The organism is Flintibacter sp. SJQ-8, from assembly GCF_054108085.1.
Window position 1 is genome coordinate 340741 of the sequence record NZ_JBPJWR010000004.1, and the last position, 112652, is coordinate 453392.

At 60.6% G+C, this 112652-nt stretch carries 105 protein-coding genes, 1 tRNA gene, 2 riboswitches and 1 other annotated feature; of the genes, 47 read left to right on the forward strand and 59 right to left on the reverse strand.

All coding sequences use genetic code 11. The annotated features are described in order from the left end of the window. Positions 1-124: 124 nt before the first annotated feature. Positions 125-1468, reverse strand: a complete 1344-nt coding sequence (locus ACSAMP_RS02660; RefSeq protein ID WP_457799401.1) for a helix-turn-helix domain-containing protein — start codon at positions 1466-1468, stop codon at positions 125-127. A gap of 176 nt (positions 1469-1644) precedes the next feature. Here ACSAMP_RS02660 and ACSAMP_RS02665 point away from each other — a divergent pair, with 176 nt between their 5' ends. The 4 genes from ACSAMP_RS02665 to ACSAMP_RS02680 all read left to right on the forward strand — a co-directional run bounded on the left by ACSAMP_RS02665 (position 1645) and on the right by ACSAMP_RS02680 (position 6464). Continuing rightward, complete coding sequence (locus ACSAMP_RS02665; protein WP_457799402.1) at positions 1645-2802, forward strand: M20 family metallopeptidase; 1158 nt, start codon at positions 1645-1647, stop codon at positions 2800-2802. Positions 2803-2826: 24 nt separating this feature from the next. Then, positions 2827-4281 (forward strand): YfcC family protein, encoded by a 1455-nt coding sequence (locus ACSAMP_RS02670; RefSeq protein WP_457799403.1) that lies wholly within the window; start codon positions 2827-2829, stop codon positions 4279-4281. A gap of 229 nt (positions 4282-4510) precedes the next feature. After that, positions 4511-5866, forward strand: a complete 1356-nt coding sequence (locus tag ACSAMP_RS02675; protein ID WP_457799404.1) for an MATE family efflux transporter — start codon at positions 4511-4513, stop codon at positions 5864-5866. Positions 5867-6002: 136 nt separating this feature from the next. Further along, on the forward strand, positions 6003-6464 hold the full coding sequence (locus ACSAMP_RS02680; RefSeq protein WP_457799405.1) for an immunoglobulin-like domain-containing protein: 462 nt from the start codon (positions 6003-6005) through the stop codon (positions 6462-6464). Positions 6465-6936: 472 nt separating this feature from the next. Here the strand turns inward: ACSAMP_RS02680 and ACSAMP_RS02685 are convergent, their stop codons facing one another. Beyond that, on the reverse strand, positions 6937-8544 hold the full coding sequence (locus ACSAMP_RS02685; protein WP_147561849.1) for a peptide chain release factor 3: 1608 nt from the start codon (positions 8542-8544) through the stop codon (positions 6937-6939). A gap of 183 nt (positions 8545-8727) precedes the next feature. After that, positions 8728-10080: an NADP-specific glutamate dehydrogenase gene (gene gdhA / locus ACSAMP_RS02690; protein WP_457799406.1), complete on the reverse strand. Its 1353-nt coding sequence runs from the start codon at positions 10078-10080 to the stop codon at positions 8728-8730. Between the two features lie 286 nt (positions 10081-10366). Here gdhA and ACSAMP_RS02695 point away from each other — a divergent pair, with 286 nt between their 5' ends. Both ACSAMP_RS02695 and ACSAMP_RS02700 read left to right on the forward strand, forming a co-directional pair. Then, complete coding sequence (locus ACSAMP_RS02695) at positions 10367-10720, forward strand: transposase (RefSeq protein ID WP_457799214.1); 354 nt, start codon at positions 10367-10369, stop codon at positions 10718-10720. Beyond that, positions 10714-11559 (forward strand): IS3 family transposase, encoded by an 846-nt coding sequence (locus ACSAMP_RS02700; RefSeq protein WP_457799222.1) that lies wholly within the window; start codon positions 10714-10716, stop codon positions 11557-11559. Before ACSAMP_RS02695 ends, ACSAMP_RS02700 begins: the two co-directional genes overlap by 7 nt. Positions 11560-11643: 84 nt before the next feature. Here the strand turns inward: ACSAMP_RS02700 and ACSAMP_RS02705 are convergent, their stop codons facing one another. The 4 genes from ACSAMP_RS02705 to ACSAMP_RS02720 form a co-directional block, all read right to left on the reverse strand. Further along, entirely contained in the window at positions 11644-12507 is an 864-nt protein-coding gene (locus ACSAMP_RS02705) for a GNAT family N-acetyltransferase (protein WP_457799407.1), read from the reverse strand. A 95-nt stretch (positions 12508-12602) separates the two neighbouring features. Further along, entirely contained in the window at positions 12603-12806 is a 204-nt protein-coding gene (locus tag ACSAMP_RS02710; RefSeq protein ID WP_441795055.1) for a PspC domain-containing protein, read from the reverse strand. A 96-nt stretch (positions 12807-12902) separates the two neighbouring features. Beyond that, positions 12903-14078, reverse strand: coding sequence for a DEAD/DEAH box helicase (locus tag ACSAMP_RS02715; RefSeq protein WP_441795054.1), 1176 nt, complete (start codon positions 14076-14078; stop codon positions 12903-12905). Positions 14079-14365: 287 nt separating this feature from the next. Then, positions 14366-15247, reverse strand: coding sequence for a DegV family protein (locus ACSAMP_RS02720; protein WP_457799408.1), 882 nt, complete (start codon positions 15245-15247; stop codon positions 14366-14368). A gap of 475 nt (positions 15248-15722) precedes the next feature. On the opposite strand from ACSAMP_RS02720, the gene ACSAMP_RS02725 reads away from it, so the two are divergent. Beyond that, entirely contained in the window at positions 15723-20327 is a 4605-nt protein-coding gene (locus tag ACSAMP_RS02725; protein ID WP_457799409.1) for an S-layer homology domain-containing protein, read from the forward strand. Between the two features lie 51 nt (positions 20328-20378). Here the strand turns inward: ACSAMP_RS02725 and ACSAMP_RS02730 are convergent, their stop codons facing one another. Continuing rightward, the gene (locus ACSAMP_RS02730) at positions 20379-20585 is read right to left on the reverse strand and encodes a DUF896 domain-containing protein (RefSeq protein ID WP_441795050.1); all 207 of its coding nucleotides are present in this window, start codon (positions 20583-20585) and stop codon (positions 20379-20381) included. A 70-nt stretch (positions 20586-20655) separates the two neighbouring features. Continuing rightward, positions 20656-21456: a YlmH family RNA-binding protein gene (locus ACSAMP_RS02735; protein WP_457799410.1), complete on the reverse strand. Its 801-nt coding sequence runs from the start codon at positions 21454-21456 to the stop codon at positions 20656-20658. Between the two features lie 219 nt (positions 21457-21675). On the opposite strand from ACSAMP_RS02735, the gene rpsF reads away from it, so the two are divergent. The 9 genes from rpsF (at position 21676) to ACSAMP_RS02780 (ending at position 27824) form a co-directional block, all read left to right on the forward strand. Then, positions 21676-21972 (forward strand): 30S ribosomal protein S6, encoded by a 297-nt coding sequence (gene rpsF, locus ACSAMP_RS02740; RefSeq protein WP_147561903.1) that lies wholly within the window; start codon positions 21676-21678, stop codon positions 21970-21972. 12 nt (positions 21973-21984) lie between these two features. After that, entirely contained in the window at positions 21985-22479 is a 495-nt protein-coding gene (locus ACSAMP_RS02745) for a single-stranded DNA-binding protein (protein ID WP_227145034.1), read from the forward strand. Positions 22480-22522: 43 nt separating this feature from the next. After that, positions 22523-22762, forward strand: a complete 240-nt coding sequence (gene rpsR, locus ACSAMP_RS02750) for a 30S ribosomal protein S18 (RefSeq protein WP_374740045.1) — start codon at positions 22523-22525, stop codon at positions 22760-22762. Between the two features lie 202 nt (positions 22763-22964). Continuing rightward, positions 22965-23279 (forward strand): YerC/YecD family TrpR-related protein, encoded by a 315-nt coding sequence (locus ACSAMP_RS02755; RefSeq protein WP_441795048.1) that lies wholly within the window; start codon positions 22965-22967, stop codon positions 23277-23279. A 40-nt stretch (positions 23280-23319) separates the two neighbouring features. After that, positions 23320-25062, forward strand: a complete 1743-nt coding sequence (iorA, locus tag ACSAMP_RS02760; RefSeq protein ID WP_457799411.1) for an indolepyruvate ferredoxin oxidoreductase subunit alpha — start codon at positions 23320-23322, stop codon at positions 25060-25062. A 4-nt stretch (positions 25063-25066) separates the two neighbouring features. Next, on the forward strand, positions 25067-25639 hold the full coding sequence (locus tag ACSAMP_RS02765) for an indolepyruvate oxidoreductase subunit beta (protein WP_457799412.1): 573 nt from the start codon (positions 25067-25069) through the stop codon (positions 25637-25639). Then, entirely contained in the window at positions 25639-26001 is a 363-nt protein-coding gene (gene crcB, locus ACSAMP_RS02770; RefSeq protein WP_457799413.1) for a fluoride efflux transporter CrcB, read from the forward strand. The genes ACSAMP_RS02765 and crcB overlap by 1 nt, the downstream gene beginning before the upstream one ends. Positions 26002-26070: 69 nt before the next feature. Continuing rightward, complete coding sequence (locus ACSAMP_RS02775) at positions 26071-27372, forward strand: phenylacetate--CoA ligase family protein (protein ID WP_457799414.1); 1302 nt, start codon at positions 26071-26073, stop codon at positions 27370-27372. A 17-nt stretch (positions 27373-27389) separates the two neighbouring features. After that, positions 27390-27824 carry an ACT domain-containing protein gene (locus ACSAMP_RS02780; RefSeq protein WP_457799415.1) on the forward strand — a complete coding sequence of 145 codons (435 nt, stop codon included), beginning with the start codon at positions 27390-27392 and terminating at the stop codon, positions 27822-27824. A gap of 79 nt (positions 27825-27903) precedes the next feature. Here ACSAMP_RS02780 and ribH read toward each other — a convergent pair whose 3' ends face one another. The 4 genes from ribH to ribD all read right to left on the reverse strand — a co-directional run bounded on the left by ribH (position 27904) and on the right by ribD (position 31581). Next, on the reverse strand, positions 27904-28371 hold the full coding sequence (ribH, locus tag ACSAMP_RS02785) for a 6,7-dimethyl-8-ribityllumazine synthase (protein ID WP_457799416.1): 468 nt from the start codon (positions 28369-28371) through the stop codon (positions 27904-27906). Between the two features lie 179 nt (positions 28372-28550). Then, a complete protein-coding gene (locus tag ACSAMP_RS02790) occupies positions 28551-29750 on the reverse strand; it encodes a bifunctional 3,4-dihydroxy-2-butanone-4-phosphate synthase/GTP cyclohydrolase II (RefSeq protein ID WP_457799417.1) in 1200 nt (399 codons plus the stop codon). Positions 29751-29837: 87 nt separating this feature from the next. Continuing rightward, complete coding sequence (locus ACSAMP_RS02795) at positions 29838-30488, reverse strand: riboflavin synthase (protein WP_457799418.1); 651 nt, start codon at positions 30486-30488, stop codon at positions 29838-29840. Then, positions 30469-31581, reverse strand: coding sequence for a bifunctional diaminohydroxyphosphoribosylaminopyrimidine deaminase/5-amino-6-(5-phosphoribosylamino)uracil reductase RibD (gene ribD / locus ACSAMP_RS02800; RefSeq protein WP_457799419.1), 1113 nt, complete (start codon positions 31579-31581; stop codon positions 30469-30471). Before ribD ends, ACSAMP_RS02795 begins: the two co-directional genes overlap by 20 nt. Positions 31582-31751: 170 nt before the next feature. Continuing rightward, positions 31752-31866, reverse strand: a riboswitch (FMN riboswitch). Between the two features lie 244 nt (positions 31867-32110). Between ribD and lspA the strand changes: the two genes are divergently transcribed. The 3 genes from lspA to ACSAMP_RS02815 all read left to right on the forward strand — a co-directional run bounded on the left by lspA (position 32111) and on the right by ACSAMP_RS02815 (position 34049). Continuing rightward, entirely contained in the window at positions 32111-32599 is a 489-nt protein-coding gene (lspA, locus tag ACSAMP_RS02805; RefSeq protein WP_457799420.1) for a signal peptidase II, read from the forward strand. Next, positions 32574-33482: an RluA family pseudouridine synthase gene (locus ACSAMP_RS02810; protein WP_441795038.1), complete on the forward strand. Its 909-nt coding sequence runs from the start codon at positions 32574-32576 to the stop codon at positions 33480-33482. The genes lspA and ACSAMP_RS02810 overlap by 26 nt, the downstream gene beginning before the upstream one ends. A gap of 243 nt (positions 33483-33725) precedes the next feature. Then, positions 33726-34049, forward strand: coding sequence for a hypothetical protein (locus tag ACSAMP_RS02815; RefSeq protein WP_457799421.1), 324 nt, complete (start codon positions 33726-33728; stop codon positions 34047-34049). Positions 34050-34145: 96 nt separating this feature from the next. Here ACSAMP_RS02815 and ilvC read toward each other — a convergent pair whose 3' ends face one another. From ilvC to dusB, 11 genes are all read right to left on the reverse strand, one after another. After that, positions 34146-35168: a ketol-acid reductoisomerase gene (gene ilvC, locus ACSAMP_RS02820; RefSeq protein WP_147563174.1), complete on the reverse strand. Its 1023-nt coding sequence runs from the start codon at positions 35166-35168 to the stop codon at positions 34146-34148. After that, positions 35149-35715, reverse strand: a complete 567-nt coding sequence (ilvN, locus tag ACSAMP_RS02825) for an acetolactate synthase small subunit (RefSeq protein ID WP_457799422.1) — start codon at positions 35713-35715, stop codon at positions 35149-35151. The genes ilvC and ilvN (ACSAMP_RS02825) overlap by 20 nt, the downstream gene beginning before the upstream one ends. 13 nt (positions 35716-35728) lie before the next feature. Further along, on the reverse strand, positions 35729-37432 hold the full coding sequence (ilvB, locus tag ACSAMP_RS02830; RefSeq protein WP_457799423.1) for a biosynthetic-type acetolactate synthase large subunit: 1704 nt from the start codon (positions 37430-37432) through the stop codon (positions 35729-35731). A gap of 331 nt (positions 37433-37763) precedes the next feature. Then, positions 37764-38249, reverse strand: coding sequence for an acetolactate synthase small subunit (ilvN, locus tag ACSAMP_RS02835; protein ID WP_457799424.1), 486 nt, complete (start codon positions 38247-38249; stop codon positions 37764-37766). A gap of 12 nt (positions 38250-38261) precedes the next feature. Then, a complete protein-coding gene (gene ilvB / locus ACSAMP_RS02840; RefSeq protein WP_457799425.1) occupies positions 38262-39890 on the reverse strand; it encodes a biosynthetic-type acetolactate synthase large subunit in 1629 nt (542 codons plus the stop codon). Positions 39891-39982: 92 nt separating this feature from the next. Further along, positions 39983-40216: a binding site (T-box leader), on the reverse strand. 192 nt (positions 40217-40408) lie between these two features. Continuing rightward, entirely contained in the window at positions 40409-42136 is a 1728-nt protein-coding gene (locus ACSAMP_RS02845; RefSeq protein WP_457799426.1) for a phospho-sugar mutase, read from the reverse strand. Positions 42137-42289: 153 nt separating this feature from the next. Continuing rightward, positions 42290-42913, reverse strand: coding sequence for a flavin reductase (locus tag ACSAMP_RS02850; protein ID WP_457799427.1), 624 nt, complete (start codon positions 42911-42913; stop codon positions 42290-42292). A 287-nt stretch (positions 42914-43200) separates the two neighbouring features. Next, positions 43201-45273 (reverse strand): elongation factor G, encoded by a 2073-nt coding sequence (locus ACSAMP_RS02855; protein ID WP_457799428.1) that lies wholly within the window; start codon positions 45271-45273, stop codon positions 43201-43203. A 466-nt stretch (positions 45274-45739) separates the two neighbouring features. Then, a complete protein-coding gene (locus ACSAMP_RS02860; protein WP_457799429.1) occupies positions 45740-46747 on the reverse strand; it encodes a zf-HC2 domain-containing protein in 1008 nt (335 codons plus the stop codon). Continuing rightward, complete coding sequence (locus ACSAMP_RS02865) at positions 46734-47378, reverse strand: RNA polymerase sigma factor (RefSeq protein WP_457799430.1); 645 nt, start codon at positions 47376-47378, stop codon at positions 46734-46736. Before ACSAMP_RS02865 ends, ACSAMP_RS02860 begins: the two co-directional genes overlap by 14 nt. Before the next feature lie 72 nt (positions 47379-47450). Beyond that, a complete protein-coding gene (gene dusB / locus ACSAMP_RS02870; RefSeq protein ID WP_457799431.1) occupies positions 47451-48434 on the reverse strand; it encodes a tRNA dihydrouridine synthase DusB in 984 nt (327 codons plus the stop codon). 191 nt (positions 48435-48625) lie between these two features. Here dusB and ACSAMP_RS02875 point away from each other — a divergent pair, with 191 nt between their 5' ends. Continuing rightward, complete coding sequence (locus tag ACSAMP_RS02875) at positions 48626-49867, forward strand: ATP-binding protein (protein ID WP_457799432.1); 1242 nt, start codon at positions 48626-48628, stop codon at positions 49865-49867. 117 nt (positions 49868-49984) lie between these two features. On the opposite strand, the gene ACSAMP_RS02880 is transcribed toward ACSAMP_RS02875, so the two are convergent. Continuing rightward, positions 49985-52633, reverse strand: coding sequence for an NYN domain-containing protein (locus tag ACSAMP_RS02880; protein ID WP_457799433.1), 2649 nt, complete (start codon positions 52631-52633; stop codon positions 49985-49987). 160 nt (positions 52634-52793) lie between these two features. On the opposite strand from ACSAMP_RS02880, the gene ACSAMP_RS02885 reads away from it, so the two are divergent. The 9 genes from ACSAMP_RS02885 to ACSAMP_RS02925 all read left to right on the forward strand — a co-directional run bounded on the left by ACSAMP_RS02885 (position 52794) and on the right by ACSAMP_RS02925 (position 60378). Next, a complete protein-coding gene (locus ACSAMP_RS02885; protein WP_457799434.1) occupies positions 52794-53768 on the forward strand; it encodes a putative ABC transporter permease in 975 nt (324 codons plus the stop codon). Between the two features lie 63 nt (positions 53769-53831). Beyond that, positions 53832-54365 (forward strand): DUF1836 domain-containing protein, encoded by a 534-nt coding sequence (locus tag ACSAMP_RS02890; protein WP_457799435.1) that lies wholly within the window; start codon positions 53832-53834, stop codon positions 54363-54365. Positions 54366-54410: 45 nt separating this feature from the next. Further along, positions 54411-55292, forward strand: a complete 882-nt coding sequence (locus ACSAMP_RS02895; protein ID WP_457799436.1) for a DegV family protein — start codon at positions 54411-54413, stop codon at positions 55290-55292. 46 nt (positions 55293-55338) lie between these two features. Next, the gene (gene prmA / locus ACSAMP_RS02900; protein WP_441795020.1) at positions 55339-56289 is read left to right on the forward strand and encodes a 50S ribosomal protein L11 methyltransferase; all 951 of its coding nucleotides are present in this window, start codon (positions 55339-55341) and stop codon (positions 56287-56289) included. 79 nt (positions 56290-56368) lie between these two features. Beyond that, on the forward strand, positions 56369-57463 hold the full coding sequence (locus ACSAMP_RS02905; RefSeq protein WP_457799437.1) for a metallophosphoesterase family protein: 1095 nt from the start codon (positions 56369-56371) through the stop codon (positions 57461-57463). Positions 57464-57564: 101 nt separating this feature from the next. After that, positions 57565-58470 (forward strand): DUF2156 domain-containing protein, encoded by a 906-nt coding sequence (locus ACSAMP_RS02910; RefSeq protein ID WP_457799438.1) that lies wholly within the window; start codon positions 57565-57567, stop codon positions 58468-58470. A 33-nt stretch (positions 58471-58503) separates the two neighbouring features. After that, positions 58504-58968, forward strand: a complete 465-nt coding sequence (gene rimI / locus ACSAMP_RS02915) for a ribosomal protein S18-alanine N-acetyltransferase (protein WP_441795017.1) — start codon at positions 58504-58506, stop codon at positions 58966-58968. Beyond that, positions 58965-59975: a tRNA (adenosine(37)-N6)-threonylcarbamoyltransferase complex transferase subunit TsaD gene (gene tsaD / locus ACSAMP_RS02920; RefSeq protein ID WP_457799439.1), complete on the forward strand. Its 1011-nt coding sequence runs from the start codon at positions 58965-58967 to the stop codon at positions 59973-59975. Before rimI ends, tsaD begins: the two co-directional genes overlap by 4 nt. 232 nt (positions 59976-60207) lie before the next feature. Next, on the forward strand, positions 60208-60378 hold the full coding sequence (locus ACSAMP_RS02925; RefSeq protein ID WP_186877619.1) for a hypothetical protein: 171 nt from the start codon (positions 60208-60210) through the stop codon (positions 60376-60378). A 75-nt stretch (positions 60379-60453) separates the two neighbouring features. Here the strand turns inward: ACSAMP_RS02925 and nrdG are convergent, their stop codons facing one another. Both nrdG and ACSAMP_RS02935 read right to left on the reverse strand, forming a co-directional pair. Continuing rightward, entirely contained in the window at positions 60454-60972 is a 519-nt protein-coding gene (gene nrdG, locus ACSAMP_RS02930; RefSeq protein ID WP_457799440.1) for an anaerobic ribonucleoside-triphosphate reductase activating protein, read from the reverse strand. Beyond that, a complete protein-coding gene (locus tag ACSAMP_RS02935) occupies positions 60969-61583 on the reverse strand; it encodes a TetR/AcrR family transcriptional regulator (protein WP_457799441.1) in 615 nt (204 codons plus the stop codon). The genes nrdG and ACSAMP_RS02935 overlap by 4 nt, the downstream gene beginning before the upstream one ends. A 153-nt stretch (positions 61584-61736) precedes the next feature. Here ACSAMP_RS02935 and ACSAMP_RS02940 point away from each other — a divergent pair, with 153 nt between their 5' ends. The 3 genes from ACSAMP_RS02940 to ACSAMP_RS02950 are packed head-to-tail and all read left to right on the forward strand — an operon-like array spanning position 61737 to position 68076. Then, positions 61737-62033 carry a hypothetical protein gene (locus tag ACSAMP_RS02940; RefSeq protein ID WP_441795013.1) on the forward strand — a complete coding sequence of 99 codons (297 nt, stop codon included), beginning with the start codon at positions 61737-61739 and terminating at the stop codon, positions 62031-62033. 48 nt (positions 62034-62081) lie between these two features. Then, positions 62082-64622 (forward strand): efflux RND transporter permease subunit, encoded by a 2541-nt coding sequence (locus tag ACSAMP_RS02945; protein ID WP_457799442.1) that lies wholly within the window; start codon positions 62082-62084, stop codon positions 64620-64622. Further along, a complete protein-coding gene (locus ACSAMP_RS02950; protein ID WP_457799443.1) occupies positions 64582-68076 on the forward strand; it encodes a GLUG motif-containing protein in 3495 nt (1164 codons plus the stop codon). Before ACSAMP_RS02945 ends, ACSAMP_RS02950 begins: the two co-directional genes overlap by 41 nt. A gap of 75 nt (positions 68077-68151) precedes the next feature. Here ACSAMP_RS02950 and ACSAMP_RS02955 read toward each other — a convergent pair whose 3' ends face one another. Next, entirely contained in the window at positions 68152-69681 is a 1530-nt protein-coding gene (locus ACSAMP_RS02955) for a sodium/proline symporter (protein ID WP_457799444.1), read from the reverse strand. A 205-nt stretch (positions 69682-69886) separates the two neighbouring features. After that, the gene (locus tag ACSAMP_RS02960; protein ID WP_457799445.1) at positions 69887-71080 is read right to left on the reverse strand and encodes a pyridoxal phosphate-dependent aminotransferase; all 1194 of its coding nucleotides are present in this window, start codon (positions 71078-71080) and stop codon (positions 69887-69889) included. 433 nt (positions 71081-71513) lie between these two features. On the opposite strand from ACSAMP_RS02960, the gene ACSAMP_RS02965 reads away from it, so the two are divergent. The 4 genes from ACSAMP_RS02965 (at position 71514) to ACSAMP_RS02980 (ending at position 73797) form a co-directional block, all read left to right on the forward strand. After that, a complete protein-coding gene (locus tag ACSAMP_RS02965) occupies positions 71514-72113 on the forward strand; it encodes a recombinase family protein (RefSeq protein WP_457799446.1) in 600 nt (199 codons plus the stop codon). Positions 72114-72279: 166 nt separating this feature from the next. Continuing rightward, entirely contained in the window at positions 72280-72756 is a 477-nt protein-coding gene (locus ACSAMP_RS02970; RefSeq protein WP_457799447.1) for a hypothetical protein, read from the forward strand. Between the two features lie 41 nt (positions 72757-72797). Then, positions 72798-73118: a hypothetical protein gene (locus ACSAMP_RS02975; RefSeq protein ID WP_457799448.1), complete on the forward strand. Its 321-nt coding sequence runs from the start codon at positions 72798-72800 to the stop codon at positions 73116-73118. A 103-nt stretch (positions 73119-73221) separates the two neighbouring features. Then, on the forward strand, positions 73222-73797 hold the full coding sequence (locus ACSAMP_RS02980) for a hypothetical protein (protein WP_457799449.1): 576 nt from the start codon (positions 73222-73224) through the stop codon (positions 73795-73797). A gap of 118 nt (positions 73798-73915) precedes the next feature. On the opposite strand, the gene ACSAMP_RS02985 is transcribed toward ACSAMP_RS02980, so the two are convergent. The 4 genes from ACSAMP_RS02985 to yfbR form a co-directional block, all read right to left on the reverse strand. Then, positions 73916-74806: a prephenate dehydrogenase gene (locus ACSAMP_RS02985; protein WP_457799450.1), complete on the reverse strand. Its 891-nt coding sequence runs from the start codon at positions 74804-74806 to the stop codon at positions 73916-73918. 140 nt (positions 74807-74946) lie between these two features. Next, entirely contained in the window at positions 74947-76305 is a 1359-nt protein-coding gene (locus ACSAMP_RS02990) for a PFL family protein (protein ID WP_227146434.1), read from the reverse strand. A gap of 15 nt (positions 76306-76320) precedes the next feature. Further along, positions 76321-76590, reverse strand: a complete 270-nt coding sequence (locus tag ACSAMP_RS02995) for an ACT domain-containing protein (protein ID WP_147563360.1) — start codon at positions 76588-76590, stop codon at positions 76321-76323. 51 nt (positions 76591-76641) lie between these two features. After that, positions 76642-77217: a 5'-deoxynucleotidase gene (yfbR, locus tag ACSAMP_RS03000; RefSeq protein WP_441795006.1), complete on the reverse strand. Its 576-nt coding sequence runs from the start codon at positions 77215-77217 to the stop codon at positions 76642-76644. A 184-nt stretch (positions 77218-77401) separates the two neighbouring features. Between yfbR and ACSAMP_RS03005 the strand changes: the two genes are divergently transcribed. The 3 genes from ACSAMP_RS03005 to ACSAMP_RS03015 are packed head-to-tail and all read left to right on the forward strand — an operon-like array spanning position 77402 to position 79705. After that, positions 77402-78076 (forward strand): TetR/AcrR family transcriptional regulator, encoded by a 675-nt coding sequence (locus tag ACSAMP_RS03005; protein WP_457799451.1) that lies wholly within the window; start codon positions 77402-77404, stop codon positions 78074-78076. A 32-nt stretch (positions 78077-78108) separates the two neighbouring features. Then, complete coding sequence (locus ACSAMP_RS03010) at positions 78109-79113, forward strand: pyruvate kinase (RefSeq protein WP_457799452.1); 1005 nt, start codon at positions 78109-78111, stop codon at positions 79111-79113. A 1-nt stretch (position 79114) separates the two neighbouring features. Then, positions 79115-79705: an FMN-dependent NADH-azoreductase gene (locus ACSAMP_RS03015; protein WP_441795003.1), complete on the forward strand. Its 591-nt coding sequence runs from the start codon at positions 79115-79117 to the stop codon at positions 79703-79705. Between the two features lie 54 nt (positions 79706-79759). Here the strand turns inward: ACSAMP_RS03015 and ACSAMP_RS03020 are convergent, their stop codons facing one another. Both ACSAMP_RS03020 and ACSAMP_RS03025 read right to left on the reverse strand, forming a co-directional pair. Further along, positions 79760-80068 (reverse strand): type II toxin-antitoxin system RelE/ParE family toxin, encoded by a 309-nt coding sequence (locus ACSAMP_RS03020; RefSeq protein ID WP_441795002.1) that lies wholly within the window; start codon positions 80066-80068, stop codon positions 79760-79762. Continuing rightward, positions 80055-80327 (reverse strand): type II toxin-antitoxin system prevent-host-death family antitoxin, encoded by a 273-nt coding sequence (locus ACSAMP_RS03025; RefSeq protein WP_441795001.1) that lies wholly within the window; start codon positions 80325-80327, stop codon positions 80055-80057. The genes ACSAMP_RS03020 and ACSAMP_RS03025 overlap by 14 nt, the downstream gene beginning before the upstream one ends. Before the next feature lie 147 nt (positions 80328-80474). Between ACSAMP_RS03025 and polA the strand changes: the two genes are divergently transcribed. Beyond that, on the forward strand, positions 80475-83141 hold the full coding sequence (gene polA / locus ACSAMP_RS03030) for a DNA polymerase I (RefSeq protein ID WP_457799453.1): 2667 nt from the start codon (positions 80475-80477) through the stop codon (positions 83139-83141). 78 nt (positions 83142-83219) lie between these two features. On the opposite strand, the gene ACSAMP_RS03035 is transcribed toward polA, so the two are convergent. The 8 genes from ACSAMP_RS03035 to ACSAMP_RS03070 form a co-directional block, all read right to left on the reverse strand. Beyond that, complete coding sequence (locus ACSAMP_RS03035) at positions 83220-83777, reverse strand: Fe-S-containing hydro-lyase (protein WP_441794999.1); 558 nt, start codon at positions 83775-83777, stop codon at positions 83220-83222. Positions 83778-83793: 16 nt separating this feature from the next. Then, positions 83794-84633, reverse strand: a complete 840-nt coding sequence (locus tag ACSAMP_RS03040; protein WP_457799454.1) for a fumarate hydratase — start codon at positions 84631-84633, stop codon at positions 83794-83796. A gap of 118 nt (positions 84634-84751) precedes the next feature. After that, the gene (locus tag ACSAMP_RS03045; protein ID WP_457799455.1) at positions 84752-86290 is read right to left on the reverse strand and encodes a hypothetical protein; all 1539 of its coding nucleotides are present in this window, start codon (positions 86288-86290) and stop codon (positions 84752-84754) included. Beyond that, a complete protein-coding gene (locus tag ACSAMP_RS03050; protein WP_457799456.1) occupies positions 86287-86805 on the reverse strand; it encodes an RNA polymerase sigma factor in 519 nt (172 codons plus the stop codon). The genes ACSAMP_RS03045 and ACSAMP_RS03050 overlap by 4 nt, the downstream gene beginning before the upstream one ends. 79 nt (positions 86806-86884) lie before the next feature. Then, positions 86885-87610 (reverse strand): DUF554 domain-containing protein, encoded by a 726-nt coding sequence (locus ACSAMP_RS03055; protein WP_457799457.1) that lies wholly within the window; start codon positions 87608-87610, stop codon positions 86885-86887. A gap of 147 nt (positions 87611-87757) precedes the next feature. Then, positions 87758-89170 carry a YfcC family protein gene (locus ACSAMP_RS03060; RefSeq protein WP_457799458.1) on the reverse strand — a complete coding sequence of 471 codons (1413 nt, stop codon included), beginning with the start codon at positions 89168-89170 and terminating at the stop codon, positions 87758-87760. 111 nt (positions 89171-89281) lie between these two features. Continuing rightward, entirely contained in the window at positions 89282-90733 is a 1452-nt protein-coding gene (pepD, locus tag ACSAMP_RS03065; protein ID WP_457799459.1) for a beta-Ala-His dipeptidase, read from the reverse strand. A gap of 237 nt (positions 90734-90970) precedes the next feature. After that, on the reverse strand, positions 90971-91648 hold the full coding sequence (locus tag ACSAMP_RS03070) for a TetR/AcrR family transcriptional regulator (protein ID WP_457799460.1): 678 nt from the start codon (positions 91646-91648) through the stop codon (positions 90971-90973). Between the two features lie 99 nt (positions 91649-91747). On the opposite strand from ACSAMP_RS03070, the gene ACSAMP_RS03075 reads away from it, so the two are divergent. Beyond that, entirely contained in the window at positions 91748-92608 is an 861-nt protein-coding gene (locus ACSAMP_RS03075; RefSeq protein WP_457799461.1) for a DMT family transporter, read from the forward strand. 118 nt (positions 92609-92726) lie between these two features. Here the strand turns inward: ACSAMP_RS03075 and ACSAMP_RS03080 are convergent, their stop codons facing one another. From ACSAMP_RS03080 to ACSAMP_RS03090, 3 genes are all read right to left on the reverse strand, one after another. Next, positions 92727-94055, reverse strand: a complete 1329-nt coding sequence (locus ACSAMP_RS03080; protein WP_457799462.1) for a hypothetical protein — start codon at positions 94053-94055, stop codon at positions 92727-92729. 83 nt (positions 94056-94138) lie between these two features. Next, positions 94139-94777: a helix-turn-helix domain-containing protein gene (locus ACSAMP_RS03085; RefSeq protein ID WP_457799463.1), complete on the reverse strand. Its 639-nt coding sequence runs from the start codon at positions 94775-94777 to the stop codon at positions 94139-94141. Then, positions 94743-95435 (reverse strand): DUF3990 domain-containing protein, encoded by a 693-nt coding sequence (locus tag ACSAMP_RS03090; protein WP_457799464.1) that lies wholly within the window; start codon positions 95433-95435, stop codon positions 94743-94745. Before ACSAMP_RS03090 ends, ACSAMP_RS03085 begins: the two co-directional genes overlap by 35 nt. A gap of 234 nt (positions 95436-95669) precedes the next feature. On the opposite strand from ACSAMP_RS03090, the gene ACSAMP_RS03095 reads away from it, so the two are divergent. Beyond that, positions 95670-95918, forward strand: coding sequence for a sporulation transcriptional regulator SpoIIID (locus ACSAMP_RS03095; protein ID WP_441794996.1), 249 nt, complete (start codon positions 95670-95672; stop codon positions 95916-95918). Positions 95919-95985: 67 nt separating this feature from the next. Next, positions 95986-96930, forward strand: a complete 945-nt coding sequence (locus ACSAMP_RS03100; protein WP_457799465.1) for a tRNA dihydrouridine synthase — start codon at positions 95986-95988, stop codon at positions 96928-96930. Positions 96931-96985: 55 nt separating this feature from the next. Here the strand turns inward: ACSAMP_RS03100 and ACSAMP_RS03105 are convergent, their stop codons facing one another. The 8 genes from ACSAMP_RS03105 to ACSAMP_RS03140 form a co-directional block, all read right to left on the reverse strand. Beyond that, positions 96986-97444, reverse strand: coding sequence for a low molecular weight protein-tyrosine-phosphatase (locus ACSAMP_RS03105; RefSeq protein ID WP_457799466.1), 459 nt, complete (start codon positions 97442-97444; stop codon positions 96986-96988). Between the two features lie 324 nt (positions 97445-97768). Continuing rightward, positions 97769-98827, reverse strand: a complete 1059-nt coding sequence (locus ACSAMP_RS03110) for a site-specific integrase (RefSeq protein WP_457799467.1) — start codon at positions 98825-98827, stop codon at positions 97769-97771. Further along, positions 98739-99272, reverse strand: coding sequence for a class I SAM-dependent methyltransferase (locus ACSAMP_RS03115; RefSeq protein ID WP_457799600.1), 534 nt, complete (start codon positions 99270-99272; stop codon positions 98739-98741). The genes ACSAMP_RS03110 and ACSAMP_RS03115 overlap by 89 nt, the downstream gene beginning before the upstream one ends. Before the next feature lie 105 nt (positions 99273-99377). Beyond that, entirely contained in the window at positions 99378-99911 is a 534-nt protein-coding gene (locus ACSAMP_RS03120; RefSeq protein ID WP_457799468.1) for a methylated-DNA--[protein]-cysteine S-methyltransferase, read from the reverse strand. Between the two features lie 14 nt (positions 99912-99925). Next, on the reverse strand, positions 99926-100330 hold the full coding sequence (locus tag ACSAMP_RS03125) for a PLP-dependent aminotransferase family protein (protein ID WP_457799469.1): 405 nt from the start codon (positions 100328-100330) through the stop codon (positions 99926-99928). Between the two features lie 2 nt (positions 100331-100332). After that, entirely contained in the window at positions 100333-100686 is a 354-nt protein-coding gene (locus ACSAMP_RS03130) for an antibiotic biosynthesis monooxygenase family protein (RefSeq protein ID WP_457799470.1), read from the reverse strand. Then, positions 100683-100919, reverse strand: a complete 237-nt coding sequence (locus ACSAMP_RS03135; RefSeq protein ID WP_457799471.1) for an Ada metal-binding domain-containing protein — start codon at positions 100917-100919, stop codon at positions 100683-100685. The genes ACSAMP_RS03130 and ACSAMP_RS03135 overlap by 4 nt, the downstream gene beginning before the upstream one ends. Before the next feature lie 8 nt (positions 100920-100927). Further along, positions 100928-101566 carry a DNA-3-methyladenine glycosylase family protein gene (locus ACSAMP_RS03140; protein ID WP_457799472.1) on the reverse strand — a complete coding sequence of 213 codons (639 nt, stop codon included), beginning with the start codon at positions 101564-101566 and terminating at the stop codon, positions 100928-100930. Between the two features lie 118 nt (positions 101567-101684). On the opposite strand from ACSAMP_RS03140, the gene ACSAMP_RS03145 reads away from it, so the two are divergent. After that, positions 101685-102536 (forward strand): AraC family transcriptional regulator, encoded by an 852-nt coding sequence (locus tag ACSAMP_RS03145; protein ID WP_457799473.1) that lies wholly within the window; start codon positions 101685-101687, stop codon positions 102534-102536. Between the two features lie 200 nt (positions 102537-102736). Here the strand turns inward: ACSAMP_RS03145 and ACSAMP_RS03150 are convergent, their stop codons facing one another. The 5 genes from ACSAMP_RS03150 to ACSAMP_RS03170 all read right to left on the reverse strand — a co-directional run bounded on the left by ACSAMP_RS03150 (position 102737) and on the right by ACSAMP_RS03170 (position 108731). Next, positions 102737-103663: a Fic family protein gene (locus ACSAMP_RS03150; protein WP_457799474.1), complete on the reverse strand. Its 927-nt coding sequence runs from the start codon at positions 103661-103663 to the stop codon at positions 102737-102739. A gap of 178 nt (positions 103664-103841) precedes the next feature. Continuing rightward, on the reverse strand, positions 103842-105212 hold the full coding sequence (locus tag ACSAMP_RS03155; protein ID WP_441794992.1) for an MATE family efflux transporter: 1371 nt from the start codon (positions 105210-105212) through the stop codon (positions 103842-103844). A 155-nt stretch (positions 105213-105367) separates the two neighbouring features. After that, complete coding sequence (locus ACSAMP_RS03160; RefSeq protein ID WP_457799475.1) at positions 105368-106318, reverse strand: SPFH domain-containing protein; 951 nt, start codon at positions 106316-106318, stop codon at positions 105368-105370. A gap of 56 nt (positions 106319-106374) precedes the next feature. Then, on the reverse strand, positions 106375-106803 hold the full coding sequence (locus ACSAMP_RS03165) for an NfeD family protein (protein ID WP_457799476.1): 429 nt from the start codon (positions 106801-106803) through the stop codon (positions 106375-106377). Positions 106804-106967: 164 nt separating this feature from the next. Further along, a complete protein-coding gene (locus ACSAMP_RS03170) occupies positions 106968-108731 on the reverse strand; it encodes a Na+/H+ antiporter NhaC family protein (protein WP_457799477.1) in 1764 nt (587 codons plus the stop codon). Positions 108732-108908: 177 nt separating this feature from the next. Next, positions 108909-109080, reverse strand: a riboswitch (Lysine riboswitch). Positions 109081-109313: 233 nt separating this feature from the next. Here ACSAMP_RS03170 and ACSAMP_RS03175 point away from each other — a divergent pair. The 3 genes from ACSAMP_RS03175 to mtaB all read left to right on the forward strand — a co-directional run bounded on the left by ACSAMP_RS03175 (position 109314) and on the right by mtaB (position 112530). Then, a tRNA-Leu gene (locus ACSAMP_RS03175) sits at positions 109314-109400 on the forward strand. Between the two features lie 395 nt (positions 109401-109795). Then, on the forward strand, positions 109796-111241 hold the full coding sequence (locus tag ACSAMP_RS03180) for an AAA family ATPase (RefSeq protein WP_457799478.1): 1446 nt from the start codon (positions 109796-109798) through the stop codon (positions 111239-111241). Then, positions 111241-112530, forward strand: a complete 1290-nt coding sequence (gene mtaB / locus ACSAMP_RS03185; protein WP_457799479.1) for a tRNA (N(6)-L-threonylcarbamoyladenosine(37)-C(2))-methylthiotransferase MtaB — start codon at positions 111241-111243, stop codon at positions 112528-112530. Before ACSAMP_RS03180 ends, mtaB begins: the two co-directional genes overlap by 1 nt. Positions 112531-112652 lie beyond the last annotated feature (122 nt).

Genomic DNA, 112652 nt, shown 5'->3' on the forward strand with positions numbered 1-112652 from the left:
TGCGTTTTCCCTTCAAAGTCCATATGCAGACAGCCGCTTCAATGGCCGTCTGCATATGGGCTTATTTTTTCCCTTGATCCGCAGCAGGCCCCACACGTTTTCTTCTGGACAGCGCATCTGCGCTCTAATCCAGATCAAACAATATCTGATAGATATTGCTGGGGCGGCCCGCTTTGCCCGAGACGGTCTGGCCCGTAAGGGCGGCCAGGTCATGCTCCTCCAGGGCGTTCAGCAGTCTGCTTGCCCCCCGCATGGACAGGTTCAGCTGCTCCGCCAGTTCTCCGGCGGTAAAAAACGATTTTCGGGTCCGCTCCCGCAGCAGATCGATGCGATAGAGCTTTGAGGCGGAGATGCCCGTCTTTTCCGCCAGTGCCAGCAGATTTTCCTTCTCCTCCGGCGTCTGTGCCCCCTGGGAATGGAGAAAATTCAGCGGTTTGGTCACAGAGTCCGCGCGGTGGACGATATAGGTACAGCTGCCCTCCTGCTGCGCGGCCTTTTTCAGCGCCAGTCCGGCATTAGACCGCGCCTCGCCCGGGGAGCTGCCAAATCCGATGCCCAGGCTGACCATGCATTTGCAGTTGTCCAGGATCAGCTGAAGGAAGGGCAGGCTCTCCAGCCCGTTGCTGTAATTCATCAGGTCCTCCCGGTTGAGCAGCAGTACAAACTGCTCGTCAGACTGCTGAATGACCGTGGCGCGGGCATTCTTGGCAAAGTAATAAAGCTCCGCCGCCGCTTTCAGCTTCTCCTTGCTTGCCATATATTCGCTCTGTTCCCGATAAAAAAGGTCGTCCTTTGGGGAGATCCGCACCGCCAGAACGGCCAGTTTTCCCTCTGTCATGTGCCTACGCTCCAGGCACTCCTTTTTCAGTCTGGCCGTCGTGTTCGTGATGTTGTCTGTGGTGGGTCTGGAGTACGCCGCGGGAATGCCGTCGGCTTTCAGCCGTTCATAGACGAAAATAAGCGTGGTGACGCAGCCGTCCACCGTTCCCTCCTGATAGAGCTGGCGGTGCTCACGATACAGCGCCTGATAATACCGCTCCCCCACCGTCCAGCTGCGGCGTCGCAGGATCTTCACGTTGTTTTCCGTAATCCCGGCGTCAGACAAAACCTTCCGCACCGTGGCCGGAGAATAATTGTCCACGCTGACGCGGCTGATGTCGGCCTTTCTCCAGGAGAGGGCCAGGAACGAGTTCAGCAGGGACACGCTGTCCTTTTGAATGCAGGTGCAGGGGATATCCGGCTCGAAAACCGACTGATAGAGCTTAAATTGCAGCTCGCCGCCAAAAATGACTCCGTCTATCCGCTTCTTCAGCGCATACAGATCCCGCTCCATCTCTGGACAGTAATCATATTGGTCGTTTTCATAGATCTCCACTGCGATCTCTGGGAACGCGGCAGGAATGATCTGGCGGATCAGGTCCATTCTCACCCGGCTGCCCACAAACCCCAGCTTCACCTTTTTTTCCATATACATCCCCTCCCGTAATTTCAGTCAAATTATGGACGTTTTTATGCATTTCTTCATTCGTTATAATACGAGCATAAAGAAATTGTTCGTTTTTTGCTTAATATATCATTATTTTTTGAATATTACAAGTAAATCGGACGAGCAATATTTGACACACAAAGGGGATGAAAGCACACATGAACCAGTATATGACACAGATCAGCCAATACATTGACGGCCACCGGGACGAGATGCTCCATTTTTGGAAGGACCTGGTCAACTTTCAGGCCGGTTCCAGAGAGACTGACCGCATCGAGGCTCTGCTCCGGCGCACGATGGGCCGCCTGGAGGAGGAGGGCCTGGATTGTCGGCTGATCCCGTCCGGCGGGGTGCCTGTCCTGCTGGCAACAGACGGCGCACGGCGCAGCGGCAGACCCATCTTTCTGTGCGGGCATCTGGACACCGTCTTTCCCGACGGAACATACCCGGAAGCTCCGTTCACCATCCAGGACGGCGTGGCCCGCGGCCCCGGTGTTCTGGACATGAAGGGCGGCGTAGCCATGATGGTGTACATGATCAAAGCCCTGCGCCACATCGGCTTTGACCGCTGTCCCATCAAACTTTTGCTGTGCGGCGACGAGGAGATCAGCCACGACGGGACCTGTGCCGCCCAGATCATCCAGCAGGAGGCGGAGGGCTGCCAATACGCCTTTAACATGGAGATTGGGCGGATGGACCGCTGTCTGTCTGTGGGGCGAAAGGGGAGCCTGGACTGCCGGGTGACCGTGACTGGCAAGAGCGGACACGTGGGAAACGACTTTTTATCCGGCCGGAACGCCATCGAGGAGATGGCCCACAAAGTCCTGGCCCTGCAAGGACTCTCCCGCTATGAAGAGGGGGTCGTGGTCAGCGTGGATGTGATCTCCGGCGGCACCGTGTCCAACTCCATCCCAGACCGCTGCCAGATCGATGTGGACGCCCGCTTCAGCCGCGCCGCCGACCTGCCGGTGTTGAAAGAGCAGATCTCTCAGGTCTGCGCCGTGACCCATGTGGACGGGACCTGCACCACCGTGGAGTTTTTGAACACGATGCCGGTGTTCGAGCGGAACGACGCCAATCTGGCGCTGCTTGACCGAGTGAATCAGGTGGCCGAGGCATACGGCTTCTCCCCCTTTGGCGAGGCCTTTCCGGGCGGCAGCTCCGACACCTCTTATGTCGCCGCCGCGGGCGTGCCCGCCGTCTGCTCCTGCGGCGTCCAGGGGGGCGGCGCTCACACACTGGAGGAGTATGCCATTGTAGCGACTCTGTTTGAAAGAGCCAAAATCTTTGCAGCCGTCATCGCGCAAACCGGCTGATAACTGATACAGGAGGAATTGATCATGTGCGAGCAAACAGAAATGACTAAGAAAAAAACAGCCTCCCCATCTCCCCAAAATAAAAACGCGCCCAAGAAGATGAACGTCCCCAATCCGCTCATTATCATCGTCTGCATCATCCTGCTTGGCGCGCTGGCCAGCTATATCATTCCCGCCGGTTCCTTCACCCGGGTGGAAGACCCCAACACTGGCCGGATGGTCGTAGACCCCGCTTCTTTCTCCTATGTAGACGCCGATCCCACCGGGTTCTTTGAACTGTTCATGTCCGTCTCCAAAGGCATTCAGGGCAGCAGCAGTATCATCGCTTTTCTGTTCATCATCGGCGGTGCCTTTGGTATCATGGAGGAGACGGGCGCGATCCGCGCCGGAATGGGCACCCTGGTCCGCAAAATGAAGGGGCGTGAGCTCCTTCTGATCCCCAGCTGTATGCTGATCTTCACCCTGGGGGCCGCCTTTGTCGCCAACAACGAGGAGTTCCTGGCGTTCCTGCCTCTGGTGCTGTCCATCTGTCTGGCCATGGGCTTTGACTCCCTCACGGCGCTCGGGATCATCTTCGGTTCTGTGGCCGCCGGATACGGCGCAGGCTGCACCAACGCGTTCACCGTCGGCGTGGCCCAGGGCATCTCCGGCCTGCCGCTGTTTTCCGGCATCCAGCTGCGCCTGGTGGTCCTGGTGACCCTCTATCTGCTCAACACCGCCTTTGTCATGATCCACGCCATGCGGGTCAAGAAAGACCCCACCCGCAGCTCTGTGTACGAGCTGGACCGTCTGCGCACCAGCGCCGCGGATATCCACGGGGATGAATCTCTGACCACCCGCCACATTCTGGTGCTCCTGGCCTTTTTGGTCACCATCGTGTTCCTGGTATATGGCGTGATCAAGTTCGGCTTTTACATCGACGAGCTGGCCGCGCTGTTCCTGATCATGGGCGTGGCCGCCGGGATCTTGGGCGGTCTGAACCCCACCCGCATGGCAAACAGCTTTATGAAGGGCTGCGGCAACATGTTGCTCCCCTGCATCATGGTCGGTATGTGCAAGTCCATCACCATCATCCTGGACGGGGCCAACATCATGGACACGATCATCCACTTCCTGGCCAGTCTGCTCAACTCCTTCCCGCCCGCGTTGACTGCCTTTGGTATGTTCATGGTCCAGGATATCTTCAACATTCTGGTCCCCTCCGGCTCCGGTCAGGCCGCCATCACCATGCCCATCATGGCCCCGCTGGCTGATCTGGTCGGGATCACCCGCCAGACCGCCGTTCTGGCCTTCCAGTTTGGCGACGCATTCACCAACTGCATCACCCCGGCCAGCGGCATGACGGTCTCCTGTCTGGCCATTGCCGGTGTGCCCCTGAAAAAGTGGTGGAAGTTCATCCTGCCTCTGTTCGCCCTGTGGTGGGTGGCGGCCTTTGTCTTCCTGACCTTTGCCACTGTCACTGGCTACGGTCCCTTCTGACCTGCCGCCATTTCTCCATGACCCCTATTCTCTTTTCTCACCCCCGGCCTGTGGTCCCGCTGCTCCTGTTGGGACCACAGGCCGGGGGCATTTCTATTCTGGTGGGAGATGGGGCCATATCCGGGCTGAAAATTGTGAAAAAAGCCGCTTGGCAGGGGCGGGGCGGATGACTATAATAATTCGGTATCCAATCAGAGCACAAGTTTTTTCATCGCAAAGGAGCGTATCTATGACCAAAGACCTCACCACCGGCAATCCCATGAAGCTGATCTTAGCCTTCGCCCTGCCCACCCTGTGCGGCATGTTGTTCCAGCAGTTTTATAACCTGGTGGACACCATGATCGTGGGCAAGCTGCTGGGGGCCCAGGCCCTGGCGGCGGTGGGCTCCACCGGCTCCATCAACTTTTTCGTCATCGGCTTCTGCATGGGGGTGTGCAACGGCTTTGCCATCCCGGTGGCCCAGCGGATGGGGGCCCGGGAATATGGCCAGATGCGCCGCTTTGTGGCCAACGCCGCCTATCTCTCCGCCCTGTTCGCCCTGGTGCTCACCGTGGCCACGGGGCTGTTCTGCCGGAACATTCTGGTGGTGATGCGCACCCCGGCGGACATCATCGACAACGCCTATGCCTATATCTTCGTTATCTTCATGGGCATCCCGGCCACCTTCCTCTATAATCTGCTGGCCGCCGTCATCCGCTCGCTGGGGGACAGCAAAACGCCGGTGTATTTTCTGGCCCTGTCCTCTTTCCTGAACATCTTCCTGGACTTCACCCTGATCCTGTATTTCAAGGCCGGGGTGGCCGGGGCGGCCCTGGCCACCGTCACCTCTCAGACGGTGTCCGGTCTGGCCTGTCTGGTGTACATGCGCAAGAAATATGCTATTCTCCGCACCAGTAAAGAGGAGCGGCGGCTGGACGGGCGCTCCTGCCGCACCCTGTGCATGATGGGCATCCCCATGGGCCTGCAATATTCCATCACCGCCATCGGCTCCATCGTCCTCCAGTCCGCCGTGAACACCCTGGGCAGCACCTATGTGGCGGCGGTGGCCGCCGGGGCCAAACTGTTCCAGCTGCTGGCCTGCCCCTATGACGCCATGGGCGCGGCCATGGCCACCTACTGCGGCCAGAACGTGGGCGCGGGCAAGCTGGACCGGCTGAGCCAGGGGGTGCGCTCCTGTAGTCTGCTGGGCCTTGTTTACGCGCTGATCGCCCTGGGCGGGATGCTCCTCTTTGCCCCAAAGTGCGCCATGCTCTTCCTGGACCCCGGCGAGGAGCAGCTGGCCCTGCTGGTGCGGCTCACCACCCAATACATCACCACCCTGGCCGCCTTCTTCTTCCCCCTGGCCCTGGTGAACATCCTGCGCTTCTCCATCCAGGGCATGGGCTACAGCATGTTCGCCATCCTGGCCGGAGTGCTGGAGATGCTGGCCCGCACCGCCGTGGGCGGCGTCTTCGTCCCCATCTTCGGCTACACCGCCGCCTGCTTCGCCTCCCCCGCCGCCTGGCTGTGCGCCGACCTGTTCCTCCTCCCCGCCTGCATCCACTGCATCCGCCGCCTGAGAAAGCTGTTCCCGTCAGCGGCGTGAGGCGCTATATACACGCAAAAAGGACCGCCAAGTGCGGTCCTTTTTTGTTGCCAATTTGGATTTTGGCATGATACACTATAGGCGGAAGAACGCCCCGCTGCTGATTTGGAACCATTGAATCACAGGAGGGATGAAAATGCTTGCCACCGACCATAGCCGTTCCCGTAAAAGGCAGCTGCTTTTGCTTCTGATTTTTGTGCTCTGCGCCGCCGCTCTGCTCCTGTGGCTGCACCACAGGGCCGGGCTGTCCCCCTATGCCGGGCAGCCATCCGGCCAATTCCTCTGCACCGCCGACGCGGACCGGTATCCCCTGGACACGGACCAGATCACCCTTCGCGTCTCCAATGTCGGAGACTATGAGGGAGAGCTGGACAAGCCCCGCCTGGAGGTGCAGAAAAATGGCGCGTGGTACTTCGTCCCGCCCACGGACCAGACCGTCGAGACCGCCAACCTGCTGTACGTCTCTCCCGGCACTTCTGCCGCGTTCGACTTCTCCCTGACCCCCTACCGCGCAAAGCTGGCCCCCGGCCAATACCGGGCGGTGTTCGGCCTCCACGGCAGCCGGGAATTTTTCAGCTGGGAATTCGTGCTGGAGTGATCCTCACCAAAGTCAGGAGGACGGTCCCTGTGATTTAGGTCACAGGAACCGTCCTCCAATTTTAAAATACTGCGATTGCCATATTCTACATAATATGCTATAATATCTCTGGCGCATGGATATGCGCCGGCGCTGCCAGTGACGGTAGGCGGGTGGTCCCTCGTTCGCATTGTCCCATGAGGAGGCCATACTTCTTGATGAAAGCCTCCTCTTTTCAACGGGGGAGGTGATAGACATGGTAACTTATTCCGATCTCATTCTGATCGGCCAGCTCATCGTAGCGGTCCTGAATTTGTTTTTCCATATCTATAACAGCAAAAAGAAGTAACCGCTAACGCCTCCAAGCAAAACGGTTACTTCTTTTCGTAATCTGCGAGGGGCTCCCGTCTACCGGCAGCGCCTTCTCTTATGTTCAGTATAACATGATTTGGTAAAAAGTCAATCCCCCGCTCTGGGGGATCGACTTTTTTTATTAAAACTTCGCGCCGCCGAATTCGGCCAGCTTCAGGTCCTTGTTCTTGTCCTGCACCCACTGGATGGACCACTGGGCGGCGAAGAGGAGCAGCTGGTTGCCCTTATAGTCCTCCACCAGCTTGGCGTCGTTGGGCAGCAGCAGGTCCTCCTCCTTCAGGGGCGGGGCGTCGGGGTCGTCCCGGACGATCCAGCGCAGATACTCATAGGGCAGGCCCTCTTTATACAGCTCCACGTTATACTCGCTGCGCAGGCGATACTCCAGCACGTCGAATTGCAGGGTGCCCACCACGCCCACGATGACCTCCTCCATGCCGGTGTAGGGGGTCTTGAAGATCTGGATGGCACCTTCTTGTGCGATCTGCTCCACGCCCTTTAAAAACTGCTTTCGCTTCATGGTGTCGATGGAGCGGATGCGCTGGAAGTGCTCCGGGGCGAAGGTGGGGATGGGGTCGAACTTAAACTTCTTTCCCGGGGCGCACAGGGTGTCGCCGATGGAGAAGATGCCCGGGTCGAACACACCGATGATATCCCCGGCATAGGCCTCCTCGATGATCTCCCGCTCGGCGGCCATCAGCTGCTGGGGGCGGGAGAGGCGGATCTTCTTGCCGCCCTGCATGTGATAGACCTCTTTGTCCGCCTCGAACTTTCCGGAGACCACCCGCATGAAGGCGATGCGGTCCCGGTGGGCCTTGTTCATGTTGGCCTGGATCTTAAAGACAAAGGCGGAGAAGTCGTCGTCGAAGGAGTCGATGATCTCGTCCCCGGCCCGGCGGGGCAGGGGGGCGGTGGTCATGCGCAGAAACTCCTCCAAAAAGGGCTCCACGCCGAAGTTGGTCAGGGCGGAGCCGAAGAACACGGGGGACAGCTTGCCGTGGCGCACCCGGTCCATGTCAAAGTCGCAGGAGGCCCCGTCCAGCAGCTCGATCTCGTCCACCAGCTGGTCCCGGCGGGCCTGTCCGATGAGGTCTGCCAGGGCGGGGTCGTCGGGCTCGACCTCGGTGGCGGTGGCCGCCCGGGCGTTGGTGTTGGAGGTGAAGTGGATGACCTTCCGGTTCTGCCGGTCGTACACGCCCTGGAAGTCCTTGCCGCAGCCGATGGGCCAGTTCATGGCATAGGTGTCCAGCCCCAGCTCATGCTCCAGCTCCTCGCACAGTTCAAAGGGGTCCCGGCTCTCCCGGTCCATCTTGTTGATGAAGGTGAAGATGGGGATATCCCGCATGGCGCAAACCTTGAACAGCTTGCGGGTCTGGGCCTCCACGCCCTTGGCCGCATCGATGACCATCACGGCGGAGTCGGCGGCCATCAGGGTGCGATAGGTATCCTCGGAGAAGTCCTGGTGACCGGGGGTATCCAGGATGTTGATGCAGAAGCCCTCGTACTGAAACTGCATCACCGAGGAGGTGACCGAGATGCCGCGCTGCTTTTCGATCTCCATCCAGTCGGAGGTGGCGGCCCGGGTGTTCTTCTTGCCCTTGACCTGACCGGCCTGGGCGATGGCTCCGCCGTAGAGCAGGAACTTCTCCGTCAGGGTAGTCTTACCCGCGTCGGGGTGAGAGATGATGGCAAAGGTGCGTCTGCGCTTGATTTCCGCTTCGTATTTGGACAAAAGGGTCCACTCCCTTATCAAAAATTCGCATAGAAAGGCGGCTGGGTAAGCTGAATGACCCGTGCAGCCGCAAGTGTAGCTATTATATCATGTCCCACGGCGGAAAGCTATAGGAAATGGGCATAAAAATCGGGGAAGCGGCATTGCCGCTTCCCCGAAAGAAAGGTCTATTTGGGTTTTCGATTAGAAAATACCCTGAGCCATCATAGCGTCGGCAACCTTCTGGAAGCCCACGATGTTGGCGCCGGCGACCAGGTCATAGCCCAGGCCATAGCGCTCAGCGGCCTCAACAGAGTTGTGATAGATGTTCTTCATGATGGCGTGCATCTTGGCGTCGACTTCCTCGGCGGTCCAGTACAGACGCTCGGCGTTCTGAGCCATCTCCAGCTCGGACACGGCCACGCCGCAGGCGTTAACAGCCTTGGAGGGAGCCACGACCATGTGCTTCTGCTCCTTCAGGAACTCCAGAGCCTCATTGGTGGTGGGCATGTTGGCGACCTCGATGTAGTACTTCACGCCGGACTCAGCGATCTTCTTGGCCCACTCCAGGTTGACGTCGTTCTGGGTGGCGGCGGGCATGTAGATGTCCACGTCCTTGACGCCCCAGCACTTCTGGTTGGGAACGAACTCGCAGCCGAACTTGTCAGCATAGGGCTTGCAGTGCTTAGGATCGTTGGCGCGCATCTCCAGGATGTAGTTCAGCTTCTCCTCGGTGACAACACCGTCGGGATCGTGAACATAGCCGTCGGGACCGGCGAAGTAGGTGACAGCGGCACCCAGCTCAGCGGCCTTCTTCATGATGCCCCAGCCCACGTTGCCGTAGCCGGAGATGGCGATCTTCTTGCCCTTGATGTCCACGCCGTCGTGCTTCAGGGCCTCGACCAGATAGTACACAGCGCCGAAACCGGTGGCCTCGGGACGCAGGATGGAACCGCCGGTGACAACGGACTTGCCGGACACGGCGCCGAACTCGGAACCACCGACGATGCGGCGATACTGGCCATACAGGTAGCCGATCTCACGGCCGCCCACGCCCAGGTCGCCGGCGGGGCAGTCGATGTCCTGGCCGATGTGGCGATACAGCTCGGTCATAAAGGCCTGGCAGAAACGCATGATCTCGGCATCGCTGCGGCCGCGGGGATCGAAGTCGGAACCGCCCTTGGCGCCGCCGATGGGCAGGCCAGTCATAGCGTCCTTGAAGACCTGCTCGAAGCCCAGGAACTTGATGATGGACAGGTTAACGGAGGGGTCGAAACGCAGGCCGCCCTTGAAGGGACCAAGAGCCGCGTTGTACTGAACGCGGTAGCCGCGGTTGACGTGCCACTCGTGGTTGTCATCCTCCCAGGTCACGCGGAACTCGATGGCGCGCTCGGGCTCGACCATCCGCTCCAGCAGGCAGGCCTTCTCATACTCGGGGTGGGCGTTGATGACGGGCTCCAGAGAGGTCAGGACCTCCTCGACGGTCTGCAGAAACTCGGGCTCGTGGGAGTTCTTGGCCTTGGTGGCCTCAATGACGCGCTCAATGTACTTGTTCATTGCTTCGTTCCTCCTAAAAATTTTTTCAGTCGGTTTATGTTTTGAAGGTTCTCTTTCATTTTGCACTCAGGGAACCTTTTCCTCTTCGGATGTGTCTATCATATCATAAAATGGCCAGGTGTAAATCAGAAATTTTGTTGGGGTCACCACAGGCAAATGGCTGTGGTTCTTCCTTTTGCGTCTGCCGTTCCCCTGTGGGAAAGAGAAAAACAGCCCTTTTCACAATGAACTGCACCCCATTTGTTAGACAGTATGGTATACTATCTAACAAGTGGGGTGTTTTGCTATGCCAAAAGGAGTACCAAACAAACGATATACGCCGGAATTCAAAAAACTGGTGATTGAAACCATGCAGAAAGAGAAATTGAGTTACAGCGAAACCTGCCGTAGATTTGAGGTAAACAGTAGAGATCGAATCAAATCATGGGAGCGAATCTACCTGGAAGAAGGGCCGGAAGGGTTAGCCATCGAACGGCGTGGCCGCAGCAGTAAGGGTCGTCCGCCAAAGCAGCTGCCGAAGCAGGTGGAAGAAGATCTGCTGGCCGAAGTGCAGCGACTGCGTGCGGAGAACGATTACCTAAAAAACTTGCAAGCCTTGGTTTTGGAAGACGAGCGACGCCAGCGCAGAAAACGCTGGTAGTTCAGAAGCTAAGGCAAAAACACGCACTCAGTATTCTGCTCTCAATCGCTCAGCTGCCCCGTGCAACTTTCTACTATCATTTGAAGCAGATGCAGAGAGAAGACAAATATGCATCTGTTAAGGAAGAAATCGCAGCAATTTACCACGAAAACAGGGGCCGGTACGGCTATCGCCGGATCACGGCAGAACTTCGCAAGCGTAAATTCTCTGTGAACCACAAGACTGTCCAGCGGCTCATGAAGAAGCTGGGCTTAGTTTGTCGTGTCAGGATGAAAAAATATCGTTCCTACAAGGGAGAAGTAGGCAAAATTGCACCAAATTTGCTAAATCGGGATTTTCATGTCGAAAAGCCGAATCAGAAATGGGTCACGGATGTGACGGAGTTCAGCCTGTTTGGAGAGAAGCTCTATCTGTCCCCGATTCTCGATCTGTGCAGCAGCGATCTGGTCAGTTACACCATATCGGATCGTCCTGTACTCAGCATGGTAACCACCATGCTGGACGAGGCGTTTGCAAAGATCCCGGCCGGAACAAACCTGATTCTCCATTCTGACCAGGGCTGGCAGTACCAACACAAACAATACCAACAGATGCTCCGGGAGAAAGGTGTTCGCCAGAGCATGAGCCGGAAAGGAAACTGTCTGGACAACGCCGTGATAGAGAATTTCTTCGGCTTACTCAAAAGTGAACTGCTGTATTTGCAGGAGTTCCGCTCCATGGAACACTTCAAACTGGAACTGATCGAATATCTGGATTACTACAACAACCGCCGCATCAAGGCAAAGCTAAAGGGCTTGCCGCCTGCAATTCACAGACAGCAAGCCCTTTCGGCTGCTTGAACAATTTTTACTTCAAAATATTGTCTAACTTTTGGGGGTCACTTCACAAATTGAAAGGGCTGTTTTTGTGCATTTTGCAAGTTCTCAGTCAAATGCCAGACCCAGATAGGCCCGGATGTCCCGGTCCCAGGCCTGATCCAGCTCCGGGGAGAGCCACTTCATCATGCCGAAGGGCACGCTGTCGCCCAGGGTGCGATAGGTCCCGCCGAACTTGGGCAGCAGCTGGGGCAGCACGGCGGCGATCTGGTCCACCGCTTCGGAGCTGCCGATGAGCTCCTTGACCAGCAGGGTCTTGTCCCCGGTGCCCTCGGCGCACAGGGCGGCGGGACCGGCGGGGGCGCCCACCAGATACATGCCGCCGCCGTCGATGCGGCAGCACCCGGCCTGATAGAGCAGGGCGTCCATGGGCAGGCCGATGTGGCCCAGCTTAGACAGTAGGCCCTCCCGCAGCACGCCATACTCCGCCGCGTTCACCAGCTTGATCTTGGGCAGGGTCTCCGGGGCCTTTTTGGCCAGCTCCGGGGTCCACTGCCGCTCGTCCTGGGTGAAGCACTCGAAAAAGCCCTGCTTGGCGAAGAAGCCGTGGAGCTCCTGGCTGGCGGGCACAGTGGTCACGGCCTGGATGCCCCGGTCCCGGAAATAGAGCCCGGCCCCCTCCAGCAGCTTGCCGGCCAGGCCCTTGCCCCGCCAGTCGGGGTGGACGCACACGGCATACAGATAGGCCGCCCGGAAGATCTGGTCCTTGCCGGGGATGCTCAGCACGGTGCTGAACCAGGCGGTCATGGCCCGCACGGCCCCCTCCACCTCCAGCACCAGCACCCGGTCAGGCCGGTAGTAGTTTTTATAGAAGTTGTTGATATAGGCCCGCTCGTCGCCAAAGGACAGGGACCACAGCGTCCGCTGGACGGGCACATCCTCCGGCACGGAGGGACGAAGCAGAATCTCCATGGGTCATTTTCTCCTTACTTTTGCTCTTTTGTGTCTCTTTCGAACACGAGACCTTATGTTCCCCGCCCCCGCAGGGGGCAGGGAACCCCAAAAATTTAATACAGCTCGCTCTTGGTGGGCAGGATGAGGGCGCAGGCGGCATAGGCCACCACGCCCACGGTGCAGGTGAACAGGCTGAGCAGCACCCAGCCCACCCGGACCAGATTGGGGTCCACATTAAAGTATTCCCCAACGCCGCCGCACACGCCGCACAGCATTTTGTCGTTTCCTTCCGTTCGGTAAAGCCGCTTTTGTTCCATGCTCAGCACCTCCGTCACTGTGGGCAGAAACTGCCCTGTCTCTATGTTATGATGTCTGGCCGTTTGGTTTCAAATCACGACTTGGCGGCAATTTAGTTACGCCTTGGCGGCGACCAGGTCCCCGTGGTCGTTGAAGTGGACGGCCCGGATCTGGCTGCCGGTGGCCTTTTTGATGTCGTCCAGGCGGATGCTCTCCGTCACCGAGGACACCAGGGAGAAGGCCACACCGTGGCGCTTGGCCCGGCCCGTGCGGCCAATTCGATGGATATAATACTCGTTCTCGTCGGGCACGTCATAGTTGAACACCGCGTCCACGTCGTCGATGTCCAGGCCCCGGGCGGCCACGTCGGTGGCCACCAGCACCCGCATCTTGCCCTCCCGGAATTTTTGCAGGGTCTTTTCCCGCACCGCCTGGGGGATGTCCCCGTGGATGGCCGCGCAGGAGATGCCCCGCATGTCCAGCAGACCGGCCAGCCGGTCGGTCATGTTTTTCGTGTTGCAGAAGGCGATGACCCGCTCATAGCCCCCCATGTCCAGCAGATGGGCCATCACGTCGGCCTTTTCGCTGCGGTCCACCTGAAGGCTGTACTGGGCGATGTCGGGCCGGTTCTCCTGGTCGGCCTGGACGGTGATCTCCACCGGGTCCCGCTGATAGACCCAGGAGATGTCCAGCACCTCCCGGGAGATGGTGGCGGAGAACATGCCCAGATTCCGCCGCTTTGGCATGGTGTCCAGAATGTGGGTCACGTCCCGGACAAAGCCCATATCCAGCATCCGGTCGGCCTCGTCCAGCACCACGGTCTGCACCTTGTCCAGGCGGACGGTGCGCCGCTTCATGTGGTCCATCAGGCGGCCCGGGGTGGCCACCACGATCTGGGGGGACTTTTTCAACTGGTTGATCTGCCGGTCGATGGGCTGGCCGCCATACAGGCAGACCACCCGCACCCCCTCTTTAAAGGCGCACAGGTCCCGCAGCTCGTCCTGGATCTGGATGGCCAGCTCCCGGGTGGGGGCCAGCACCAGGGCCTGGACGTCGGCGTTCTCCGGGTCGATGTGCTCCACCATGGGGATGCCGAAGGCGAAGGTCTTGCCCGTGCCCGTGGGGGCCTTGGCGATGACGTCCTTCCAGTCCATGAAATAGGGGATGGCCCCGGCCTGCACCGGGGTGGCCTGCACATAGCCCTTTTTGTCAATGGCCCGCAGCAGCTCGTCTGACAGGCCCAGCTGGCGGTATTCCGCCTGGGGGGATACCGTCTGTCCGTTGATCTCCATTTTTGTGTACGCTCCTTTTTCTCTAAACGTGTGAAGTTTCGCGATCCAAGCCTCCACAACGACACAAAAACGGTCAAAACGCCTTGATCCCCGGCGCGGCCCAGATCGAACGCGGCAAAAACCGCCTAATTATCCAGTATGCTTCTTGCATTATAGCCCACATGGGGCCTGTTTGTCTATCTTTTCTTTCCTCTCTTCCCACAGGGCGCTGCAACCAGGGGGACGGTTCTTCTGATTAGTGCCTAATCAGAAGAACCGTCCCCCTAGTTGTGTTGTTCTTTTATCTCTTATCGCTTGTCCTCGATATGCAGCAGCTTGGTCACTGTCGCCGCTCTTGCCCCCGGGCCGATGTGGCAGGCCACGCTGAGGGACAGGGGGGCCATGTAGATGTCAAAGCCGGGGAAGGCCTCCTCCAGCTCCCCCTTCCACTCCTGGGCGCTGGCGGCGTCGCCGGTGTAGGCGGCGGCCACATACAGGTTCTCTGGGCCCTGGCTGTGGGCAAAGTCGGTGTCCATGGTGCGGCGGATGGCCTCGATCATGGTCTTTTTGGCGGCCTTCCAGCCCCGGGTCTTGGCAAAGGCGTCCAGCTTCTCCCCCTTGATGCGCAGCACGGGCTTCAGATTCAGCACTGTTCCGATGGCCGCGGCGGCGGGGGTCAGGCGGCCGCCCTTCTTCAGATATTTCAGGGTGTCCACCGTGATATAGATGTCAGAGTCGAACTTGGTCCGCTCCAGCTCCTCTTTGATCTCCACAGCCGTCCAGCCCTTCTCCGCCATGGCCTTGGCGTCCATCACCGACTGGAGCTGGGTGACGGAGATGCGCTGGTTGTTCACCACCTGCACCCGCCCGTCATAGTCGTCGGCCAGGATCTGGGCCGTCTGGCAGGAGCTGCTCAGGCCGCTGGACATGGGGATGTGGACCACCGCGTCATAGTCCTTCAGCAGGGTGTCCCACAGCTCGGTCACGTCGCCGGGGGCGGGCTGGCTGGTCTTCACGTCGGCCCCCTGGGCCAGATAGTCATAAAACTGCTCCTGGGTCAGGGTGATGTCCTCCAAAAACAGCTCGTCATTGATATAAAAAGGCATGGGCAGCACCCACACGCCCAGCTGCTTGCTCTGCGCCTGGGTGATGCCGCTGTTGCTGTCCGTCACGATGGCGATCTTCTGCATAATGTACCTCTCTCCATATATAGCTTCTTGTCCATAGTAAGAAATTATATCGTATCGGGGACAGAAGTCAAGCGGCGGCAGGGACGGCGGCCAAAATTTCCGCCCCGGCGGGAGAATTTCCCCGAAACGGGGTTGCTTTTTCGCCGCAAATTTTTTATGATAGAATGTAACTCGGGGCGGCAGTCTGGCCAGATGTCCCCCGGGCAACGGAATATGGATCAAAGCGGCCATCCCGGCGGCGCCGGAATGGGAGAATGGGGTGAAAAGCCCCGCGAGCGGGTCACTGTGAAGCTCCCCCTGCCACAAGCAGGGCGGAGATAAGTCAGATCGCCCAGGCCGTTTTGGACGCTCCTGCCCACACCGGGAGCCGAACATGACACCAAGGGGATAGTGCGCCCTTTTGCGTCTGTACGGCTGCCCACCACGGGCAGGGTGCAGACGCTTTTTTCGTATGTGAACAAAGGAGGAGAAGAACATGAAAAAACGCGCACTGTCTCTGCTGATGGCCGTCATCATGGTCGTCAGCCTGCTGCCCACAGCGGTTTGGGCAGCGGGGACAGGTATCAGTAGTTTTTTTGAAAATTTTGAAGATATTCTAGTTGCGGAAACCGAACCTGGCTCTCCGTCCAGCACAAACAAGTGGAAAACCACTACTTACGACGGTGAAACCGTCTTGATGAGCGGCAACAAAGGCAAAGACGGTGCATCCAGCACCCTCCAGCTCACATTTAAGACCGCCACTCATGCTTCTTTCGAGTATAAAGTCTCTACAGAAGACAAATGTGATAAAGTCAATATCAAGCTGGGCAGCACTTCTCTTTTAAAAGATGCCAGTGGCGACCTTGCCTGGAAAACCTGCGAATTTGACGCAAAACAAAACGATATTCTGACTATTGTCTATAAAAAAGATTATAGCGACGATAAATATGGCGACTGCGTCTATGTCCGCAACTTCAGCTGCGGTACGCCCATTGTGGTGACGCTCCACGCCAACAATGACACGAATGATACTAAGACGCAGAACATCTACGGCGGAAAGGGCACCCTGAACGCAAACACCTTCACCTGCGAGGGCAAGGTATTTGCCGGTTGGGCCACGACTCCAGATGGCAATGTAACGTATTACGACGGCGCTGAAATTTCCCCCACCGAAGCCATGGAACTCTATGCCGTGTGGGGCAATGCCTACACGATTACCTTTGACTATAATGACGGCAAAACGGCCAAAAAGGCCGTGGATGTGGCCCAGGATTCTGCCATTGGCGCTGTGAACATGCCTGCTGACCCCAGCCGCACCGGTTATATTTTCGGCGGCTGGTATGCAGACGGCGGTAAAGATGCGCTAACAAAAGACACCGTTATCAGCGCCAGCGTGACCTACACTGCCAAATGGACGCCGATCACTTATACCATCGTCCTCAACCCCGGCGACGGCACCGGCGAACCGGTAACGCTGCCCGTCGCCACCTATGACCAGGAAGTTATTCTGCCCGCGAACACCTTTACCCGTGATGGTTATGAGTTCAACGGTTGGAGCACCAGTTCCAGCGCGTCTTACGGCTCTTACAAAGATCAGGGTCCCGTTAAGAAGCTGGCTGATAAAAACGGCGCTACTGTAACCCTTTACGCCACATGGCGCGGAAAATCTGTTCCCGTCACTGTTGACCCTAACTATGAGGGTGCGCAGGCCACCACCCGCACCGGTACAGTCGGCTCCAATTATAACTATGACAACGGAAAATTTAATGCTATTAAGGACCCCACCCGTACCGGCTATATTTTCGCTGGTTGGTTCAGCGCAGCCGAGGGCGGCACTGAAATTACAAACCAATACAAATTTACCGCCGAGGACGCCGAAAATGGCATCACACTGTACGCCCACTGGACCAAAGGTATCACTGTCCATTTCGACGGAAACGGCTATAAAAATACCAATTCTCTAAAAGACAAAACAGTCACTCCCGACAAGGTGTTCAGCAGCCTGCCATACACCAGCAAGTATTATTACCCCGCCAACAAGGCGCTGGACGGCTGGTATATCAAAACCGCTGACGGTTCCTTTGGCGAGGCTGTGACCAAGGACACCAAATTTGATGGTCTGGACGAGGTCACGCTGATCGCTAAGTGGCGGGATTATCAGTACATCATCAAATACAGCCTGAAATACAGTGACAAGTCTTCCACCACCGGCACCATGGCAGACCAGCCTGCACCCTTTGGGCAGGATGTAAAACTGAGCAAGTGTACGTATGTCCGCGATGGCTATGACTTCGCCGGTTGGGCTGAAAATTCCTATTCTTCCACTGCTAAATATAAAGATGAGGGCACCATCAACCGCGAGTGGGACGACGACGATTATGAATACGGCAGCGAGGACAACGAATCTTATACGCTCTATGCCGTGTGGACAAAGTCGGCTGCTGTTGACCCCGACAAACAGGCCGCCGATGCCGCTCTGACCCAGGCGGAAACCGCCATTAAAGTTGATTATCGTCCGACTTACGGCACGGACAAGAGCGCCACGGATATGGTTCAGGCCAGACTGACCGCCGCCAACGTCTCCGGTGTGACCGTCGCACTGAAAAGCGGTGCCACCGTTCAAAGCGGCACCGACCTGGCCGCTGTAAAAGATGACGGTTCTATTCAGTATAACTGGAATGAGACCAACGTCGTCAGCGGCGAGGCAAGAATTGTTCGCCCCGTGTTCCAGCTGACCTATACCGGTGCCAACAATAAGACCTATACCCGCGATGTCACCTGTGAATTTTATATCGGCCTGGACGAGGAGAAGGCCATGGCATCTCTGAACGCCATTGCCGATTCCTTTGTGAACGATCTGCCCAAGGAGATCTCCACCACGGACAGTCTGAACGGCAAGCTGCCCTCCGTGGGCCGTGGTTGTAACGCTTCCTGGAGCAGCAACAACAGTTCCGTGATCTCTGTCGGTTATTCCCTGTCCCTGGGCGGCCCCTGCACTGTTACAGTGACCCTCCCCAAGGAGCAGGACGCCACCGTCACGCTTACTCTGAATCTGACTTATAACCAGCGCAGCGACCTGAAGGTCGAGCGCACCGCCCAGGTCACGGTCAAGAAGGACCCAAACTATAAGCCTGTGGACTATCAGGCCGTCCTGGACAAAGCATTCCAGACAGTTGGTATGACAGACTATGTCACCGGTGCCGCTCTGGACCAGAACCACGTTGTCAATGACATCCGCATTCCCAACACCCGCGACCTGGGTAAAATCACTTATGCCGACTATAATAAAAAGGGCTTCGACGGCAAATATACCCCCGTCGTCATCACCAGCAGCAACCCCGACGTCATCAAGAATCCCGACGTGGGCAATGTGGCACGGCTGGAGGTCTACCGCCCCGACCTGAACAGGGAGCCGGTCCAGGTCTCCTTCACCGTGAAGATTCTGAGCCGGCCCAGCGGCGAGGGCCGGGACTATGACTCCATGCCCGTGCTGGCCGAAAAGACCTTCACCGTCTCCGTCCAGCCCATCACCCAGGAGGAAATCGACGCCGAGCTGGCCATGATGCAGCAGGTGAAGGAGCACTATTGGGACGGCATCAAGAAGGCCAACTCTGACAAGAACAGCGTCACCGGCGACCTCCAGAGCTTTTTCGAGGTCTATGAGCAGGACGGCCAGCTGGTCTGGGTCCGGGACGAAAAAGATTGCAAGGATACCGGCATCAAGGCCGTGGCCCTGGACGGCTGGTATGAGGGCGGCCAGGCGTGGCGCTGCTTCAAGTCCAGTAACCCCGACGTCATCAGCCACGAGAACCTGCTTGTCACCCGCCAGAAGGAGAACAAGGCCGTCACCATCACCAGCTGCCTGTCCAGTGACCGCTTTGGCCGCTACGAGAGTGTCTACCCCGACGCTTGCTTTAAGGAACTCACCCGACAGATCGTCTCGGCTTCCGTCATTGTGAAGGGCACTGAACCCACCCACAGCGGCGTGGTGTCGGAAAAGAGCCAGGTGAGCTTCACCCTGCAAACTGCCAACAGCACTTGGATCACCAAGACCACCGTGTATGACCTGCCCGAGGGCACCACCGTCTTTGACGTGTTCAAGCGCGTGCTGGGCAGCAACAACTATACCTATGGCGCCCGGGGCAGCTATATCTACTCCATCACTTCCCCCTCCGGTGAGACCCTGGGCGAGTTCGACCTGGGCGAGAATTCCGGCTGGATGTACAAGGTCAACGGCGTGATTGTGGACCAGTACATGAACGCCCAGACTGTCTCCAACCGGGACAACATCGTGGTGTTCTTCACCAAGGACTACACCGAGGAGACTGGCTACGGCCACAGCGGCGGCAGCTGGAACGGCACCAATGCCGCGGACAAAAAAGCCGCTGCTTCTGTGGACGACCTGATCTCCGCCATCGGCGGCGTGAGGCTGAGCAGCGAGAAGGATATCGCCGCCGCCCGTGCCGCCTATGACAAGCTGACTGACGCTCAGAAAAAGCTGGTCAGCAATTACGACATCCTTACCGCCGCCGAGCAGGCCCTGGCCGACCTGAAAGCGGGCAAGCTGCCCTTCACCGACGTACAGGCCGGTGCCTGGTACGCCGACGCAGTGAAATATGTCTTTGACCAGGGCCTGATGAGCGGCATGAGCGCCCAGGAGTTCGGGCCTGACGGCCAGGTGACCCGCGGCCAGGTGGTCACCATCCTGTGGCGTCTGGCGGGCAGCCCCACCGTGTCCGGAAAGGCATTCCCCGACGTGAGCGCCTCCGCTTGGTACGCCGACGCGGTGGCCTGGGCCAGCGCCAACGGCGTGGTCAGCGGCTATGAAAACGGCGGCTTCGGCCCCGGTGACCCGGTCACCCGGGAGCAGCTGGCGGCCATCCTGTACCGCTACGCCCAGCTGAGCGGCAAGGACACGGACCAGACTGCCGACCTGTCCGGCTACACCGACTCCGTCACCATCAGCGCCTGGGCTCCCCAGGCTCTGAAGTGGGCCGTGGGCAGCGGCCTGATCTCCGGCACCGGGACCCACACTCTGTCCCCCCGGGGCACCGCCACCCGCGCCCAGATCGCGGTGATCCTGCAAAACTTCTGCAAGTAAATCCCCATAAAAAATCGTCTCCCGGCTTTTCGTCGGGAGACGATTTTTTGCTTACTTTTTCTTCTGGATCTTCACTTTCCGCCCGTCGGGATACTGCACATAGGTGTTTTCCAGATGGGCGATGAGCTGCTGCTTGTGGGCGTCGATATACTCCCGGTGCAGGGCGGCCCGTTCGGCCTCCTCCTCCGGGGTCAGGCCCTCGGGACCCTTGCGCTTTTTGGCCAGTTCGTTGATCCGGGCGATCTTTTCCGGTTCCATCGTTTCTTCCTCCTAATCGTTGCCCGCCGGAAAGTTTTCCACAGTTCCCGGCGGTTTTGTGGATAAAAATTTAAATGTAGCGCTCCAGCACCAGCATGGTGCGGCCCTTCCGGGACTGGCCCGGCACCTCCTTCACCACGCACTTGCCCAAGCCCCGGCAGGTGAGCACGTCGCCCTCCTCCACCTGGTGGTCCCCCTTCAGGCACTCCCGGTGGTTCACCGCCACTTTGCCCGCGGACACATAGCCCGCCGCCTTGGACCGGGACAGGGAGAAGCCCGCCGCCAGCACCGCGTCCAGCCGGGGGGTGGCCACCGTGTCCCGAATGGTCTTCACGGCGGCCTGGGCAGGGCGCAGCTCATGCACCGGGATCTCCCCCACGGAGATTTTCCACCGCCCGGCCCCCTCCCACTGGGACAGGAGGATGGGCAGGGCCTCCCGCAGGACGGCCACCTGGCAGCGGCCCTTCTCCGGGAACAGGATGTCCCCCAGCTTCTCCCGGGTGATACCCAGTCCCATCAGAGCCCCCAGCACGTCCCGGTGGCCCAGGTCGGCGTTTGTGGGGAAGGTCCCCTCCACCGCCGCCACCGGACCCTCCGGGTCGTCCGTCACGTCCTCCGCCTCCTGCCAGTCGGGGAGAAAGACGCAGGCGGCCCGCTCGGCGTCGGGGTAGCCGCCCCAAAACAAACTTCTGGTCGGTCCGCACAGCCGCAGCAGGTCCTCCACCGCCGCCCGCTCCCCCGGGGAGAGGAAGGGCGTGTGGGCGGGCACGCCCCGGTTCTGGGCCAGCTCCAGCTTGTCCATCACCCGGGCCAGCAGCACCCGCTCCTCCCCGCTGCGGGCACAGCGGTCCAACAGGTCTTTTTTGTTCATGGCCGGTCTCCTCCCCCACGTCTATTTTGTGAAACACTGTCAATAGGTAGTATAGGGTCCGGGCGGTTTTTTTGTCAATGGAAATTCCCCGATTTTTCAGAAAGTGCTTGACAATCTCTGGTTTTTCGGTATAATAATAAAGTCTGTTCAAACGGACAGGCTATCCTTGCTCCCGGCATAAGGCCGGGGGCCATACGTCCATAAGGAGGTGCAAGTAAAATGGCAAAGATCAATGCAAACTACGAGGCGGTTTATATCCTGAACCCTTCCCTGAGCGAGGAGCAGATCGCCGCTCTGGTGGCCAAGTTCAAGGCCGTCGTGGAGGCCAACGGTACCGTTTCCGAGGTTGACGAGTGGGGCAAGCGCCGTCTGGCCTATCCCATCAACGACCTGATGGAGGGCTACTACGTTCTGATGACCTTCAACGCCGCCGCCGCGATCCCCGCTGAGCTGGATCGTATCTTCCGTATTACCGACGGCGTGATGCGTTCCCTGATCGTCTGCAAGGACCAGTAAGGGAGGAGCACTATGCTCAACAAAATTTTCATCATGGGCCGCCTGACCCGTGACCCCGAGCTTCGCCGCACCCAGACCGGCACGCCTGTGGCGTCCTTCTCCCTGGCCGTTGACCGGGATTTCAAGGACCGTAACACCGGCGAGCGCACCACCGATTTCATCGACTGCGTGGCCTGGCGGCAGACCGGGGAATTCGTCAGCCGTTATTTCACGAAGGGCCGCATGGCCATCGTGGAGGGCCGTCTTCAGATCCGTGATTGGACGGATAAAGAGGGCAACAAGCGCCGCTCTGCCGAGGTGGTGGCTGACCAGGTCTATTTCGGCGACTCCAAGCGGGACAGCGAGAACGGCGGTTATTCCGCCGGCTACAGCCAGCAGCAGGGCGGCTATGCCCCCAGCAATCCCGGCTACTCCGCGCCCGCCGCACCCTCCGGCTATGGGGCCCCTCCCGCGGACGGGGACCAGTTTGCCGAGCTTTCTGATGACGACGGCGAGCTGCCGTTTTGACTTTGACCGTATCTGGTCGTAAAAGGAGGTAACATCCATGGCTATGGAACGTGATAACAGAGCTCCCCGCGGCCGCAAGCGCCGCAAGGTCTGCGCCTTCTGCGTTGACAAAGTGGAGTGCATCGACTATAAGGACGCCGCCAAGCTGCGCCGGTTCACTTCTGAGCGGGCCAAGATCCTGCCCCGCCGCACCACCGGCACCTGCGCCATGCATCAGCGCCAGCTGACCGAGGCCATCAAGCGCGCCCGTCAGATCGCCCTGCTGCCCTACGTCACCGACTAAATATTTGTGACAGGCTCTTTTCTGGCCGCACCCCAACCGGGTGCGGCCAGTTTTTTTATGCTGTCCCTCAAAAAACTTTTCCGCCAAAAAGCAAAAAAGTTTGCTTTTCCTGTTTACAGTCACGCTTTAATGCGTTATAGTTATTGTGAAGCGGCACGGCCTGTCGTGGCGCTATCGGTTCATTGCCGAAAGGAGCAGCGTTATGGCGAAAACAGAACACCGGCAGCGCAGTCTGGCGCTTTACGAGACCATCCTGAAACTAAAGGATCTGGACGAGTGCTGCAAGTTCTTCGACGACCTGTGTACCCCCACCGAGCTGCGCTCTATGGAGCAGCGCTTTGACGTGGCGGTGTATCTCCAGCAGGGGCTGGTCTATCTGGACATTCTGGACAAGACGGGGGCCAGCAGCGCCACCATCAGCCGGGTCCGGCGATCTATGCTGGACAACGGCGCAGGCGGCGTGATGGAGACTGTCATCCGCCGGGAGGGCCTGGGCCAGAAAAAAGAAAGCACTTAAAAAGAGCAAATCGAAATAAACAGAAAGCAGGGAGCAAAATATGAAACAACTGATGTTGGGCAACGCCGCCGTTGCCCGTGGGCTGTATGAGGCGGGATGCTGCGTGATCTCCAGCTATCCCGGCACCCCCAGCACCGAGATCACCGAGGAGGCCGTGAAATTCCCCGAAATCTACTGCGAGTGGGCCCCCAACGAGAAGGTGGCCATGGAGGTGGCCTTCGGCGCCAGCCTGGCGGGAAAGCGGTCCTTCTGCGGCATGAAGCATGTGGGCCTGAACGTGGCCGCCGACCCCCTGTTCACCATGTCCTACACCGGCGTGAACGGCGGCGTGGTCATCGGCGTGGCTGACGACGCGGGGATGCACTCCTCTCAGAACGAGCAGGACTCCCGCCACCACGCCATCGCCGCCAAGGTCCCCATGCTGGAGCCCTCTGACTCCGCCGAGGCCCTGGAGTTTGCCAAGCTGGCCTACGACCTGTCTGAGCAGTTCGACACCCCGGTGCTGCTGAAGATGTGTACCCGGGTGTCCCACTCCCAGTCCCTGGTGGAGCTGGGAGTGCGGGAAGAGCGGCCCTGCATCCCCTATGAGAAGAACCTCGCCAAATATGTCATGATGCCGGGCAACGCCATCCGCCGCCACCCCTTTGTGGAGGAGCGCACCCGCAAGCTGCAGGAGTGGGCGGAGACCGCCCCCATCAATCGCGTAGAGATGGGCGGCACCAAGATGGGCATCATCACCTCCTCCACCTCCTATCAGTATGTGAAGGAGGTCTTCGGCGACTCCGTCTCCGTGCTGAAGCTGGGCATGGCCAACCCCCTGCCCGTGAAGCTCATCCGGGACTTTGCCGCCAAAGTGGACAAGCTGGTGGTGGTGGAGGAGCTGGACCCCATCATCGAAAACCACTGCCGCGCCCTGGGGCTGGAGGTGTCCGGCAAGGACGTGCTGCCCATGGAGGGCGAGTTCTCCCAGAACCTTATCGCCGCCCGGCTGGGCGGGCAGGTACATACCGGCGCGGGCCTGGAGGAGGCCATCCCCAACCGTCCCCCCGTCATGTGCGCCGGCTGCCCCCACCGCGGGCTGTTCTACACCCTGAGCAAAAATAAGTGTACGGTCCTGGGCGACATTGGCTGCTACACCCTGGGCGCGGTGGCCCCCCTGGCCGCCATGGACATGACATTGTGCATGGGCGCTTCCATCTCCGCCATCCACGGCTTTAACAAGGCCCTGGGGGAGCAGAGCCAGGGCAAAACGGTCGCCGTCATCGGCGACTCCACCTTCATGCACTCGGGCATGACGGGCCTTGCCAACATCGCCTATAACCAGTCCAACTCCACCGTCATCATCCTGGACAACTCCATCACCGGCATGACCGGCCACCAGCAGAACCCCACCACCGGCTATAACATCAAGGGCGACCCCGCCGGGAAGATCGATCTGGAGGCCCTGTGCCGGGCCATGGGCTTCAACCGGGTGCGGGTGGTGGACCCCTATGACCTGAAGGCCTGCGACCAGGCCGTGAAGGAGGAGCTCTCCGCCGACGAGCCCTCTGTCATCATCTCCCGCCGCCCCTGCGCCCTGCTGAAATATGTCAAGCACAGCGCCCCTCTGGCGGTTGACACGGACAAGTGCGTGGGCTGCAAGAACTGCATGAAGATCGGCTGTCCCGCCATCTCCATCCGGGACGGCAAGGCCCACGTGGACAACACCCTGTGTGTGGGCTGCGGCGTGTGTGAGCAGCTGTGCGGCGTGAAAGCCTTCCACAGCACCAAGAAGGAGGGCTGAGAACATGGAGACCAAGAATATTATGATCGTGGGCGTGGGCGGCCAGGGCAGCCTGCTGGCCAGCAAGCTGCTGGGCCACCTGCTGATGGAGCAGGGCTATGACGTGAAGGTGTCTGAGGTACATGGCATGTCCCAGCGGGGCGGCAGCGTGGTCACCTATGTGCGCTATGGCGACAAGGTGGCCTCCCCCATCATCGACAAGGGCGAGGCGGACTTCATCGTCTCCTTCGAGCTGCTGGAGGCCGCCCGGTGGCTGAGCTTCCTCAAGCCCGACGGACAGATCGTCACCTCCACCCAGCAGATCGACCCCATGCCCGTCATCACCGGCGCGGCGGCCTATCCCCAGGACCTGGTGGCCAAGATGAAGGCCACCGGCGCCAAGGTGGACGCCCTGGACTGCCTGGCCCTGGCCGAGCAGGCCGGTTCCGCCAAGGCGGTGAACATCGTGCTGATGGGCCGCCTGTCCCACTATTTCGACCTGCCCGAGGAGGCCTGGCAGAAGTCTTTGGAGGCCATGGTCCCCGCCAAATTCCTGGAGCTGAACAAGAAGGCCTTCCAACTGGGCAAGAACGCCTGATGAACGCCCTGTTTGTGGGGTTGGGCGGCGCAGTGGGGGCGGTGGGCCGCTATGGTCTTAGCCTGCTGCCCTGCCGCAGCGTATTTCCTCTGCTCACCCTGCTGACCAATTTGATCGGAGCCGTCCTCATCGGCTTTGTGGCCGGACTGGCGGGCCGGGAGCGCCTCTCCTCCGGCTGGACCCTGTTCTGGAAGACCGGCGTATGCGGCGGCTTTACCACTTTTTCTACCTTTTCCCTGGAGAGTGTGACTCTGCTGCAGCGGGGCAGGACCGGACTGGCCCTGGCCTATATGGCACTGAGCGCCGGACTGTGTCTGGCGGGGGTGCTGGCCGGACAGTGGCTCAGCCGCCGGGGCGTATAAGCCGCATCGAGCCCTTCGGGGCGACCCGGCTGCAAAACAGAACGCACAAGCGAAGAAAGGATGATACCCATGGAGAGATATTTCCAGCCCGAGATCGAGTGCGCCTCTCGGGAACAGATCAAAGCCTGGCAGGACGAGCGTCTGGTCAAACAGGTGCGCCATGTGTGGGACAATGTCCCGTCCTACCGCAAGAAGATGGAGGAAAAGGGCGTGACCCCCGAGGACATCCAGTCCTCCGCCGACCTGTATAAGCTGCCCTTCACCTCCAAGGCCGACCTGCGGGACAACTATCCCGACGGCCTGGTGGCCGTGCCCCGCTCCAAATGCGTGCGTGTCCACGCCACCTCCGGCACCACCGGAAAGCGGGTCATGGCCTTTTACACCCAGCACGATATCGACCTGTGGACCGACTGCTGCGCCCGTGCCATCACCGCCGTGGGCGGCAGCGAGGAGGACGTGTGTCAGATCGCCTATGGCTACGGCATGTTCACCGGCGGCATCGGCCTGGACCAGGGGTCCAGGCGGGTGGGCTGCCTCACCGTGCCCATCTCCTCGGGCAACACCGACCGTCAGATCCAGTTCATCCGTGACCTGGGGACCACCATCCTGTGCTGCACCCCCTCCTACGCCGCCTATCTGGGCGAGAGTATGCACGAGATGGGCATGACCCCCGACCAGATCCCCCTGAAGGCGGGCATCTTCGGTGCGGAGGCGTGGAGCGAGGAGATGCGCCAGGACATCCAGAAGACGATGGGCATCAAGGCCTATGACATCTACGGTCTCACCGAGCTGTCCGGTCCCGGCGTGGCCTTCGAGTGCTCCGCTCAGAGCGGGATGCACATCAACGAGGACCACTTCATCGCCGAGATCATCGACCCCGACACCGGCGAGGTGCTGCCCGAGGGGAGCAAGGGCGAGCTGGTGTTCACCTCCATCGACAAGGAGGCCTTCCCCCTGCTGCGCTACCGCACCCGGGATATCTGCATCCTCAAGCGGGAGAAGTGCTCCTGCGGCCGCACCCTGGTGAAGATGTGCAAGCCCATGGGCCGCTCTGATGATATGCTCATCATCCGGGGCGTGAACGTGTTCCCCTCTCAGATCGAGACGGTGCTGCTCAACCACGGCTACCCCGCCAACTATCAGATCATCGTGGGCCGGGTGAAATCCACCGACACCCTGGACGTGCATGTGGAGATGACCCCCGAGATGTTCACCGACAACGTGGGCGAGATCGAGCGCCGCCAGAAGGAGCTGGTGGACGGTCTGCGCGCCATGCTGGGCCTGGCCGCCAAGGTCACTCTGGTGGCCCCCAAGTCCATCGTCCGCAGCGAGGGCAAGGCGGTGCGCGTCATCGATAAGCGCAAGATTTAAAACGAGGAGGAGATCAAATGAGCATCAAGCAGATTTCTGTCTTTGTGGAGAACAAGCCCGGCGCCCTGAGCGCCATGACGCAGGTGCTGGCCAAACAGGGCGTGGATATGCGGGCCCTGTCCCTGGCCGAGACCAAGGATTTCGGCATCGTCCGAATCATCGTGGACAAGGTGTACGAGGCCACCACCGCGCTGAAGGACGCGGGCTATGTCCACTCCGTCACCCCCGTGGTGGGGGCCGCCATTCCCGATACTCCCGGCGGTCTGGACCAGGTGCTGCGGGTCCTGTCCGGGGCCGGGGTGAACGTGGAATATATGTACGCCTTTTTGGGCGGCAAGGACGTGGACCACGCCTATATGATCTTCCGGGTGGAGGACCCCGCCTCCGCCGAGTCCGCCCTGCACAAACACGGGATTCGTGTGGTGGACCAGGACGAGATGGATGGGCTGTAAGCCGACTCTCAAGCCAGATTCGCAAAAAATATCCACAGGGCCGGCCGGTCCTGTGGATATTTTTTATCTTTTCCTGTTATCAGGCGTCGATCTCCCGGATCAGGTTCACCATCTCCACGGCACCCAGGGCACAGTCATAGCCCTTGTTGCCCGCCTTGGTCCCGGCGCGCTCGATGGCCTGCTCGATATTCTCGGTGGTCAGCACGCCGAACATCACGGGCACCCCCGTCTCCAGAGAGACGGACGCCACGCCCTTGGACACCTCGTTGCACACATAGTCATAGTGGCTGGTGCTGCCCCGGATCACCGCGCCCAGGCAGATCACCGCGTCATACTTGCCGCTGCGGGCCATCCTGGCGGCGATGACGGGGATCTCAAAGGCCCCGGGGACCCAGGCCACATGGATGTCCTCCTCCCGCACCTCGTGCCGCAGCAGGCCGTCCATGGCCCCGGACAGCAGCTTGCTGGTGATGAACTCATTGAACCGGGCGGCCACGATGCCAACCTTCATGCCGTGGGCGACTAACTTTCCTTCAAATGTCTTCATATGATCTGCTCCTTTGCTGTTTTTTGTCTCTTGATCTGTCAAAATGGAATCCTCCCACCGCCTTCGGCGGTCTCCCCCCTTTGACAAGGGGGGCTGTTTTCCGCACCTATCAGGCCCCCTTGTGAAAGGGGGCTGTCAGCGCCGTAAGGCGATGACTGAGGGATTCCACCACGATTCTTTTAATAATTCACCAAATGCCCCATCCGCTTCTGCTTGGTGCGCAGATAGAACAGGTCGTGGGCGGTGGCGTCCATCTGAATGGGCACCCGGCTGTTGATGCGCATGCCGAACTCCGTCAGCTGATAGAGCTTGTCCGGGTTGTTGGTCAGCAGGCGCATACTCTTCACCCCCAGGTCCCGCAGGATCTGGGCCCCGATATAATACTCCCGCTGGTCGGCGGCAAAGCCCAGGGCCAGGTTGGCCTCCAGGGTGTCCATACCCTGCTCCTGCAGGGCATAGGCCTTCAGCTTGTTGATCAGACCGATGCCCCGGCCCTCCTGGCGCATATACAGCAGGATGCCCCGGCCCTCTTTCTCGATCTGGCTCATGGCGGCGGCCAGCTGCTGGCCGCAGTCGCAGCGCAGGGAGCCGAAGGTGTCGCCGGTGAGACACTCGGAGTGGACCCGGCACAGCACGTCCTCTCCGTCGCCGATGTCCCCCTTCACCAGGGCCACATGATGCTCGCCGTTCAGGCGGTTCACATAGCCATAGGCGGTAAAGTCCCCGTACTTGGTGGGCATGTGGACAGCGGCCTCCTGGTCCACCAGTTTCTCGTGGCACTTGCGGTACTCCTGCAGGTCCTTGATGGTGATAAAGGTCAGGCCAAAGCGCTTTGCCAGCTCCATCAGCTCGGGGGTGCGCATCATGGTGCCGTCCTCCCGCATGATCTCGCAGCACAGTCCGCAGGCCTTCAGCCCCGCCAGACGGCACAGGTCCACGGTGGCCTCGGTGTGGCCCTCCCGCTCCAGCACGCCGTTGGGCTTGGCCAGCAGGGGGAACATGTGCCCGGGGCGGCGGAAGTCCGACGGCTTGGCATCCTCGGCCACGCAGGCCATGGCGGTCACGGACCGCTCGGCGGCGGAGATGCCGGTGGTGGTGTTGGCGGCGTCGATGGACACGGTGAAGGCCGTCTCGTGGTTGTCCGTGTTTTTAGAGACCATCTGGGGGATCTGCAGCTTCTCCACGAACTCCGCAGACATGGGCATACAGATCAGGCCCTTGCCGTGGGTGGCCATAAAGTTGATATTTTCCGTGGTGGCAAACTGGGCCGCACAGATAAAGTCGCCCTCGTTCTCCCGGTCCGGGTCGTCGGTGACCAGAATGATCTTGCCCGCCCGCAGGTCGGCCAGGGCCTCCTCCACCGTGTTGAACTGACTCATTTTGATATCCTCCGCTTCTCCTCTTTGGCCCCCTTGTGAAAGGGGGCTGTCAGCGCCGACGGCGATGACTGAGGGATTCTCTTTCGTTTAAAATCCGTGCTGTGACAGAAATTCCATGGTCAATTTGCTCTCTTTGGTTTTGAGCTCCGGGGCGGGACGAAGCAGCCGCTCCACATATTTTCCGATGATATCGCTCTCCAGATTCACCCGGTCGCCTACCCGGCGCCGACCCAGCAGGGTGACGGCGGCGGTGTGGGGGATGACGGAGACGGCGAACCGGTCCGGCTCCACCCGGGCCACCGTCAGGCTGATGCCGTCGATGGCGATGGAGCCCTTCTCCACCACATAGCGCAGCACCTGCTCCGGTGCCGTTATGGTAAACCAAATGGCGTTGTCGTCCCGTTCAATGGCGGCGATGGTGCCCACGCCGTCCACATGCCCGGCCACGATGTGCCCGCCGAAGCGCCCGTTGGCCGCCATGGCCCGCTCCAGATTCACCGGGCTGCCCGGGCCCAGCCCCGCCAGGGAGGAGCGATCCAGGGTCTCGTGCATCACGTCGGCGGTGAAGCCGTGGCCGGTGAGGCTGGTGGCCGTCAGGCACACCCCGTTTACCGCCACGCTGTCGCCGATCTTCAAATCGCTTAAAATCGCCTCCGCCCGGATGGCAAGTACGGCGGAGACCCGGCCCCGGGTCACCCGCTCTACGGTGCCCAGTTCCTCAATGATGCCGGTAAACATCCCGGTCCACCTCGCTCTCCAGCAAAAAGTCCGCCCCGATCTGGGTGATCACAGTGTTTTTCAAAGGGAAGGCCGCCGCAGGGGCGTCCACGCCCCGGCCCTCCACCGGGGTCTTGGCCGTCCGCCCGCCAAAGAGCTTGGGGGCCACATAGGCCATCACGGCGTCCACCACCCCCTGGTCCAGAGCCGACCAGTTCAGGGTGCCGCCCCCCTCCAGCAGGACGGAGTCGATCTCCTGCTTCCCCAGGCAGTCCATCAGGGCGTTTAAGTCTACATGTCCGTCCCGCTCCGGCAGCACCAGCATTCGGCAGCCCGCCCGCTCATAGGGGGCCAGGCGCTCCGGGGCGGCGCAGCAGGTGGCGATCCAGGTGGGGGTCTGCCCGGCGCTCGTCACCACCTGGGCGGTGAGGGGGGTGCGCAGGCGGGTGTCACAGATGACCCGGATGGGGTCCCGCCCCCCGGGCAGGCGGCAGGTGAGCCTGGGGTCGTCGGCGATCACCGTGCCCACCCCCACCAGAATGGCCCGGCACCGGTGGCGCAGGGTCTGGACGTGGGCCCGGGCCTCCTCCCCCGTCACCCACTGGGAGGCCCCGGTGTAGGCGGCGATCTTGCCGTCCAGAGTCATGGCGTATTTCATGATGACGTAGGGCCGCCCGGTCTGGATGTATTTGAGAAAGACCCGGTTCAGCCGGTCACACTCTGTTCGGAGGACGCCCTCCTCCACCTGCACGCCGTGGTCCCGTAGGATCTGAACGCCCTTCCCCGCCACCAGGGGATTGGGGTCGGGGGAGCCCACTACCACCCGGGCGATGCCCGCCTGCAAGATGGCGTCGGTGCAGGGGGGCTGGCGGCCCTGGTGACAGCAGGGCTCCAGGGTGACGTACAAGGTGCCCCCCGCCGGGTCGCCAGTACAGTTTTTCAGAGCGGCCCGCTCGGCGTGGAGGTCGCCGCACCGGGCGTGATAGCCCTGGCCGATGATGGCCCCGTCCTTGACGATGACAGCCCCCACCATGGGGTTGGGGCTGGTCCACCCCGCCCCACGCTCCGCCAGCTCTAAGGCCAGCGCCATGTAATTTTTGTCCGCTTCTGTCATGCTGCCGCGCTCCCTTCAGGGGACGAAAAACGCCCCGGACCGAAACGTCCAGGGCGGGGAAACGGCGGTAAGTCCCCCGGTCTCCCCGTCGGCAACAAAAAAGCTCTGGAATTCAAATTCCAGAGCCAAGGTCGCTTGAACGGGGATAGATCGGGTCTATCCTGCCATACGCACATCTTCTTCCATCCAGACTATACTGTCGGCTTCGGAGTTTCACCGAATCATGCCTTGCGGCTCGTGGGCTGTACCACCGGTGGGGAATCTCACCCCGCCCTGAAGACTGTTATTTTCTTTTTCTGCCGTCAGTATACGCGGGTTGCGCTTCTCTGTCAAGGGGGCGGTTTCTTCCTGCCCAGGGAACAACGGCCAAATTTGGCCCCTTCGCCCGGTCTTTCTCTCTGCAATTTCGTTGATTTCAGACGGTTTTCGACCCAGGCGGCCCCTGAAAAAATTTTCACGGAAAGCTCTTTTGCCCCATGGCCGGATATGATATAATCGGGTGAAGTTAAGATTTTGGAGGAACCTGCCCATGCCCTATGCCCTGCTTGCCCTGGTCCTGGTGATCCTGGACCAGGTGGTGAAATATCTGGTCCTGACCCACATTCCCCTGGGGGGGTATGTGCCCTTTCTGCCCCACGTGGTCTGCCTGACCTATGTGCAGAACACCGGGGCCGCCTTCTCTATGTTCTCTCAGCACACCTGGATATTGGCCTTTATCTCCCTGGTCATGTCGGTGGTGCTGGCGGTGGCCCTGTGGAAAAATTTCTTCACCCATCCCCTGGGCAAGGTGACCCTCTCCCTGCTGCTGGCCGGGGCGGTGGGCAATCTCATTGACCGGGCCATGCGGGGCTTTGTGGTGGACATGTTCCAGCTGCTGTTTATGAACTTTGCCGTGTTCAACGTGGCCGACATCTGCGTGGTGGTGGGGGGCATCGCCGCCGCGGCCTATTATCTGCTGCTGGCCGACAAGCTGGAGCACAAGGAGGCGCCCCATGGGACCGCAGACGCTGACCGCTGACCGCGCCGGGGAGCGGGCGGACGCCTTTCTGGCCCGCAGCGTCCCCGACCTCACCCGCTCCGCCGCCCAGCGCCTGCTGGAGGAGGGGGCCGTCACCGTCAACGGCACGGCGGTGAAGAAGAACTATAAGACCTCCCCCGGGGACCAGGTGACCTTCACCCTGCCCGACCCGGAGCCCATCGACGTGCAGCCCCAGAACATCCCCCTGGACGTGGTGTTTGAGGACGACGACGTGATCGTGGTGAACAAGCCGGTGGGCCTGGTGGTCCACCCCGCCCCCGGCCACCCGGACGGCACCCTGGTCAACGCCCTGCTCTATCACTGCGGCAGCTCCCTGTCTGGCATCAACGGGGCCATCCGCCCGGGTATCGTCCACCGCATTGACCGGGACACCTCCGGTCTCATCATCGCCGCCAAAAACGACAGGGCCCACCTGGCCCTGGCCGCCCAGCTTCAGGACCACTCTCTGGCCCGGGTGTACGAGGCGGTGACGGTGGGCGGTTTGAAAGAGGACAGCGGCACGGTGAACGCCCCCATTGCCCGCCACCCGGTGGACCGCAAGCGCATGGCGGTGGACTGGAAAAATGGCCGCCCCGCCGTGACCCACTGGTCCGTGCTGGCCCGCTATGCCCTGGGCACCCACGTGGAGTGCCGCCTGGAGACAGGGCGCACCCACCAGATCCGGGTCCACATGGCCTCCATCGGCCACCCCCTGCTGGGGGACACGGTATACGGCAGCAAAAAGCCCTGGCCCGGCCTGGCGGGGCAGTGTCTCCACGCCCGGCGGCTGAAGTTCGTCCACCCCACCACGGGCAAGCTGGTAGAGCTGGAGTGCCCCCTGCCCGACTGGTTCCAGCACGTGCTGCGGCAAATTGACCGCTGAAGCTGTGTCAACCGCCCCCTGTTTTCCGGTTTTCAGCGTGTTTACCCGCTCTGGTTGTCAGAGCGGGTATTTTCTTTTGTGCAGCTCCCGTCAGTTTTAACGAAAAATTTATATCGCAAAAACTTTCTTGATATAATGTTGACAATCCCGCCTCGCCTGCTATACTTAAATTAGAACACAACCATACTAACATCAAACCGGCATCAGCCGCGAAATGCGGCAGGAAAACGAGGGGGCATCCACATGAACACATTTCTTTGGCAGGTCTTTCCCGTGGCGCTCTTCGCCGTTCGGGGGCTTTTGAAGAGCCAGCACGCCCTGGCCGTCCCGGTGGAGGTGGCGGTGTATGTGGCCCTGGTGGTGTGGACCGTCCACACCTTCCTGTGCCAGGTGTATCTGTGGCTGAAGACCCACAGCCTGCTGCCCGACGTCTCCGCCCTCACGGCCCGGTGGTTCCGCTTTGGCTATGCCGGTCACACGGGGCAGGACGGCTTTACCAGCGGCGTATTTCTCTTTATCTCCGCCCTTGTCGTCCCCCTGGTGGCCTGGGGGTTCTGTCCCTTCTGAGCCTTGATCTAAGATAAAAAACGTGCCCGGACACGCGGCTCTCGCCGGTGTCCGGGCACGATCATCTTTATGGCTTATTTACAGGGAGTGGGACAATCAGTTGGAAGCGGTGTCCAGGTCCTTGTCGCCGCCCCAGATCATGTTGCGGCGCAGCTCCTCGCCCACGATCTCCATCTGGTGCTTGGCCAGCTGGGCGCGCTTAGAGTTGAAGAAGGTGCGGCCAAAGCTCTTGTTCTCGGCGATCCAGCGGCCGGCGAAGGTGCCGTCCTGGATGTCGGACAGGACCGCCTTCATGTTCTTCTTGGTCTCCTCATAGGGCAGGACACGGGGGCCGGAGACATACTCGCCGAACTCCGCGGTGTCGGAGATGGAGTAGTTCATGGCAGCCACGCCGCCCTTGTTGATCAGGTCGATGATCAGCTTCATCTCGTGGATGCACTCGAAATAGGCGTTCTCGGGCTCGTAACCGGCCTCCACCAGGGTCTCGAAGCCGCACTTCATCAGCTCCACAACGCCGCCGCACAGAACGGCCTGCTCGCCGAACAGGTCGGTCTCGGTCTCGTCGTGGAAGGTGGTCTCCATCACACCGGCGCGGGCGCCGCCGATGCCGGCGATGTAGGCCAGGGCGATCTTATAGGCATCGCCGGTGGCGTTCTGCTCCACGGCCACCAGGCAGGGCACGCCCTTGCCGTTGACATAGGTGGAGCGGACGGTGTGGCCGGGGCCCTTGGGGGCAGCCATGAACACGTCCACGCCCTTGGGGGGCACGATCTGCTGATAGCGGATGTTGAAGCCGTGGGCGAAGGCCAGGGCCTTGCCCTCGGTCATGTAGGGGGCGATGCTCTTCTTGTACACGTCGGCCTGGACCTCGTCGTTGATCAGGATCATGACGATGTCGCCCCACTGGGCGGCCTCCTCGATGGTCTTCACCTGCAGGCCGGCCTTCTCGGCGTTGGCCCAGTTCTTAGAGCCCTGGCGCAGGCCCACGCACACGTCGCAGCCGGAGTCCTTCAGGTTCAGCGCATGGGCGTGACCCTGGGAGCCATAGCCGATGATGGCGATCTTCTTCCCGTCCAGATAGCTGATGTCGCAATCCTTCTCATAATACATTTTTGCCATAGTTGTATTCCTCCTTGAGTTTATTGTCGTCATATATAGTGCTGCGCCCTCTTTCGATGGCGAGAGTACCCGTTTTTGCGATCTCCAGAATGCCGAAGTCCTCCAGCAGGCCGATGAGGGCAGAGGTCTTCTGCTTGTCCCCGAAAATGGCCACGGTGAGGGTGTCCCGGCTGACGTCGATGATGTTGGCCCGGAAGATGTTGGACATCTGCACCACCTCGTCCCGGGCGGCCCGGTCTGCGGCGGCCACTTTGATCAGGGCGAACTCCCGCTGGATGGATGCCCCCTCGTCCAAAATTTTCACCGCCAGGACGGGGATCAGCTTGCTGCACTGGGCGGCGATCTGGTCGATCATCAGCTCGTCGGCCAGGATCACGATGGTGATGCGGGTGACCCCGGGCTTGTCCGTCTCGCCGGAGACGATGGACTCGATGTTATAGCCCTTGCGGGAGAACAGCCGGGCCACCTGGCTGAGGACACCGGGGATATCCCGCACCAGGATGGCCAGGGTGTACAGCTTTTTCTCTTTATCAAATTCACGTTTCAAAGCGTCCACCCCCTTAATTGAGCAAAAAGTCGGTGATATGGGCCCCGCCGGCCACCATGGGCCGGACCATCTCGTCCATATCCAGGCGGCAGTCGATGACGCAGCCGCACTTGGCATCCAGCGCAGCCCGGAAGGCCCGCTCCATCTCCTCCGGCGTGGTCACCCGGAAGCCCTTCAGGCCATAGGCCTCGGCCAGCTTTACAAAGTCGGGGCCCCGGTCCAGGGTGGTCTCGGAGTACCGCTCGTGGTAGATGAGGTGCTGCCACTGACGGACCATGCCCAGGGTGCCGTTATTAAAGATGACGGTGATGATGGGCAGGTGATAGTGCTCCACGGTGCACAGCTCGTGGCAGTTCATGCGGAAGCAGCCGTCGCCGGTGGTGTGGACCACCACCTTGTCCGGGTTGCCCGCCTGGGCCCCGATGGCGGCACCCAGGCCAAAGCCCATGGTGCCGAAGCCGCCGCTGGTGAGCAGCTGGCCGGGATAGTCAAAGTGGAAATGCTGGATGGACCACATCTGGTGCTGGCCCACGTCGGTGGACACGATGGCGTCCTGGGGGGCCAGGCGGCGGATGGTCTCCAGCACCTGCTGGGGGGTGAGGCGCGCGCCGCTCTCCGGATCCTGGGCGGGGCGCAGGGCCTGGACGTATTCCGTCCACTCCGCGTGGTGATACTGGGGGATGCGCCCGTTCAGCAGCTCCAGTACCCGTTTGGCGTCGCCCACGATGTGGTGGTCGGTGAGGACGTTCTTGTCGATCTCCGAGCGGTCAATGTCGATCTGGACGATCTTGGCCTGGCTGGCGAAGGACGTCGGGTCCAGGGCCACCCGGTCAGAGAAGCGGCAGCCCACGGCGATAAGCAGGTCACACTCGTTGCAGGCCACGTTGCTGGCCCGGGAGCCGTGCATGCCGATCATGCCGGTGGTCAGGGGGTGGTCGCCGGGGAAGCCGCCGCCGCCCATGACGGTGATAGCCACGGGGGCGTCCAGCTTTTCGGCCAGCTCTTTGAACTCCTTGTCCGCCCGGCCACGGACCACGCCGCCGCCGCAGATGAGCAGGGGGCGCTGGGCCTGGGCGATCATCTCGGCCAGCTTGTCCACGTCCTCCTGGTCGGGCTCCGGGGTCTTCAGGTCGTGGCTGGTGGCCAGGGCCTGGATGCTGGTGCAGGCCCTGTTCTGCTTCCAGGGAATGAACTCATAGTCGATCTCCACCGAGGGGGCGGTGACGTTCTTCAAAAAGTCGATAAGCACCGGGCCGGGCCGTCCCGTGGCGGCCACGGCAAAGGCCTGGCGCATCACGTCGGGGATGGTCTGGGGGTCCCGCACCAGATAGGTGGCCTTGGTGATGGGCATGGCGATGCCGGTGATGTCCACCTCCTGGAAGGAGTCCTTGCCCAGCAGAGGTTCGCTCACGTTGCAGGTGATAAACACCACGGGGGAGGAGTCCATATAGGCGGTGGCGATGCCGGTGGTCAGGTTGGTGGCGCCGGGGCCGCTGGTGGCAAAGCAGACGCCCACCTTGCCGGTGGAGCGGGCATAGCCGTCGGCGGCGTGGGAGGCCCCCTGCTCGTGGGCCGTTAAAACATGATGTATTTTATTCTTGTAGTTATACAGTTCATCATAGACATTCAGGATGGTCCCGCCGGGATATCCAAAGACGGTGTCCACCTCCTGCTCCAGCAGGCACTCCATGATAGCCTGTGTGGCTCTGATCTTCATGGAAATCTCAACTCCAAATATATTTTCGATATCAGCACTTGTCATTCCGAGGAGCGAAGCGACGTGGGAATCCGTAACTCTCGTCCCCTTGGCTCCCCTGGAAGGGGAGCTGTCAGCGAAGCTGACTGAGAGGTCAGGCCCCCTTGTCAAAGGGGGCTGGCATCGCCGCAGGCGATGACTGAGGGATTCCGGTTTTAGGACAGCTTTCCGGTGTCGGAATCCTTCCGTCACGGGCTGCGCCCGTGCCACCTCCCTTTCACAAGGGAGGCTGATGATGCGGGGAACGGATCATCGTGTCAGGGCTTCGCCCTTCCTCGCAATGACAACGTATTTAGATTTTGCCTCCGCCCTTTTGAACGGCGATCATGCCCGTTCTGGCTACCTCCAGGATGGAGAAGGGGCGCATCATGGACTGGAAGGTGTCCAGCCTCTCGGGGGTGTCAGACAACTCCATGGTCAAGGAGGTGGGGGAGATATCATCCACCTTGGCCCCCATGATCTCGCAGATGGTCATGATGTCCTTACGGGTCTTGTTGTTGGCGTTCACCTTCAGGATCATCAGCTCCCGGCCAATGTAGGAGGTGTCCTCCAGGGTGCGGACCTTGATGACCTCGATCAGCTTGTTCAGCTGCTTTTCCACCTGCTCCACCACGTTGTTGCCGCTGTCCACGATGATGGTGATGCGGGAGACAGTGGGGTCGTCGGTGACACCCACGGCCAGAGACTCGATGTTGAACGCCCGGCGGGAGAACAGGCCGGTGATCCGGTTCAGAACGCCAGCCTGGTTTTCCACCAGCACGGAAATGGTCTGTTTCATGCCCCTGCCTCCTTAATCATTGGTGCCCACGTCGGGGTGGACCTTACAGATGAGCAGACAACTGCCCTTGGCGGACAGGAACTGCTCCAGCACTCCGTCCAGCTTGTCCTCGTCGTCGGCGAACATGCTGGGGATGCCATAGGCCCCGGCGATGGCGGCAAAGTCGGGGGAGCCGTCCAGGGCCACGCCGAAAGCACCGTGATAGGGGGCGGTGTTCTGGATCTGGTTCACCAGGCCCAGCACCTGGTTCTGGAACAGGACGATCTTCACGTCCATATGTCCGCACACAATGGCAGACAGCTCGTTCATAGCCATCTGGAAGGAGCCGTCGCCGCAGACGACCACCGTCTGGCGGTCAGGGGCGGCCACCTTGGCCCCAACGCCGGCGGGGAGGGCATAACCCATGGTGCCCAGGCCGCCGCTGGTGAGCAGCCGCCCATGCTTCTGGGGCAGGTATTTACAGGTGAATATCTGGTTCTGGCCCACGTCCACGCAGATGATGGCATCGTCGTCCAGCTTCTGCCCCAGCTTGCGCAGAACGGTGCCGGGGAAGACATAGCCCTCCCGCCGGGGGAATGTCCGGTTCAGCTCCGCCGTGCGGTAGTCCCGCAGCTTGGCCAGCCACTGCGCCGAATCAGGTGGCGTGATGTCCCGGTCCAGCAGCTGCTGCAAAATCACCTTCACATCGCCCACCAGGGGGATGGCGGCCTGCATATTCTTGCCGATCTCCGCCGGGTCCACGTCGATGTGGATGGTGGCCATGCGGCGCTGGATCTCCGCCGGGTCGATCACCGCCCGGTCGGCGGCCCGGGTACCCACCATGATAAGCAGGTCGGCCCTGGCCAGAGCCTTGTTGGCGCAGTGGTTGCCATGGGCCCCGATCATGCCCATGTTCAGGGGGTGGTCCGTGGCCATAACGGACAGGCCCATCATGGTCTTGACCACGGGGATCTGATTGCGCTGGGCCAGCTCCAGCAGCTCCTTCTGGGCGTGGGCCAGCCACACGCCGCCGCCGGCGCAGATGAGGGGCTGCTTGGCCTTGGAGATGGCCTCGGCCACCCGCTTGATCTGCAGGTCGTTGCCCTTTACGCTGGGCTTATAGCCCCGGATGTTCACTTCCTCCGGGTATTGGAACTTTTTCAGCTCCTGGTTCTGGATGTCGATGGGGATATCGATGAGCACCGGTCCGGGCCGCCCGGTGGAGGCGATGTGAAAGGCCTCCTTCACGATGCGGGGGATGTCATTGGCGTTTTTCACCAGGTAGCTGTGCTTGGAGAAGGGGGCCACCGCGCCGGTGATGTCCACCTCCTGAAAGATATCCCGGCCCAGCAGGTTGCTGGGCACCTGGCCGGTGATGGCCACCATGGGGATGGAGTCCATATAGGCGGTGGCGATGCCGGTGATCAGGTTGGTGGCTCCCGGGCCGGAGGTGACCATGCACACCCCCACCTTGCCGGAAATGCGGGCATAGCCCGAGGCCATGTGCCCGGCGTTCTGCTCGGTGCGCACCAGGGTATAGCCGATCTCCGGGTGCTCCTTCAACACGTCTACAACGGGGCAGATGGTGGCTCCGGCATAGCCGAAGATGTGGTCCACCTGCTCCCGCAAAAGGCTTTCGATCAGTGCCTGTGCTCCATTCATGGGAACGTCACCTCCGTAAAATCTCTGTCCGCTTTGTCATGGGACGGTCCCTGGGCAAAAAAACAAAAACGGCCCCGTCCTATCCCAAATCTCGATAGGACGAAGCCTTCGCTCCGTGGTACCACCTAAATTCATGGGGCCGTTGGGCCTCATGCGCTCGTTGCCCCAATAACGGAGGGAATCCGTTCCCGCCTACTGCGGCGCTTTGCCGGTTCAGCGGGAATGCTCACGGGTGAGGTTCGGGGTCCGCCCTTCCGGGGAGCTTTCACCAGCCGCTCCCTCTCTGCGCTTCCAGACGGTCCTACTATCCCGCTCATTGCATTTCACTTTTTTGCATTGATCTGCATGGAATGATTGTTCATTATCATATCCCAATCATCTGTTATTGTCAATCCCTTTTTGCCCCGTATCCCCTGGCTAATTTACACAAAGCAGGGCCCCGTCCCGGGGCCGCGCCCGCCCCGGCGGGACAGGCGCGGCTCTGGATAGACTGAAAAAAATCTCATTCCAGCGGGGACTTACTGCTTCAGGCTCTCGGCCCACGCGGCATAGCGGGCCACCCGCTCGTCGCACTGCGCCTGATCGTCGCCCCGGGTGAGAACATAGACCTTCACCTTGGGCTCGGTTCCGGAGGGGCGCACCAGGACAGAGGTGCCGTCGGCCAGCTCGAACCGCAGCACGTTGGAGCCGGACAGCTCCATGGTCGTCTTTTCGCCCGTCTTGACGTCCACCACGCTGCCGTCCTGATAGTCCTTGCGGCAGACCACCTGGGTGCCGCCGATGTCCGCCGGGGGCTGCTGGCGCAGAGCGTCCATCAGGGCGGCCATCTTCTTCAGACCGTCCAGGCCGGGCATGACCAGGTTCAGGGTCTTCTCGCCATAGTGGCCATACTTGGCAAACAGGGCCTGGAGGGCGTCGTACAGGGTCATGCCCTGACCGGCGTACCAGGCGGCCATCTCGGTGAGCATCAACGAGGCGGTGACGGCGTCCTTGTCCCGCACATAGTCCCCCAGCATATAGCCATAGGACTCCTCATAGGAGAAGATGACCTTGCCCTGACCGGACTCCTCCAGCTGGTCCTTCTTCTGGGCCAGGAACTTAAACCCGGTGAAGGTGTCGTAGCAGGCAAGGCCGTTCACCTCGGCCACCTTCCGGGCCATCTCCGTGGTGACGATGGTCTTCAGGGCCACGGGCTTCTCGGGCAGCTTGCCGGAGCGCTTCATGGCGCCGATGAGATAGTCCAGCAGCAGCACGCCGGTCTGGTTGCCGGAGATGACCTTGAACTCGCCATTTCCGGTGTTGACCATGATGCCCACCCGGTCAGCGTCGGGATCGGAGCCCAGGATGAAATCGGCCCCTTCGCGCTTGGCGATGTCCACCGCCAGATAGAAGCCCTCCGGGTTCTCCGGGTTGGGGGAGACCACGGTGGGGAAGTTGCCATCGATGACCATCTGCTCGGGCACGCAGATGACGTGCTTCATCCCCAGGCGGCGCAGGGCCTCGGGGATCAGCTTGTAGCCCGTGCCGTGGAAGGGGGTATACACCATCTTGAAGGTGTCGGCCACCTTCTCCACGGCGGCGCGGTCATTCACCTGGGCCATCACGTGAGACAGGAAGGCCTCGTCCGTCTCCTGGCCCATGATGGTGATCTTACCCTGGGCCACCGCCTGGTCATAGGGCATGGTCTTCACGCCGGTGAACACGTCCAGCTCCTTCATCTTCTTGGCCACCTGGTCGGCGTGCTTGGGGGGCAGCTGGGCACCGTCCTCCCAATAGACCTTATAGCCGTTATACTCCTTGGGGTTGTGGCTGGCGGTGATGTTGATGCCGGCGATGCAGCCATACTCCCGCACGGCGAAGGACAGCTCGGGTGTGGGGCGCAGAGCCTGGAACAGGCGGACGGGGATGCCGTTGGCGGCCATGACCTGGGCGGCCTCCCGGGCGAAGGTCTGGGAGTTGTTCCGGCAGTCAAAGCAGATGGCCACGCCCCGGGCGGCGGCCTTCTCTCCCTCCTCCAAAATCACCTGGGCAAAGGCCTGGGTGGCGTAGCGGATGACGTGGACGTTCATCCGATAAAGGCCCACGCCCATAATGCCCCGCAGGCCGGCGGTGCCGAAGGACAGCTGGTCGAAGAAGCGGGACTCCTTCTCCTTCTCGTCGGTGCGGATGGACTCCAGCTCCGCCTTCTCCTGGGCGGACAGGGCCGGGCTGTTCAGCCAGGCTTCATAGGTATCTTGATAGGACATGGGAACATCCTCCTTTGATTTCCTTTTGTGTGGGCTGTGCTTGCTTGCAGTATACCATAAGCAGCAGAAAATTTCCAGCCGCTTTTCCCCGCCGTCCTTCATTCCGGGCAAAAATTTCCCCGGGCCGCGCTCGCAGTCCGGGGAAATTTTCATTCAGTTCGCCACCGGTTCAAAATCGCTGGCGGGGTGCTTGCAGATGGGGCAGATGAAGTCGGCGGGCAGGGTCTCCCCCTCGTAGATATAGCCGCACACGGTACACACCCAGCGCTTCTTCCCCGGCTGGGCCGGGGCGGCGGCGGGCTTGGGCTTGATGTTGGCCTGGTAATAGGCATAGGTGGCGCTGGGCTCCCGGCTGAGCACATCGCCGTCGGTCACGTCGGCCACAAACAGGGTGTGGGTGCCCAGGTCCACGGTGGATGCGACTTTACAAGACAGCCAGGCGCTCGTCCCCTCCGTCACGGCCAGCAGGCCGTTATCCGTGCGCAGGGTGTGGGCAAAACCCTGGAACTTGTCCACGTCCCGGCCCGACTGAAAGCCGAAGCGCTGGAACAGGGAGAAGTCAGCCTTCTCCGTGAGGACGGACAGGTTGAACGCCCCCGTCTCCAGAATCATATCGTGGGTGAAGTTGCTCTTGTTCACGGCGATGAGCACCCGGTTGGGCTGGCTGGTCACTTGGATGCCGGTGTTGATGATGCAGCCGTTATCCTGCTCCCCCCGGCGGGCGGTGAGCACAAACAGGCCATAGCTCAGGGCATACATGGCTTTCGGGTCTTTCATGGGACAATCCTCCTTCATATTCGTGGGTTTTTCTTCCTAGTTTCAGCATAGCACACTCTGGTCTCTATTTCAAGATAAAAATAATAATTATTACTTTTTATTTTTGATAAGGATAATACGGATTTCCACGTCGGGCTTCGCCCTCCTCGCAATGACAGGGCAGGGATAACTTCGATGTGTTGTCATTGCGAGGAGCGCAGCGACGTGGCAATCCGTCCCTTTTTTCCGCAAAAACGCCCCCGGACCTTAGACGGGTCCGGGGGCGGGTGGATCGAATTGATTCTGGTTTATTCGTCGGCCATGGCCTTGGCGGCGGCGATGGCCTTCTCCTGGGCGGCGGGGGGGCAGTCCTCATAGCGGACGAAGTGGAAGGTGTAGGAGCCACGGGACTGGGTCATGGCCCGCAGGTCGATGGCGTAGGAGGTCATCTCCGCCATGGGCACCTCGGCCTCGATCTCCTGCTCGCCGTCGCCGGTGGGGTTCATGCCCATCACGCGGCCGCGGCGCTTGTTCAGGTCGCCGATGACGTCGCCCATGTAGCTGTCGGGCACGACCACCTTCAGCTCGCCCACAGGCTCCAGCAGGACGGGGTTGGCCTCGGGCATGGCGGCCTTATAGGCCAGCTGGGCGGCGGTCTTAAAGGCGATCTCGGAGGAGTCTACGGGGTGGTAGCTTCCGTCGTAGAGCACGGCCTTCAGATTCACCACGGGATAGCCCGCCAGAGGACCGTGGACGCAGGCCTCCTTCAGGCCCTTCTCCACCGCGGGGAAGAAGTTCTTGGGCACGGAGCCGCCGAAGACCTCCTCGGCGAAGACCATCTGCTCCTCCTCGGGGTTGGGCTCGAAGCGGATCCACACATCGCCGAACTGGCCGGAACCGCCGGTCTGCTTCTTGTGGCGGCCCTGCTTCTGCACGGTCTTGCGGATCTTCTCGCGATAGGGCACACGGGGGGCCTTCAGCTCGGCCTCCACGTTGAAGCGGCTCTTCAGCTTGGCCACCAGCACGTCCACCTGGATGTCGCCGGCGGCATAGAGGACCATCTGGTGGGTCTCGGCGTTGTTCACCACGGAGAAGGAGGGGTCCTCCTCGTTCAGGCGATACAGGCCCTGGGCCACCTTGTCGTCCTGGCCCTTGGTCTTGGGGGCGATGGCCACGGAGTAGCAGGGTTCGGCGAAGGGGATCTGCTTCAGGGCCACGATCTTACGGGGGTCGCACAGGGTGTCGCCGGTGCGGACCTTCTCCATCTTGCCGATGGCGCCGATGTCGCCCACGCCCAGCTCGTCGGTCTCGGTAGCCTTTTTGCCCCGCATGATGTAGATGCGGCCCAGCTTCTCGGTCTCGCCGGTGGTGGCGTTGACCAGGCTCATGTTGGGCTTGATGACGCTGGAGAGGACCTTCACATAGGAATACTTGCCATACTGGTCGGCCACGGTCTTAAAGACGAAGGCGGTGGGCACGCCGCCGGGGGAGACCACGAACTCCTCGGTCTCGCCGTCCTGACGGGTGGCCTTGTGATAGTTGCCCTCCATGGGGGTGGGCAGCAGCTCGGAGATGTAGTCCAGCAGCATCAGGGAGCCCATGGTGTTCACGGCGGAGCCGCACAGCACGGGGAACAGGCTCAGCTCCCGCACGCCCTGGCGCAGGCCCTGGATCATCTCGGCATAGGTGAAGTCCTCGCCGGAGAAGAACTTGTCCATAAAAGCCTCGCTGGTCTCGGCCACAGACTCCTTCAGGGCGTCGTTGAACTGGGTGACCACGTCCTCCTTGCCCTCGGGGATCTCGATCTCCTCCCGCTTGCCGTCGCGCATCTCATAGGCGCGCTTGTTCATCACGTCGATGATGCCGATGATCTTCTTGTCCTCGTCCCAGATGGGCACCACCACGGGGGCGATCTTGTTGCCATACTTGGCGCGCAGGGCGTCGAAGGTGGCGTTATAGTCGGCGTTGTCCTCGTCGGTCTTAGAGATATAGATAAAGCGGGGCATGTTCCGCTCTTCGCAGTATTTCCACGCCTTCTCCAGGCCCACGGAGATGCCGTCCTTGGCGGAGCAGACGATGATGGCGGCGTCGGCGGCCCGCAGGGCCTCCATCACCTCACCGGAGAAGTCGAAGGAGCCCGGGGTATCCAGCACGTTGATCTTACAGCCCTTGAACTCCAGGGGAGCCACCGCCAGAGAGATGGAGATCTGACGCTTGATCTCCTCGGGGTCATAGTCACAAACCGTATTTCCGTCGGCAGCCTTGCCCATGCGGTCGATAGCGCCGGTCATATAAAGCAGACTCTCTGCCAGAGCGGTCTTGCCGCTTCCGCCGTGGCCCAGCAGACAGACATTGCGAATGTTTTGAACAGAATACCTCATAACTTGTTTCCACTCCTTATTTTGGGTTCCAGGGCCGCCCGCCCGGACCATCCAGGCCAGCTGAATTTGGCAGATTATCCAGGGGCGTCACGGCCTGTTAGTAATTATATATCAAAACTGCGTTTCTGACAACCGTTTCTTTGTGGAATAATTGCACACTCTGCCGTGTGTCCCAGCCGTTTTGCACATTTTGACCAAGATTTGCGGCTTTTTTCTGCGTTCGTTCCATTTTCCGCCACCGAAATGGCAAAAAATATTTTTCAGTTTTATTGCGTATTTTATAAAATGCAGATAAAAAGAAAAAAGACCCGTGTTTTTTCAAGTCCCGGCTGTCATTTTGGGCAGGCGCTGAGAGCTTGTTAAAAACACAGGTCTTTCGTCATATCGACGGGATGATTCAGTTAGGAGTTAGGAGGGATGAGTGATGCGTTCGCGCAAAAACTCCTATCTCATCACTTCTAACTCATCACTCTTCATTGGGATTGGGCACCGTCAGAACCAGCGTCTCCTCCCCCGCTGTCTCCGCCTCGGGACAGTCTATCCCCTGCTCCCGGGCCAGGGCCAGAATTTGCCGGGCCTGGTCGGCAGTCACGGTGCAGCTGCGGGTGCCGTCGCCGTTGTCGGTCCACTGGGTCTGGTCATCCAGGACCTCCTCCGCACCCTGAGGCAGCTGGGGCAGGGTCAGGCCGCTGGGCTGCGGGGCCATGAAGATGGCCTGATCGCCCACCACAGATTCGGTACTGCCGCTGCCATCCCCCGTGTCCCCGGCGGCGTTCTGCCCATCGTTCAAGCTGGGGGGCATGGTCACCGGCTGGTCCTGGACAGCCGTCTGGCTGTGGACTGGGGCCTGGGCGGTGCGCTTCTGGGTAGACGCATAATCTTCTTCCTCCGTCCCGGCACCGGCACCTTGCTTGGCCCGGCTGTCATAGACGGGCTGCTGCCCCTCCTCCGGGGCGGGCAGGGCGGCTGCTGCGCCGGATGTCTCCTCGTCCTCTCCGGGAGCGGGGGCCGCATAGGCGGCCACGCTGTCGGAGGCACCGGCGCTCTCCCCGCTCTGGGCGGCGGGGGATATCTGATCTATCAGTCCCGCCTGATACACCCCAAAGCCCAGCACACAGCAGGCGACTAGGGCCGCCGCCGTCCGGGCCCACCGGGGCATGGGGCGGCGGAGGGGGACCACCTTGGGCATCTCTGTCGGCTCTGTCTCCTCTTTTCGCTCCTCCGGCTCCTCCGCCGGGGCGGGTTCCGGTTCTAAAGCCCGGATGCGGTCCATCACCCCCTGGGCAAAGCCCTCCGGGGCGGGCAGCTCCTCCAGACAGGCGAACTGGCCGCACAACTGTTCCAGGTCCTCCGCCAGGTCCCGGCAGCGGGGGCAGCGGGCCAGGTGGTCCTCCAGTTCCCGCTCCTCCTGGGGGGGCAGCGGCTGGTCCAGCCGCTGGGACAGTAGTTCTTCAAATCGCTCACAGCGCTCCACGCCGCGCGCCTCCCTTCTCTTCTCGTTCGCTGGGATTAGACGCAGGCGTGCCAAAAAAGTTCCCGTCCTGCAGCAAAATTTTTCTCAGCGCCAGCCTGGCCCGGGCGATGCGGGACTTCACTGTCCCCAGGTCCAGGTCCAGCCGCGCCCCGATCTCCTGATAGCTCAGGCCGGACAGCTCCCGCAGCACCAGCACCTGCCGCTGGGCCTCGGGCAGGGCCTGCAAGCCCCGCTCCACCGCCCGGCGCAGCTCCGTCCGCTCCAGCGCCCCGTGGGGGTCCTGGCCGGGGTCGGCGGGTTCCGGGAAGGGGCTGTCGCTCTCATCCAAAGAGACGGCGGAGACGGTCTCCCGCCGCCGCTGCTGCCGCCGGATATAGTCGATGCACAAGTTTGTGGTCAGGCGATAGACCCAGGTGGCAAAGCTGCTCTCCCCCTGAAACTTGGGCAGGGCCTGCCAGGCCTTTAGAAAGGCCTCCTGGGCCAGGTCGGCGCTCTCCTCCCGGTCCCCGGTGATGCGAAAGGCCAGGGAATACACCCGGTTCTGATTCTCCTCCACCAGCCGGGCAAACGCCTGGTGGTCCCCCGCTTTTGCCCGCCGGACCAGCTCCTTGTCGTTCTCCTCTGCCACCATGTCACCTTCTTTCAGTTAGGAGTTAGGAGAGATGAGTGATGAGTTAATACAAAACTCCTAACTCCTCCCTCATCACTCATCACTTCCGCACAAGTCCCGCTTGATCCCCTTGGTCACCCGGTACACGTCCTCCAGGGTGGTGATCTTTACGATCTGCTCCTTGTAGAAGCCCGCATGGGGCACACCCTTTAGATACCAGGCGTAGTGCCGCCGGGCCTCCAGGCAGGCGATCTTCTCCCCCTTGATGGCGGCGGACTGCTCAAACTGCCGCACCGCCGTGTCACACCGCTCCGCCAGGGTGGGCATGGGCGGGATGGGTCGCCCCTCCAGGGCCGCCTTGCACTGGGCAAACAGCCAGGGGTTGCCGAACACCCCTCTGCCGATCATGGCGATATCCGCCCCGGTGTACCGCAGGATATGGGGGGCATCCTCCGGCTTGAACACATCGCCGTTGGCGATCACGGGGATATGCACCGCCTCTTTCACCGCCCGGATATAGTCCCAGTTGGCGGTTCCGGCGTACATCTGGTTCCGGGTGCGGCCGTGGACGGCCACGGCGGCCGCCCCGGCCTGCTCCATGGCCTTTGCAAACTCCACGCAGTTGATAGAGCCCTTGTCCCAGCCCAGGCGGAACTTCACCGTCACCGGGCGCTTTGCCCCCCGGATCACCGCCTCGGCCACCCGCACCGCCTTGTCCGGGTCCCGCATCAGGCCGGAGCCGTCCCCGGAATTCGCCACCTTGGGCACAGGGCAGCCCATGTTGATGTCGATGATGTCCGCCCCGGAGACTTCGGCGGCGATGGCCGCCCCCTCCTCCATGCACACGGGGTCGCTGCCGAAGATCTGGGCGGCGGCGGGGTGTTCCCCCTCCCCCAGCTTCAGCAGGGGCACAGACTTCTTGTCCTGAAAGCACAGGGCCTTGGCGCTGACCATCTCCGTGCAGGTCAGCCCCGCCCCCTGCTCCCGGCAGATGGCCCGGAAGGACGCGTCCGTCACCCCCGCCATGGGGGCCAGGGCCAGGGGCGTTTCGATCAAAATTCCACCGATGTTGACCATATATGAACCTCGTTTTTCTCGTTTCGTAGTCTGGCTATTGTAACATATCTGCCCTCCCATTGGCAAGGTCAGGGAGTTTTCTTCTTCCCCCTGACGGGGGAAGAAGTGGTTCCTGTCTGCCCGGCAATTGACAAGGCCGCGCCCTCCCATTAAAATAGGGAGAAACCAAATAGAAACGGGAGCGAGACAACATGAACTTTTCTTCTCTGCGGTATGCCCTGCGGGGCCTGTCCGCTTATCGCACGCTGCTGGACGATGAGAACGAATCTATCCTGGACTATGCCACCACCGTGCTCTATACCCTGGCCAACGGCCAGAAGGAGCAGGACGAGGAGGAGCGGGCCGAGTGGGGCGAAAACGCCCTGTCCGCCTATGCCTGTCTGTTCCAGGCCCTGTGCGACGGGGGCTTCTCCGGCATCGGGGACTGGCTGTGGGACAAGCTGCGCTACACCGAGACCCCCTTTGCCCTCTCCGCCCAGTCTGACGGCGCCTCCCCCGCCCTGGAGCAGGCCGCCCGCCGGGACGTGGACGCCCTGCTGGCTCTGGCCGGTCTGGACTGCGGCGCCATTTTAACGGCCATCGCCGCCCTGCTGCCCCCGGAGCAGACCTCTATGGTAGAGGCCATGCCCCGCTGGGTCTCCTCCGCCCCCTTCGACTTTGACCGCCTGGTCCAGTTCTATCGGGACCACGGGGCGGGGCTGTATGCCCGCTATCGGGCCTTCCTGTGGGAGGACGGCCAGCTGATCCCCGTGGCCGACCCGGACTGCCCCAAACCGGAGGACCTGCTGGGCTATGAGCAGCAGCGCAGCCAGGTGGAGACCAACACCCGCCAGATGATGGCCGGGCACTATGCCAACAACGTCCTCCTCTTCGGCGACGGCGGCACGGGCAAGTCGGCCACGGTGAAGTCCATGCTCTATCTCCCCGGCATGGAGGACCTGCGCCTCATCGAGATCCAGAAGGAGAATCTCACCGGCCTGCCCCAGCTGATGCGCTCCCTGCGGGACAAGCGTCAGAAATTTATCCTGTTCATCGACGATTTGGCCTTTGACCAGGACGACAAGACCTATTCCTCCATGAAGACCATTCTGGAGGGCAGTCTGGAGAAGCGGCCTGCCAACGTGGTCATCTATGCCACCTCCAACCGCCGCCACCTGGTCCGGCAGAACTTCAGCGACCGGGGCAATGACGAGGTGGACGCCTCTGAGACCATCGCCGAGAAGACCGCCCTGGCCGAGCGCTTCGGCCTGCGCATCCCCTATCTGTCCATGAGCAAGGCCGACTTTTTGGCCCTGGTGGACTATCTGGCCGGACAGGCCGGGCTGACTCTCCCCGCCCAGGAGCTCCACGCCCGGGCCATGACCTGGGAGATCCGCCACTCCGGCCGCACCCCCCGGGTGGCCCGGCAGTTTATCGCAAGCCTGCTTGGGTGAGAGATAAGTTAGGAGTTAGGAGTGATGAGTAAACTCCTATCTCATCCCTCCTAACTCATCACTAAAAACCGCAGCGCCCTTTCGGAAGTCTCTTCCGTCTGGGCGCTGCGTTTTTATTTAACTCTTCTTGATCTTCGCCGTGTGCTTCAGCTTGTTTTCCTCCCGGGGGCGCACGTTGTGGCGGGCGATGAGGGCGGCGATCTCCCCCCGGGTCTGCTCTACCTCGGCCCGGAAGGCCCGGGCGGACAGGCGCAGGGCCCCGTGGCCCAGGATGATCCACTGCTCCATGCCGTCGGAGGTGGCCACCCGCACCCGGTGGTCCTTCCCCAGGTCATAGGTGGTCTTTTCAATGTAGGCGTCGGCGGTCTCCGCCTCTTTCGTATACACCACATAGATGCCGCCCCGCCGCTCCACCGAGCCCACGCCGCCCTTCACCTTATAGGCGTCGAAGACCAGAATGACCTGGCACTTGCGGAAGGCCCGGTATTCGATCAAAAGCTCGGTGAGGACTTCACGGGCGGCGTTCACGTCCTGCCGGGCCAGGGCGTGGAGGTCGTCCCAGGCGAAGATGATGTTATACCCGTCCACCAGCAGATATTCCGGCTTGGCCCGCTGGTCCCGGATGTCATATTTTTCGCTGAGACTGGTGCGGGCAGGCTTTTTCTGTGGCTCGAAGGCGGCGGGGCGCTTCACCGGGCCATAGGTCTGCTCGAACAGAGCCTGAAGCTCCTTGTCCTGCTCCAGGCTGCCGCCCCGGCGGTCTAAACTCCCCCCGGCGGGAGTTGCGGCAGGCTCCGGCTCCTCCGGGGCGTTCAGGGCCAGGCCGCTGTCCACGTGGGCCATGGCCGCCACCTGGTCCCAGGGGACGTAATAGCCCCCGCCGTGGGCGCAGAACACCGAGCCGGTGGGGTTCAGCTCGTCCCGCTCCGGGTCATAGCCGATCTCCTTCACGATCTCCTCGGCGTTGTGGCAGGGCTCATAGCCCCGCAGGGCGCAGGACAGCCGCCCGCAGCCCCGGGTGTAGGCGGTGACCGTCTGCCAATAGTCTCGCATCCCCGCCACCGGGGCAAAGCCGGTGAGCAGGGTCATGTCCCCCTGGCTCTGGGGCGGCTCCACCGTGCCCCCCATGGTCTGGATGTCCGTCATGGCCCGGCCCACGCACTCGGCGGGTACCTCCAGGGTAAAGTCGTAAAAGGGCTCCAGCAGAATGCTCTGGGCCTGCATCAGGCCCTGGCGCACCGCCCGATAGGTGGCCTGGCGGAAGTCGCCCCCCTCGGTGTGCTTCTCGTGGGCTCTGCCGGTCAGCAGGGTGATCTTCACGTCGGTGAGGGGGGAGCCGGTGAGCACCCCCGGGTGGTCCCGCTCCAGCAGATGGGTGAAAACCAGCCGCTGCCAGTTCAGGTCCAGCTGGTCGGTGGAGCAGGCGGTGGCCAGCTGCACCCCGCTGCCCCGGGGACCCGGCTCCAGCAGGAGATGGACCTCGGCATAGTGGCGCAGAGGTTCGAAGTGACCGACGCCCTCCACCGTGCTGGCGATGGTCTCCCGATACAGCACCCGGCCCGGGCCGAAGTCCACTTCTAAGTCAAACCGCTGGGCGATGACCCGCTTTAAAATTTCCAGCTGCACCTGGCCCATCAGCCGCACCTGGATCTGCTTCCACCGGCTGTCCCACACAAAGCGGAGCATGGGGTCCTCCTCCTCCAGCTGCCGCAGCTTTGGCAGCACGGCGTGAGGGTCGGCCCCCGGGGGCAGGACCAGTTCATAGGTCAGGGCGGGCTCTAAGGCCGGGCGCTCCCCCTCCCCCTGGGCACCCAGGCCCTGGCCGGGGCGGGTGTGGGTCAGACCGGTGACGGCCACCACGCTGCCCGCCTCCGCCCGGTCCAGGCTGCGGAACTTGGCCCCGGAATAGAGGCGCAGCTGGTCGGCCTTCTCCTCCCAGCGCTCCTCCCCCTCCCCGCCGGACAAGGGGGTCTTGGCTTTTAAGCTGCCCCCGGTGATCTTCATCCAGGTCAGGCGGCTGCCCTGGTCGTCCCGGGTGATCTTGAACACCCGGGCAGCAAATTCTTGGGGATAGTCCGGCACGGGGAGATAGCGGTCCAGGCCGGACAGAAACTCCTCCACCCCCTCCAGCTTCAGGGCGGAGCCGAACCAGCAGGGGAACAGCTTCCGCTGGGCCACCAGGCGGGCCACCGCTTCGTCGGGGACGGCTCCGCCGGACAAAAAGTCCTCCAGCGCCCCCTCGTCGCACAGGGCGATCTCCTCGTCCCGGGCGCTCCGCTGGGCGGTAAAGTCGGTGCACCGGCTGTCCAGCCCCTCCCGCAGCGCTTTTAAAACCGCGGAGCGGTCCGCCCCCGCCAGGTCCATCTTGTTCACAAACAGAAACACGGGCAGGTGATAGCGCTCCAGCAGCCGCCACAGGGTGCGGGTGTGGCCCTGGACCCCGTCGGTGCCGCTGATGACCAGCACGGCGCAGTCCAGCACCTGGAGGGTGCGCTCCATCTCGGCGGAGAAGTCCGCGTGGCCTGGGGTGTCCATCAGGATCAGTTCTTTCTCCTCCCCCAGGGGCAGCAGGGCCTGCTTGGAGAAGATGGTGATGCCCCGCTCCCGCTCCAGCTGGTCGGTGTCCAGATAGGCATCCCCGTGGTCCACCCGGCCAAGGCGGCGCAGCTGGCCCCCGGTATAGAGCAGGGCCTCGTTCAAAGTGGTCTTGCCCGCGTCCACATGGGCCGTCACGCCCACACATATGTGTTTCGTTGCCATAGCCATCTCTCGCTTCCGCAGATATATCCTGTTTATTATGCCAGCTTTCCAAAGGCAGTTCAATCCCCATTTTCCCGCCGGGATACAAGTTCAGCCTGCTTTTTCTGGACATTCTGTGCTAACTGGGGTATAATTTATATCCAAAATCTTTTTATTGGGAGGGCCCATGTATCAACTTCTGTGGATATTCTTTCTCTATGCCTTTCTGGGCTGGTGTACCGAGGTAAGCTATGCCGCCCTGCGCACGGGCAAATTTGTCAACCGGGGCTTTCTCAACGGCCCCGTCTGCCCCATCTACGGCTGCGGCGTGGTGGTGGTGCTGGTCGGACTGACCCCCTTAAAGGGCAACTTCGTGCTGCTGTTTCTGGGTTCGGTAGTCCTCACCTCTGTGCTGGAGCTGGCCACCGGCTTTGTGCTGGAAAAGCTGTTCCGCCAGCGGTGGTGGGACTACTCTGACAAGCCCTTCAACCTGGGGGGCTATATCTGCCTGGAGTTCTCCATCATGTGGGGCTTTGCCTGTCTGTTCGTGGTGGACATTCTCCACCCGTCCATCGAGTTCTTCATCCGTCTCATCCCCCACACCCTGGGCTGGGTGCTGCTGGGCCTGTTCTCCGCCGCCATGGCGGTGGATCTGGCCGCCACGGTGCGCACCATTGCCAAGCTCAACCGCCAGCTGGACCAGATCGACCAGCTGGCCCGCCGGCTGAAGACCGCCTCCAACGAGTTCGGCGAGAACCTGGCGGACCGGGTGCTGGAGGCCGCCGAGCGCAGCGCCGACTGGAAGGAGGACTGGGAGGCCGCCGCCGAGGAGTGGTCCCAGCGCCGGGCGGAGTTTCAGGTGCAGCTGGCCCAGCGGAAGGAGCGCCTGGAGGGCGAGCTGGCCCAAAAGCGGGAGCAGATGGAGGACGAACTGCGCCAGCACGCCCAGGAGCAGGCCGTGCGCCTTCAGGAGGGCCACGACAAGGCCCGGGCCGAGCTGGACGCCTGGCGGGAGAAGCTCCAGACCCAGCTGGACAGCCGGGTGTTCGGCCAGCGCCGCCTGATGGCCGCCTTCCCCAAGATGCGCTCCACCCGCCACCGCCAGGCCATGGAGCAGCTGCGCCGCCGCATGGAGCGCCGCGCCCCCTCCAAAAGAAAATGAATTGCAATTTTCATTATGCCGTGATACCATGTCGGTAATGACTGGTAGAAGGAGAAGTGCCCTATGGAGGAATTACACGAATTAAAAAGCCGCATGGAGCAGGAGCGCCCCGCCCGGTGGGAGGAGCTGCCCGACCTGGCCCTGTACATGGACCAGATCGTCTCCTATATGCCCCGGCAGCTCATCCACTTTGACCAGGGGGAGACCCTCACCTCCGCCATGGTGAACAACTATATCAAAGACGGCCTGGTCCCCCGGGCCGACGGCAAGCGCTATGGCCCGGTCCACCTGGGCTATCTCACCGCCGTGTGCGCCCTGAAAAAGGTGCTGCCCGTGCGGGACATCGGCGTGCTGGTGTCCGCCGGACAGCAGACGGACAAGGACAACGAGACCCTGTATAACTATTTCTGCGCCGCCCTGGACCGGGCCCTGACGGACACGGCCCAGGCCATTGACGACAACGCCCAGCGGGGCGACCTGCCCCGGATGGCCCTGGACCTGGCCCTGCGCAGCTATGCCGCCCAGCTGGCCTGCGCCCGCATTCTGGACATTCTCCAGCCCGAGCAGACGGAGCCAGGCCACAAGAGCAAAAAATGACCGGGGCCTTCGCCCCGCCGCCTATGGAAAGGAGTGCATCCATAAATGTCCCAAGCTTATGATTTCGCCATCTTCACCGACTCCTCTGCAGACCTGGGGGAGGACCTGGTGCGGGAGATGGACATTCAAGTCCTGCCCCTGAGCTTTACCATCCAGGACAAGACCTATCACAACTATCCCGACAACCGGGAGCTGGACCCCCACGTCTTTTATCAGATGCTGCGGGAGGGCCAGACGGCCACCACCGCCGCCGTGAACGTGGAGCAGTATCTCCAGGCCATGGAGCCCGAGCTTCAGGCCGGGCGGGACGTGCTGGTGCTGGCCTTCTCCTCCGGCCTGTCCGCCACCTATAACTCCTCGTCTGTGGCCGCCGACGAGCTGCGGGAGAAATACCCTGACCGTAAGATCTACACCGTGGACACCCTCTGCGCCTCGTTGGGCCAGGGCCTGCTGGTGTGGATGGCCGCCAAAGAGCGGGCCGCGGGCAAGACCATCGACGAGGTCCGGGACTGGGCCGTGGGCCATAAACTGAGCATCTGCCACCAGTTCACCGTGGACGACCTGCACTTTTTAAAGCGGGGGGGCCGTATCTCCTCCACCACCGCCTTTGTGGGCTCTATGCTCCAGATCAAGCCGGTGCTCCATGTGGATAACGACGGCAAGCTGATGACCGTGGCCAAGGCCCGGGGCCGCCGGGCCGCCCTGAAAGCCCTGGTGGACCGGATGGAACAGACGGCCATCGACCTGAGAGACCAGACCGTGTTCATCAGCCATGGCGACTGTCTGGAGGACGCCCAGCTGGTGGCCCAGCTGGTGAAGGACCGCTTTGGCGTGAAGGACGTCTACATGAACTATGTGGGCCCCGTCGTGGGCGCCCACGCCGGCCCCGGCGTACTGGCCCTGTTCTATGTGGGCGTGGAGCGCTGAGCCGTTTCTTTCCGAACGTAACGACAAATAAGGAGAATCAAGGATTATGGCTGACACCAAATGGCTGGAGATCGCCGTGAATACCACCCCCGACAAGCTGGACGAGGTGTGCGCCAAGCTGGCCGCCGCCGGCATGGACGGCCTGGTCATCGAGGACGAGGGGGAGTTCCTGCAGTTTTTAGAGCAGAACCGCCAGTACTGGGACTATGTGGACCAGGAGCTGCTGGACCGGATGCGGGGCATCACCCGGGTGAAGTTCTATGTCACCGACGACGACGAGGGACACAAGCAGCTGGAGCGGTATACCCACGGTCTGGGCTTTGAGCACACCGTCACCCCCCTGAGCGACAACGACTGGGCCTATAGCTGGCAGAAGTATTACAAGCCCCTGTCCATCGGCCAGCGGCTGTATGTGGTCCCCGAGTGGGAGCGGGACAAGCCCGTGCCAGAGGGCCGCAGCCCCCTGTATTTAAACCCCGGCCTCACCTTCGGCACCGGCTCCCACGCCTCCACCCAGCTGTGTCTGGAGGGGGTGGAGGCCCACACCGTCCCCGGCAAGTCCGTCCTGGACCTGGGCTGCGGCAGCGGCATCCTGTCCATCGCCGCCCTGTGCCTGGGGGCCAGCCGGGCCGTGGCCGTGGACATCGACCCCAAGGCGGTGGACGTGGCCTATGAAAACGCCGCCCTCAACGGCATCGGCAAGGACCGGTATACCGTGATGGCGGGCAACGTCATCGCCGACAAGGGCCTGGCCGCCCAGCTGGCCCAGGAGCGCTATCACCTGGTGTTGGCCAACATTGTGGCCGACGTCATCATCCCCCTGTCCGCCCAGGTGCCCGCCCTGCTGGAGCAGGACGGCGTGTTCCTGTGCTCCGGCATCATCGACACCCGGGCCGACGAGGTCCAGGCCGCCTTAGAGAAGAACGGCCTGCGCGTCATCCGCCGCCGGGAGAAGACCGGCTGGGTGGCTTTGGAAGCCAAGCTGGCCGACCAATAAACATTTCCGTCAAAAAAGTGGCTCGCGCCACTTTTTTGACTATCTGTCACCCATCACCACCCAACTAGGAGGCGCTTTCATGGACCGGGCAGTTGTCATCCACCCCAACTTTCCCCCAGGGCGGCGGATCGTCGCCGTCAGCGATATCCACGGCAATCTGCCCTTCTTCCGGGCATTGCTTGACAAGATCGCCCTGACGCCGGAGGACATCCTGGTCCTGGTGGGGGATCTGCTGGAGAAGGGGCAGGAGAGCCTGACTCTGCTGCGCTATGTGATGGACCTGTGCCGCACCCACACCGTCTATCCCCTGTGCGGCAACTGCGACGGGCTGGTGTACCGCTTTTTCCGTGGGGACGAGTTGGACGGGCGGTTCTTCTCCTTCTATCTCCCCCAGCACCCGGAATCCACCCTGCGCCAGCTGGCCCGGGAGGGGGGCTTTGACCAGACGGAGGACCTGCCCCGCCTGCGGGCCGACCTGCGAGCGGCCTACCCGGAGGAGCACCTCTTTTTAAGCCGGATGCCCACTATTTTAGAGACAGAGCACCTGGTCTTTGTCCACGGGGGCGTGCCCTCGTTAGGCCACATGGACCGGCTGGACCGGTGGGGCTGCATGAAAAACGACGATTTTCTGGGCCAGGGCCATTCCTTTGACAAGTGGGTCATCGTGGGCCACTGGCCCGTGACCCTGTACCACCCGGACATCCAGTCCGCCGCCCCCATCCTGCTGCCCGGGCGGCGCATCGCCTCCATCGACGGGGGCTGCGTGCTGAAACTGGACGGCCAGCTCAACGCCCTCATCCTGCCCCAGGAGGACTCCCAGGACTTCACCTGGACGGCCTGGGATGGACTGCCCACCGCCACGGCTTTAGACGGACAGGAACCCTCCGCCGACCCTCTGAACATCCGCTGGGGCCGCAGCGCTGTGGAGGTGCTGGAAAAGGGTGGGGAGCTGTCTCTCTGCCGCCATTTAGAGACGGGGCGGACCCTGTACATCTTAAACCAATATCTGCGCACCGGCCCCAAGGGGGTGTGGTGCGAGGACTCCACCGACTATCGCCTGCCCGTGTCCCCCGGGGACGAATTGACCCTGGTGGCCCGGACGAAAACCGGTTTTTTGTGCAAAAAAGACGGGGTGACGGGGTGGTATTATGGCCGCCTGTCCGGTATAATATAAATTCGTCCAACGGCGGCCTGACCGCCCTTCACCCTCTGCCCGGATGGGCGGAACAAATAAATATAGATAGACTACTTTAGAAAAGTTGAGGTTAATTTTTTATGCTGGAGTTTCATCCCCTGCAACTGGAGGACCTACCCCGTCTGTGCTCCTTTTTCAACTATAGCGGCAGCCGCATCTGCGACACCACGCCGGGAACCGTGTTCATCTGGCGGGACATGTACGAGACGGAGTGGGCCATCTGCGACGACAGCCTTTATTTCAAGGTCCAATACCCCTCCTTGGGGGAGACCTTCACCCTGCCCCTGGGCGGGGGCCGGACAGAGCACTTTCGGGAGATCGCCCAGTACTGCTGTGAAAAGGGCATCCCCCTGTCCTTCTATCCCGTGCCCAAGGACGAGCTGCCCCGGCTCCAGGCGTATTTCCCCAACAGCGCCGCCGTGGCCGAGCGGGACAGCTTTGACTATCTCTATCGGGCGGAGGACCTGATGTACTTCCGGGGCAAAAAGCTCAGCGGCCAGCGCAACCACGTGAACAAGTTTTTAAAGACCTATGGCAACTGGACCTTCCGCGCCATGACCGAGGAAGACATCCCCCAGGTGAAGGCGTTTTTGGATAGTTATGCCGCCCGGTGGGACAAGGCCGCCGCCTCCTTCCACGAGGACATCGCCAAGACCCACGAGGTGCTGGACCACTTCGCCACCTATGACCTGCTGGGGGGCATCCTCCAGGTGGAGGACAACATCGTGGGCTTCTCCCTGGGGGAGATCGTGGGGGACACCCTGTTCACCCACATCGAAAAGGCGGACCGGGACTATGAGGGCTGCTATCAGATGCTGGTGGCCCAGTTTGCCCAGCACTTTGTCCGGGACGGCGTCCACTTCATCAACCGGGAGGACGACACCGGCGACCTTGGCCTGCGCACCAGCAAGCTGTCTTATCACCCGGTGGCCCTGCTGGAGAAATACACCGTGACCATCGAGGAGCCCTGCGGCCAGCGGGGCTGAGTTTTCAACCTAATCACGAACGGAAGTGTTTTCATGTATTACGAGATCGTGCCCATGGACCGCAGCCACATCGAGGAGATCGCGGCCCTGGAAAAGGAGTGCTTCTCCACCCCCTGGACGGAGCAGATGCTCACCGACGCCCTGTTCGACAGCCAGGCCAGCTTTATCGTGGCCGAGGCGGAGGACGGCCACATCCTGGGCTATGCCGGTCTCCACGTCATCGTGGACGAGGGCTATATCGACAACATCGCCGTGACCCCCGACGCCCGGCGGCACGGGGTGGCCTCCGCCCTGCTGGACGTATACTGCCGCTTCGGCGCGGTGAACCTGGCCTTCCTCACCCTGGAGGTGCGGGCGTCCAACGAGGCGGCCAGGGGGCTTTATGAGAAATACGGCTTTCAGCAGGCGGGCCTGCGCCCGGGGTATTATCAGCACCCCCGGGAGGACGCCGTCATCATGACCCGCTATTTCAACGGGCAGGAGGGGGAGCAGCCGTGAACATTCTGGCCATTGAATCCTCCTGCGACGAGACGGCGGCTGCCGTGGTCCGGGACGGGCGCACCGTCCTGTCCAACTGCGTCTCCTCTCAGATCGAGATGCACACGATTTACGGCGGCGTGGTGCCGGAGATCGCCTCCCGCAAGCACGTGGAGGCCGTCACCTCCCTGGCCGACCAGGCGGTGGAGCAGGCGGGCCTGACGAAGTCTGACCTAGACGCCGTGGCCGTCACCTATGCCCCCGGCCTCATCGGGGCGGTGCTGGTGGGGGTGAACTTTGCCAAGGGGGCCGCCATGGCCCTGGATCTGCCCCTCATCCCCGTCCACCACGTGCGGGGCCACATCGCCGCCAACTATCTCACCCACCCGGATCTGGAGCCCCCCTTCGTCTGCCTGTGCGTCTCCGGCGGCACCACCGCCATTGTGGATGTGCGGTCCTACACGGACATGTCCGTCCTGGGCGGCACCCGGGACGACGCGGCGGGGGAGTGCTTTGACAAGGTGGCCCGGGTGCTGGGCATCGGCTATCCCGGCGGCGGCCCCATGGACCGGCTGGCCGCGGGGGGCGACGACCGGAAATATGACCTGCCCCAGGCCCACGTCAGCGGCCACGAGCTGGACATGTCCTTCTCCGGCCTGAAGACCGCCAGCCTGAACCTGATCCACAACGCCCAGCAGAAGGGGGAGGAACTGGACCTGCCCTCCTTCGCCGCCAGCTTTGGCCGGGCGGTGAGCCAGTCCCTGGTCCCCCGGGCCATGGCCGCATCCCGAAAGCTGGGCTATGGCAAGGTGGCCGTGGCCGGGGGCGTGGCCGCCAACAGCCGCATCCGGGCCGACCTCCAGGCCGCCTGCGCCAAGAGCGGAGACAAGCTGTTCCTGCCCGAGCTGCGCTATTGCGGGGACAACGGGGCCATGATCGGCTGCCAGGGGTATTACGAGTTCCTGGCCGGACACACCGCCGGGGCGGAGCTGAACGCCTACGCCACCCGGGATATCTCTCTGGGCTGAGCGTTTTTCTCTTGCTGAAAATTTTCTGAAATGGGCACTTTTCCACATTGCCTGTGGAAAACTCTGTGGAAAATGTGCATAACTTGGTGTTATGTCTCCCATCCCACCGGTTTTCCACATCCCTCCCCCGGCAATTTTTCGGAAAAACGATTGTATTTTTCTCCGTTTTCCTGTAGACTAGGTTTCATCAAGGACTGTCGGCCCTGCGGGGCCCCATAAGGAGGTCAAGAATATGAAAGTCGCCCGTTTTGTGCTGAAGATCGTGGCCCTGTCCCTGGGGGCCGCCGCCGCCGTGTGCGCCATCATCGCCTATTGGGACAAGCTGGCCCAGCTGGGCAGCTGCGCCAAGACCAAGATCCAGCGCACCGCCTGCGCCTCGGAGTATGATGACTACGAGGAGTAAGCCCACCGAAAACCCACAGCGCCCTGCCGGAGGATATTCCCCGGCAGGGCGCTTCTTTGTTTTGCTTTTCTTGGCTCACTCGATCTTGTCCCACAGGACGATCTCCCCCGTCTTCAGAGAGGCGGGCACGTCGATGAGCCGCTGGTTGTCCGAGCCGCGAAAGCGGATGCTCAGGCTCTTCCGCTCCAAAATAAAGGGCCCGTCCACCAGCACGTCCAGCAGCTCTAATATCTCCCGGCTGTGCCGACCCACCTCTCCGGCGGCCAGGCGGGGGAAGAGATAGCCGGAGTAGCACCAGATATCCTTCTCCGGGAAACGCTCCCGCACCCGCCGGACCAGGTGGAGGATGGCCTGCTGATTTTCCGGCTCCATGGGCTCGCCCCCCAGCAGGGACAGACCGTGGATATAGGGCCGGGCCAGGGCGGATAATACCTCCTCCTCCTGCTCCGGGCCGAAGGGCTTTCCATATTGAAAGTCCCAGGTCTCCGGGTTAAAGCACCCCTCACAGTGGTGGGTGCAGCCGGAGACGAACAGAGACACCCGCACACCGGGGCCGTTGGCCACGTCGATGGGCCGGATATCCGCGTAATTCATGATGTAAGACCTCCCTGCGGCACTTCCTGCCGCAAACCTTCTTCCTTCTGGCGGTCCAGTGCCCCCCGCAGCTGGTCGGTCAGCAGCCGGTCGATAAAGTCCACCAGCTCCTCCGCCGAGCACTTCAGCTCCCCCAGCACCCAGCTCTCCACCACCCCGGCCAGGGCGATGACATAGAACTGGGTCAGCAGCTCCCCCTGCTCCGGGGCCTGCAAAAAGTGGGCCTGCCGGTGCAGCTCGTCCACGGTGCGGTGGATGATGGCATAGATGTCGTCCCGGAAAAACATGCTGATGTACGACCGGCCCAAAGACTGCAATGCGCAACGGCACACGGCCCGGTTCTCCTCTAAATAGCGCAGCAGCTGCAAAAGGCCCTCCTGCCACAGCAGGGCCCCGTCGTGCTGCCGCAGCAGGGACACCGCCTCCTGCTGGAACATCCAGCGCACCAAATCATAGATATCCTCAAAGTGATAATAAAACGCCTGGCGCTTTAATCCGCAGTCGTCGGCCAGCTCCCGGATGGTGATCTTGTCCAGGGGCTTTTGGGCCATTTTTTTCTTCAGCGCCTGGCAGAGCATGGTCTTGGTGTGTTCAGACACCGCATATGGCATGGGTCTCACCGCCTTCCTAGGCATTATAGCATGGGACGGAAAATCATACAATCTTTCTTATGTGTAAAAATTTTGACAAGGCAGGCCAGATTGCAGACTGTTTTTCTCCCGGTCCTTCTTATATGATGATACTCTGATATGGAGGGAAGGAACATGACACACCGCTATCGCATCACCCTGCACAGCCCCATGGGCCCCCGGGAGGGGGAGCTGACCCTGACCGGTGAGGTGAACGGAGCCGTGACCGGTATCCTGTCGGTGCTTGGCTTTCAGCAGCCGGTGTCCGGCCGCGAAAGCAGCGGCCACATTCAGCTGCAGCACCGCCTGCGTACCGCCATGCAGGAGCTGGACTGTGTCTCTCTGCTGGAACTGACCGGAGAGACCATCACCGGCGTGACCCACACGGGCAAGGGCTCCATCCACTGGACCGGCGTGAGGCAGCCGGACTGACGGCCCCTGCGCGCGATCCCCCGATTCCCCGACAAAGGAGTGTATTCCATGAGTAAACCCCAGGGCGGCGGCTCGTTTTTTGAAACGATCGCCCGCTTCGTCGTAGACCGGCGAAATCTGATCTTTTTTCTGTACATCGTCGCCGCCATCTTCTCCGTGATCTCCTCGCGCTGGGTGGCCGTGGACAACGACATCACCGACTATCTGTCAAAAGACACCGAGACCCGCAAGGGCCTGACCCTGATGGACGACGAGATGACCACCTTCGGCACAGCGCGGATCATGGTGTCCCATGTGACATATGACATCGCCTATGACCTGGCCGGGCAGATCGAGGGCATCGACGGCGTGTCCTCCGCCAAGCTGGGGGACAACGACCCCGCCGACCCGCCGGACGAGGACGACGATGACGATGAGCCGGACACCCCGGAGGACATTGCCGACTATATGCAGGGGGCCAACGCCCTGATCACCGTCACCTTTGACGGGGAGGAGGACGACGACTCGGCCAAGGCGGCCATGCAGGACATCAGGACCCTCCTCAGCGGCTACGACACCTATATCTCCACCACGGTGGGCGTGTCCCAGGCGGACACCCTGGCCCAGCAGATGACGGTCATCCTGGGCATCGCCGCCGTCATCATCGTGCTGGTGCTGCTTATCACCTCACGCTCCTATGCCGAGCTGCCCGTGATGATCCTCACCTTCGCCTCCGCCGCCCTGCTGAATATGGGCACAAACTTCTGGTTCGGCACCATCTCCTACATCTCCAATTCAGTGACGGTGGTGCTGCAGCTGGCACTGGCCATCGACTATGCCATCATCCTGCTCCACCGGTTCACCGAGGAGCGCCAGACCTGCGACACCCGCCAGGCCTGCATCAACGCGGTGAGCTACTCCATCCCAGCCATTGCCTCCAGCAGTCTGACCACCATCTCCGGCCTGGGGGCCATGCTGTTCATGCAGTTCGGCATCGGCCCGGACATGGCTATGGTGCTCATCAAGGCCATCTGTTTCAGCATGCTGTCGGTGTTCACCCTGATGCCCGGCCTGCTGATGCTGTTTGCCAACGCTCTGGTCAGAACCCAGCACAGGGAGTTCCTGCCTAAGATCGACAAGTGGGGCCGCCTGGTGGTCAAGCTGCGCTATATCGGCGTGCCCGTGTTCCTGGTGGTGCTGGTGGCCGGGTTCATCCTGTCCAACCGCTGCCCCTATGTCTATGGCGACACCCTGGTGAAGACCACCAGCCACAGCGAGCAGCAGATCGCCGACCAGCGGGTGGACGACACCTTCGGGGCCCAGAACGTGGCCGCCGTGCTGGTGCCCCGGGGGGACTATGAGAAGGAGAAACGCCTGCTGGACCGCCTGGAGCGCTATGACCAGGTGGATTCCGCTACCGGCCTTGCCAACATCGAGGCCAAGGACGGCTATTGCCTGACGGACAAGATGACCCCCCGGCAGTTCTCCGAGATGACCGACGTGTCCTATGAGTCCGTCTGTCTGCTCTACAGTGCCTATGCCGTGGACCAGGAGGAGTATGGCCGCATCGTGGGGGGCATCGAGAACTACTCTGTCCCCCTGATGGATATGTTCATCTTCCTCCACGACCAGATGGACGAGGGCTATGTCTCCCTGGACGACGAGACCGAGGCCGATGTGAACGATATGTATGACCAGCTCATCGACGGCCAGAAGCAGATGCTGGGCGAAAATCACTCCCGCCTGGTGCTGAACCTGGACCTGCCCGAGGAGGGGCAGGAGACCTTTGACTTTTTAAAGACCATCCACCAGGAGGCCGAGCGGTATTACCCCGCCGACCAGGTGCTGGTGGTGGGCAACGCCACCAGCAACTATGATCTGTCCACATCCTTTGCCCGGGACAATGTGATGATCAGCGTGCTGTCCGTGGCCTTCGTCATCCTCATTCTGCTGTTTACATTCCAGTCGGTGGGTCTGCCCATCCTGCTGATCCTGGTCATCCAGGGCAGCATCTGGATCAACTTCACCTTCCCCACACTGACGAACACCAACATCTACTTTATGAGCTATCTGGTGGTCACCGCCATCCAGATGGGCGCCAACATCGACTATGCCATTGTCATCTCCACCCGGTATACCGAGATGAAGGCCAGCTTCCCGCCCAAGACCGCCATTGTCAAGGCCCTGAACCTGGCCTTCCCCACGGTGTTCACCTCGGGCACCATCCTAAGCTCCGCCGCCTTCCTCATCGGCAAGATATCCACCGAGGTCGCCATTGTGGGCATCGGTGAGTGCATCAGCCGGGGCACCCTGATCTCCATGTTCCTGGTCATGTTCATCCTGCCCCAGATCCTGCTGGTGGGCGACATCATCGTGGAAAAGACCAGCTTTAAGCTGAAGGCGCCTGTGCCCGCCCAGCGCACCGCCGGAACGGTGTATGTGAACGGCCGGGTGCGGGGCCGCATCAACGGCGTGGTGGATGCCAACGTCCACGGCGTGGTCCACGGGGAGATATCCGCCCTGGTGGGCAGCGGGACCATTGAGAAATTACCGGAGGAGGACCCTTCTGATGACGATCAAGCGCAAGATGAAGAAACAAACGGCAAATAAGCTGCTGTGCCTGCTGCTGGCGGCCCTGCTGCTGGCCGGACAGGTCCTCCCCGCTCTGGCCCTGAACCAGGAGGGCGGGACCATCACCATCGCCACGGCGGAGGACCTGAAGGAGCTGGCTGTCCAGTGTACCCTGGACAGCTGGTCCCAGGGAAAGACGGTGGTGCTGACTGACGACATCAATCTCAGCGGCAGCGGCTTTACCCCCATCCCCACCTTCGGCGGGACGTTCGACGGCCAGGGCCACACCATCTCCGGCCTGACCATCACGGGCAGCGGCAACACCCGGGGGCTGTTCCGCTATGTGCAGCAGGGGGCCGTGGTCCAGAACCTGACGGTGAAGGCCTCTATCGGGCCCAGCGACCGGAAAAACGAAGTGGCCGCCATCGCCGGCAGCAATTCCGGCATCATCCGCCAGTGCGCCGCGCAGGGCGGCGTGAAGGGGGGCGACTCCGTGGGCGGTGTGGTGGGCGTCAACGAGCTCACTGGACAGGTCATCAACTGCACCTTCAGCGGCTCTGTCACCGGGGAGCACTATGTGGGCGGCATCGCCGGGCGGAACCTGGGCAGCCTGATCCAGTGCCGGAACTCCGGCAGCGTCAATACCACCGAGGTGGAGACGGAGAAGGACCTGACCAACGTGGACTGGGAGCAGCTGAACTCCGCGGAGAACATGCCCGCTTCCACCGACATCGGCGGCATCGCCGGGTGGTCCAGCGGCATTTTGCAGAGCTGCTCCAACTCCGGCCCGGTGGGCTATGCCCACGTGGGCTATAACATCGGCGGCGTGGTGGGCCGCCAGTCCGGCTATTTGGACGGCTGCTCCAACTCCGGGCCTATTTTGGGCCGCAAAGACGTGGGCGGCGTGGCCGGGCAGCTGGAGCCCCAGCTCACCCTGAAATATGACGAGGACACCCTGAACAAGCTGTGGGACGAGCTGGACAACCTTCAGGACCTGATGGACTCCACCCTGAACCACACGGGGACCACGGTGGACGCCGTGTCCCAGCAGATCACCGACTTTACCGACAGCGCCCGCACCGCCAAGGACGCGGTGCACGACCTGACCGACGCCATGACCGACTGGGGCAACGACAACATCGACCAGGTGAACGACGCCTTTGCCCGCATCTCCTGGACCCTGGACCAGATGAGCCCCATTCTGGACACCATCAGCCAGTCGGTGGACCGCATGTCCAAGGCCTCCTCCCAGCTGGCCGACGCCATGGACAGTATGCGGGAGGTAAACGACGCCCTGGACGATGCGGCGGACAATATGGACGATGCCCGGGACGACATGGACGATGCCCACAAAAAGGCCCAGGACGCGCTGGATTCCATTCAGGACGCCCTGGCCGACCTGAAAAAGGCCGTGGGCAGCGACGCAGAGACTGCCGCCGCCCTGGCCAAGCTGGCCACAGGCATGACCCAGCTGTCCCAGGCCCTGGCCGACGTGTCTGTGACCATGGGCACCATGCTCCAGATCATTCTGGACGCCTATGTGGAGGACGGCGGCATGACCGAGGAGGCCTATGACGCCCTACAGGAGCAGGTGCGCCAGACCATGGCCGAGCTGGACAGCGCCAAGGGCGCGCTGGACAATATGTCCGGTGCGGTAAAGGCGCTCACCAACCATCTGCTGAAGAACCTGCGCAATGCCATCAGCGACATGGACGACGCCATGGGCTATCTGAAGGACGCGGGGGACTATCTCTCCCAGGCGGGCAGCCACTTTGCCGACGCCCTGGCCGACCTGCAAAAGGCCCACGACCCCCTGGACGATGCCCTGAGCAGCCTGTCCGACGCGGGGGACACCCTGTCCGCCGGACTGGACCTGCTCAAGCAGGCTCTGGACGACGGCAAGCGGGTGGTGGATGAGCTGGCGGCCAAACCCACCATCCAGTTTCAGATCATCGGCGACGACCTGACTCAGAAGGGGGACGCAGTGGACGATGCCTTCTCCGACCTGCTGGACAACGCGGGCAGCATGAACGACATGCTGTCTGACCGCTCTGACATCGCCATCGCCGACCTGCGGGCCATCAACGACCAGCTGCGGGTCATCATCGACCTCATTCGGGATGCCATCGACGAGGAGCGGGACAAGGACCTGGACGACTACTTCGAGGATATCTCCGACCAGGATGGGGACGGAAAGCCGGACGCGGGCCTCATCTCCGCCTGCCAGAACAGCGGCAGCGTGGAGGGGGACGTGAACGTGGGCGGCATCGCCGGGTCCATGGCCGTGGAATATGACTTTGACCCGGAGGACGACCTGACAAAAGTGGGCGACAAGTCCCTGGACTTCCGCTATCTGGCCCGGGCGGTGATGCTGGACTGCGTCAACCGGGGGGAGATCACCGGCAAGAAGAATTACACCGGCGGCGTGGTCGGTCTCATGGACCTGGGCCGGGTGTCCGGCTGTCAGGGCTATGGCCCCGTGTCCAGCAGCGACGGGGACTATGTGGGCGGCGTGGCCGGGGCCTCCTATGGCTTCATCCGGGACAGCTGGGCCCGGTGTCAGCTGTCCGGCAAGGACTATGTGGGCGGCGTGGCCGGTTACGGCAGCACCATTGAAAACAGCCGCTCCTTCATCGAGATCGACAAGGGAGAGGCCTATGTGGGCACCATCGCCGGGGACATGGAGGAGGACGGCACCCTGACGGGCAACCTCTTCGTCCACGACACCCTGGGCGGCCTGGACGGCATCAGCTACACCGGCAAGGCCCAGCCCACCACCTTCGACGAACTGTCCGCCCTGGGCAATGCCCCCGGGGAGTTCACCCAGTTCCAACTGACCTTTATGGCCGACGGCAAGCAGGTGGCGGTGATCCCCTTCCAGTATGGCCAGGGGATCGAGCGTCTGCCCGACATCCCGGCCAAAAAGGGCTATTCCGCCCAGTGGCCCGACCTGGACTATGGCCACCTGACCTTCAGCCGGACGCTGGAGGCGGAGTACACACCCTATTCCTCCGTCATCACCGACGGGAGCGGCCTGCCTGAGATCCTGGTGGACGGCAGCTTCAGCCGCAACGCCAAGGTGGAGCACACCACCGCCGACGTGACCTGGACCGACGAGAGCGGCAAGGAGCACACCGGCACGGCCTACACCGTCACCGTCACCGACCCGGTGCTGGACGACGTGAGCTACACCGTCCACTATCGCCTGCCCGACCGCAGCCAGCGCTATGCCCTGTGGGTGGAGACGAAGGAGGGCTGGCAGCGCCAGTCCCTCACCGTGGACGGCAGCTATGCCATGATCCCCTGCCAGGAGCGGAAGATCACCTTCTGCGTCCAGGAGGAGGGCCCCGCCTGGCTCATCTGGGCCGTGGCCGGGGGCGGCGCGGTGGTCCTGCTGGGCGGCGCGGCGCTCCTGCTCCGCCGCAAGCACAAAAAGCAGCGCGCCCAGGTCCAAAAGGCTCAGGCCCCTGACCAGACCCCCGTGGGCAAATAAGACATGCTAAAAGCCGCGCAGGCAAGCCAAACTGGCTCGTCTGCGCGGCTTCTTTTTGTGGTTTAGGGATGGCGCTCAGGTGTTGTAGCTGTCGAACATGTCGGTGATCTCCTTCTCCGGCGCGGGAGTCGCCAGAGAGACCACGACGATGGCGCACAGGGCGCACAGGAAGGCGGGCAGCAGCTCATAGATGTTGAAGATGCCGCCGATAGGGGCCACCAGGAACTTCCACACAAAGATCATCACGCCGCCCACGATCAGACCGGCCATGATGCCCTGGCGGTTGCTCCGCCGCCAGAACAGGGCGCACAGCATGGTGGGGCCGAAGGTGGCGCCAAAGCCCGCCCAGGCGAAGGAGACGATCTTGAACACGTTGCTGTTGGGGTCGGCGGCCAGGAAGATGGCGATAAAGGCGATGACCACCACCGTCAGCCGGGCGGCCAGCATGTTCTGCTTGGGGGTCAGCTTCACGCCGAACAGGTCCTGGAGCACGTTCTCCGAAAAGGCGGAGGAGGCGGCCAGCAGCTGAGAGTCGGCGGTGGACATCGTCGCCGCCAGGATACCGGCCAGGATGCACCCGGCGACGACGGCGGGCAGGATGCCATAGCTGGACAGCAGGTCGGCCAGGCGGACGATGACCGTCTCGGTGGCGCTGCCCTCCAGGGCAGGGATGCGGCCCACGTTGGACACGGCGTGACCCACGATGCCGATAAACACGGCCACGGCCATGGAGATGACCACCCAGCTGGCGGCGATGCGGCGGGAGAGCTTCAGCTCGTCCTCGTGGCGGATGGCCATAAAGCGCACCAGGATGTGGGGCATGCCGAAGTAGCCCAGGCCCCAGGCCAGCATAGACACGATGCGGATGACGCCATAGGGCTCGGCGGCGCCGGTAGCGGCGTTATAGGTCTGGTCAAAGCGCAGGAAGCCGGGCAGGCTGCGGGCGTGCTCCAGCACGGCGTCCATGCCCCCGGCCTGGACCACGCCGAAGACCACGATGATGGCCAGGGCCACCGTCATGATGATGGACTGAATGAGGTCCATGGTGGCCACAGCGCTGAAGCCGCCCACGGAGGTATAGCTGATGATGACGATGGCCCCCACGATCACAGCCACCATGTAGTTCCAGCCGAACAGGCTGTTGAACAGCTTGCCGATGGCCGCCAGACCGGAGGCCACATAGGGCACGAAGAACACCAGGATGATAACGGCGGAGATGCCCATGATGACGGGCTTCTTCTCCCCATAGCGCTTGGAGATAAAGCTGGGGATGGTGATGGCGTCCAGGTGGACGCTGTACCGCCGCAGACGGCGGGCCACCAGCAGAAAGTTCAGATAGGTGCCCGCCACCAGACCGATGGCGGTCCAGCTGGCGTCGGCCACGCCGCTGAGATAGGCAAGGCCCGGGATGCCCATGAGCAGATAGCTACTCATGTCCGAGGCCTCGGCGCTCATGGCGGTGACCAGGGGGCCCATGCCCCGTCCGCCCAGGTAAAAGCCCTCGGAACTCTTCTTAGACCGGCGTCCGATCATCACGCCGGTGAAGATCACCATACACAGGTACAGGATGATGGTACCCATGATGATCATTTGTATGGTAGTCATATCTCTCCTCCTCTTGCTCTGCCCCCGGCACACATCCGGCGGCACGGTTTCTTCATTATAGCACACAAATTTCTGAAATAAAATACAGAACAAAGTACAGACTGAATTCTGTACTTTGTTCTGCTTTAATTATTTGAACACTTGATATCACAGCATTTTTTAACCGTACTGAAATTCGATTTGAAACTAGGACAAAGAAAATATTTCAGTCCTTCTTCTGATACAGCTCCGCCAGCTGCTTGAATTTGGGCAGGGCCACGGTGACCCGCTCCTCGGGCACGCAATAGGCCAGGCGGAAGTGGCCGGGGCAGCCGAAGGCCGTGCCGGGCACCAGGAACAGGTCCAGCTCCGTGGCTTTTTTGCAGAAGGCCACGTCGTCCGGCTCCAGAGACCGGGGGAACATATAGAAGCTGCCCCCCGGCTCCACGCAGGAGAAGCCATACTCCGTCAGGGCGGCGAACAGCCGGTCCTTGTTCCGCTCATACACCTCCAGCTGGCTGGTCAGGTCGGCGCAGCGGCCCACCGTCAGCTGCATCAGGGTGGAGGTGCCGTTGCAGCCGATGGTCCGGGAGACCTGAGGGCACACCTCCGCGATGGTCAGGGCCTGCTCCGCCTTGGGGTTCACCGCCAGATAGCCAATGCGCTCCCCCGGCAGGGACAGGGACTTGGAGAAGGAGTAGCAGGTGATGGTGTTGTCATAGAACCGGGCGGGGTAGGTCTCCTCTGTCCCGGTGAACAGCAGCTCCCGATAGGGCTCGTCGGAGATGAGATAGATGGGGTGGCCGAACTGGTGCTGCTTCTCTTCCAGCAGGGCGGCCAGCCGCGTCAGGGTGGCGGAGGACAGCACCATGCCCGAGGGGTTGTTGGGGGAGTTCACCAGCACCGCGGTGACGGCGGGGTTCAGGCGCTCCTCCAGGGCCTGAAAGTTGATCTGGAAGGAGTCCACGTCCGCCGGGACCACCGACAGGCGCAGCCCGGCCCCCTGGACATAGGGGCGGTACTCGGGGAAATAGGGGGCAAAGACGATGATCTCGTCCCCCGGCTCGGTCACCGCCCGCAGGGCGTGGCCCAGGGCCCCCGCCGCACCGCTGGCCATGAACAGGTGCTCGGGCCGATAGTCCATGCCGAACCGGCGGTTCAGGGACTGGGCCAGCTGTGCGCGGACCTGGGGCAGCCCGGCGCTGGGGCCATAGCTGTGGATCTGAAGGGTGGGGGTGTCGTTCAGGATGTCATGGATGGTCTGGTTCACCGCCTCCGGCGCGGGCACCGAGGGGTTGCCCAGGCTGAAGTTATACACATTCTCCTCGCCGATCTCCTGGGCGCGGCGCTTGGCCATCCCGGCGATCTCGAAAATAATGTCCTTTTCCGACAGCATATCCACATAGCGTTTTGACAGCATCCTGACCATCTCCCAAATATTTTTCGCGTTGGTTTTCTATACACTAGCACGATAGAGAATGAAAGTCAATGGACACCTTGCAACAAAAACTTGATAACTTGGGAGTATATTTTTTCCGAGCGTCGTTTTTGCGATAACGATTCAAAAAATGGGGGTCATTTTAAATCGTCGAGCCGTATGCGCCGATATGATTCAAAAAACGACGCCGATTTTGAATCGTTCCGCTCCACGTACAAATATGATTTAAAAAACAGTGCCATTTTTGAATCGTTCTGCCATACACGCAGAAATGGTTTAAAAAGCACCCCCGTTTTTAAATCGTTGTCGAAAATATCTGCGTATCGGTTCAAAAAATATCCCGATTTTAAGATGTACGTCCCCGTACAACGGACCTCCATTTTATCTTTTAAGATGAAGAGGGAGGTTAGATCATATGGAATACGGATACATTCGGGTGTCTACCCTGGATCAGAACGAGGACCGGCAGCGGCGGGCCATGGCGGAGCGGGGCGTCCCCCGGGAGCGGATGTTCATCGACAAGCAGTCGGGCAAGGACTTCCACCGCCCGGCCTACGCCCGGCTGCTGCGGCGGCTGCGGCCCGGTGACCTGGTCTATGTGCTGAGCATTGACCGGCTGGGGCGCAACTATGAGGAGGTGCAGAACCAGTGGCGGGTGCTGACAAAAGAAAAAGCCGTGGACATCTGCGTCATCGACATGCCCCTGCTGGACACCCGCCAGGGAAAGGACCTGCTGGGCACCTTCATCGCCGATTTGGTGCTGCAAATTTTGTCCTTCGTGGCCCAGAACGAACGGGAGAACATCAAAAAACGCCAGGCCGAGGGCATCGCCGCCGCCAAAGCCAGGGGCGTAAAATTTGGCCGTCCCCCCGCCGTCCTGCCGGAAAATTTCCACGCCGTCCACAAAAAATGGCGGGATAAAAAAATAACACTCCGCCAGGCCGCCGAAGCCTGCGGAATGCCGGTGGGGACATTTTACGCCAAAGCAAGGAAGTTTGAGGAGGGGGAAAAGTGAGTGGAAAGTTTGGAAAAGTGTACTTTTATAAATTTATGCCCTCCTTTTCAACAAATTCAGTTTAACACGCTTTTATGCTATTTGCAATAGGATTTTGGGATATAGTTCCCTTGATTTTACTGATTTGTAAAAGTACACAATAAAAAATCGAAGGAGAGAAATTAACATGGTAACAATGTCTGAGAAGATGAATGCTCTTACAAATCTCATGCAGCAAGGTATTTTAACCACAGAAGAATTTGCGAATGTAGTGTCTGCACTGAACGGATCTGGGGTTCCGGCGGTAGCTCCAAAGGAAAAAAGTCCGTTAGAAATTCAATATGATGAGGTTTTCTCTAATCATATTATCAATGCGTTCAAATCACCTGCCTCCTGTAAATGGCCCGAATTAACTACTGATATGATCGTCAAAGGGACTCTGAAATTCGATGCTAAAGAAAATCAATGCACCTATATTGACACATATATTGATGCACCAAACTCGTATGGTGCAATGTTGCGACAGAAAATCAGGTTGGTTGTTGACGAAAATGGAAAAATTACAAGAGCACTCCAAGAACTCAAAACAAGCGGCGTGACACTACTGGGGATGCTGGCAAACGCAGCATTAAAAGATAGTTGGGGGGATATCTGCAAACTCTAAAAAACATCATGAGAAGATAACAGAAACACGGGGGTGAAGTGATGGAAAAACTCTGCAAAAAATGCGGACATGAGATCGATGGAAAAAGTCTTATATGTATGTATTGTGGTGCGACAATCGCTGACACGGATATACAACCAGAGGTTCGAAAGAAGATGCAGGAAAAACTTGATGAAAACTCATCAACAAACGATGGAACATCAATAAAAGCGTTTGGTGCCTTTTTAATCATCATAGGTATCGTTGCGGATGTTATATCAATGTTCCTTATATCTTCTGGCAGTTTTGAAGTATTCAATGCAATTACTATTGGAGGAACAATTTCGTTTTTAATTGGTCTTGCGCTTGTTAGTAATAGTTAACGAAAAAACATTAAGATAACTCAAGATGAGTTTGATATAAAGAAGTAAACTCCGAAGTTATAATGCTATTTAGGAAAAGTTTTTTGCAGAATAGGAACACTATATGGCTACAATTTCTGATCGTAACCCCTCTTGGATAAGGTGGATTGCACCGGAACATTTCAATAATCAAGATTTATTTAGGATTGTAATTTTTTTCGTCTTTCATTCTCCGTGCTCCAATTTATCCTCAATGGGGAAAACGCTAATTGAATATGGTTGGAATACCCCTTGGAGGAAACCGTATTATTTGAATAAACAACTTCGCCAAGCAGCAACATCACATGAACTGATTTACTCGGCTAAAGGGTATGATGAAATGGATGTAGCCTTAGAGAAAGCGGATTTGAAAGAAACATTTCCATCTGATTTTTCTCGTGAAAGAATCTGTATCTATGATAATCAGAGAAATCAGTTTCTAAGTGTATTCTACCATATCAGAAATGCATTTGCACACTGTCGGTTGAACATGGTTGATATTGACGGAGAATGTGTATTTGTTCTTGAGGACGTTCAACCAAAAAAGAATTCTACCCAATTAAAAGTATCAGCAAGAATGATTCTGCGAAAAAGCACTTTGATTAAATGGATTGATTTAATTGAAAACGGCGAGTGCGAGTATAAAAAGACGCAGAATTAAAATTTCCTTGGTAAGGGCGCACTTTCACACTCTTCTGTTGGGAGTATATGCGCTCCGTCAGCCAGACAGCCCGGACGACGGTTTGGTCGTCCGGGCTGTCTTATATCCTATCACAATTTTACATCTTCGGTTTCTTCCCCTCCCGCCCCACGGCTCCGGTCTCAATTTCCAGGCGGTTCATTTTCCGTTTGCGGGCGGCGGAATAGGACAGCTTTTCCACCAGGGTCGTGGTGTCCCCGGCTTCGATGGCCTGGCGGTAGGTGCGGATGTTGCCCTCCAGCTCCTCCAGGGCGCTGCCCAGGGCCTTGGAATTCATGGTGAACAGCTGGGTCCACAGTGGCACATCCAGGGCGGCCACCCGGGTACAGCCCCGGAAGGAGTCCCCCTCGAAGCCCTGATACTGGAACAGGCTGGGGTCATCGCACACGGCCACGGCGATGATGTGCATCATCTGGCTGGTGTAGGCGATGATGGCGTCGTGGTTTTCCGGCGTGGTCTTGACGATGTTGGCGCAGCCGATGTGGACGGCCAGGCGCTCCATCAGGGCCACGTGCTCCGGGCGGGACTGGTCGTTTGGCGTGAGGATATAGTGGGCCCCGTGGAACATGTTGACCAGGGCGTGCTGGATGCCGGAGAACTCGGTGCCCGCCATGGGGTGTCCGCCCACGAAGGACACGGTGTCGGGCAGGACCTTGGCCCCCTCGAAGATCGCGCCCTTCACACCGCACACGTCGGTGACCATGGCCCCGGGCTTGAAGTGGTCCCGGTGCTCGGCCATAAAGTCCACGATGCCCTGGGGGTGCAGGCACAGGAACACCAGGTCCCCCTCCGCCAGGGCTTTGGCCGGGTCTGGCTCCACCCGGTCCACAATGTCCTGCTCCAGGGCATAGCGCAGGGTGGGCTCGCTCACGTCCACGCCGATCAAATCAAAATCTTCAAAACCGCGCAGGGCCTTGGCCATAGAGCCGCCGATCAGGCCCAGTCCCACGATGACAATGTGTCTGCTCATAAGTGATTCCTCTTTTCCCCGGCCCGGTGTTGACCGGTTATCGGGAACACTTTAACACATTTACCCGTTGAAGTCAAGAGAAAGAACATGCGCCCCGCCGGAGTTTTGTACGCTCCGGCGGGGCGCAGGGATGCATGATATCAGTTCTTCAAGCTCTGCATGGGCGCGGGGATGCGGCCGCCGCGGGCGATGAAGTCGTGGGCGGAGAAGGGGTGGACGGGCTGCACGGGGGCGGAACCCAGCAGGCCGCCGAACTCCACCGTGTCGCCAACCTTACAGCCGGGGGCGGGGATCAGGCGCACGGCGGTGGTCTTGGTGTTCACCATGCCGATGGCCGCCTCGTCGGCGATGATGGCGGACAGGGTCTCTGCAGAGGTGTCGCCGGGGACGGCAATCATGTCCAGGCCCACGGAGCACACGCAGGTCATGGCCTCCAGCTTGTCCAGGGTCAGGGCGCCGGAGGCGGCGGCGGCGATCATGCCCTCGTCCTCGCTGACGGGGATGAAGGCGCCGGACAGGCCGCCCACAGAGGAGGAGGCCATCACGCCGCCCTTCTTCACCGCGTCGTTGAGCAGAGCCAGGGCGGCGGTGGTGCCGTGGGTGCCGCAGACCTCCAGACCCATCTCCTCCAGGATGCGGGCCACGCTGTCGCCCACGGCGGGGGTGGGGGCCAGGGACAGGTCCACGATGCCGAAGGGGGTGTCCAGGCGGCGGCTTGCCTCCTGAGCCACCAACTGGCCCATGCGGGTGATGCGGAAGGCGGTCTTCTTGATGGTCTCAGCCACCACGTCGAAGGGCTGGCCCTTCACGGCCTGGAGGGCGTGGTGGACCACACCGGGGCCGGAGACGCCCACGTTGATGACCCGCTCCGGCTCGCCCACGCCGTGGAACGCACCGGCCATGAAGGGGTTGTCCTCCACGGCGTTGCAGAAGACCACCAGCTTGGCACAGCCAAAGCCGCCCTTGTCGGCGGTCCTGTTGGCCAGATCTTTGATGGTCCGGCCCATCAGGGCCACGGCGTCCATGTCGATGCCGGCCTTGGTGGAGCCCACGTTCACGCTGGCGCAGACGATGTCGGTGGTGGACAGGGCCTCGGGGATAGACGCGATGAGCTTGCGGTCGGCGTCGGTCATGCCCTTCTGCACCAGGGCGGAGAAGCCGCCGATGAAGTTCACCCCGCAGGTGTGGGCCGCCCGGTCCATGGCCTGGGCGAAGGGGGTGTAGTTGTCCGTGTCAGAGGCGGCGGCCACCAGGGCGATGGGGGTGACGGAGATGCGCTTGTTGACGATGGGGATGCCGAACTCCTTTTCGATGGCCTCGCCGGTGGCCACCAGCTTTTCGGCGTAGCGGGTAATTTTATCGTAGACCTTGTCGCAGGCCACCTTCACGTCGCTGTGGGCGCAGGACAGCAGGGAGATGCCCATGGTGATGGTACGCACATCCAGATGCTGCTGGTCGATCATCTGGATGGTCTGCATGATCTCGTGTTGATTGAGCATAAAGAACCTCCTGTATCAGATGCGGTGCATGGCGTTGAAGATGTCCTCCCGCTGGATGCGGATGGACAGCTCCTGCTCCTTGCCCGCCTGCTCCAGCAGGTCGGCCATCTCGCCGATGGAGGCGGTGCAGGCGGCGGTGTCCACCAGCATGACCATGGTGAAATAGTCCTGGAGCACGGTCTGGCTGATGTCCAGAATGTTGATGTTGTGCTGGGCCAGCAGGGCACACACAGCGGCGGTGATGCCCACCCGGTCCTTGCCGATAACGGTAACAATGGCTTTCATAACGGGATGTTCCTTTCTGTTTATAAAATCATGATTTGACAATATCGTATATTAGCTCAGCTCGTCCAATGTTAAAGAAAAGCCCTCCAAAAAGTTATCCATGAAATATTGCAGGGCGGGGATGGGGTCGCGGCAGAGGGCGGCGTAGGTCTGCTCCTTGGCCTTTTTAAACTCCAGATTGCCGCCCTTGACCTCCTCCACACACTTGAGATAGGCCGACAGCTTGTCCGCCGCCTTGACCACCGCCCGGATGTTCTCGTCCGGGATGGTGATGGCGGGGCGAAACTCCTCCCGCAGGTCGTCGGGGAGCATGGACAGCAGCTTCTCCTCGGCCACCGACTCCACCTGTTTATAGGCCTGCTGGATGGCCGGGTTGTCATATTTGATGGGGGTGGGCATGTCGCCGGTCAAAATTTCGCTGGCGTCGTGATACAGGGCCGCCACCGCCGCCTGGCCCGGGTCGATCTGGGGGCCGAAATAGCGGTTCTGGATGACGGCCAGGGCGTGGGCCAGCACGGCCACCATGTGGGAGTGCTCCTGGATGTTCTCCACGTCCGTGTTGCGCATCAGACCCCAGCGGTTGATATAGCGCATCCGGGCGATCATGGGGAAAAAGCTGCCGGACATGGCGCGGCCCCCTTTCGTGAAAAAACAGCGTCAGACTGCTTTAGCAGACATTTTACCACAGCGCCCCGGGAATGTAAATCGGAAAGTCAGCCGGAAATCAACCGACAAGGAGTTGACGGCGGCAAAAAAATTGCGGATAATGGGAGCAAACGCATCCGGCACGCACATGGGGGAGGGCCATTTCATGGGAAAGAAAAACACACGGAACACCAAGGGGCGGATCATCCAGGCCGCCTGGCGGCTGTTCTATCAGCAGGGCTATGACGACACCACCGTGGACGAGATCATCCGGGACTCGGGCACCTCCCGTGGGTCCTTCTATCACTATTTCGAGGGGAAGGACGCCCTGCTCTCCTCCGTGTCCTTTCTGTTCGACCAGAAGTATGAGGAGCTGATGGAGACCATGGACCCGGACATGGACTGCTTTGACCAGCTGATGTATTTAAACCGAGAGCTGTTCGCTATGATCGAGAACTCCATCTCCCTGGACCTGCTGGCCCGGCTGTACTCCTCCCAGCTCATCACCCGGGGGGACAAGCACCTGCTGGACCACAACCGGACCTATTATAAGCTCCTGCGGCAGATCGTCCTCCAGGGCCAGCAGCGGGGGCAGCTGCGGGGGGACGTGACGGTGAGCGAGATGGTCCGGGTCTATGCCCTGTGCGAGCGGGCGCTGATCTATGACTGGTGCCTGTCCGGCGGGGGCTATTCCCTGCGGCGAATATGGCCAGACCATGATGCCCATGTTCTTTCAGGGCTTCCGGGCCAAGGCGGGGCAATAACTTCCCCGGGCGGCCCTTTTCTTTTCCACAGCGCTGTGCTATACTGCAAAAAGAAGCCCGGCCAGCCGCTGGGCTGACCAAAATTTGTTGTAATAGGAGAAAAGCGTCCATGGAATTTTACGCCACCCTCGGCGCCGCCTGTCAGAAGCGGGAGACGCTGGAGCAGATGTTCCGGGCCGGGATGACCGGCATCCGGCTGAACCTGTCCCACACCTCCCTGGCCCAGTGCCGCCCCCTGCTGGAGAGCCGCTTTTTCCCCGCCGCCCGGGCCGCCGGGGTCGCCCCCCAGTTGATGATCGACCTCCAGGGGCCGGAGCTGCGGGTGGGTCAACTGCCCTATCCCATCGACCTGCGGGAGGGGAAGGACGTGCTGCTGGGAGACGGGGGCATTCCGGTGCCAGACACGGTGCTGGATATGGCCCAGCCGGGGCGCAAGATCTCTCTGGACGACAGCGCCATGCTGCTGGAGGTCCGCCGGGCCAGCCACTCGGTGCTGCTGTGCCGGGTGCTGCGGGGCGGAACGCTGCTCAGCCGGAAGAGCCTGGCGGTACTGGGGGTGGACACCCCCGCCCCCACCCTCACCCGGGAGGACCTGGCCAATCTGGACCTGGCCGGGGAGCTGGGCGTGACCTGCGTCATGCAGCCCTTTGTCCGGGGACGGAAAGATGTGGAGAACCTCCGTCAGGCTCTGGACCAGCGGGGCCTGAACATCCCCATCATGGCCAAGATCGAAAGCCGCCAGGGGGTGGAACGGCTGGACGAAATTCTGTCCGCCGCCGACCGGCTGTGCATCGCCCGGGGCGACCTGGGGAATACTATGCCCCTGTGGAAACTTCCGGGGGTGCAAAAGCGCATCGCCCGCCGGTGCCGGGAGGCGGGAAAACCCTTCTGCCTGGTGACCCAGCTGCTGTGGTCCATGCAGGAGAACCCCGTGCCCACCCGGGCGGAGGTGGCCGACATCTATAACGGGGTGCTGGACGGGGCCGCCGCCCTGATGCTCACCGGCGAGACCGCCATCGGCAAGCACCCGGTGGAGGCCATGACCTATCTGGCCAAAACCGCCCGGTGCGCCATGCGGGACATGGAAGAGATGCAAACGCAAGAGGAGACTTGATATGAAAACCCTTTTATTTGTGGACGCCTGTATGCGGGGCCATGAGCAGTCCCGCACCTACGGCCTGTGCCGCCACTTCATTGACGAGTATCTAAAGACCCACCCGGAGTTCCAGCTGGTCCATCGGGACCTGACCGCCGGGGACCTGCCCCAGCTCACCGGCCCCCTGTCCGACCAGCGGGAGGAATGGCCCGTCACCCAGCCGGACGATCCCCTCCTCTCCCCCGCCCGGGAGGTGGCCGGGGCGGACGTCATCGTCATCGGCGCCCCCTATTGGGACCTGACCTTCCCCGCCGCCCTGAAGGTCTATCTGGAGTGGGCCAGCCTGAACAACGTGACCTTCCGCTATACCGACGGGGGCAAGCAGGAGGGCCTGTCCCGGTGCGCCGACCTGATCTTCATCACCACCGGCGGCGGCCCCATCCAGGGGAAAAACTTCGGCTATGACTATCTGAAGGCCCTGTCCAGCATGCTGGGCATCCGCCGCACCCACTGCGTCACCGCCGAAAACCTGGACGTCCAGGGCAACGATGTAAATGCCATTCTGGACCGGGCAAAAGAAGCGCTTGATAAGCTGGCCAAGGCGCTGTAACCAAACATCCCGCTCCGCAGAGATCCTCTTCTGCGGGGCGGGATGTTTTTGTTTTTATTTCAGCAGCTGGGGATAGTCGGTCCTGCCGTTGACCACGCGATAGACGAAGACGCTTTGGCCGATGACCTTGTAGACACAGACCAGGTCGCCGCACAGGACCTTGCGGAACTCCCGGCGGGCCAGCTCCGGGTCGGGGTGCTGGGCGCCCATATAGGGGAAGTCTCCCAGGCGGGCCAGGGTATCCAGCAGGGCGTCGGTGATCTTTTTGGCCGACGCGGCCCCGGCCAGGCGAAGATAGACGTCGGAGATGCGGTCAATGTCCTGCCAGGCGGCCAGGAGGATCTCCACCTTATACTTGCCCATGGGTATACTTCTCCTCCAGCCGCGCCCGGACCTCTTCAATGCTCAGGGTGGGCGCGCCGGACAGGCGGGAGAACTCCGCCTCCAGAATGCTGGCCCGGTGCTCCAGCTCTCGCTCCCGCCGCTCATAGGCGTCTACGCTCATCACCACAAGGTCGGCCTCCCCCTTGTTGGTGATGACGATGGGCTGGCCCGATTCCTTGGCCAGGGCGGCCACCTGGGGATAGTCGTTTCTCAGGGCAGTGGACGGCTTTAAGTTCATGTCCCACACCTCCTATCGTTTTACTGATAGTATTCTATCATGCTTTGAGAAATATGAGAAGCCCTGTTTTCCTTGCCTGTTTTCGCAAATACTGATATACTGACTCTTGAATCACCGCCCGGGATGCCGGGCAGAGGGGAGCGCAACATGAACAAGCTGATGGTCCTGGACGGCAACTCCATCGTCAACCGGGCCTTTTACGGCGTGAGCTCGAACCTGACCACCCGGACGGGCCAGCCCACCAACGCCGTGTTTGGCTTTTTGAATATCCTGAACAAGCTGCTGGACGAGGAGCAGCCCCAGGCCCTGTGCGTCACTTTTGACCGCAAGGCCCCCACCTTCCGCCACCTGGCCTACGAGGGCTATAAGGCCCAGCGCAAGCCCATGCCCGAGGAGCTGGCCAGTCAGATGCCCATTCTGAAAGAGGTCCTCTCCGCCCTGAACATCCCCATGTACGAGCTGGACGGCTGGGAGGCCGACGACCTGATTGGCACCATCGCCAAGACGGACGAGCGCGCCGGGTGGGACACGGTCATCGTCACCGGGGATAAAGATTCCCTCCAGCTGGTCACCGACCACACCACCGTAAAGCTGGTGTCCACCCGCATGGGCCGCACCACCACCAAGGACATGACCCCGGAGACCTTTCGGGAGGCCTATGGCTTCGATCCCATCCACATCATCGACCTGAAGGCCCTGATGGGGGACGCCTCGGACAACATCCCCGGGGTGAAGGGCATCGGGGAGAAGACGGCCATGGCCCTGCTGGCCCAGCAGCCCTCCATCGATGGGCTGTATGCCAACTTAGACCAGATGGACGTAAAGCCCGCCGCCCGGAAAAAGCTGGCCGAGGGCGAGAAAGACGCCCGCATGTCCTATGACCTGGCCACCATCCACACCGACGCGCCCATCGACTTCAAGCCCGAGGACAACCTGTGCCAGAAGCCCGACGAGCCGAAGCTCTATCAGCTATTTTTAGACCTGGAGTTTGCCAAGCTCATCGACAAATACCACCTCACCGCCCCCCAGGGGGAGGGCCAGGCGGAGGAGACGGCGGACCTCCCCTGTACCTGCACCAGCGAGACGGTCACGGACCGGGCGCGGATGGAGGAGCTGCTGGCCCTGTGGCGCACCAAGGAGCGGGTGGACGTGCTGGCCCTGTCCAGCCTGGACGTGGTGTGCGTGGAGTGCTGGCTGTCCCCGGAGGAGAGCCACGCCGCCATCTTCCGGGCGGACAGCCTGGACTGCTATAACGACTTTTTGAAGGGGCTGTTCGCCCCCGACGTCAAAAAGGCTTCCCACGGGGTGAAGGCCCTGTGCCGCGCCCTGCTGGCGGAGGGCATCGCCCCCGGCGGCTTTGTCTTCGACACGGAGGTGGCCGCCTATCTCCTGGCCCCCGCCGACGGCAGCTACGATCTGGAGAAGCTGGGCCTGACCTATTATAACCACCAGTTCCCCAAGGCCGCCGACTATCTCGCCGATGGGGCCTTCGGCCCCCTGGCCGACCTGGCCGTGTCCTGCGGGGCCATCACCTCCCACTGCGCCCTGATCGGCGCGCTGGTGGACACCCTGACCCAGCGGCTGAAGGAGCTGGGGATGTGGGAGCTGTATCAGACCGTGGAGCTGCCCCTGTGCCCCGTGCTGGCGGAGATGGAGACGGAGGGCTTTCTGGTGGACCGCAAAGCCCTGGCCCAGTTTGGGGACATGCTCTCCGTGAGCATCCAGACCGTGCAGAAAAACATCTTCGACCTGGCGGGGGAGGAGTTCAACATCAACTCCACCCAGCAGTTGGGCCGCATTTTATTCGATCAGTTGGGGCTGCCTCCGGTGAAGAAGACCAAGACGGGCTATTCCACCAACGCCGACGTGCTGGACAAGCTGCGGGGCTCCCACCCCATCATCCAGGAGATTTTGGACTATCGCCAGCTGACCAAGCTGAAATCCACCTATGTGGACGGCCTGGGCAAGGTCATCGGCCCCGACGGGCGCATCCACACCTGTTTCCAGAACACCGTCACCGCCACGGGCCGCCTGTCCTCCACCGAGCCGAACTTGCAGAATATCCCCATCCGCACCGAGCTGGGGGCACAGCTGCGCAAGATGTTCGTGGCCCCGGCGGGCCGGGTGCTGGTGGACGCGGACTACTCCCAGATCGAGCTGCGGCTGCTGGCCTGCATGGCCGGGGACCAGGCCATGATCGACGGCTTCAACTCCGGGGAGGACATCCACCGGATCACCGCCTCCCAGGTGTTCGGCGTGCCCCAGGAGGAGGTCACCCCCCAGATGCGCCGCAGCGCCAAGGCGGTGAACTTCGGCATCGTCTATGGCATCTCCCCCTTCTCCCTGTCCCAGGACATCGGCGTCACCGTGGCCCAGGCCAAAGAGTATATGGAGAAGTATTTCCAGCACTATTCCGGGGTGCGGGCCTATATGGACGGCGTGGTGGCCCGGGCCAAGGCCGACGGCTATGTGACCACCCTGTTTGCCCGCCGCCGGTGGGTACCGGAGCTGAAGTCCTCCAACTTCAACACTCGCTCCTTTGGCGAGCGGGTGGCCCTGAACGCCCCCATCCAGGGCACCGCCGCCGACGTCATCAAGGCGGCCATGATCCGGGTGCGGGACCGGCTGCTGGCCCAGGGGCTGAAGGGCCGCCTGGTCCTTCAGGTCCACGACGAGCTGATCGTGGAGTGCCCCCAGGAGGAGGCGGAGGCCGTCCAGCGCCTGGTGAAGGAGGAGATGGAGGCCGTGGTCTCCCTCCCCGTCCCCCTGGTGGCCGACACCGCCGCCGGGAAGAGCTGGGCCGACGCCCATTAACGCCTGAAAACCACAAAAGACCAGGAAGCCGTGCAGCCACAGCTTCCTGGTCTTCTTTTGCATCTTTTGGTCTCTAAATTATTTCTGCGCCGCCAGATAGGCCTCCGGCCCCGCCTGATACAGGTCGCCCCCGTGGGCGTCCAAAATCACGGTGAGGGGGAAGTCCTTCACCTCCAGGCGGCGGACGGCCTCACAGCCCAGGTCCTCCCAGCAAATTACCTCCAGGCTCTCCACGCTGGCGGCCATCAGGGCCCCGGCCCCGCCCAGGGCGGCCAGATAGACGGCCCCGCTGCGCACCACCGCATCTTTTACGGCCTGGTTCCGGGCGCCCTTGCCGATCATAATAGACTGGCCCAGGTCCAGCAGCCGGGGGGAATAGGCGTCCATGCGCCCGCTGGTGGTGGGTCCGGCGGAGCCGATGACCTGGCCGGGGCGCTCCGGCGTGGGCCCCACGTAATAGATGGCCGAGCCCTCCAGGGGGAAGGGCAGGGGCTTTCCAGCGTCCAGCAGCTCCATCAGCCGCTTGTGGGCCGCGTCCCGGGCGGTGTACACCACGCCGGACAGCAGCACCGTGTCCCCCGCCTTTAACGGGGCCAGGTCCTCCCGGGTCACCGGGGTAGTCAGATGATATTGCATGAAAACTCCTCCCCTCTCACAGCTTGGCCGTGGCCCGGCGGGTCACGTGGCAGCTGACGTTTACCGCCACCGGCAGCCCGGCCACGTGGGTGGGGGCCGCCTCGATGGACAGCCCCAGGCAGGTGGTCTGGCCGCCAAAGCCCTGGGGGCCGATGCCCATGGCGTTGATCTCCTCCAGCAGCTCCCCCTCCAGCTGGGCGTAATAGGGGTCGGCATTGGGCTGGTCGATGGGCCGCAGCAGGGCGTGCTTGGCCAGATAGGCCACCTTGTCAAAGGAGCCGCCCACGCCGACGCCCAGCACGATGGGCGGGCAGGGGTTGGGTCCGGCCTGGCGGACGGTGTCCAGCACAAATTTCTTCACGCCCTCCACCCCGTCGGCGGGCTTGAGCATCCCCAGGCGGCTCATGTTCTCGCTGCCAAAGCCCTTGGGGGCCACGGTGATGACGCAGCTGTCTCCGGGCACCAGGCGCAGGGTGATGGCGGCGGGGGTGTTGTCCCCGGTGTTTACCCGGCGCAGGGGGTCGCCCACGATGGACTTGCGGAGATAGCCCTCCCCATAGCCCCGGCGGACCCCCTCGTGAACGGCCTGCTCAAAGTCCCCCTCAATGTGGACGTCCTGGCCCAGCTCCACAAAGACGCAGGCCATGCCCGTGTCCTGGCAGATGGGCAGGTCCTTCTGTTCGGCCAGCTCCATGTTGTCCCACAGCAGGCCCAGGGTCTCCTTGGCCAGGGGCCAGGGCTCCTCCTTCCGGCGGCGGTCCAGGACGGCCACAATGTCCTCGGGCAGGTGGGTGTTGGCCTGGATACACAGCCGGGCCACCGTGTCCGTGATGGCGGCAGCGGTGATGGTACGCATACAGTTCTCCCTCTTTCTCTTTGGGTTTGATAGGTCCTATTGTAGCAGAGAATGATGCAAAAAGAAAGCATGACCGGGGCCGGTCATGCTTTCCAAACTGAATTATTTTGACAGAACTTTACGGATAGTATTGAACTCCCGTCCACAGCGTCCTGGCGATGCCCTTGTTTTGCACGGCCTGCGTGCCGCCCAGGGCCTGGACGCTCTGGAAGGGATAGCGCAGCCAGTGGATCTGGTGGTGGAGGAAGGCATAGGCGAAATCGCCGGTGTACTCCTCCCAATCGGGCACCTGGGCGGTGTAGGCCAAGTATCCCCGGGCCTGCTGGGCGTCGCGGGGCACAGAGAAGGGGAACCAGGGGGAATAGTGGCTGTAGCCAAAGCGCTCCAGCTCCAGGCTGGCAAAGAAGCGCCCCCACTCGGACAGTTCCTCGGCGGTCTTGCCCCCGGCCAGCTTCACCTGGGGGAGGACGGCCTGGGTCTCCCCGTCCACGTCCCACAGCAGCCGGGCGGCGTAGTCCGTCGCCTGGTAGTTGCCGCTGGGGTCCACGGTGAAGACCTCCTGGATGCGCTGCCCGGGCATCTCCTTCAGGTCGAACCAGTAGTACCACCGGAGTTGGCCGTCGGACAGCTCCACCAGATAGGCGGACAGCTCCCCGGCGGTGCCGTCCTCCAGAGTCTGGCGCTCCGGGACATCCTCCCCATTCTGAAAGCGCTGGGCCTGCTTCACAGACACCGCTCCGGCGCAGCGGTCCAGCTCCTCCGGGGACAGGGCCTGGACCAGGCTCTCGTCCATCCCCAGGGCGGTCAGGTTCTGGGCGGCGGCCTGCTGCTGGGCGGAAAGCTCCGGTAGAGGTTCGGCGGGACCGACGAAGCAGCGGCTGCTCAGCCACAGGGCGGGTATTGTGGCCGCAACGGTGACGGCCAGCACCAGACCCAGCACCGTCCGGCCAGACAACCGCACCGGCGCGGGAGCGATGGCATAGCCCCGGCCGGACAGCACATCCCGCTCCTGGGCGATGCACCACAATAGATAGAGTTCCAGAATGATAAAGGCGATGCTCCGGCCATAATAGACCAGGCCGTTGGTGATGGTCACGCCCAGCATGGCGGGCTCGGTGCAGGGGTCCAGCTCGCACCACAGGGCCACGGCGATGGCGATCACATAGGCCACAAGCCCCCGGCCCAGCCAGTCCCGTGGCGGCGTTTCGTCACCCTCTCCCCCACCCAGCAGGGCGAAGGCGGTGCGGCTGCCCTGGCGCAGGGAGAGGAGCATGAGCAGATTCACGGCCTGCAAGGCCCAGGTCAGGCTCCAGTTCAGCCAGGGGATCGCCCCGATCCGATCCAGCACCGGGGTCCCCCCCAGCACCAGCACGGTCATCTGGACGGCCAGGTGTATCCCCGCCATGATCCAGCCCAGGTGGAACCACCGGTTCTCCCGGCGGAGGGAGCGATAGCCCAGATAGAGCAGGGTGGCCCCCAGCAGGGGCAGGAGATATTGCAGATAGAACACTTCCAGCCGGAAGGTACACAGGGCCAGGCCCCACAGAATGCGGCCCACGGCGCTGTGCCAGGGGGTGCAGAGGTCCAGCTCCCCTGGAACGGGGGGCAGCTGGCCCATCTGGTCCATCAGGGCGCGGTCAAAGGAGTCGTTGGTCATGCAAGCTCCCCTCCCATCTGCTTTTGCAGCTTTTTTCGGATGCGGTACAGCCGCCCCTCCACCGCCCGGGCCGTGGTGCCCAGCTCGGCGGCCATCTGCTGGGTGGACTGCAAGTAATAATACTTCCGGTAAAACAGCGCCCGGTCCCCGGCGCTCATGGCGCTCAGCAGCCGGGACAGGGTCTCCAGCCGCTCCTTTTGCAGCAGGACCTCCTCCGGGCCGGGAGCGGGATCGGCCACGGTCTCGTCCAGGGTGCCCCTCCGCTCCCGCTGCCGGGCCTGGGCGCGGAGCCGGTCATAGGCCGCGTTGCGGCACAGGGCGGTGAGCCAGGTGGCGGGGGAGGATCTCTCCCGGTCATAGCTCTCCCACCGCTCCCACACCCTGGCGCGCACCTGAGCCAGGCACTCCTCCTGCTCGTGGGGGTCGGACAAAATGCCCCGGACGACATAGGCCATCATGGGCCCGTGCCGCTCCAGCAGGGCCTCGATCTCCTCGTGACGGGGGACAGCGGCCATCCGGCTCACCTCCTGTTCTTCTCTCTTTGCCTGTATATACGCCCCAGCGGCCCCTATCCCACGGAATATTTTTTATTTTTCAAATAAATGTGGTCCACAGGCCGCCGAAGACCAGGGCCGGGAGCATATTGGCCACCCGCAGCTTGGTGTCAAAGGCCAGGTTGGCCCCCACGCAGAAGATGAGGATGGACCCCAAAAAGGACAGGTTGTCCACCACCGCCGGGCTGAACACCGGGGCCAGCAGTCCGGCCAATAAAGTGATGCTGCCCTGAAACACTCCCACGGGCAGGGCGGAGAACAGGGCACCCTTGCCGTAGGTCGCCGCGAAGACCATGACGATGAGACAGTCCAGCACCGCCTTGGTCAGCAGGGTGGACGGGTCGTGAGACAGGCCGTCTTGAATCGATCCTACCACCGCCATGGCCCCGATGCACACGGTGAGGGAGGCGGTGACAAAGCCCTGGACGAACTGGCTGTCCCCGCCCCGGTCCGCCTTGGCCTTCAGCCAGGCCCCCAGGCGTTCCATCTTGTCGTCCAAGTCGATCCACTCCCCAACTAACGTGCCCAGGGCCAGGGCGAAGATCATGCCCAGGGTGTCCTTCACCCCCGTCCCGGCCAGGGCGCCGCCCTCGGCCCGCAGCAGGCCGGGCATGGCCCCCGCCGCGCCGATGAACACCACGGCCAGACCCATGGTGCGCATCAAGGCCCCCTGCCACCGCTCCGGCAGTCCGCCCTTCAGCAGCAGCCCCAGCCCGCCCCCGGCCAGAATGGCCAGCACATTGGCCAGCGTCCCCAGTCCCATCATAAAACACAACTCCTTTTTAAGTCTCTCCCATTATAGCGGTGGGCAAAGTCCTTGTCAAAAGCGCAAAAGGGCCCCGCCGTCCTGTTTATCCAGGACGGCGGGGCCGGAAAGAAGGGGGGGTAAGACGATAGAGAAACGCGGGGGATATCAGAAGGGGCCGTAGCCGATCTGCACGGCGATGGCCAGGAAGATGAAGGCCACCACCCACCACATCAGGAACAGGGGGAACAGGTACTTGGCCCACTTCTTAAAGGACACGCCGCCGCACATGGCCAGGGCGGCCAGGATCTCGCCGCCGGTGGGGGCCATCACGTTGGTGAAGGCGTCGCCCAGCTGGAAGGCCAGGACAGAGGTCTGGCGAGTGATACCCAGCATATCAGCCAAGGGAGCCATAATGGGCATCGTGATGGCGGCCTGACCGGAACCGGAGGGAACCAGCACGTTGAACAGATCCTGTACCACGAACATACCGCAGGCAGCCAGAGTGGGGGGCAGCCCGTTCAGCAGGCTGGACAGGAAGTGGATGATGGCGTCCATAATGTTGGCCTCCTGAAGCAGGATGACCACGGAGTTGGCCAGACCGATCATCAGGCAGGGGAACAGCATATTGCCGCAGCCCTTTTCGAAGTGGTCGCAGATCTCGCTGGGACGCAGGCCGCCCACCAGGCCGCCGATGATGCCGATGGCCAGGAAGATGCCGGACAGCTCGTCGATCCCGAAGCCCAGGTTGACAATGCCCCACACGGTGAGTGCCAGACCGATGATGAACACCACCAGCGTGAGCTTCTGCCGGGTGGTCAGCGGGGTACCGCTTTCGGTGTCGATGGTCAGATTCTGGGCGGTGATCCGGTCGATTTCATAGGTGGAGCTGAGGGTGGGGTTCTTCTTCACCCGGCGGGCGTGCCAGGTGACGTAGCAGATGCTCACCGCCAGCAGGCACAGGAACAGGGGCACACGCAGATTCATGCCGGAGAACATGGGCAGGCCCGCAATGCTCTGGGCCACGCCGGTGGTAAAGGCGTTGGTGATGGCGCCGCCGTAGCCGGAGGCCGCCGCGCAGAAGATGATACCTACGGCCGTCAGCGAGTCGAAGCCCATGGCCAGACAGCAGGCCAGGACCAGGGGAACGAAGGCCAGGAACTCCTCAAAGTTGGCGCAGAAGGCGGAGCCGCAGCCGAAGACCAGCATACACACGGGAATCATCAGCAGCTCTTTGCCCTTCATGGCCCGAACCACGTTGGCCATTCCGGTCTCGATGGCCTTGGTGCCGTTCAGGATGGCGAACATACCGCCAATGACCAGCAGGAAGGCAATGATATAGGCGGCGTTCTGAATGCCCAGGGACACGGACATAAGCAGGGTAAACAGGGAAATCGGATTGCGGTCTACGGTGTGGTAGCTGCTGGGGTCTACGATCTCTCGGTCGATCGCCGCGTCATAGACTCGGTCGTAGCTGCCGGCGGGGACGATGTACGAGGCCACCGCCACGATGAGGATGATCGCCACCAGGAACAGCATCGGGTTTACGGCTTTCAGTTCTTTTTTCTTTTTCTCTCCCATTTTGATCTTCTCCTTATTGCATTGCTTCTTATTGCTCCTTATCGTTCCTTCAATATAGAGATATCTTCCCCCCAAAATACGCGCTGCGCTGCCGTGTAAGGCGGCGGGGAGTTATACCCGGCACTCGGTCAGGATGCCTCGCAGCAGGTCGTATACCCGCTGGGTGGAGGAGACACTGACCTGTTCCGATGGGGAGTGGAAATTCCAGCAGTCCGGACCGATGGCGATGGCATCCAGATCCGGTTTGTACTGGGAGAACAGACCCACTTCCAGTCCGGCGTGGACAGTGAGGTACTCCGGTACATGACCGAACTGACGAACGTACACCTGCTCCGCCGCCTGGCGCAGAGGGGAGTCGGGCTGAAAGTCCCAAGAGGGATACCGGCAATCCGTTTGACACTGGCCGTTGAGCAGTAGGGCCAGCTGCTGGATGCGCTGGCAGAGATAGTCGGCTAGGCTGTCCCGGGCGGAGCGGACCTCAAAGACCAGGCGCAGCCCGTTCTGATCCAGATAGCACTCGCCCATGTTGTCCGAGGTATCCACCAGGCCCACCAGCGTCTCGTTCATCTGATAGATGCCGTCGGGTGCCAGCAGCAGGGCGGCCAAAAAGCGGTCTGGCTGACTGCACCACTCCGGCTTCTGGGTGGGCCTGGCCTGAACGGTGATCTTGTCCCCTGTGGCCGACAGCTCCCGGCGCATCGTCTCCTGCTGCTGAGCCACCAGGGCGGTGAGCTCCTGCTCCCGCTCCTGGGGGATACACACCACCGCTTTGGCCTCCCGGGGGATGGCCAGGCGGAAGGTACCGCCCTTCACGGGGCCCAGCTTCATCTCGCCGGACTGGCTCAGAGCCAGCAGCACCCGGGCCAGCAGGGTGGTGGCGTTGCCGTGGCCCCGGTGGATGTCCTCCCCGGAGTGGCCGCCGTGGAGACCGTCTACCGCAAGTTCAAAGGCGCTCCATCCCTCTGGCACAGGGCCGGAGGCAATGGGCACGGTAAGCTCTGCCGAGATCCCGCCGCAGCTGCCGCACAGGATCTGCTTTTCGTTGGCGTGATCCAGATTGATCAGGCGCGTGGCCGTCATCTTGCTCACGTCAAAGTGCTCAGCACCGGAAAAATCATCCTCCTCCGCCGTGGTGAACAGCACCTCCAGTGCGGGGTGGCTCAGGGTGTCGTCGTCCAGCACCGCCATGGCCATGGCCACGCCGATGCCATCGTCGGCACCCAGGGTGGTCCGTCTGCCGGTGGACAGGATGTCACCGTCCAACTCCCAGTGGATGGGGTCCTTCATAAAGTCGTGCTCTGCTTCAGGCGCCTTTTCACACACCATGTCCATGTGGGCCTGAAGCATGATCCCGGGGGCACCCTCGTATCCCGGGGTAGCGGGCTTGCGGATCAGGATATTCAGCTTCTCGTCCTGCTCTGCCTCCAGCCCCCGTTCCCGGGCCCAGCGGAACAGAAACTGACTGATCTGCTCTTCGTGCTTGCTGGGGCGGGGGATGTCGCTGATGACACGGAAAAAGCGAAACACAGGATGGTTGCAAAGGGCCTCTGTGGCTGCTGACATAATAAACTCCTCCTAACGTCACGTTGCTCCGGTTTAAAATGTTAACAAGATTATTTTATAATCAGGATTATATTTTAACAGAAGTCGTTTGTCAATAGCGTTTTGTAAAGTTCGCTTTCAGGCAGGATACACAGTTTTGACAGCCTAATACCGGAAAAAACCGTAAAAATAGGGGCCGTTCTCAACAGAACGACCCCTTATGCGGGGAAATGTCCCCGTCGGCCCTTAGATTTTTGTTTATTTTGCCGCAGCGAGCAGATACTCGAACAGCTGGTCAAATCGTCTGCTGCGGGCTTGAATGTCAAAATGCTCCTTGTCCAGCACCGCCTCATAGATGAAACTCTGATGCAGGGCGATGATCAGTTCCATGGTGTCCTCCGCCTTCTCCGGGGCCACGTCTCCCTCCTGCACCATCTTCTCCATGGTAATGCGGTCACGGTCCAGCATGTTCCCGCCCATCATGATCTGCCGCATCTGGGGACTCAGGTGGTCCAGCTCCCCAGGGAACAGCTCCTGATAATACATCTTCAGCACAGAGCCCAGCCGGTGGCTGTATTTACCGAAGAACATATTGTAATAGATCTCTGGGGAGCGGAAGGCGCAGCAGTTGAAGCAGTGGTAGATGGTCCGGTATTGGTCGATGGCCCGCATGTCCGGCTTCCACTCCTGTTCCAGCATCGCCACATACTCCCGCAGATAGCACACCGAGCCAAACAGGGCCAGCTGCTCCAGGTCATTGAAGTAATTATAGATGGTGGCGCTGTTATAGCCCGCCTCTCCGGCGATCTTGCGGATGGACAGGCCATCCAGCCCCTCGGTGCGGATGAGTTTCTCCGCGGCCTCGATAAAATAGGACATGATGCGCTTGCGCTTTATGGTCAACTTGTTGTCCAATGCCTTGTCTGGTTGCTGCATATTCAAAAATCTCCTCTTCCAAAATGATTGACAAATCACCCAGGTCATTTTATAATCGTGATTACAAAATAATCTAGGTCATATTGGAGGTCATCTCACATGGGTCGTTTTCGTTGCTCTGGCGGGATCATGGTCTTTCTGGGCGCGCTGTTTTGGAGCCTGAACTCGCCGCTGGTCAAATTTTTGACGCTGAATGCCCTGCTTATCTGCGGGCTGCGCTCGGTCATCGCGGCCGTCGCCCTGCTGCCCACCATCCGGCCCAAGCAGCTGCGGTGGAACAGGTGGATGCTGATGTACGTCTGCTCCTATACCGGGCTGTGTGTCAGCGTCATTCTGGCCCTGTCCCTCACCTCTGCCCCGGTGGCCGTCGGAATGCAGTACACGGCGACCATCTGGCTGTTTCTGCTGGGACTGGTGCAAAAGAAGCCCTTCACTCTGCGGGCCTTTTTCCCGGTGCTGGTCATCTCGTTGGGGGTGGTGTGCTTTATGTGCTCCGGCACCGATGGGGCCAGCCAGGCGGGCAACCTGTTTGCCCTGGCAGAGGGCGTGTTCTTCGCCTGCTTGACAGTCAGCTCTAAGCGGGCGGCGGGGACCAACCCCCTGGGCCTTACCGCCCTGGCCAATGCGTTCACCGGGATGCTGGTATTTCTCCTCTTCCCCAGTGCCCTGTCCGGTCTGGCCGAAATGACGGCGGTGGAGTGGGCGATGATGCTGGTGCTGGGCGTAATCCAGGTGGGTCTGGGCTATGGCTGCTATAATATCGGGGTACAGCAGGTCTCTGCCCAAAAGGCCTCTGTTATCGCCCTGTGGGAGATGATCCTTGGGCCCCTGTGGGTGGCTCTCTTCCTGAAGGAGTACCCCACTTTCATGGTGATGGCCGGGCTGTGCATCATTCTGCTGGGCATGGTCATGGACACGGTGTTCTCTGCCCAGGGACAGGAATCGAAAATTCCATCATGATTATTTTAACATGATATCCCCACTTTGCAAGCTGTTCCCTGAAAATTTACACAAATGAAACAGCCAAGTCCCCGGGACAGGCGCACGTCAGCTGCCTGTTCCGGGGACTTGGCAATTTTCAGAACCCCAGCACCCGCTCCCGCAGGATGGGGTTGCCCAGGATGGCGATGTATGTTCGGATGTGTTCGTCCTTCCGCTGTCCCATGCGGCCCAGGAGGAGCACCGCCTTCTGCACGGCCTCCTCGTCCTGGCGGTGGATGAACTCGTAAAAGGCGTCCCGGAAGAAGGTCCCGTCGCCCCCGGCGATGCCGACGGCCAGGGTGGACAGAAAGGCCCCGGCAGGGATGGTCTCGCCGACGCCGTCCAGCTCCGCCCGCAGGCCTTTCATCCAGGCGGTCATCTTCTCAGAAAACCGGAACAGGGCGTCCGGGGTCCAGTAATAGGCCATGTCGTCCCCGTCCAGTTCCAGCATTCTGCGGGTGTCGGCCATGGGGGTCACAGGCGGGCAGGGCTTTGCAGGCCGGGGCTGGGTCCCCCGCTCATCGGGGATATTTTCTCCGATCTCGTCCCAGATAGACCAGAAGTCTACGCCAAATTCCCTTGCCGTCATGGTGACGGCGGCCGTCGTCGGGACAAATCTGGCCAGAAACAGAAGCCGGATCCTGTCCTGCTCCTTCGCTGCGGCGCCGCGCTCCTCCGCCGTCATCACCAGACACTTTTTTGCCTCCTCTAAGTCTCCCCCTCGCCGATGATACTCCTTCAGGTTCTCCTGTAAGAGTTGAAAAAACAATGCCTCTGGCGCTTCCTCCCCCGTCTGCTGGCCGTCCTCCCCCCGCACGGCCATCAGGTTTTGCATAAATTCGTCCAAATGGCAGGCCGATAGATAGGCCTCCGCCTGTTCGATGTCCACGCATTCCGCAGGGACATGGCCCCCCAGCGCAAACAGGTTCCGGTTATATCTGTTGTCCCGCTCCTCTTCGTGCAGCAGCTTTTCCAGCGTCCAAACCTGGGTGGCCCGCCAGTTGGTATAGCTTGTGCCCAGCACGCCGTTGAGCCACCGGATGTATGGCTCCTCCCGGATCAGCCGCCCGTCCACCGTGACCGCGCTGTAGGTCTTGGAGAACAGACAGGTGAGGACCTCCACCGCCAGGACCGTGTCATAAAAGCAGCTCCCGCCGATCTTTCCGCCGCCAAAGCACCCTGCCGCCGCACTCAGACCCCAGGTCTCCCCGCTCTCGTTATCCAGGTAGTTATAGTGGAACGACGCCTCGCCCTTGTCGTTCAGCTCCGGGGGAAAGAGGAGACAGAATTTTTTCCCGTGCAAATGGACCCAGTCCAGCGACATCATCCCCCCGGCCCGCAGCATGGTCAGGGCCTGCCGCCCGTATTCCGCCCGGTCCTCCTCCGGGATGTCGATCTCACCCAAAAAATACGAAAAAGTTCCCATTCACAGCCCTCCCGTGGGATATATCTTTGCTATAGTATAGCACCGAAAGGGCGGGAGGACATTGAAGCGGCGGTTCAAAAGGGCTATTTTTCGATCAGATCCTCCACGGTGCAGCCCAGGACTTTCGAAAGCCGATACAGGCTCTCCCCGCTGGCTCTGTTGATGTTCTTGTTGCGCTGCTCATACATCTGGATGGACCGGAGACTGACGCCGGAGCGCTCTGCAAGCTCCGCCTGGGTACAGCCATAGGTCGTTCGGATGCGCTTCAGATTCGTCTCCGAAAAATGCTCCCGCACCCTGGCGTCCACGATATCCACGAATTTGCTGACGTCGGCTTCGTGGAGGACGTCATACATTTTCTGAAAGTCCCCAAAGGAAAACACCTGGAAGATCTCGCTGTATTTCCGCCCGGAATACCACTGGTAATAGGCCACGCCCCAGCCGACCCAATATTCCCGGGAACGGCCATAGCGCTCCGCAGGCTCCGGCAGGTCGGTCTGGCCTTTTGTCTCCTCCAGGACCTGCATGGCCAGCTCGATCCCGCTCTTCCCCGCCAGGCAGGCCGGTTCCCCGTTCTCCATGCGCTTGCTCACCGAGCTGACCAGGAAGAGCATCACAAAGTCCTCCCCCGGGATCTGGCAGACATTCACCGCATAGTCAAAGGCGTCGCCCAGGGCTGCCTGCGCGTTACTCAGATAGATTTCTTGGTATGCGCGGATCATCGTTCCCAATGCCTCCCCTCATGATGTCCTGGATGTACAGGCCGTCGCTCTCCTCTTCCAGCATGTCCAGATAGCACCGGTTCGCTTCGTCATCCCGGGCCTTGCGCAGGGCATAATATCGCTCTTTTTCTGCGGCGGCAGCCCCTTCAAACTTCAGTCTGGAAAAGGCAAACTTCGATTTGACCACGATCTGCTCCCCCAGTTTCCCCAGCCGCATGGCCTGTGCCAACTGCTCCACGGAAATGCCGTTGTTCAAAAAGGACTCCGCATAGTCGAAATAGGAATCGTCCGCCCGATAGCCGGTGATCAGGTCATAGGAGTTTACATTCACGCCGAAGTGGTCGATCAGATATCGCTTCGCCCGCCGCGCCACCGGCGTTTTAATGGCAAAGAGGCGGTGTTCCACCAGGACCGCGATCCAGTTGAGGATGGTATAGTCCGGGCTGTTCAAATTCAAGATATTTAGATATTCTGTGTCCAGGGTATAGCGGTTGACAAAGCCGTCCCGCAGAGAAGAAACGGCCCACTCCTTCGCCAGGGCCTCGCTGGCGGTGCAATAGAACCCCAGGCCAAAATCATTGTTCCTCTTCCCCGCGCCGAACACCGGCTGCTCTACAATTTTTTCCGAACCGTGAAAAATCGTAATGTGCTGCTCCATCTGCTTCCGCCTCCTTTCTTCTAAAGTATCACCAAAGTGATAGAAAGTCAATCTTGCGTTGGATGACATATCCTGTTGCCCGTAAAATCTTATTTGCAACATCATTTTGCGGTTATAAATCGTAAAACGATTTATAATGGCTCTCCTGCGGTTATGATGCAGCCCCTCAGCACATATACATGAACCACATCTGGCTCTGCCAAACTGGCAGCAGGGCGTGGGGAGTGTTATGCTGTGAAGGGAAACATGGAGGAGCGGGCCCAGCGGCTGGCGCTGTACATCATCGAAAACCAGACCACCGTCCGGGCGGCGGCGGGGCGGTTCGGGATCTCTAAGTCTACGGTCCACAAGGATATCTCCGAGCGCCTGCCCCGGTTTGACCGTCCGCTTTATTTGCAGGTCAAGCAGGTGCTGGACGAGAACAAGGCCGAGCGGCACATTCGGGGGGGCATCGCCACCCGGCGGAAATATAAGGGGCAGTAAAGCCTTGTCCGGGGGCGCGGCAGCGGGTATAATGGGGAAAAAGCTGACTGCGAAAGGAACATCGTCTGTGGAGTATTACTTCGCCCCCATGGAGGGGATCACAGGCGCGGAGTACCGCGCCGTCCATCACCGGCACTTCCCCGGGGTAGACCGCTATTACATGCCCTTTATCACCCCCACCCAGGACCGGGTGTTCACCCCCCGGGAGCTGCGGAACATCGCGCCGGAGCGCAATGTAGGCTACTGCGCCGTGCCCCAGCTGCTGACCAAAAACGCCGGGGACTTCAACTGGGCCGCTGGGGAGCTGTGGGCCATGGGCTATGACGAGGTCAACTTGAACCTGGGCTGCCCCTCCGGCACGGTGACGGCCAAGGGCAAGGGGGCGGGGATGCTGGCCGACTTAGAGGGGCTGGACCGCTTTCTGGACGGCATTTTCTCCGCCGCCCGGGGCAAGATCTCCGTGAAGACCCGCCTGGGGCTGCGGGACCCGGAGGAGATCTTCCCCCTGCTGGAGCGCTTTGCCCGCTATCCCATCTCCCTGCTCATCCTGCACCCCCGGGTGCGCCAGGATTTTTACAAGGAGCCGGTGCGGCCGGACTACTTCGCCCGGGCGCTGGAGGTCTATCCCGGCCCCATGTGCTATAATGGCGGCCTGCGCACCCCGGAAGACTGCGCCGCCATGCAGGGGCGCTTCCCTCAGGTCCGGCACTGGATGCTGGGGCAGGGACTGCTGGCCGACCCGGCCCTGATCCGCCGCTGCCAGGGTGGGCCAGCCCTCACCCGGCAGGAGCTGCGGGCCTTTCACGACGAGCTCTACCACACCTATCTGGATGTGTTCAAAAGCCAGCGGAACACCGTGTTCCACATGAAGGAGCTGTGGAATTATCTCTCCGGCCTGTTCGACCAGCCGGAAAAGCCCCTCAAGCGCATCCGCAAGGCGGACGCCTCCCCCGCCTATGAGAGCGCCGTGGACGAGCTGTTCGCCCACCCCTTTCTTGCAGAAAAAGTTTAAAAATACCCGGCCCGGGGCCTGTTCTGTCAGGTCCCCGGGCCGGGTCTTATTCTGTTTAGTTCTCCGTCAACTGCTTCAGCAGCCCGGCGCATCCGGCGGACACGTCCTGCCAGGTGGCCTGAAAGTCCCCGGTGTACCAGGGGTCGGCCACCTCCTCCCCCGGGCGGCCCGCGTAGTCCAGCAGCATGTGGATCTTGCCCGCCGGGTCCCCGCCGTAAAATCGCCGCATGTTCCGCAGATTGGCGCTGTCCATGGCGATGAGCAGGTCAAAGTCCTGATAGTCCCGGGCGGTGATCTGCCGGGCGGCGTGGCCCTCACAGCCGATGCCGTGCTCGGCCAGCTTCCGCCGGGCGGGGGGATAGACCGGGTTGCCGATCTCCTCCCGGCTGGTGGCAGCGGACTCGATATGGAACCGCTCCCCCAGCCCCGCCTTCTCCACCAGATCCTTCATCACAAACTCCGCCATAGGACTGCGGCAGATGTTGCCATGGCACACGAAAAGTATTTTTATCATCTATCTAAACCTCTTGAATTTACTGATTTTCCTTGATTTTCAGGCATTTTCTCAAATGGTCCGATGCTCGTTCACTTGGCATATCGTAGCATAAATTCGCACATCTTTGCCAACAAAAGTAGTACAACAAGTAGTAAATTGAGCCTAAAATCGTGTTTTACTACTGGCCCTTTTCTGCGATATATGGCGAAATTCTATGGCAGAGCTTTGCCGTAAATCCTTGCCCTGCAACAAGAGTACGGATTGTACCGGGAATTTTCTGCCGCTTTCATATTTTGCCGTATCGCATACCCGCTGAACTCCCTCTACCACGAAAAGTAGTAACTACTCAGCATTGGCTACTCGCTGCAATTCCTCCTGCGCATCCTCAAATCCGATGTGCGTATAAGTATTGAGCGTCACGCCAATGTCAGAATGACCCATGATGTATTGAAGCGTCTTGGGGTTCATTCCGCTTTTTGCCATGTTCGAGCAGAACGTATGTCTGCAAACGTGCGGCGTGATCTTCGGCATCTGCACTTTATAGATGCTGTTGTACTTCTCGCAAATATGCTGGAAATACTTTTCCCAATGCAGGGCCACCATCGGCATATCGTTTTTATCCAGATAGAGAAAACCGCTTTTGCCGCAAATCATCGGTTCCACTTTTGGTTTTTTCCTGTTGGCAATGATGCGCTTGAAGCACTCATACACATCATCCGTCATAGGGATAACCCGTGTACCGCTGCTTGTCTTGGTGTCCTCGATGATATACTCCATATTCCGCTTCCGCTGCAACTGATGGTTAATGTTAATCTTTCGATTTTTCATATCCACATCCGCCAGCGTCAAACCCACAAACTCGGAAATCCGAAGCCCGGTCTTAAACAGAATATAGATACCATCATAGTATTTGCAAAAATGCTTGTCACTCGCCACAAATTCAAGAAACGCTCTTTCTTGCTTTCTGGTAATCGCTTCCCTTGTCACGCTGTCGTTGCCTACGACGGTGGCAAGCTGAAATTCAAATGGATTCTTGCGTATCAAATCATCATCAACGGCCATCTGAAAGGCAGGTCGGACAACACCCCTGATAGAATGGATGGAGCTGTAACCCCTGCCATCCTGCTGCAACTTTATCAGCCAGCATTTCGCGTCAGACTGCTTCACTTTGTCAATCCGGCGCTTGCCGAATTCCTCTTTCTTAATGATATTGAGGACAAAAATAGGATCTGAATAACGGATTTTCTCTGCCAACTGCGTCAGCGCTGATTTTGTTGCAGCATCCGTTTCGGCACCGGACAGTAGTTCGACATCAGTTTGCAGTTGTTTGATATAGCCAGCTCTGCAAAACCACCGGCATTTTAGTGACCTCACAGCAGGAAACCGACAGGCCGTTGTCACGATATAGCGCCAGCATTTCATTTTCGCTGAGATTACGGACATGGGAGGGATCGCGCATTTTCTCTATACTGTCCTCTGTTTCCCGCAGAGGTTCTTCTGCCGCCTCCATGTCGATAAGCACCAGCTTGCCGCCCGGCTTCAAGACTCGTATCATCTCGGCAAACGGCTGCTTTACATCTGGAAAATGATGAAACGCCAGCCGGGAAAGGACAATATCAAAGCTGCCATTCAGAAACGGCAGTTCCGCCGCATCGCCGAGCACAAAGGTTATGTTGTCAAGATGGTTTTTCGCTGCCTCTGCTTTTCCAACGGATAGCATAGCGGGTGTCATATCCAGACAAACAACATTTCTGGCATACGGGGCAATCGTCCGACCGCAAGCACAGGTTCCGGCGGCTACCTCCAAAACGGCATCGGTCTTTGACGGAACAATCTTTTGTACCACAGAATACAAATAGTCCCTGCTTTGAAAAGTTCATGCGCTTACTTTCAAATCCTGCGGCTTGCTGGGTAAAGGCATGCTGAATTTGAGCCTCATTGGAAGATTTCATTATAATGCTGTTCCTTTTTTCGGCACGAAAAATCCGGTCATATCAGTACGTTCTAACTTCAGCAGCTTCACCTTTTTATCAATACCCCCAGCATATCCGGTCAGGCTGCCATTTGTGCCGACCACGCGATGACAGGGAATGATAATAGAAATTTCATTGTGTCCTACCGCACCGCCGACGGCCTGCGCGGACATCCGGGGAAGTTTCCGTTTTTCGGCAAGCTGCCGTGCGATCTCGCCGTAGGTTGTGGTCTTTCCGTAGGGAATCTGTAAAAGAATTTCCCATACAGACTGCCGAAACGCGGAGCCGATGGGGTGCAGCGGCGGCAGAAAGTCAGGCTCTTTTCCAGCAAAGTAAATGTCCAGCCAACGTTTGACTTCAACAAGAATCGGCGTTTCCCGCTCCGTGTGTTCTGACGGGAGATGATCTGCAAAATACTTTTCGCCGTCAAACCATAAGCCGGTCAGCCCGATTTCGTCCGCTGCCAGCAAGATGCCGCCCAGCGGCGAATCATAATGACATGTAGATACCATCCGTACCACTCCTTTTACAAAACATAGTCCTTGAGCCGCCGCAGCGCCTCTTCCAGCTTCTTTGCCGGCAGCCCCAGTGCCAGACGGATGCCGTATGGAATGTGGAACTGCCGTCCGTCGCGCCAGAGAACGCCAACCTCGACGCCGGAGCGCAGCAGCTCGTCCAACGTTCTGTCATGGGATTTGCACCAATTTTCAAAATCCGGCACGACAACATAGGTTCCCTCCGGCTTGCGAAGCGATACACCCTGCACCTCATTTTGGAAAAAGTTGATCGCCAGTTCAATATTCGTTTCCAATACCTGCTTGAGCTGCTCCATCCACGCCCGGCCCTCGGGGCTATACGCACCGATCAGTGCGTGCATGGACAGCACATGCCCGCGTCGGTCTGGCATGGTGGAAAAATCATATTCCACCATACTTATACCTCAAAGAACGCATTGGAATCCTGTGGAGCCTGCGCCCGGTCAGTATCGGTGTAGGAACGGATCTCCGAGCAAACCGTGATTTTGTAGCTTTCAAACAGCTTCTCCCGTCCCTCTTTCTGGCTCATGCGGTGCTGCATAACATTACGCCAGCGCTCCACGGCAGCCTCGTCTGTCCAGACATTCATGGAAAGCAGCTTACCCTCCTCGTTTAAGCTGGAAAAGCGTTCCGCACGGATAAAGCCCTCAAAGCCGGAGAGCATAGGTTTCAGCATCGCGGCAAGGTCAAGATACTTTTGCATCCCCGCCTTAGTGGGTGTGACCTCAAATAAAACAATGACATTTTTCATGTTGATTTTGTCCTTTCCATAAAAAATATATCTGGTTTGCATCTCTTGCAAGGTCGATAGCCGTCGCAGATCGCATCTTCATAGCTGTCATAAAACTCGACATTTTTAGGAAGCGGCTGCGCGGGACAACTTGGCAGACATACAATGCCAGTTGTTTTTACTGCAATATAGAACTTGCCGTCAAATTCTTTTTTCCGCTGCTGCATGGCGATGATTTTATCTTCCCTTGTCATATCTGGCCTCATTTCTTTTTGGGCGCAAAGTCTTTCATTTCTGGAATTGCCCCACCTGACACAGCCCAAAGATACAAACTTGCCACGCTGCAATAAGGATGGAAACGACGGCGATATTTTTCAAATAGCTTGCGGTCAATACTTCGGTGATGATAGACCATACGCAGCCCACGCTGGATGGCAAGGTCATGGAAGCTTAAAATATCCGGGCGCTGCATACAAAAAAGCAGGATCATTTCTGCCGTCCAGACACCGATCCCTTTCAGGCTGCTTAATTCCCGGATCGCATCTTCGTCGTTCATGCGCTCCACAGCGTTCAGATCAAATGCGCCCGTATGGACTTTTTCGGCAAAATCTGTAATATACTCCGCCTTGCGGAATGTCATGCCCAGCCCTTGCAGCTTAGGAACCCCTGTTGTCAGGATGGTTTCAGCATTGACAGAGCCCAGCGCATCCTGCATCCGCTGCCAAATGGTCGCCTGTGCCTTGGTGGAGATCTGCTGCCCTATGATGTGGTGAATGACGGACGAAAACAAGTCCACATCTACTGAGCGGTCGATATGCCCGATACGGTCAATGACTTCACAAAGCCGCTTGTCTTTCTGCCGCAGATAGGAAAGCTCAGCTTCTCCGTATGCAAAATACAATTTTCTCACCCTCTTGTGTTTCTTCCAAATTGCGATATAATTATATCGCAATTTATTGAGCGATACTATTAGAATCAATCCAGAAAATATTAAAATCACGTCAATTTGAGGATGCATAATGGAACAGCAAAACTATATCAATTCCGTCAACCTGAACCAGAACACAGACTTTCCATACTTGGTACTCAATATCGTAAACGACAACAGTTATCCTCGAAATCCCGGCTTTCAGGTCATGCACTGGCACGAGGATTTGCAGTTTATCTATGTGCTGTCAGGGGAAATTGAAGTTGTGACGCTGGAAACCGTCGTTTCGCTGCATCCAGGCGAGGGAGTATTCATCAATAAAAACGTCGTGCATTTGGTACGCAAAAAGAATTTGTGTCACTATAACAGCTTTGTATTTCCAGATTATTTTCTAAAATTTTATTTTGGCAGTCCGGCGGGCAATACGGTAGGTCAGGTGACAGAAAATAATAATTTCCCGATTTTTCACATAAAAGGTCAGAAAGAAAATCGAAACGTTCTTGATGCATTGAAGAAGCTCACAGATTTGGAGCAAGAGAAAACGCAGCTCTACGTTTATGAAGTCCTGACCACCCTTTGCACACTGTGGCTGGAGCTATGCCGCGTTGTAACGCTTCCGCAAGCCCTGTCCCCTAAAAACGTGGTCGAAGAACGCATGACCATATTCCTGCGCTACATCGAGCAGCATTTTTCTGAATCTATTTCATTAGATACGCTTGCAGAAAGCGCCCATGTCAGTAAATCTGAATGTCTGCGCTGCTTCAAATCGTCATTACAAACCGCGCCGTATCAATATCTGATGGAATACCGTCTGTCCAAAGCGGCGGAATTGCTCCGCAGTACGGATGCGCCAATCAGCGAGATTGCAAACCGCGTGGGGTTCTTACAGACCAGCCATTTCGGAAAGTGCTTCCGAGAAAAGGTGGGAATGTCACCAAGTTAGTATAGGAAGTCAAAAAAATAGGACTGCCGCAGTCAAGCGACAGTCCTATTCAACTTTGTCACATCAAAGCTCTTTTGAAAATGGTGTAATTGTGGTGCAGTAAGCGCCGTTTGAGCGATGAAGACCATTGATATAACAGGCTTTTTCGGGGCTTCTTAGGATACTGCCATGGCAGACGAATAGAATGTTGGTCATATATCTTATCCTCCGTTTTGGTCGACGTCGTCTTTCAGTTCCGCGATATCTGTCAGTCTGAAATAGACCAGATAGGCCCGGTATTTGTCCTGGGCCGTCAGGCAGGTGTCTGTCAGATAGCCCCGCTCCCAGTCCCACTCCTGCAAGCCCCGATAGTAGAACAGCTTCAGCGCGTCCTCGATGATAAAGGGGACGATCTTATGCTTCAGGCACTCTTTGAACATGATCAGCCTGCCCACCCGGCCATTTCCGTCCTGAAAGGGGTGGATGCGCTCAAACCGCACGTGGAGATCCAAAATATCCTGAAAGCCGACCTGTTTTTTGTCCTGATACTCCGCCAGCAGCGCTTTTATTTTGGCGTGTACCTCCTCCGGCTGGGCCGTTTCCATGCCCCCCACCTCGTTGGGGACTTTTTTGTAATCGCCCACAGCGAACCAGCTCTTTCCGGCATCGCTGGTCCCGGTTTTCAGCATAAGATGGAGTTCTTTGATAAACTTCTCCGTTAAAGCCGCCCCGGCATGATCGATGATAAAATCAACACAGCGGAAGTGGTTCGCCGTCTCGACAATGTCGTCCACGTTCAGCGCCTCGTGCTCCGCGCCCACGGTATTGGTCTCGAAGATATAGCGGGTCTGGTCGTGGGTCAGTCGGCTGCCCTCCATGTGGTTGGAGTTATAGGTCAGCTCGATCTGGGTCTTATGATAGATGCCCCCGGGGTACTTTGCCGCCTTTTCCTCCCGCAGTACATCCAGTAGCGTGGTACGTGTCTGTACTTTTCCGGCCCGCTTGGGCTTTTCCGCATTCCGGGGGATGCGCCAGGACTTTTTCTCCAGATAAGCCCCTGGTACCCGCCCCTGGGCACAGTAATTCCGCACACTGCGCTCTGAGACTCCCCACTTCTCCGCCGCCTGGGCAATGGACATATCCGCCATAATATCCGCCTCCTTCCGCCGGGATGAGCCGCTCATATTTTATAGTATACCATGTTACCGGCAAAAAATCCAGAATTTAAGCCGTCAGTTTTCTTCGATTTCTTGCCGCAGTTCCCCCATTTTTGCCGCAAAAAGCCCCCAGGCCTGGATCAGGACCCGAGGGCTTTGGTCGTGGGCGTCACTCCCGCTCTGCCGCTCTTTTGGCCGGGCGGAACCACAGCAGGGCCAGGAAGATGAGCAGGGCGGTGGTGGACAGGCTGATGGGATAGACATACATGATCGTGCGGAAGGTGGGGTTGCGGGGGAAGACCACGGCGATCCAGAAAATGCGGATGCCGCACACGCCCAGGGTGGTCAGCGCAGCCGGAGTGAGGGAGATCCCAAAGCCCCGGAGATAGCCGGACATGACCTCGTACATCATGCTGAACATATAGGCGGAGAACACCAGGACCAGGCGGGTATAGCCCAGCGAGATGACCTGGGGATCGTTGTTGAAGATGGCCAGCACCGGCTTTCCGGCGCCCAGCACCAGGGCGATGACGGCGGCGGTGGCGATGGCGTCCTCCAGCAGGCTCAGCGCCAGGGTCTTCTTGCACCGGTCCAGCTTCCAGGCCCCGTAGTTCTGGCCCACAAAGGTGGTACAGGCCTGGCTGAAGGAGTTCAGCACAAAATACGCCATCAGCTCCAGATTCAGCGCGGCGCTGGAGGCGGCCATGACCACCGTGCCCAGGCTGTTGATGCCCGCCTGGATGACAATGTTGGACACGGAGAACACGGCGCTCTGAATGCCCGCGGGCAGGCCGATGCGCAGGATGCGGCCCATGCAGTCGGCGTGGATGCGCAGCGCTTTTGGCTCCACCCGGATGTCCAGGGGGGAGATCATCAGCCGCCGCAGCAGAATGATGGCGCTGAACACGTTGGCCAGCACCGTGGCCGTGGCCACGCCCTCCACCGTCATGTGGAGCACCGCCACAAAGAACAGGTTCATCAGCACGTTCAGAATACCCGAGACCACCAGGGCCTGGAGGGGCACCTTCGTGTCCCCCACGCTGCGGAAGATGGCCGCCTCGAAGTTATAGAGCAATATGGCGGGCATACCCAGCAGATAGATGCGCAGATAGCGCAGGGCGAAGGGCAGCACGTCCTCCGGCACGTTCAGCGCCCCCAGGAGCGGCCCGGCGGCCAGCTGGCCCAGCAGGGCCACCAGAATGCCGCCGATGACGGACATGAGCACCGCCGTATGTACCGTGCGGTGGACGGTCCGGCTGTCCTGCTGGCCGATGGCGTTGGCGATGACCACGTTGGCGCCCAGGGCGATGCCCACAAACAGGTTGATGATCAGGCCGATCACCGGACTGTTGGCCCCCACTGCCGCCACGGCGGCGGTGCGGAATTCGCCGGTGAAGTTGCCCACCACCGCCAGGTCAGAGGCGTTGAACAGCTGCTCCAGCACTGCCGTGGCCGCCACGGGCAGGGCATATCGGGGCAGCTTGTTCCAGATGGGACCGTTCAGCATATCCAGCGGCTGCTTTTGCTGCGTTGCTTCCATGGCATGTCCTTTCTCAAACATCAAGTTCTTTCTCGTTTTGTCTTCTGTGCAGGCTATTATAATGCCCCGCCGATGCCTTGGCAAGGGGGCAAAAAATATTCCCGCCCGGACCGCAGGGCGCGGTCCGGGCGGAAGAATGATTTGTAAAAATGGGCTTACTCGGCCTTGGGCTCCTCGGTGGAGAACACCGTCTTGCCCGCGGCGGCCAGACCGGCCAGGCCCTGGAGCTCGCTGGGGATGATGATCTTGGTGGCCTTGCCGTTGGCGGCGGCCTGGAAGGCCTCCAGAGCCTTGATCTTGATGACGCCCTCCCCGGGGGCGGCCTCGTTGATGAGCTTGATGGCGTCGGCGGTGGCCTGCTGCACCTTCAGGATGGCCTGGGCCTCGGCCTCGGCCTCCAGGATCTTGGCCTGCTTGGCGCCCTCGGCCTGGAGGATGGCCGCCTGCTTGGCGGCATCGGCCTTCAGGATGGCGGACTGCTTTTCGCCCTCGGCCACCAGGATCTGAGACTGCTTCTGGCCCTCGGCCTGAAGGATGGCCTCACGGCGCTCACGCTCGGCCCGCATCTGCTTCTCCATGGATTCCTGGATATCGCGGGGAGGCATGATGTTCTTCAGCTCCACCCGGTTGACCTTGATGCCCCAGTTGTCGGTGGCCTCGTCCAGGATGGCCCGCATCTGGCCGTTGATGTGGTCGCGGCTGGTGAGGGACTGGTCCAGCTCCAGATCGCCGATGATGTTGCGCAGGGTGGTGGCGGTCAGGTTCTCAATGGCGGACATGGGGTTCTCCACGCCATAGGCATACAGCTTGGGGTCGGTGATCTGGAAATAGATCACGGTGTCGATCTGCATGGTCACGTTGTCCTTGGTGATGACGGGCTGGGGCGGGAAGTCCACCACCTGCTCCTTCAAGGACACGTTCTTGGCAACCCGCTCGAACAGGGGGACCTTAATGTGCAGTCCCACCCCCCACACGGTGCGGAAGGCGCCCAGGCGCTCCACCACGAAGGCCCGGGACTGAGGCACCACCTTGATGCAGGAGCCCAGGATGATGAGCACGATCAGGATGACGATCAAGCCCATGGCAGCAGAAATAATGTTGTCCATAGTATCCTCCTTGTTATTTTGATTCTCTTTTCAACGATATGTTTCGAGAAATGCACTCAGATAGCCTCTACAAGCACTTTCACGCCGGATATTTTCAGCACCCGCACCTCGGTCTCACGGGGGATGACCACATCGTGGGCGCTGCGGGCCGACCATATCTGCCCGGCCACATTCACCTGGCCAGTTCCGCTGAGGTTGTCGATCTGCTCTGTCACCACGGCGGTCTGGCCGATGACCCGGTCGGCGTTGGTGGCGGCGTGGCTGGTTTTTAAAAAGCGGGCGAACACAGGCCGGGCCAGGGCCAGGGTCACCCCGGACAGGGCCAGGAAGATCACGACCTGGAGCCAGAGCGCTCCGCCCAGCACCGCCACGATCAGGGCTCCCAGAGCTCCCACCGCAAACCAGACGAAGGTAAGTCCGATGGTGATGGCCTCCCCCACCAGCAGCACGATCAACGCAATGAGCCAAAACGCACTAGGAAGCATACGTTCCTCCTTTCCCTTCAAGCTGATAGCTTGGTAAATTGATTATATCATGCCCCGCTTAAAAAAGCTATGGGGACTTTCTTAACTTTCCTTTAAGAGTGTGTCAAAAAACGCCGCCCCGGCGCTTTACGCGCTCAGGGCGGCGTTCGTTCAGGGTCTCAGTCTCAAGCCACGTTCTCCTGCTTCCGCTTCATCACGTACAGGAAGGCGATCATGGCCACGATGCCCACGGGCAGGGCCAGCAGGCCGGGCAGACCGGCCTCCACCAGCACGCCGGCCAGGACATAGCACAGGCCGGAGATCACGGCGCAGGACACCGCATAGGGAAGCTGGGTGGACACGTGGTTGACGTGGTCGCACTGGGCCCCGGCGGAGGCCATGATGGTGGTGTCGGAGATGGGGGAGCAGTGGTCGCCGCACACGGCGCCGGCCATGCAGGCGGAGATGCACACGATGGCCAGGGGGTTGTCCATGGAGAACACGTTCTGGACAATGGGGATCAGGATGCCGAAGGTGCCCCAGCTGGTGCCGGTGGCAAAGGCCAGCAGGCAGCCCACGGCGAACACGATCACGGGCAGCAGCAGCTGCACCCCGGTGGCGGAGGTGCGCACAAAGTCCCGGACGAAATACTTGGCGCCCAGGGAGTCGGTCATGCCCTTCAGGGACCAGGCAAAGGTGAGAATCATGATGGCGGGGACCATGGCCTTAAAGCCGTCGGGGATGCAGCCCATCATCTCCTTAAAGGACATGGAGCGGCGGATGAGATAATAGATGATGGCGAACACCAGGCCGAAGGCGGAGCCCAGCATCAGGCCCACGGAGGCGTCGGAGTCGGAGAAGGCGGTGACGAAGTCGGCCCCGGAGAAGAAGCCGCCGGAGTAGATCATGCCGATGACGCAGCAGATGACCAGCACCACAATGGGGAACACCAGGTCCATGACAGAGCCCTTGCTCTCGTCCACCTCGTCGTCCATCATGGCATAGGGGTTGGAGCCGGAGAACAGGTCGCCCTTTTCAATGGCGTTGCGCTCATACCGGGCCATGGAGCCAAAGTCCACCTTCATTACCACAAGGCCGATCATCATCACCAGGGTGAGCAGGGCATAGAAGTTATAGGGGATGGCGCGGATGAACAGGTTCAGGCCCTGGCCGTCCTCGGCAAAGCCGGACACGGCGGCGGCCCAAGAGGAGATTGGGGCGATGATGCACACGGGGGCGGCGGTGGCGTCGATGATATAGGCCAGCTTCACCCGGGAGATGTTGTGCTTGTCGGTGATGGGCCGCATGACGCTGCCCACGGTGAGACAGTTGAAATAGTCGTCGATGAAGATGAGGCAGCCCAGCAGGATAGAGGCCAGCTGCGCCCCCACCCGGGTCTTGATGTTCTTCTGGGCCCAGCGGCCAAAGGCGGCGGAGCCGCCGGCCTTGTTCATCATGCAGACCATGGCACCCAGAATGACCAGGAAGATCAGGATGCCCACGTTATAGCTGTCGGACAGGGAGGCCACGATGCCGTCCTCAAAGACGTGGAGCAGCGTCCCCTCGAACTGGAAGTTGGAATAGAGCAGGCCGCCCATCAGAATGCCGATGAACAGGGAGGAATAGACCTCCTTGGTCAGCAGGGCCAGGGCGATGGCGATCACCGGGGGCAGCAGGGCGAAGGGGGTGTTGTAAAAGTGGCTGGGGGACTGGATATAGCCCTCTCCCCCGCAGGTGGCGCAGACAAATGTGCCGCCGCACACCTCGCAGTTTTCGTCCAGACCGTAGCAGCTCATGCAGATGCCCACGGTGCCGCAGTCGGGACACTCGATCATGGTGGTGCCCGGCTCCTCGGTGGGGTCGGCGGCCGCCCAGGCGGCGGTGGTCATGGCCAGCACCATCATCACGACCAGGATGATGCGCATGGGCCAGGCTCTTCTTGCGTTCATTTCAATTTCCTCCCAAACTTTTTTCGGGGCCGCGCCCCCGGAACACACACGGTCAAACAAGCCGGACAAGCGCGAACCGTCGTAAAGCACAAAAAAATATGGACGCCAAAAGCGCCCATCGTCTGAATACCGCCGCCTTTGCTCCCCCTTTCTGCTTGTAACAAGGGGCCTGAAAAACGGCAGGATAGCGCTCCACGTGTTTGTGACAGTCCGCAAGATGTTCTCCCGCGGCCCAGGAAGACGGCCCAGGCAGGTCCGGCTCCCTTCGGCGGTACACCCTCTCTCAAAAAGCCGGCTGCCTGGCCGAACGCTTTTTGATACGCATGAGTACCGCGCCTCTATCCGATTTATTTGATTTGCAAGTATCCTATCATGCCCTTGCACCCTTGTCAAGGCCGTTCCGGCGAAAACCAGAAAAACAGCCGGTTTTTCCGGGCAAATTTCCCAGCCGGGCCGTCCTGAGGAAAGCCGGAGAAAAAACTTTGAAAAAAATCGAAAAAACAGTTGACAGCCGGGCCGGGATTATGGTAGTATATGTTCTGCGCTAAGTCAACTGACTTTCAGCGTCAACCAAATATGGATGCGCGAGTGGTGGAATTGGTAGACTCGCTGGCTTCAGGTGCCAGTGCTCGCAAGGGCGTGCGGGTTCGACTCCCGCCTCGCGCACCAAAAAGAAAAACATCTGCTTTGCAGATGTTTTTCTTTTTGCTTTTGTGTCCGGTTGCCAGGCTCGTCCTTGACCCTGGTTGGCTTTCCCTTTATAATGGTACAATAATATTTCGATTAAAACTTGTCATTGCGAGGAAGGCAAAGCCCGACGCGGCGATCCGTTCTCCTCGTCCAGCAGCCTCCCTTGTTAAAGGGAGGTGGCACGGGCGCAGCCCGTGACGGAAGGATTCCGACCACAGGAAGGCTCTCCTAAAACCGGAATCCCTCAGTCAGCTTCGCTGACAGCCCCCTTTAACAAGGGGGCCAAGGGACGCGAGTTACGGATTGCCGCGTCGGTCCTGCGGACCTCCTCGCAATGACAGGCGCGGCATTTTTCAGAGAGGAGTTGGGGCACCATGCAGGCGCTTACGCCGGAGGAGCTTCATCAGCAATATACGCAGACGGTGGCCGCCTATCGGGCCCTGATCCCCGCCCCTGCCCTGCGCATGACCTTCAGCCACCAGGTGGACGGCTATTTCCGCCAGTATCTCCTGGGCCTGTGGAAGGTGGGCGGCGAGAGCGTGGAGCAGCGCCAGGTGGATATCTATAACGCCGTGTGGTCCCAGGGCAATCCCGCTCCCGCCGCCCTCTATTGGGAGGTGGCCACCGGCGTGGCCCAGGCCTGGGACTTCTGCCCCCCCGCCTTCTTTGCCGACCTGCGGTCCTATGACCGGCAGCACGCCAGCGACCTGTCCCGGCGCTTTGCCGACCAGCTCACCCTCCTCCTGCTGCTGTTCGCCTCTGCCGACGGCGGGGTGAGCGAGGCGGAGGCGGGCTACGTGAACGCCTGCAACGACATTTTATTGGAGCAGTGCCGCTTAGACGGCATTCGGTCCGACAGCCCCGGGGTGAACGCCGGGGACTATGTCTCCCGCCGCACCCCCGGCAAGTCCGCCTCTCAGGCCCCGGCCGCGCCCCAAAAGCAGACTCAGGACCAAGCCCAGCCTCAAACTCAGGACCAGCCCGAGGAGAAGCCCCTGCCCACCCTGGACGAGCTACTGGCTCAACTGGACGGCCTGTGCGGCCTGGACCAGGTAAAGAAAGATGTGAAGAGCCTTATCAACCTGGTAAAGGTGCGCAAGCTGCGGCAGCAGGCCGACCTGCCTGTGCCCCCTATGTCCCTGCACCTGGTCTTTCTGGGCAACCCGGGCACGGGCAAGACCACCGTGGCCCGGCTGCTGGCCCAGATCTATCGGGCGGTGGGCGTGCTCAGCAAGGGCCAGCTGGTGGAGGTGGACCGCTCCGGCCTGGTGGCGGGCTATGTGGGCCAGACGGCCCTGAAGACCCAGGAGGCGGTGCAGAAGGCCCTGGGCGGCGTGCTGTTCATCGACGAGGCCTATGCCCTGGTGAACCAGGACAGCGCCACCGACTTTGGCCGGGAGGCCATCGAGGTCCTGCTGAAAAACATGGAGGACCACCGGGACGACCTCATCGTCATCGTAGCGGGCTATACCAACCTGATGGAGAAATTTATCCACTCCAACCCGGGTCTGGAGTCCCGGTTCAACAAATACTTCTATTTTGAGGACTACACCGCCCCCCAGCTGCTGGAGATCTTCCAGTCCATGTGTAACCGGGGCGGCTATACCCTGTCCACTGAGGGGGAGGACGCGGCCCGCAAGCTGCTGGACGAGCTGTATGAAAACAGGGACGAGAACTTCGGCAACGCCCGGGACGTGCGCAACCTGTTTGAAAAGGCGGTCACCCGCCAGTCTGACCGGGTGGCCCTGCTGGACGCCCCCACCCGGGAGCAGCTGATGGAGCTGCTGCCCCAGGACATCGACGAACCGGAGGAACCCTGATGAAAGTTGCTTTTTACACCCTGGGCTGCAAAGTGAACCAGTATGAGACCCAGGCCATGGAGCAGATGATGACCGCCCGGGGGCACCAGCTGGTGCCCTTCGAGGGGGAGGCTGACGCCTATGTCATCAACACCTGCTCCGTCACGGCGGTCAGCGACAAAAAGTCCCGCCAGATGATCCGCCGGGCCCGCAAGGCCGCCCCGGACGCTATCCTGGCCGTGTGCGGCTGCTACGCCCAGACCCACCCGGAGGACATGGCCGACCTGTCCATCGACCTGGTGGCGGGCACCGGAGACCGGGCGGGCTTTGCCGACCTGCTGGAGCAGACCTGGCGGGAGCGCCAGCCCGTCACCGCCCTGGACAACGCCATGAGCCGCCGCCATTTCGAGGTCCTGCCCGCCGGCGGGCTGGAGGGCCGCACCCGTGCCATGCTGAAGGTGGAGGACGGCTGCGTGAACTTCTGCACCTATTGCATCATCCCCTATGCCCGTGGGCCCATCCGCTCCCTTCCTCTGGAAGAGGCCAAGGCCCAGGCCGCCCAGCTGGCGGCAGAGGGCTATCGGGAGCTGGTGCTCACCGGCATCGAGATCTCCTCCTGGGGCCGGGAACTGAAGGATGGCTCCTCCCTCATCGACCTCATCGAGGCCGTGTGTCAGGCCGCCCCGGCCTGCCGCATCCGATTGGGGTCGCTGGAGCCCCGGACCATCACCGACGAGTTCTGCCGCCGGGCCGCCCAGCTTAACAACCTGTGCCCCCACTTCCACCTGTCCATGCAGAGCGGCTGCGACGCGGTGCTCAAGCGCATGAACCGGAAGTATGACACCGCCCGCTATTACGAGAGCGTCCGGCTCCTGAACCAATATTTTGACCGCCCCGCCGTCACCACCGACCTGATCGTGGGCTTCCCCGGGGAGACGGAGGAGGAGTTTGTCCAGACCCTGGACTTTATCCAGAAATGCGCCTTCTCCTCCATGCACATCTTCCCCTATTCCAAGCGCCCGGGCACCCCGGCGGCCCAGCGCCCCGACCAGATCCTGAATCACGTGAAGGAGGAGCGTGCCCACCGTGCCGCCGCCGTAGCGGGAGCGATGGAACAGCGCTACCTCAGCCGGTGGCTGGGAGAGACAGTCTCCGTCCTGTTCGAGGAGCAGCGGGACGGGGCGTGGCACGGCTACACCACCCGCTATGTCCCCGTCTGCGTGGAGAGCGAGGAAAACCTCCACAACTGCCTGCGGGATGTGCACATTTCCTCGGTGGAAAAGGGCGCGCTCCGGGGCGAGCTGGCATAACTTTTGTTTTTTCTCCACAAACCCAAGAATTTTGTGGAAAAGATGTGGCGCGGCCCCGTCCCCGGTGTTATAATGGGGGCCGTGAAATGACCAATACAGGGGCGACTGGCCCCGTTTTTTGA

Excerpts from the sequence above, each read along its gene's own strand:
- ACSAMP_RS02660 (WP_457799401.1), bottom strand. The coding sequence starts at position 1,468 with ATGGAAAAAAAGGTGAAGCTGGGGTTTGTGGGCAGCCGGGTGAGAATG.
- ACSAMP_RS02665 (WP_457799402.1), top strand. The coding sequence starts at position 1,645 with ATGAACCAGTATATGACACAGATCAGCCAATACATTGACGGCCACCGG.
- ACSAMP_RS02670 (WP_457799403.1), top strand. The coding sequence starts at position 2,827 with ATGTGCGAGCAAACAGAAATGACTAAGAAAAAAACAGCCTCCCCATCT.
- ACSAMP_RS02675 (WP_457799404.1), top strand. The coding sequence starts at position 4,511 with ATGACCAAAGACCTCACCACCGGCAATCCCATGAAGCTGATCTTAGCC.
- ACSAMP_RS02680 (WP_457799405.1), top strand. The coding sequence starts at position 6,003 with ATGCTTGCCACCGACCATAGCCGTTCCCGTAAAAGGCAGCTGCTTTTG.
- gdhA (WP_457799406.1), bottom strand. The coding sequence starts at position 10,080 with ATGAACAAGTACATTGAGCGCGTCATTGAGGCCACCAAGGCCAAGAAC.
- ACSAMP_RS02695 (WP_457799214.1), top strand. The coding sequence starts at position 10,367 with ATGCCAAAAGGAGTACCAAACAAACGATATACGCCGGAATTCAAAAAA.
- ACSAMP_RS02705 (WP_457799407.1), bottom strand. The coding sequence starts at position 12,507 with ATGGAGATTCTGCTTCGTCCCTCCGTGCCGGAGGATGTGCCCGTCCAG.
- ACSAMP_RS02710 (WP_441795055.1), bottom strand. The coding sequence starts at position 12,806 with ATGGAACAAAAGCGGCTTTACCGAACGGAAGGAAACGACAAAATGCTG.
- ACSAMP_RS02715 (WP_441795054.1), bottom strand. The coding sequence starts at position 14,078 with ATGGAGATCAACGGACAGACGGTATCCCCCCAGGCGGAATACCGCCAG.
- ACSAMP_RS02720 (WP_457799408.1), bottom strand. The coding sequence starts at position 15,247 with ATGCAGAAGATCGCCATCGTGACGGACAGCAACAGCGGCATCACCCAG.
- ACSAMP_RS02725 (WP_457799409.1), top strand. The coding sequence starts at position 15,723 with ATGAAAAAACGCGCACTGTCTCTGCTGATGGCCGTCATCATGGTCGTC.
- ACSAMP_RS02730 (WP_441795050.1), bottom strand. The coding sequence starts at position 20,585 with ATGGAACCGGAAAAGATCGCCCGGATCAACGAACTGGCCAAAAAGCGC.
- ACSAMP_RS02735 (WP_457799410.1), bottom strand. The coding sequence starts at position 21,456 with ATGAACAAAAAAGACCTGTTGGACCGCTGTGCCCGCAGCGGGGAGGAG.
- rpsF (WP_147561903.1), top strand. The coding sequence starts at position 21,676 with ATGGCAAAGATCAATGCAAACTACGAGGCGGTTTATATCCTGAACCCT.
- ACSAMP_RS02745 (WP_227145034.1), top strand. The coding sequence starts at position 21,985 with ATGCTCAACAAAATTTTCATCATGGGCCGCCTGACCCGTGACCCCGAG.
- rpsR (WP_374740045.1), top strand. The coding sequence starts at position 22,523 with ATGGAACGTGATAACAGAGCTCCCCGCGGCCGCAAGCGCCGCAAGGTC.
- ACSAMP_RS02755 (WP_441795048.1), top strand. The coding sequence starts at position 22,965 with ATGGCGAAAACAGAACACCGGCAGCGCAGTCTGGCGCTTTACGAGACC.
- iorA (WP_457799411.1), top strand. The coding sequence starts at position 23,320 with ATGAAACAACTGATGTTGGGCAACGCCGCCGTTGCCCGTGGGCTGTAT.
- ACSAMP_RS02765 (WP_457799412.1), top strand. The coding sequence starts at position 25,067 with ATGGAGACCAAGAATATTATGATCGTGGGCGTGGGCGGCCAGGGCAGC.
- crcB (WP_457799413.1), top strand. The coding sequence starts at position 25,639 with ATGAACGCCCTGTTTGTGGGGTTGGGCGGCGCAGTGGGGGCGGTGGGC.
- ACSAMP_RS02775 (WP_457799414.1), top strand. The coding sequence starts at position 26,071 with ATGGAGAGATATTTCCAGCCCGAGATCGAGTGCGCCTCTCGGGAACAG.
- ACSAMP_RS02780 (WP_457799415.1), top strand. The coding sequence starts at position 27,390 with ATGAGCATCAAGCAGATTTCTGTCTTTGTGGAGAACAAGCCCGGCGCC.
- ribH (WP_457799416.1), bottom strand. The coding sequence starts at position 28,371 with ATGAAGACATTTGAAGGAAAGTTAGTCGCCCACGGCATGAAGGTTGGC.
- ACSAMP_RS02790 (WP_457799417.1), bottom strand. The coding sequence starts at position 29,750 with ATGAGTCAGTTCAACACGGTGGAGGAGGCCCTGGCCGACCTGCGGGCG.
- ACSAMP_RS02795 (WP_457799418.1), bottom strand. The coding sequence starts at position 30,488 with ATGTTTACCGGCATCATTGAGGAACTGGGCACCGTAGAGCGGGTGACC.
- ribD (WP_457799419.1), bottom strand. The coding sequence starts at position 31,581 with ATGACAGAAGCGGACAAAAATTACATGGCGCTGGCCTTAGAGCTGGCG.
- lspA (WP_457799420.1), top strand. The coding sequence starts at position 32,111 with ATGCCCTATGCCCTGCTTGCCCTGGTCCTGGTGATCCTGGACCAGGTG.
- ACSAMP_RS02810 (WP_441795038.1), top strand. The coding sequence starts at position 32,574 with ATGGGACCGCAGACGCTGACCGCTGACCGCGCCGGGGAGCGGGCGGAC.
- ACSAMP_RS02815 (WP_457799421.1), top strand. The coding sequence starts at position 33,726 with ATGAACACATTTCTTTGGCAGGTCTTTCCCGTGGCGCTCTTCGCCGTT.
- ilvC (WP_147563174.1), bottom strand. The coding sequence starts at position 35,168 with ATGGCAAAAATGTATTATGAGAAGGATTGCGACATCAGCTATCTGGAC.
- ilvB (WP_457799423.1), bottom strand. The coding sequence starts at position 37,432 with ATGAAGATCAGAGCCACACAGGCTATCATGGAGTGCCTGCTGGAGCAG.
- ilvN (WP_457799424.1), bottom strand. The coding sequence starts at position 38,249 with ATGAAACAGACCATTTCCGTGCTGGTGGAAAACCAGGCTGGCGTTCTG.
- ilvB (WP_457799425.1), bottom strand. The coding sequence starts at position 39,890 with ATGAATGGAGCACAGGCACTGATCGAAAGCCTTTTGCGGGAGCAGGTG.
- ACSAMP_RS02845 (WP_457799426.1), bottom strand. The coding sequence starts at position 42,136 with ATGTCCTATCAAGATACCTATGAAGCCTGGCTGAACAGCCCGGCCCTG.
- ACSAMP_RS02850 (WP_457799427.1), bottom strand. The coding sequence starts at position 42,913 with ATGAAAGACCCGAAAGCCATGTATGCCCTGAGCTATGGCCTGTTTGTG.
- ACSAMP_RS02855 (WP_457799428.1), bottom strand. The coding sequence starts at position 45,273 with ATGAGGTATTCTGTTCAAAACATTCGCAATGTCTGTCTGCTGGGCCAC.
- ACSAMP_RS02865 (WP_457799430.1), bottom strand. The coding sequence starts at position 47,378 with ATGGTGGCAGAGGAGAACGACAAGGAGCTGGTCCGGCGGGCAAAAGCG.
- dusB (WP_457799431.1), bottom strand. The coding sequence starts at position 48,434 with ATGGTCAACATCGGTGGAATTTTGATCGAAACGCCCCTGGCCCTGGCC.
- ACSAMP_RS02875 (WP_457799432.1), top strand. The coding sequence starts at position 48,626 with ATGAACTTTTCTTCTCTGCGGTATGCCCTGCGGGGCCTGTCCGCTTAT.
- ACSAMP_RS02880 (WP_457799433.1), bottom strand. The coding sequence starts at position 52,633 with ATGGCTATGGCAACGAAACACATATGTGTGGGCGTGACGGCCCATGTG.
- ACSAMP_RS02885 (WP_457799434.1), top strand. The coding sequence starts at position 52,794 with ATGTATCAACTTCTGTGGATATTCTTTCTCTATGCCTTTCTGGGCTGG.
- ACSAMP_RS02890 (WP_457799435.1), top strand. The coding sequence starts at position 53,832 with ATGGAGGAATTACACGAATTAAAAAGCCGCATGGAGCAGGAGCGCCCC.
- ACSAMP_RS02895 (WP_457799436.1), top strand. The coding sequence starts at position 54,411 with ATGTCCCAAGCTTATGATTTCGCCATCTTCACCGACTCCTCTGCAGAC.
- prmA (WP_441795020.1), top strand. The coding sequence starts at position 55,339 with ATGGCTGACACCAAATGGCTGGAGATCGCCGTGAATACCACCCCCGAC.
- ACSAMP_RS02905 (WP_457799437.1), top strand. The coding sequence starts at position 56,369 with ATGGACCGGGCAGTTGTCATCCACCCCAACTTTCCCCCAGGGCGGCGG.
- ACSAMP_RS02910 (WP_457799438.1), top strand. The coding sequence starts at position 57,565 with ATGCTGGAGTTTCATCCCCTGCAACTGGAGGACCTACCCCGTCTGTGC.
- rimI (WP_441795017.1), top strand. The coding sequence starts at position 58,504 with ATGTATTACGAGATCGTGCCCATGGACCGCAGCCACATCGAGGAGATC.
- ACSAMP_RS02925 (WP_186877619.1), top strand. The coding sequence starts at position 60,208 with ATGAAAGTCGCCCGTTTTGTGCTGAAGATCGTGGCCCTGTCCCTGGGG.
- nrdG (WP_457799440.1), bottom strand. The coding sequence starts at position 60,972 with ATGAATTACGCGGATATCCGGCCCATCGACGTGGCCAACGGCCCCGGT.
- ACSAMP_RS02935 (WP_457799441.1), bottom strand. The coding sequence starts at position 61,583 with ATGCCATATGCGGTGTCTGAACACACCAAGACCATGCTCTGCCAGGCG.
- ACSAMP_RS02940 (WP_441795013.1), top strand. The coding sequence starts at position 61,737 with ATGACACACCGCTATCGCATCACCCTGCACAGCCCCATGGGCCCCCGG.
- ACSAMP_RS02945 (WP_457799442.1), top strand. The coding sequence starts at position 62,082 with ATGAGTAAACCCCAGGGCGGCGGCTCGTTTTTTGAAACGATCGCCCGC.
- ACSAMP_RS02950 (WP_457799443.1), top strand. The coding sequence starts at position 64,582 with ATGACGATCAAGCGCAAGATGAAGAAACAAACGGCAAATAAGCTGCTG.
- ACSAMP_RS02955 (WP_457799444.1), bottom strand. The coding sequence starts at position 69,681 with ATGACTACCATACAAATGATCATCATGGGTACCATCATCCTGTACCTG.
- ACSAMP_RS02960 (WP_457799445.1), bottom strand. The coding sequence starts at position 71,080 with ATGCTGTCAAAACGCTATGTGGATATGCTGTCGGAAAAGGACATTATT.
- ACSAMP_RS02965 (WP_457799446.1), top strand. The coding sequence starts at position 71,514 with ATGGAATACGGATACATTCGGGTGTCTACCCTGGATCAGAACGAGGAC.
- ACSAMP_RS02970 (WP_457799447.1), top strand. The coding sequence starts at position 72,280 with ATGGTAACAATGTCTGAGAAGATGAATGCTCTTACAAATCTCATGCAG.
- ACSAMP_RS02975 (WP_457799448.1), top strand. The coding sequence starts at position 72,798 with ATGGAAAAACTCTGCAAAAAATGCGGACATGAGATCGATGGAAAAAGT.
- ACSAMP_RS02980 (WP_457799449.1), top strand. The coding sequence starts at position 73,222 with ATGGCTACAATTTCTGATCGTAACCCCTCTTGGATAAGGTGGATTGCA.
- ACSAMP_RS02985 (WP_457799450.1), bottom strand. The coding sequence starts at position 74,806 with ATGAGCAGACACATTGTCATCGTGGGACTGGGCCTGATCGGCGGCTCT.
- ACSAMP_RS02990 (WP_227146434.1), bottom strand. The coding sequence starts at position 76,305 with ATGCTCAATCAACACGAGATCATGCAGACCATCCAGATGATCGACCAG.
- ACSAMP_RS02995 (WP_147563360.1), bottom strand. The coding sequence starts at position 76,590 with ATGAAAGCCATTGTTACCGTTATCGGCAAGGACCGGGTGGGCATCACC.
- yfbR (WP_441795006.1), bottom strand. The coding sequence starts at position 77,217 with ATGTCCGGCAGCTTTTTCCCCATGATCGCCCGGATGCGCTATATCAAC.
- ACSAMP_RS03005 (WP_457799451.1), top strand. The coding sequence starts at position 77,402 with ATGGGAAAGAAAAACACACGGAACACCAAGGGGCGGATCATCCAGGCC.
- ACSAMP_RS03010 (WP_457799452.1), top strand. The coding sequence starts at position 78,109 with ATGGAATTTTACGCCACCCTCGGCGCCGCCTGTCAGAAGCGGGAGACG.
- ACSAMP_RS03015 (WP_441795003.1), top strand. The coding sequence starts at position 79,115 with ATGAAAACCCTTTTATTTGTGGACGCCTGTATGCGGGGCCATGAGCAG.
- ACSAMP_RS03020 (WP_441795002.1), bottom strand. The coding sequence starts at position 80,068 with ATGGGCAAGTATAAGGTGGAGATCCTCCTGGCCGCCTGGCAGGACATT.
- ACSAMP_RS03025 (WP_441795001.1), bottom strand. The coding sequence starts at position 80,327 with ATGAACTTAAAGCCGTCCACTGCCCTGAGAAACGACTATCCCCAGGTG.
- polA (WP_457799453.1), top strand. The coding sequence starts at position 80,475 with ATGAACAAGCTGATGGTCCTGGACGGCAACTCCATCGTCAACCGGGCC.
- ACSAMP_RS03035 (WP_441794999.1), bottom strand. The coding sequence starts at position 83,777 with ATGCAATATCATCTGACTACCCCGGTGACCCGGGAGGACCTGGCCCCG.
- ACSAMP_RS03040 (WP_457799454.1), bottom strand. The coding sequence starts at position 84,633 with ATGCGTACCATCACCGCTGCCGCCATCACGGACACGGTGGCCCGGCTG.
- ACSAMP_RS03045 (WP_457799455.1), bottom strand. The coding sequence starts at position 86,290 with ATGACCAACGACTCCTTTGACCGCGCCCTGATGGACCAGATGGGCCAG.
- ACSAMP_RS03050 (WP_457799456.1), bottom strand. The coding sequence starts at position 86,805 with ATGGCCGCTGTCCCCCGTCACGAGGAGATCGAGGCCCTGCTGGAGCGG.
- ACSAMP_RS03055 (WP_457799457.1), bottom strand. The coding sequence starts at position 87,610 with ATGATGGGACTGGGGACGCTGGCCAATGTGCTGGCCATTCTGGCCGGG.
- ACSAMP_RS03060 (WP_457799458.1), bottom strand. The coding sequence starts at position 89,170 with ATGGGAGAGAAAAAGAAAAAAGAACTGAAAGCCGTAAACCCGATGCTG.
- pepD (WP_457799459.1), bottom strand. The coding sequence starts at position 90,733 with ATGTCAGCAGCCACAGAGGCCCTTTGCAACCATCCTGTGTTTCGCTTT.
- ACSAMP_RS03070 (WP_457799460.1), bottom strand. The coding sequence starts at position 91,648 with ATGCAGCAACCAGACAAGGCATTGGACAACAAGTTGACCATAAAGCGC.
- ACSAMP_RS03075 (WP_457799461.1), top strand. The coding sequence starts at position 91,748 with ATGGGTCGTTTTCGTTGCTCTGGCGGGATCATGGTCTTTCTGGGCGCG.
- ACSAMP_RS03080 (WP_457799462.1), bottom strand. The coding sequence starts at position 94,055 with ATGGGAACTTTTTCGTATTTTTTGGGTGAGATCGACATCCCGGAGGAG.
- ACSAMP_RS03085 (WP_457799463.1), bottom strand. The coding sequence starts at position 94,777 with ATGATCCGCGCATACCAAGAAATCTATCTGAGTAACGCGCAGGCAGCC.
- ACSAMP_RS03090 (WP_457799464.1), bottom strand. The coding sequence starts at position 95,435 with ATGGAGCAGCACATTACGATTTTTCACGGTTCGGAAAAAATTGTAGAG.
- ACSAMP_RS03105 (WP_457799466.1), bottom strand. The coding sequence starts at position 97,444 with ATGATAAAAATACTTTTCGTGTGCCATGGCAACATCTGCCGCAGTCCT.
- ACSAMP_RS03120 (WP_457799468.1), bottom strand. The coding sequence starts at position 99,911 with ATGGTATCTACATGTCATTATGATTCGCCGCTGGGCGGCATCTTGCTG.
- ACSAMP_RS03125 (WP_457799469.1), bottom strand. The coding sequence starts at position 100,330 with ATGGTGGAATATGATTTTTCCACCATGCCAGACCGACGCGGGCATGTG.
- ACSAMP_RS03130 (WP_457799470.1), bottom strand. The coding sequence starts at position 100,686 with ATGAAAAATGTCATTGTTTTATTTGAGGTCACACCCACTAAGGCGGGG.
- ACSAMP_RS03135 (WP_457799471.1), bottom strand. The coding sequence starts at position 100,919 with ATGACAAGGGAAGATAAAATCATCGCCATGCAGCAGCGGAAAAAAGAA.
- ACSAMP_RS03145 (WP_457799473.1), top strand. The coding sequence starts at position 101,685 with ATGGAACAGCAAAACTATATCAATTCCGTCAACCTGAACCAGAACACA.
- ACSAMP_RS03150 (WP_457799474.1), bottom strand. The coding sequence starts at position 103,663 with ATGGCGGATATGTCCATTGCCCAGGCGGCGGAGAAGTGGGGAGTCTCA.
- ACSAMP_RS03155 (WP_441794992.1), bottom strand. The coding sequence starts at position 105,212 with ATGGAAGCAACGCAGCAAAAGCAGCCGCTGGATATGCTGAACGGTCCC.
- ACSAMP_RS03160 (WP_457799475.1), bottom strand. The coding sequence starts at position 106,318 with ATGGACAACATTATTTCTGCTGCCATGGGCTTGATCGTCATCCTGATC.
- ACSAMP_RS03165 (WP_457799476.1), bottom strand. The coding sequence starts at position 106,803 with ATGCTTCCTAGTGCGTTTTGGCTCATTGCGTTGATCGTGCTGCTGGTG.
- ACSAMP_RS03170 (WP_457799477.1), bottom strand. The coding sequence starts at position 108,731 with ATGAACGCAAGAAGAGCCTGGCCCATGCGCATCATCCTGGTCGTGATG.
- ACSAMP_RS03180 (WP_457799478.1), top strand. The coding sequence starts at position 109,796 with ATGCAGGCGCTTACGCCGGAGGAGCTTCATCAGCAATATACGCAGACG.
- mtaB (WP_457799479.1), top strand. The coding sequence starts at position 111,241 with ATGAAAGTTGCTTTTTACACCCTGGGCTGCAAAGTGAACCAGTATGAG.